The following is a 115,343-nucleotide window of genomic DNA, read 5'->3' on the forward strand; positions in this document are numbered from 1 at the left end:
CGCCGAGAAGTTCCCCGCGACAAACCCCGACAGGATGTTCAGTGAAGCCCCGCCCTGCTCCGAGGAGGTCACAACCTCGCGGACGTGACGGGAGTTGGTTGACGTAAACACCTTGACCAGTTCGGGGATGATCGCCCCCGCCGCGGTGCCGCAGGTAATCACCAGCGAGAGCTTCCACCACCACGTGGAATCGCCCGCAACCGTCGGGATGAGCAGGTACGACGCGATGAACGTCAGCGCTACCGAGATCACCGACGTGAGCACGACCAGGCTCGTCAGCGGGTGCTCGAAGTTCATCTTCGGAGCGTTGCCGAACTTCGCCTTGGCGAACGCCTCGTTGATGAAGTAGGAGGCGGCCGACGCGACCACCATGATGATCCGCATCATGAACAGCCACACCAAGAGCTGGACCTGGATCGCCGCGAACCCCGCTCCGGCTGTCTTCTCGTTGATGGCCAGCATGATGAACGTGATCAGCGCCACGCCAGTCACGCCGTACGTCTCGAAGCCGTCCGCCGAGGGCCCGACCGAGTCGCCGGCGTTGTCGCCCACGCAATCGGCGATCACGCCGGGGTTGCGGGCATCGTCCTCCTTGATCTTGAAGACGATCTTCATCAGGTCGGACCCGATGTCGGCGATCTTCGTGAAGATACCGCCGGCAATACGGAGCGCCGAGGCGCCCAGCGACTCGCCGATCGCGAATCCGATCAGGCACGCCCCCGAGAGATCACCCGGCACGAACAGCAGGATGCCGAGCATGATCATCAGCTCGACGCTGATCAGGGCCATGCCGATCGACATGCCCGCCTTCAGCGGGATCGAGTAGCAGGGAAACGGCTTGCCGCGGAGGCTGGCAAACGCCGCACGGGAGTTGGCGAAGGTGTTGACCCGGATGCCGAACCACGCGACGCCGTACGAGCCCGCGATCCCAACGAGGCTGAAGAGCAGGATGATCGCGACCTTGCTCATCGGCATGCCGAACGCGGCATGGCCGGCGGCATCAAGCCCGACCGGCACCAGCTTGCCGAAGTACACCGCCACGATCGCGGCGATGAAGATCCACAGCAGCATCAGGAACTTGCCCTGCTGGATCATGTACGCCTTGCAGGTCTCGTAGATCAGCTCCGAAATGTCGAGCATCGACTTGTGAACCGGCATGTTCCTGAGCTGTGTGTAGATCGCCAGACCGAAGATCAGCCCCAGCAATCCGATGCCCAGACCGCCCATCAGGAGCGTCCGACCGTTGACCCCCATGAACGTCGCATCGGCAACGTCGGGCAGCACAAGGTTGGCCTCGCCGCCGCCATGATGTGCGACGCTCGATGCGCCCTCGGCGTGCTGCGCCATCGCCGTCTGCGGAGCCAGCACGACCGCCGCAAGCATCACCAGCGGAACCATCAGCAACCGCGCCGCCTCGGCAAACCGGTTCGCTCCACACACCACGCTCCGGACCGTTCCATTGCTCACGAGGTAGTCTCCGAATCCGCGACCGGGCAGACCGACTTGGACGCCCGGTCGTTTGTTCTCACCACGCCCGCGGCGGGCCGCCGCGTGGACAATCAGCCTGACCTGCACGAACCCCTGTTCACCCCGCCCGTCGCGGCGATCTGATTCATCCGCCGCGCCCGCCCCCGAATCAAGCAAAATTGCACAAGCGGGCGGCCGGGTTCACCCGATCCGCCCGCGATGAACCGGCCTACCTGGACGGGGGTCCCCCCGACCCCCTCCCGCCGCCCGCGCCGGGTCGCCCGCCGCGCGGACCACCCTTTCCAGCCTTGCCCTTCGGGCCCTTCGCCTCTCGCTCCACAGGCCCCATGGCCTCACGAACCCGACGGGCCACCGACTTGCGCGCCGCACGACGGCTTCGCTCCGAGGGCTTCTCGTAGAACTCTTTGCGCTTGATGTCCTTCGTCAGGCCCTCTTTCTCGCACAGCTTCTTGAACCGCCGCATCATCTGCTCGACGGTCTCACCGCTGCGCGCCTTGATTCGGATCGACATGTGGCTCCTCGGGATTGGTCGCGAGTGGGCCCCAGTTTGGGGCGTGCATAGGAATCTCGGCCGACGGGCGGCCGAAGGGCCACAAGTAAAGCACGGGTGCCCGGAACGATCAAGTCCACGACCCGAACGCCGCCCGGAACGCACCGACTATCGTGGCGCCGCCGCGCCGGCCCCCCCCGCTGCCCCCTCCGCGAGCCTGCGGGCAACCTCGGCAATAAACCCATCCGAGGGCATCGCATACGGCCGGAACTTCTCGGTCAGGCCCTGTTCCTCATTGAAATACAACGCACGGTGCTGTCCCAGGACGCTTGCCGCGGGGCTGTCGATCAGGCTGCTCGAGTCCGATGCACTCATCTGGAACGCAACCCGATGGTCAAACCCGCGGATCGCCTGCCGGTCCAAGGTCCGGTTGAGCGTTGCCACCGTGTCGCACCAGACGATTGCGTGGATGCCCACGGAGGGGCCCTCCCGAAGGATCGCAGCAAAGTGCTTGTCCGCAGTCGCCTCGCCGCTGGAATCGCTCGAGAAGTCAAACTCGTTTTCCGGGCGACGCAGCGCCCGGTACCGCTGCAGCCCAAGGACCAGGAGGTACACCGGCGGATACCCCAGCCGATCCTCATCCTGCCGTCGAGCCAACTCCGCGGCCAGCGAAAGGACGGCGCCAGGCGTGTCCTTGTACTCCACGACGTCGGACCGAATCCCAAGCCTTTGGGCGACCCCGGCGATCAGCCCCGCCGAGGCCGAGTCCGGCGTGCTGCCATCAAACACCACAAATCTCGCGGCTGCGCCGGTCCCATCCACGACGCCAAGCCCGTGCTGCGCGGCGAGCCCCACCATGGCTGATGCGAGCATGGCGACCGCCGCTTCATCGCGCTGCCCGACGATCAGCACATTGCCCCCCTCCTGCCGTCGAAGGACCGGACCCGTCGGATCCTTGATCGCAATCGGCTCACCCAGCCAGGCAACCGCACCCGACGCCGCCGCGCTCCCCTTGGCGGCCAGCGCGGCATCGAGCGCCCGATTCCTCGATATGTCGGCGGGAGCGTGACCCTCGAACACGATCATGCTGCCGGGACGGTGGCCCTGGTTCTCCCACCGGCGCCGCACGGCCTCGAGCCGAATCTCCCGCTCCTGGTCTTCCAGCCACGAGATCTGGAACGGGCTGTTTCCCTGCACCGCGCCGCTCGCGTCGTTGTAGATCGCCTCACCGGGACGCGTGAGCAGCCTCGCCGCCGAGTTGTCGTCGCTGAGGATCAGGTAGGAGTCCGCCTCGCTGCACTGCAGCGCGATGCGCACCGCCATCTGCCCCATCGTGCTTCGGGCAAGGCTGAAAGCACCGCCCAGCGTCTGCGATCCGAGCACCACGTGCATCCCGAACGCGCGGCCCTGACGCACGAGGCGATCCAGCAGCAGGGCCGCTTCCTGGCCCAGCTTGTCGTCTTCGACAAACATCTCCTGGAACTCGTCAACGATGAGCAGGATCCGTGCCAGCTTGCGCCCCGAAACCTCCCGATACCCGGCAACATCCTGGACGATCAGTTCACGGAACATCTCGCCGCGTCGCTTCATCTCCGCGTCAAGTCGGCGGAGAACGCTGATGCCGAACTCCCGTTCGCTCTCGATCGCCACCACACGTGCGTGGGGCAACTCAAGCCTCGCGTACGTCTTGAACTCAACTCCCTTCTTGAAGTCGACAAGGTACAGCTCGACCTCGTCGGGGCTGTACCACAGCGCGAGGTTGGTGATCAGCACGTGCAGCAGGGTCGACTTGCCGGACCCCGTGCGGCCCGCGATGAGCGCGTGCTGCGCCGTGCCCCGGCCCAGTGTGATGTACTGGAGCTTGGTCGCCCCTGCCCGCCCAAGAGGGATCCGTACCTCGTCGGCGGTAGAGAGCGGCCAGAGTTGCTCCGGCGGAGCCACGTGCTTGAACGGCACCTGCACCCGCCCCGCGTCCTTCGATCGACTCCCCACTGCATGAACCACCCGCGTGAACTCGTTCGTCGCGGCGGGCGCATCCAGCGCCAGCGGAAGGTCTGCAAAGTCGGGATCCTCCAACACCATTGTCCCCCGCTTCCACACGACGCGCACGCACGCCCGCTCGAGGTCCGCGATCGGCAGACCCGGGGGTGCGGGCCGACGCGTGTCCATCGCGATCAACGCGTGGACGCCGCACCGGGGACCGCTCGTGATGATGCTCGCCAGGCGCTTGGCGGCGGCCTCGTCGAAGCTCACCGGATAGTCCGCGATCACGAGGAACCGGAACGGCTCAGCGACCTCGCCCGCGTGCCGGTTGTACTCGTCGATGCTCGCGAACTCGTTGCGGAGATACTTCTGGATCACCGTTTCCATGTGCTCGGTCAGATCGGCAAGCCTCGCTTCGATGTGACGCGGCTCGGTCCAGATTCGGTCCGAAACCAGCAGCGGCTCGAAGTCCGCCAAGTGCATGAACCCGGCGAAACTCTCGCCAAGGCCGACCGGATCGATGATCGTGAACCTCACCTTCCCCGGGGGGAACGTCGCCAGCAACCGCAGCATCGTCGCCTGCAGCGTGCCGATCGCCTCCGCTCGCCCCTCGCCCCCGGTGCGGATCAGCAGCGACCCGCGTTCCGGAAGTTCGAGCAACACGGGCAGCGCGAAGTTCGCCGGCCCCGCAAGATCAAGCCGGAGATCGCCGGGTACCCCCCCCGGCATCGCGGTCAAGTCTATCTGCACCGATCCGATCCTCGCGAGGCGCTCCCCAACCTCGGTCGTTGAGTAGTCATCACTCAACACCTCCGACCACGCCGGGGCGCTTCGTCGCTCGGCTCGCCCAACCTTCTCGAGATCGGCCCTGATGCTCGCTATCCGAGTCCGCCAATCCGCCTCCAAAGCGGCCCATCCCTCGACCTCCGCCGCGCGTGCCTGCTCACGCCGCGCGCCGGCCGTCGCCCGCACTCGCGCGGTGACCTCGGCGTGCGTTTGCTCCGCAAGCCGAATCGCCAGTTCACCCTTCTCCTGAGCGGCGGCCACCTCCGCATCCCGCTCCGCCGTGATCGCCTCCTCCGCCGCGAGGTGTCTCGCACGGATCTCCGCGATCCGCTCCGCCGAGACCCTCCGGACTTCAACGGCAGCGAGTTCGTGCTTCTCGCGAGCCGATCGGATCTCCCGATCGCGCGGCTCCCGCAACGCCGCCTCCTCCTGCTGCCGCGCCCGCATCGCCTGCTCGACCGCTATCGGGGCCAATCGCCGGATCCGCGCAACAGAACCAGCAATCCGGCCCGCCGCTCGCGCGACCTGCCTCGACGCCACGCGGCTGAGCAGCACAAGGAGCCCGGCGATCAGGAGCGTCGCGCCGGATCCCGCGGCCCCAATTACTGCCGGCGTCGCGCCCTTGAGGTAGACCCAGGTCAGGGCCGCGCCGCCTGCCGCGGCCCCCAGCACATACACGACCAGGAGCGGCGTGATCGTCATGCGCGCCAGCACGAGCGAATCAAGCCGCCGAAACCCATACTGGGCCGCCTCGACCTCCCGTTGAATCGCGTCGACAGCGTCCCCCGCTTGGTCCAGTTCCCCCGTCGGAGCCACCAGCAGGCGGTCGGGTCGGCGTCCTAGTCGGGCAAGCGATTCCGCGGCGCTCCGCTCAACCACCAGGGCATCAGCCACCGCCTGATCGATCACTTTGCGCGACTGCTCGAACTTCTCGCGGGGCTTGTGCGCGTGCGGCTCGTACAGCGTTTCGGCCATCCAGGTCGATTCCTGCAGCCGCTTCTCCGCCCGTGATCGCTCGTGGTCGGCCCGCTCGGTGATGTCAGCAACCGCAGCGTCCCGACTCCGGTCGTTCGCCGCGAGCGCCGCGGCCGCGCGCCGCTGCACCTCGTCGGCCCGCCTTGACGCCTCGTCACCGGCCGCCAGTCGTACCTGGGAGGCCTCCTCGTCCGCCTGCTCGAGCTCGCGCCGAAGCTGGGCCTCGGCTCCAGCTGTTCCGGCTTCGGCTTCGCTCTCGATCGCCGCCTGCCGCTCGGCGCGCTCGCGCAGCAGCGCTCGAAGGTCACCGAGCACGCGACGCTCCAGACTGGTCAGGGGTCCATCGGGCATACGGGCAACTGTTGGCAGCCTACCACCACGCTCACTCGCAATCACGTCGGCTCTGGGCAATCACTTCGGCCAGTCGGTTCATCGCGGCCATCGCTCCTCGAACCTTGGAATCCAGTTGCTGCAGGTAGTCCTCTTCAAACTTGGCCCGCGCCGCATCGTCCCACTGGTCCTTGACCTGGGCCCAGGCGAACTTCAGTTCCTTGAGCCCGTCCCTCAACCTGACCTGCGCCACACTCACGCTCATCGTCCGCTCCCGCAAGCCATGACTACCGCCCCGCAAGAAGATCCCTGTTGTGAACGTCCAGCACCGCGGCGACCCCCCCGGATACCACGACGCACACCCATCCCTCGGGCAGTTCCAGAACTTCGCTGCTGCGTGGTACAAGACGCACCAGATCGCCGAGTGTGATGGTCTCGTACACGCCCGCCTCCGAATCGGCCACCATCGAGCCGACAAACCACCCGCTGTCCTCCGGACACGCCGGGCACCGACGCTCGAAGTACACGTCCCTCCCGTCGAGACTCCCCGCACTGACCACAGCAAGCAGCCCCGGCTGGATCGCTTCACCCCCGAGTCCCAGCCTCGCGAGCAGCCCCCCCTCAATCGCATCGATTACCAGGGCAATCCTCCCGACAACGCCCGCCTCTCCCGACTTGACCGCACGCATCCGTGCCTCGTCGCTCGGGGTCCGCCGACGGAGCCTCGCATGGTCACTGGCTTGGACCCCTTGCCCACCGGATTCGGTGCTGGCCGCGGCTGTTCCGCCCGTCCCCTTCGAAACCATCGCATAAGCCTGCAGATGCTCGATCATCTTTCCCAGACGGCTCATCGCTCCCGGCATCTCGCGGGCGACCACATCCTGCATGGTCTGGCTGGCGCCACGGTACAGCGCGAACTCGCGGTCGAGCACTCGAGCCCACTTCTTCACCGCCTCGACCTTGCGCTCGGCCTCCTCCAAGCCACGTTTGGCCGCATCGAGAGCATCCCGCTCCTCGAATGCCCTCGCTCGCTCCGGTAGCGCCGTCAGTTCCTTCCGGTACACCGCGCTCTTGGCCTGCGCCACCCGTTCCTGCCGCTTCCGAACCTCCCGCTGCCAATGGGCCAACTGCTCGTGAGTAAGCCATTGCATTGCCCGCTCGGCTTCCGAATCGCACTCCGCGAGCGCCGCCGAGGCCGCTTCGCCGAACTTGGACACGGCGCTCCGGAAGCGGTCCAGCGCCTCGACCGACATGACCCGTGCACCGCCCGCCATCCGCCGCGTCTCCCGTGTTCTACCGCTGGTGCAGGTACTCCTCGATCTTCTCGGCCTTCTTCAACAAGAACGGGATGTGCTGCGCCGACAGATCGACAAACCGCCCAAGCACCCGCATCGTCTGGTCGAACTCCTCCGCGAACTTCTGCTGCTCCTGGTCCCTCCAGGTTTGGCCCAGCGTGGTCAGACGCCCCTGCAGAACGCCCATCTGGTTCTGCAGGTTCGCATTGAATCGCTTGAGATCCTGCGCAAACCGCCTGAGTTCTTCCGGATCGACGATCGCCTTGCTCATGGCCAACCCTCCAATCAGCATCCGCCCGTGAGCGCCGACAACCAGCTATTCACCATCCCGGCAACGTCCGAGGGCGTCACCGCGCCGTCCCCATCGAAGTCCGCGGCGAGCCCCCCCGATCCCACACCCGACGACCACTCATTGATAAACGCCGCCAGATCACCGGGCGTGATCTGTCCGTCGAGATCCCAGTCGGCCGGTCGACCGATCGGAACGACAGCGAACTGATTCCCGGGCCTGATCGTCATGTCCGGTGAGGTTCCCAGGGAGCCCGTGCCGAACAGCACCCCGGGCAGCCACTGGTTCGAGACCTCACCACTCCCCCGAACCAGCATCGCCGCGATCCCCAGATCCCGGCAGGGGGATCCAGCGAAGCCCAGCTCCGCCTTGCTGATGAACACCTCGAACCCGGTCGTTGCTCCCGCCGCATCGGCCACCGACACCCTGGTCACGCCCGAGCTATTGGAGTTGTCGCACGCCACCTTGAGCCCGTTCGGGTTGCTGCCTCCGGACAGCACCCCGAGCCCGGAGTTCACCAAGCCCGCCCCGCGGTACGTCTTGGTGGCCGCGCCGCCCGCGGGGAGAACAAGGCCGTCGACAAAGATCGAGCCGCCGAAGGTGTTGATGTACCACATCCGGTCCGGCCGGAATCCGGCATCCAATCGAGTCCCGGTCAACTGCTGCAATCCGGCGGGCGGCGAAGGCAGCGGCGTGTTCAGCACATCCTGGCCAGCCGGTCCGCCCACGTCCGTATCGATCATGATCGCGATCGACGTCCCATCAATCGCGAGGTTGCCCGCCACCCCAACCACTACACCGCCGGCGACGGGCCTGACATACAGCGCATCCAACTCGGAGACATTGTCACCGAGCCCCGTCGCGCACGTCTGCACCGCCACCCGCGCCGAAGCGCCAAGATCGGCCGGGATGTTCCTCCCATCCGTCCTCTGCTCGGGGGCCGGTGGGAGCACGTCAGCCGCGAGAACCACATACCCGTATCCGGGCACCGTCACCGAATACGCGCCCTGATTGGCCGAGGTCACCGGCGGCAGGACCGATCCGGTGATCGCGTTCGTCACCGTCGCACTTCCGCCCGCAATCCGGAAGCCCGCCATGTTCAGGCTCGTCACCTGTGCGGACCCCGCGAGGTTGATCGCCACGATCACGTTCTGCAACGCATGCGACTTGTGGAACGCCCACACGCGGGAGCTCGTGCTGACAATCGGCGTGTACTCGCCGCGGCGGAGCGCGATGTTCGCGCGCCGGGCCGCGATCAGCGTGCGATACGTCTCCAGCAACGACCCCGAGATTCCGGACTGTTCCTCGACGCTCCGCCCGTCGTTATCCTGCGAGAATCGCCCGTTGTACGCACCGCTGTTGAGCACCCAGTAGTTCGACATCGGCGGTCCAGCCAGCCGGTTCCACTTGAACGGCTCCCGCATCGGGATGTCGTCCGCATCCGATCCGTAACTCTGCTTCGTCCCCAGCATGCCGATCTCGTCGCCGTAATAGATGATCGGTGTCAGCGGCTGCAGAAGCAGGACGGCCGCGGCGGCCTTCGCCTTGTTCATGCTCCCGCCGATCTCGCTTGTCAGCCGGTTCACATCGTGGTCGTTCACGATCGCCAGCGACGTCCGGCCCGCCGGGATCGCGGCGAGCGTCGCCCGCATCGACGAGTACAGACCCGCCGCCGTCTCGCTGTTCACCGCGTCCCGCGCTGCGAACTCGAACGGCTTCGTAAACGCTGCATCCATTGCCGGCAGCAGATCAGTCCCGTAATTCCCCCAGTCCCCCTGCTCCGCGAAGTTGAATACGGTGGGCTTGAGCTGCTTCAGGCTGCCCGTCCATTGCTCCCAGAACTCGATGTTGGCGCCCCACCCGTTCGGGCCGTCGGGCGACTGTGCATACGCGTGGTCAAGCCGGTACCCGTCGATCCCGTCCGACGGGTTTCCATCCGAGTTGGGATCCAGCCAGTGCCGCGCCCAACCCGTCACCAGTCCCACCGGGCCGGGATTCGCCAGGTTCCAGTGGATGAAGCCGACACTCTGCCCGTTCCACGTGGAATAGATGCTCCCCGTGTACTGCGTGTTGCTGCCGTTGGTAAACCCGAGCCACAGGTCGTACGGGCTCGACGGGTTGGACCGTGCTGACTGGTACCACGTTGACGTATGGCTGATCCCGTACGCCACAAAGTCGACGAACACCTTGATCCCACGCGCATGCGCCTGGCCCACAAAGTTCACGAACTGCGCCTCGGTCCCGAACCGTGGGTTGACCTGATCCGCCGCGCCGTGCTGGTAGCCGTGGTACGCATTCGTCGGGAAGATCGGGTTGATCCACACCGCGGTTACCCCCAATGACTGCAGGTAGTCCAGCGAGGCGGTCATCCCACCAAAGTCGCCGAATCGCTGGGCATCACCGTCCGAATCGCGCCACGCGATGGGCATGAAGTGGTAGAAGACGTCGTCCCGACAGTCAGGGTCCGTGAGCGACTGTCCACTCGCCGCTCCTGCTGCCGCCGACACCACCACAACGCTCCAACGCATCAAGCCCATGATTCTCCCTTCGTTCAAGCATCCCCGCCGGTTTGAATATACTCCCGCGGTCCGCGTTGTCCCGTGAGCGGCGCCGTGTTCGACCAATTTGGAGCCCTTTGATGCCCTTGCCCCGGATCACCCTTGCCTGCCTGATCGCCATGCTGACGACCGCCGCTTCCGCCTCGCCACCTGTCGCCCAACACCTTGGCAACGGGGTGGTCCGCTTCCATCGGGACAGCGCCGCCGCGGCGGACGCACTTCCCTCGTTCGCCCTCGTCGTTGACCGGCCCTCCAAGGGCCCCGCCCCAGCCGACTTTCCCATCACGCCGGAATTCTCGACTTCGGCGGACGGCAAGCAATCGGCCGCCGTCTCGATTACCCCGGGCACCTCGCTCTACGGCACCGGCGAGGTCTTCGGCCCGCTGCTGCGAAACGGGAAGACCACCGTCTGCTGGAACACCGACGCCTACGGCTACGGGGACACCAATCCCTCCCTCTACCAGTCCCATCCATGGGTGCTCGCGGTCCGGCCCGATGGCACGGCGTTCGGCCTCCTGGCCGACACCACGTGGCGCTGCGAGATCGATCTCAAGGATGGCATCACCTTCACAGCCGACGGACCCGCCTTCCCCGTGATCGTCATCGATCGCCCCTCGCCCCAGGAGGTGCTCACCAGCCTCGCTTCGCTCATCGGCACCATCCCGATGCCGCCCAAGTGGGCCATCGGCTACCACCAGTGCCGCTACTCGTACAACCCCGACGCCCGGGTCCGCGAGATCGCAAACGGCTTCCGCGACCGCCAGATCCCCTGCGACGTCATCTGGTTCGACATCGACTACATGGACGGCTACCGAGTCTTCACCTTTGACAAGGTGCAGTTCCCCGACCCCAAGGGCCTCAACGCCGACCTCAAGGCGCAAGGCTTCCATTGCATCTGGATGATCGACCCCGGCATCAAGGCCGAACCCGGCTACCCGGTGTACGACACGCTGATGTCCGGCGACATGGCCGTCAGGACCGCCACGAACGAGGTCTACAAGGGTGAAGTCTGGCCCGGCTGGTGCGTCTTTCCGGACTACACCAGGCCGGATGCACAGGAGTGGTGGGCGACCCTCTACCAGGGCTTCATGGCCCAGGGTATCGACGGCGTGTGGAACGACATGAACGAGCCAGCCATCTTCAACGTCGCGTCCAAGACGATGCCCGAGGACAACCGCCACGCCGGCGGGATCCACCTCCCAACCGGCGTTGTCTCCGCCGGGCCGCATGCCCGCTTCCACAATGTCTACGGCATGCTCATGGCCAGAGGAACCTTCGACGGCATCACCGCCGCCGCTCCCAGCAAGCGACCGTTCGTCCTCACCCGCGCCGGCTACATCGGATCGCACCGCTACGCGGCGACCTGGACCGGCGACAACTCCGCCGAGTGGGACGATCTCGAAGCCTCAATCCCCATGGCGCTGAACCTAAGTCTCTCAGGCCAACCCTTCTGCGGCCCTGATATCGGCGGCTTCAACGGCAACGGCGACGCCAAGCTCTTTGCCCGATGGATGGGAATCGGAGCCTTGCTCCCCTTCTCCCGAGGCCACACCGGCAAGGGGAACATCAACAAGGAGCCCTGGGCCTTCGACGCCGCCACCGAGTCCACTTGCCGCCTCGCCCTGCAGCGCCGCTACCGCCTGATCCCCTATCTTTACACCCTCTTCCGCGAGGCATCGATCAGCGGCCTCCCCGTCGCTCGCCCGGTCTTCTTTGCCGACCCCACGGACCCGGCCCTGCGGTCCGAGGACGACGCCTTCCTGCTCGGCTCCGACCTCCTGGTCGTCGCGGCGACAACACCGCTGCGCGACCGCGTCCCCGCCCTCCCCAAGGGCGAATGGCGTTCCCTTTCCCTCGTCGATGGGGATTCCGCCGACCCGGACCTCCCGGCCCTCCGTGTCCGCTCCGGCGCCATCATCCCGGTCGGCCCGATCATCGAGTACACCTCCCAGAAGCCCCTTGACCCCCTCACCCTGATCGTGAGTCTTGACGCCGACGGCAAGGCCAGCGGGACCCTCTATGAAGATGCTGGCGATGGGTACGGATTTCAGACCGGCGACTACCTCCTGACCACCTTCGAGGCGACCACGGAAGGCGGGCAACTGGAGATCAAGGAGAGGCACGAAGGCAGGATGGCCAAGCCCAGCCGCAAGGTCGAAGTCATCCTGCTCAAGTAGCCCACTGGGGTCTTCCCCCGGTTCGCCCGGCTCCTTCGTCCACTCGCGCGTCACTCTGGCACGGTCTCATTCGTGACTTATGATCTTGCAGGAGACGCTCTTTCTGTGCGCGCCAGGAGATGCCGGTGATATCGGACCTGCTACACGCCGCCGGACAGCCCCTCGCCTGGCGTCGCTCGCTCGCCGCGGCTGTGCTTCTGGCCCTCCCCGCTGGCGCCCTGGCAGATGACAACCCGGTAATCCTGGAGTGGTTCGAGACCAGGTGGCAGACCATCGAAGCTCGGATGCCCGACTACTTCGTCTCGGGCTACGACGCCGTGTGGCTTCCCCCAGTGTCAAAAGCGTCCGATCCAACCAGCCCCGGCTACGACCCCTTTGACCGCTTCGACCTGGGCACACCCAACTCGCCCACGCTCTACGGCACCGAGGCGGACTTCCGGGCGATGATCGCCGAGTTCCATCGCGCCGGCGCTCAGGTGTACGTCGACTCGATCATGAACCACAACTCCGGCCGCACGTCCAACTCCGGCTTCATCGCCGCGGGAGCCTGGCCAGGGTTCTACCTGCCCGGAACCGGCCCGGATTTCTGGGGTGACTTTCACGACGGCACCCAGCAATCCGAGAACCCCGGCGGCGCCAACTACAGCCTCTGGAACGGCGATCTCGTGGGCCTGATCGATATCGCGCACGAGAAGAACTACCAGTACATCCGTCACCCGATCGCGGCCGACCCGCTCAACATCCCGGCGGGCACCGTATACAACCGCCCCAACGCGGCCAACACCCGCCTCTACCCCGACTTGCAACTGGTCCCCTCCCCGGGCATCCAGGACCCTGGCCTCCCAACCAACCAGTTCAGGAACCCCGCGACAAACCAGGTCCTCAACTTCACGGTCTTCAACACCGCCGACCCCGCGGCGGGCGACCCGGTCGCCGAAAACGCCGTCGGTCTGCTCATCCGCTGGACACAGTGGATGCTCGACGATCTGAAGGTCGACGGCTTCCGCCTTGACGCCGCCAAGCACATCCCGCCGTGGTTCTGGACCAACTACTGGGACAACGCTCCGTACAAGCGGCGTCTCACCCCCGGCGGGTCGCGTGCCACCGCGTTCTCATTTGTCGAGTCGGTCGAGAGCAACTCGTTCACGTACTCCAACTACATCCGCAAGGACGGCTTCGGCAACCGCGATGCCCTCGACCTCAACGGGGCAGGCGCCCTTCGCGACATTCACGGCGCCGGCGGCTTCGGGTCGTGGCAGAACGTGCTGAGCGCCTTCATCGACCTCACCGACGACGGCTTCCAGAACGGCTCGATCGGCATCACACACGTGTACTCGCACGACAACGGCTCGACGGCCGGCTCCCCCCCGCCGCTCCCCGGCCCCTCGTCGTACGCCCTCCCCGAGCACGCCTTGATCCTGACCCGCCCCGGGATCTCCATCGTCTACCACAACGGCCGCGAGTTCACGTCGATCCCCTCCCGCGGCTTCTGGCCCAAGGAGGGCAACCCCACCGCGCTCGGGTCCGATCCGAATCTCGTCCGGCTTGTGCAGGTCTCCAACGGGTACGCCCGGGGCGAGTACAACCCTCTCAACAGCACCGATCCGGTCAACTCGTCCCTTGCCGACGTCCTCGTGTTCGAGCGCCGCACCCCGCTGGGCGGCGGCGGTTACGCGGGCAACCTGCTGGTCGCGGTGAACGACCGCGCCGATGCCGGCGTGCAGCAGCGGAGCGTGCAGACATCGTTCCCGCCGGGCACCCGCCTCCACGAACTCACTGGAGCCTGGAACGACCCGGTCGTCAATCCAGCGGCCCAGATCCCCGAGCTGCTGGTAACCGATGCGAACCGCCGCGTGCTCATCACCGTCCCGAACAACACTTCGACCGCCGGCGCCCACTACCGCGGGTATGTCGCCTACGGCCCGTCGGCTCCCGCAGGAACCCTGACGATCCAGGGCGCCACGGCCGTGATCCCGCCGGATTCCGCCTCGGTCCCGTCGTACTCCCGGCGGCTTACGCCGGTCGACGTCGTCACCGGCCCGTCCTTCAGCATCCTGTTGTCAACGACCAAGGCCGACCCATCGGACCCCAACTGGGACGACAACGCCTTGTTCCGTATCGACGGCGGATACGCCGACTACAACGGCAACGGCCAGATCGACTTCGGCGAGGGCGCGGGTGTCGCCGCGGGCTACGAGCAGTTCCTGACTTTTAACCGACCGCTCTTCACCAACCCGACACTCCCCGGCGGCTCCTACATCCAGTCGATCAACGCGGCCGCTCTCGACGAGGGGATGCACTATCTCTCCGTCATCGCGTTCCGCCACCGCTCCGATGGCGGCGCCCCGATCTACACGGACTTCCGCAAGGCAATCTACATCGATCGCTCCCCCCCGCAGGTCTCCCTGGCCCTCCCCCCCGCGGGCGAACTGGCCTCAACAACTTACACATTCTCCGTCACCGCGGCCGACCGCGGCACCAACCGTGTCCACATCATCCTGGACCTGCCGCAGGGCAGCGACCCGTACCTTGCCGCGAACGCCGGCAACCAGGCCTCCCGCCCGGATCGGATGGAATACCGCCGCACGATCTCCGGCATGTCCCTGGGACCCCACACGGTGACGGTCGTTGCCTTCGAGCCCTCGGGCAACAAGTCGGCCCAGACCTACAACATCGACGTCGTCATCGGCAACCGCGACGTGAACCGCGATGGGTTCGTCACGATCGACGACATGTGGGACTTCTTCACGCTCACGTCGTACGTCCCGCAGGCGGACCTCGACGCCGACGGCGACAACGACTCTCGCGACCTTCGGTTCCTTGAGTTGTTCTTCCGCGCCTCCGAGGCCGCGAACATGGTCGGTGGTCAGCGGTAGGCCTCTGAAGTCATTTCCCCCCAGCGCAAAGAAAGAGGGTCGCACCCGAGAGCGCGACCCTCCATGCGTCCTGCGCGGTTTGGATCGAGGATTACCGCCGGCGGCGGGCGACGAGCAGACCGCCGAGGCCCAGCAGCGCGGCCGCACCCGGGGTCGGGACTGTCGTGAAGCGGTCGTACGCCGAGTAGCCGCTGGCCGGTGGCGGGTCGAAGCCGATGTTCGGACCGGCGTTGAACGCCTGGGCCGGGATCGACTCATTCGAGCCGTAGCCGGAATCAGCGATATACGCGACGAAGAAATCGATGTTGCCGCCGGGCAGCACGCCCAGCGTCGCCAGCGGGATCGCGTACTCGCGAACCGGCTGGGAGCCTCCGCCGTCAAAGGCCACGAAGTTCAGGTGGTTCGGCGTGTTGCCCGCGTTGAGTTCGAACATCACCGTGCCCCAGCTCGCAAAGACGAGCGAGAAGTCCGGGAGGATGCCCATGACATCATCGCCGCCGCCGTTGAGGTTCGACGAAGCGCGCCGGGCGCCGTCACCCTGATCGTCCATCTGGGCGTCGGTGAACCCACCCGCTCGGGTGTCGAGCATGATCGTGATCAGGTCGTTCATCGCACCGCCGGCATTGAACCCGATGTACAGGTTCGTCGCGTCGCTGTTCATGTACAGCGTGCCGCCGCCCACAGTACCGCCGAAACCGGACCCGCCGCCGGTGTACGAGTACGCGTTTCCGGGGCCGTACTCATTGGGGGAGATCACCTGGTCAACCGTCGCGCCGCCCGGAGTCGTATCAACCCGGGTGTCCACCAACTGAGCCATCGCGGGGCTTCCCGCGGCGACCAGCAACGCCAACACACACATTCCGCTTCTCATCTCATCGCTCCCGGCGCCGTCGTGCAGCGCGCTATTCAAAGGCCGCCGGGCATCTCCGGACGGCTGAACCACGGATCATCGCGCGGTGGGTCTCTCTCTCCACCGTCAGGGCTAAGAATACAGGAATCTTCGCCCCTTGCAACCCTTTTCAGTCTACCCCGTCCAGATTGGTAACCTCACTCTCGCCCAGCATGGGAAAATAGGCGATCTGGCTGCGCACTCCCCCGCCTCCACTGTCCGGTATCCTCGCGTTCCACCCACGGAGACCTCCGTTGCGACACTTCCTGTCCGCACTGTCCCTTTCGCTGGCACTCACCCTCTCGCCATCCCCCGGCCTGGCCACAGCGGGAGATTCCGGCCAGCCACGCATGGTCCAACCCGAGTCGCTGGAACAGGGATTCATCCTCGTCGTCACCGACAAGCCCAACATCGCCACCTCGGACGCCCCGATCTACATCGCGTCATCGCACAACGGCTGGAACCCGGGTGATCCGGCCCAGCGGTTGACTCCCCGCTCTGATCGCCGCTGGCAGATCGTCTTCCCCAAACCCGTGCTGGACTCCCGGATCGCGTTCAAGTTCACCCGCGGGTCGTGGGAGTCCGTAGAGACTGCCGCCGAGTTCAAGGACATCGAGAACCGGACCCTCCCCTTGATCGACGCCTCAACCCTTAAGCCCGGTGAGCCGCCGATCATCGAACTGACTGTCGAAGCCTGGCGGGATCAGCAGTCACCGGATGCATCCGCCCTCGCTGCGAACCCCTACCGTGAGATCAAGATCGCGCCGGGCGGGTCGCTCCGCCGGCTCGCCGTCGTCAGCGGAGGCGCGTCGGCCTCGCTCGCCCGCGATGCGCTGATCTGGCTCCCGCCCGGGTACAACGCCCCGGAGAACGCCTCGCGCCGATACCCCGTCCTGTACCTCCAGGACGGCCAGAACCTCTTTGAGAAGCTCCCGGCGGTCCCAGGCGAGTGGGAAGTCGATGAGACCGCCGCCCGCCTGATCGCCCAGAAGAAGATCGAGCCGCTGATCATCGTCGGCATCCCGCATGCCGGAACCGCCCGTGCCGTCGAGTACACGCCGGCCCCGGTCATCGACGGCGTCGAAGCCCGCGCCGACGCCTACCTCGAGTTCCTCACCCGCGAGGTCCTGCCACGCGTCAACCGGGCGTTCCGCACACAGACCGGTCCGGAGCACACGGGCATCGGCGGGTCATCCCTGGGCGGAACCTTCGCCGTATACGCCGCGCTCAAGCGTCCCGACCTCTTCGGCAAAGTCCTCGCCGAGAGCCCGGCGGTCCTGGACCGCAAGGGCGGCATGGTGATGCAGCTCTTCCGAGACTCCAGCCAGTGGCCCTCGCGCCTGTACATCGGGATGGGAGGCAAGGAGGCAGGCGATAACGTCGCCCCCAGCGCCAACGACGGGTACGTCAAGACTGCCCGTGACCTCGACCAACTCGCCAAGTCCAAGGGCGTGCCGGACACGGGCCGCCGACTGATCGTCGATCCCGATGCGACGCACACCGAATCGGCATGGGCCAAGCGGCTCCCCGCGGCGCTGGAGTTTTTGTTCCCCGCAAACCCCTGAGCATCACCGCGCAGCGGTCCCACGCGGCTGCTCCATCGTCGCCAGGCGGAGGATGTTGGCCTGCGTCATGTCCTCCCCCCGGAGTTCGCCGGTCAGCCGACCATCGCACAGGACAACAATGCGGTCTGACAAGGCAAGGAGTTCAGGCATCTCGCTCGACACGAGCAGAATGGCCGCCCCCTCCTCCGCTGCCTGCCGCACCAGCCTGTAGATCTCGATCTTGGTCCCGACGTCGATCCCGCGCGTCGGCTCATCCAGCAGCAGCACCCGCGTCCCCTTGCCCATCCAGCGGGCGATGAGGAGCTTCTGCTGGTTCCCACCGCTGAGTTCGCCCGGCCGGCTCCTGGGTGACGCCGCCTTCACACGGAGCGCCTCCAGCCGATCGGCCACGTGGACCCGCTCGGCGCTCAGGCTGCGGAATCCCAGCGCATGGGCGAGTCGCCCCATCACCGGCATGGTGATGTTCTCATCCGCCCCCAGCTCGAAGAACAGCCCCTGGAGCTTCCGATCCTCCGGGACATACCCGACACCCGCCCGGATCGCCGACCTGGGCGACGCCAGATCGATCTCCTGCCCGGCGACCCGCACCGTCCCCCTCGCCGCGTGGTCCAGCCCGAAGACCGCGTCCAGCAACTCGCTGCGCCCCGCCCCCACCAGCCCGCCGACCCCGACAATCTCCCCCGCCCGGACGTCCAGTGACACCCCGTGCAGTTTGCCCCGGGACTGGATCCGCCGAACTTCCAGCAACGGCGGCGACTGGCCCGGCGTGTGACCATCGGCGGCCGGCCCCAGCATCGCACGGCCGGCGGCCCGATCCGGATCCGCACCCGAATCCGCGCCGCCCCTCCGCACCGGCATTTCGATGCGCCGGCCGATCATCTGCTCGACCAGCGTCGCCTCGTCCAGCGAGCCCACATCGCTGGTCGCCACGTACCGCCCGTCGCGGAGCACCGTCACGCGGTCGCAGACCTCAAAGATCTCCGCCATCCGGTGCGAGACATACAGGATCGTGATCCCCTCCCTGGCCAGTTGGCGGACAATCTTCAGCAGCCGATCCACCTCGGCGATTGCCAGCGAACTGGTCGGTTCGTCAAAGACGATCACCCGCGCGCTCTCGGCCGTCTTCCCATCACCCCCGCCGGCCGCGGGGCCCCCGGTCCGGTCATCCAGGGAACTGGCGATCTGAACGATCTGCCGGTGACCCGGCGGCAGCGATCCCAGCGGAGCCTCGACGTCGATTGCCGGCTCCAGCCGCAGCAGCAGCCGCTCCGCCCGCGCGTTCATCGCGCGCCGGTCCACCAGCCCCAGCCGGCCCGTGGGCAAGTCGTGCAGGCACAGGTTCTCCGCTACGCTCAGGTTCGGGCACTGCGCCAGTTCCTGGTGCACGATCCGGACGCCGGCGCGGAACGCCTCGTCGATCGACCCCGGCCGCAGCGACCGCCCGCCGATCATCACCGTCCCGTCATCGGGCCGGTGCAGCCCGGCGATCACCTTCCCGAGCGTGCTCTTGCCCGCGCCGTTCTCTCCCATGAGCGCGTGGACCTCGCCGGCGCGGAACGACGCGGAGACATCGTCGAGCGCCACCGTGGGCCCGAACCGCTTCGTGATGTTGCGCACCACCAGCAGATCGCTCATGAGGCCGCCGCTCCTGGCGCCGCCGTGGCGCCACCGGGATCGCCCGTTACTTCTTCTTGCCCAGCCACTTGTCCCAGTTCTTGCCGTATTCGTCGGCGTTCGCGGCCGTCACGGGCACCAGGTCGGCCTTGACGATCGGGCTCGACGGCTCCTTCTTGTTCGCGATCTTGTCCATCAGCAGCTCGACCGATTCGTACCCCCACTCGTACACCTTCTGCCCCAGCAACACCTCGACGTCGCCGCTCTTGACGTACGCCAAGCACTGCGGGAGCGCATCGACGCTGACCACCTTCGCCTTGCCACGCACCTTGTCCAGCGCGTTCTCCGTGTACAGCGGCCAGCCGCCGACGAACGCCCACCCGGTGATCTGCGGGTTGGCCCCCTGCACCTGCTCGATCTTCGCCACCGCGTCCTGCGCCGTCTCCCCGTGGTAGTAGGTGTCCAGCACCTTGATATCCGGGAACTTCGCCATCCCCTCCTTCACGCCCTTTACGCGGGCCTGAAGGTTCGGCGCATTCTGGTTCCCCGCGAGGATCGCCACCACCCCCTTGCCGCCCATCGCCTTCGCGAGTTCCGCGGCCACCTGCCGGCCGCATGCCTCATCGTCCGTGCCGTAGTAGGCGAAACGCTTGCTCCGCGGCGCATCGCTGTCGAAGCACACCACGGGCACCCCCTTGTCGACCGCCGCGTCGATGGCCATCGTCGCGATGTTCGCATCCGAGCAGGAGATCGCCACCCCATCGACCCCGGACGCCACCAGTTGCTCCAGCTTCTCGGCCTGCTTCTGGCCGTCTTCGCTCACGGGCGTCTGCCAGTCGATCTTGATCGTGACTCCCATCTTCTCGCCCAACTCCCGGGCCGCGTCTTCGGCGCCCGTTCTGGCGGCGAGGAACACCGGGTTGCTCTGGCTCTTGGCGATCAGGCCGAGCACGTAGGTCTTTTTCTTCGGAGCGCTGCCCGGCTGGGCCGCCATGGCGCCCATCGCCACGAACGCCGCCGCCGCCACCGCCGCAAGCCCCGCCGCCAGCCCGCCTCGCCACAATGTCCGTGTCATGCCATGCTCCTCTATGGGTCCGGGTTCGCCGGCCCGCCAATTTCGAGTCTACCGCCCGCCCGACAGCCGGTGCTTGGTCTGGTCGACGACGACGGCTAGGACAATCGCCATCCCGATCACAATATTCGTGTAGTTGGAATCGATGCCCAGGACGACGATGCCGTTGTCGATGAGCTGGATCACCAGCGCCCCGAGCATCGCCCCGATCGCCGACCCGCGCCCCCCGCTGAGCGACGCCCCCCCCACCACCGCGGCGGCGATCACGCTCAGTTCATACCCCGTGCCGGCGTTCGATGCGGCGGTGCCGTAGTACCCCAACAGCATCGCCGCGCTCAGCCCCGCCAGCGCCCCGCAGATCGTGAACAGCGCCACCTTCACCGCACCGACGGAGACCCCGGCGTACTTCGCGGCGGTCTCGTTCCCGCCGATGGCGAAGGTCCAGCGGCCGAACGTCGTCCGCGTGAGCACCGCCGCACCACAGAGAGCGACGACGACCATCACCAGCATCGGAACCGGGTTTACACCCCAGAGCGTCGCCTTGAACCCGTGGGTGGTGTACGAGATCGGGAACTCGCTGATCGATTGCCCCTTCGTGAGCACGAAGGCGATGCCGCGGTACACGGCCATCCCGCCCAGGGTGATGATGAACGGGTGCACCCGCAGGCCGACGGTGGCCAGCCCGTTCACAACCCCGCACAGCGCCCCCGCCCCGCAGCAGACCGCCACGCCGAGGGGAATCGCTACCCACCCGCTCACCCCGGGCCCACCACCGCCGCCGCCCCCGCCCGACGATTCCAGCCACTTGAGGACCGTGGCCCCGACCACCGCGGCCAGCGCGTACATCGAGCCCACGGACAAGTCGATGCCACCCATGATGATGACGCCGGCCATCCCCACGGCCATGACCGCGATGAAACTCGAGTCCTTGGCGATGCCGACCAGGTTGTCCTTGTTCAGGAACTTGTTGACCTGATAGGTCTCACCGGTCTCGCGGTCACGCCGCTCAATGCTCCCGGACGTGAACGTCAACCCCAGCACCATGAGGGCGATGACGACGACGAGGCCGAACTCCTGCGCGCCGAGCACCACCCTGAAGAAACCCCGGCCGTTGCCGCCCGCGCTGTCGATCGCTCGGTTCGCCACACTCGCTCCCATAGGGGATGCGGATCATAATCGAATTTAGCCCCTCCCTGCCTCGGTCCTAGTCGTGCGTCTGTAAGCGGTCGCTGCGAAAAGGATCGAGGATATTCACGTTCTGCGGATTCGTGTTTCCCCCGGTAAAGAACGAGGCCGCTGCGCTGCCTCGGACCATTGTCGCATGCCCATCGGTAAAGGCGTAGTTACCGCCGTCAGTGCCGTGGTTGTCCTCCTTCGAGAACATATTCGTCTGGGGCCGGACCCCCGCGGCGATCGCGTCGCCAGCATCGCCCCACCACGCCCTTGTGCCGACGTCGCAGCAGTTGGCCTCATCACCCCACAGCGGCGCCGGTCCGACCAGGGCCGGGTCATCCAGTTTGAACCCGGCGATGTAGAGGTAACTGATGTTGTAACTCACCACCTCCTCAACCGACTTGGGCGCTCGCGGCTGTTTCGGCTTACCGGTCGTGTACGCTCTGGAGCCCGGCGCCACAGATGGACTCCAATAGATGTCCAGCCTGTCCGACGGACACACAAGAGCTCCGAATCCCTCGAGGTACCCCTCCATGATGGGTGTTGATACCGGCGGGGTGGTCAGGTAGAACCCTGCGATCCATCCCGGATCCTGAGTGGTCGAGTCGGTCGCAGCGCCGTCACCAAGTTGCCGCAGGCTGAACATGCCGGCGACACCGCCATGGAGTTGCTGGTTCGAGTATGGCCAGGCCGCCACCTGCGCCGCGGAGAGCCCGCCCGGCGTCGCCGGCACCGGCTTGACCGGGTACCACTCCCGCTGGTCATTCGCGTAGTAGTTCATCGAGAGCGACATCTGCCGGCAGTTACTCAAGCAGACCGTGCGGCGCGAACTCTCCCGGGCGCCAGCCAGCGCGGGAAGGAGAATGGCAACCAGCAGCGCGATGATCGCGATCACCACGAGCAGTTCAATCAGCGTAAACCCGCCTCGATCCTGAGTCGTGCGCGATGGGCCATCCGGCTGCGTGGTGCTTGACATGGTCTTCATCCCGTTCTTCATGCGGCTGAAACCGCGTACAGCCTTGCCGGTCGAATGCCGGCCCCCCTCGACTCACTGCGGAAATCCAGAATACCAAATGGAGCCCGTCAGAAACACCGTGGCGCCGCGAATACGCGCCCGCGTCGGAATCCCCGTTATACCGTCTGTACGGCCCGTCAGCAGGTCTGGACGCACAGAATCATGCAACTTGTCGCCTGGCCGGGGCACCGCCGCATTCAACACTGAACCATCCGAATACCTGACACCAACCCCACGAATCCCGTCTGAAACCGATTTCGGTTCGAGCGACTTTTTTGTGGAAGTTTCCGCCCATTGCGGTACGCTAGGAACTTTGATGAGTCCCTAAAGCAGGGATTCTACGTACAAATACCTGATGAACGCCCGCGATATGGGCTGCACAAGGAGTTTCCGGATGAGGACTCGTTCCATGTTGATCGCCGGCCTGGCGGTCTCGGCTTCTGCCGCGTACGTGAACGCTCAGCCGACGATCGACGGCATGCGGGATGGCATGTACGGCCCCGCGATCTGGTTCAACTCGGAAAACCCCACCCAGTTCGGTGACAACAACTACACGCCCCCGGCTCCCTGCTCGCCGACGAGCGGCGCCGGCGTGTCAACGGGTGTCGAAGTCAGCATCCCCCTGGCGAACATCGGAAACCCGAGCGAGGCGGCGATCCGCATCGCGGCGTTCATCAATGGCTCAAACCACGACTTCATGGCCAACCAGGTCGTCGGCGGCATTCCCGCCCAGGCCAACCTGGGTGAACCGCGCAATGTGAACTTCCAGGCCCTGTCTCTGGGCGGCAACCAATACGTCCCGGTAATCGTGGCTTCGACCGCCGCGGCGCCCCCCACGGTTGATGGGTCGATGGACGGTGCGTACGCGGCCGCGTACACCGCCGCGGGCCAATCGGCGTGGGTGCAGAACCTCGGAACCGGCTTCGGCAACGCCACGACCGGCACGATCGGCGCCTGCAACGGTTCCGAGATCGACGGGGCGTACGCCATTGTCGCGGGACCGGTGAACGACCGCCGGCTCTACGTTTTCATCCCCGGCAACGTCGAGACCAACAACAACAAGCTCGAGATCTTCATCGATACCAACGGGTCGGGATCGGGCCAGAACCGCATCCTGAACACGAACGCCCCGATCGGCAACCCCAACGGCGGCGTGAACCGGATGGGCGGAGCGCCGGCCGCGAGCAACGGCGTGCGGTTCGACGTCGGCTTTGCCCCGGACTACTGGCTGGGCATCGGCAACAACACGGCCCCGACCAACCCGATCTACGTCGACTGGGCCGAGCTGCTCACCGCCGGCAACGGCGCCGGCGGCTACGCGGGCGGCACAACCCACGGCGTCGGCACCCTGACCGGCGGAGATGGGATCCTGGGCATCGAGGCCACGATCAACAACTCCAATGTCGGCGGCGTCGATGGCTGCCAGCCCTCCCCGGGTCAGAACGACTTTGCCAACGGCTCTGAGATCGACGCGATCTACGCCTACCGCGATTCCACCTACCTCTACCTCATGGTGACGGGCAACGTCCAGACCAACAACAACACCCTCAACCTCTTCTTCGATGTTCAGAAGGGCGGCCAGCAGCAACTCCGCGGCTCGGCCAGCTCACCCCCGAACGTCGACATCGATTTCAACGGCCTGAACAACATGGGACAGCGCCAGGTGACCCAGCCGATCGACCCCGGCGCACCCGGCTGCGACGTGCCCGATCCGTGCAACAACGGGTGCCCCTGCGAAACCCTGTCCTATTCCGGAATGAAGTTCGACAACGGCTTCTCGGCCGACTACTGGATCTCCGTCAAGAACAGCGGAAACCCCGTGATCCAGTACGCCAACGCCGCGTTCCTGCGGACCAACGGCCGGGCCGAGGACATCCTGTTCAACTCCCTCGACTACGGGTCCTACTTCTACGCCGCCAAGTCGTATATCAACCCGCTGAACTTCCCGGCGTCGTTCTATGACGTGCAGGCCGATCCGTTCGTCGATCCGGGCGCCACGCTCCCGAACCTGTACACCGATGCGGCTCCGCGCCTCATCTCGGCGAACCCCTACAACCCAGCCTCCGTGGCGGTGCCCGGCCTGATCCTGGCGACGATGAACAACTCCAACCTGGCGGGGGTGACCGACACCCTCGCAAGCCAGGCGCTCGCCACGGCTGTGACGACGGGCGTCGAGCTCCGCATCCGCCTCGACGAACTCGGCGCGACGCCGACCTCTGTCATCCGGCTGGCCGGCTTTGTCGCGAGCCAGGACTACACCTTTGGCTCCAACCAGGTCATCGGCGGTCTTCCCGCTGGGACCGGCAACCTCGGCACCACCTCGGCGATCGACTTCACGGCCATCGCCGGCAACCAGTTTGTGGTGATCAACCCGCCCGTGGTCGGCCCTGACTGCTTCACCAAGACCGCCACGAACGTCAACGGCCTGCCCCAGGCCGGCGGCGCCAACGGCACCGCCGACAGCACCGAGTGTGTCGGCGACTGGGACCGCAACGGCACCGTCGAGCCCGCGGACATCGCCCAGTTCATCCAGTCCTGGTCCTTTGCGGTGGCCAACCCCGGCCTCCCCAACATCGCACGCCAGGCCGACCTGGACTGCAATGGCGCTGTCGAGCCCTCCGACATCGCGGTGTTCATCCAGTACTGGGTTGGCGGGACCACGCCCGGCAACCTCGGCTGCCCATAAGCCGAAACCCGGGGCCATATCGGCACGTACCGACCGACGCACGTCTGCCTCGCGCAGACGTGCGTCTTTTTTGGACCCAAGCGCCTTTGTGCATCGCACACTGCGTGGTACAGTCCGCCCGCCGCCAGAACCCGCCTGCCGATGGAGGAATCTCATTGATCCGGTCCGTCATTCTCGTCGCGTCACTGTTCATCACAAGCACCGGGTATGCCCAGTGGAATCCCCAGGCCGGACAGTGGGGCAAGACCGACTCCAACGACCTCCGCGTCATGACGTGGAACGTCCGTGATGCGATGTGCTCATCCAACTTCAAGACTGAAGGGACCAACAACTGGACCGCGGTCGCCCGCATCATCGCGCAGATGAAGCCGGACGTCCTGCTGCTGCAGGAAACCGGTGACAACAGCGGCAACGGCACCGGATCCGGAGTGGATTCCATCGGCAACCTCCAGGCCACCGCGGCCCTGCTGCTCCGTGGGGGGACGGACTCGTTTCGAGGCGGGGCGGTGACGGCGTACGTTCAGAAGTACGCGGCGGGCTACGACTTGCCCTACATCTATGTCAGTTCGTCCAACGACGGGTTCAATCGCAATGTCGTGCTCAGCCGCTATCCGTTCAAGGATCTCAACGGCGCCGGCGCTCCGGTGATCAGCGACTTTGGCGTCTCCGCCTCGGGGTACGCGCCCGGTGGCACCGGCGGAATCCGCGGCTTCGCGTGCGCACAGATCACGCTCCCGCCCTTTGTCTACAAGGGGGACGTCGTGGTCGGCACGAGCCACCTCCGCAGCGGCTCGCAGAGCAGCGACCTTGCCGAGAGGCTCGTGGCGTCGCAGAACATCGCGTATTTCCTCGACTACTACTTCAATGGGGCTGGCACTGGCAACCCGAACCCGGCCGGGACCGTGAACATCCCCGGGCAGCCGGCCCGCATCCTGAACGCGTGGACCCCGATCATCTGGGGCGGTGACTGGAACGAGGATGAGCAGACCAACGGCCGCAAGGGGCCCGCGGAGTGGATGACCCAGGCCGCCGTCTTCGGCGGCACCGACGGCACCGACCGCGATCGGTCCGACAGCACCTACGACGACGCCCGCGATCCCTTTACCAACGGTCGCCAGACGTTCAACTCCGGTTCGAGCAAGTACGACTACATCGCCTGGCAGGACTCGATCGCGACGCTGCGGCGGGCCTCGGTGTTCTCCAGCGTCAACATGTTCGCCGCGGCCGCCACTCCGCCGGCGGCGTTTGCAGGCTGGTCCGGCAGCGTGCAGACGATCAGCGGGGTTGCTTCGGATCACCGACCGGTTGTGGCCGACTTCGTCCTCCCGGCGGCGTGCCCGGGGGACTGGGATCGGAGCCGGACCGTCGATCCGGCGGACATCGCGGTGTATGTGAACGAGTGGTCGTCGAATCTGGTGAGCGGCGGGTTGTCCGCGGACCTGGACGGCGACGGCGCCGTCACACCGAGCGACTTGGCTGTTTTCGTCAACGCCTGGCTGGCGTCGCTGTCCGGCTGCTGAACTCGTCTGTGCGGCGACAGCGCCTATTCGTCAACGCCAGGCCGGCGAGCCCGTCGCATCTGCTCCTGCGTGCGGTCCAACTGCTTCTTGAGCAGCCGGAGCCTCAGGAGCGACCGCACCCGCGTCAGCAACTCGAGCCGATTGACCGGCTTGGTCAGGAAGTCGTCGGCGCCGGATTCAACGGCCCGCTCCACGTCCCCGACCTCGTTGAGTGCCGTGACCATCACGACGGGAATGTCGCGGGTGGCGGGGTTGGACTTGACCTTCGTGCAGACCTGGAAGCCGCTCATGCGCGGCATCATGACGTCCAGCAGGATGATGTCGGGCTGGTCTCCCTCGATCGCCTGCATGGCCTCGACACCGTCGCGGGCGGTCCGAACTGGAAGGTCCAAGTCCTCCAAGTAGGCTTGGAGGAGCTCCAGATTCTGGGCGTTGTCGTCCACAACCAAAACCGAACCGGCCTCGGCCAGGGTCGGGTCCGGCATCGGCCGTTCCTCAGCCGTCGGAGCGGATCCGGGGGTCGGGGGCTGGGGTTGGGACTGTTGTGAACTCATTTTCGCCTCGGGTCGGGGCAGCGGCCAAACCGCTGAGTCTATGGGGGTGCCTCCAGCATCGCAACGCATACGCACATCTCCTGTACATCCTCGGGCGACGGCCGGCCAGAGCGGTGCCTCATGGTGGCTATAGTTGGCCAGCCGAAGCCATGTGGAGAAGCCACAAGGAGTTATGGCAAAGTCCTCGCCACATCGAAGTACTTGGGAAGATCGCTTCCGCGCCCCGGCGCCGAGCGAGCTGCGCGGGCATTACAGAAACAAGACCCTGTGCGGCATCGCCGAATCCGTTCAGCAGGCGCTCTCACGGCTCGCCAATGTCGATGAGCGGCTCTGCTGGGAGGGTCTGCCGTGGCGCTGGACGTGGGTCTACTCGCTTCGAGGGCTGGACCAGTCGTTGGCATACCTGATCCCCGATCCGGACCGTCCACAACTCGCGGTACCGATCCCCGCGTCGCTGGTCGACCGTCTGGGGATCGCCCAGATGCGGCGCACGGTTCGCGACGTGATGAGCCATGCGCGGCTGGTGGGCGGCATCTATTGGCCGTCCTGGGACCTCCTGACGAAAGTCGATGCCGAGGAAGTCATCGAGATCGTGGTGAAGCGCCACCGGCTTGCCGTGTCCAGCAGTGCGGAGTTGGTGCCGTCGCGGTAACCGGTTCGGCCCGAATCCGGCGTCGGAAACCAAAGACAGCCCCGCCGCCCGGCCGATGTTGACGGTCTCACCCGGCCGCGCTCTCGCGTAGTCTGGTTGCAACGATGACTCCAGTGCCCAACAGCGCGCCGGGCCACAGCGGCGAGCTCCTGTCCACCGATGGAGGCGTGATGCGTCAGCGAGAGATCACCCGGCGGTTTGTGCTGGTTCTGGCGGTGCTCGTGGCGATTGCGCCGCTGCTGACCCCGGCGGCCTCGGCGCAGGTCCTCAATCGTCAGTTGCGCGACGCGCTGGAGAGCGCCAAGCTCGGCTCGGCCAAGGTCGGGATCAGTATCGTCGAGACCTCCGACGGGAAGCCGCTCGGAGCGCTCCGCGACAACGCCGGGCCGGCCGATCTGTTCATCCCCGCTTCGAACATGAAACTGATGACCTCCGGGGCCGCGGTGCTCGTGCTGGGCGCCGACTACGAGTTCCGTACTCGGGTGTACAAATCGGGCGACAGGCTCGTGATCGAGGGGGCGGGAGATCCGGCGTTCGGCGATGCCGAGCTGCTCGGCCGATCCCAGATGGGCGTGGACGACTTCATCAATCGGCTGGTCAAGGCCGTGCTTGATGCGAGAACACCGTCGGGCGAGATGCTGAACGCGACGTTCAGCGAGGTGATCGCGGACGACCGCGTCTTCGATCGTGAGTACGTCCACCCTTCGTGGCCCGCCGACCAGCGCTCCGAGTGGTACTGCGCCGAGGTGAGCGGCCTGGTGCTCAACACCAACGTGCTGCAGATCTGGGCCAGCCCCGGGCGTGACGAGCGGGATGCCCCGTCGCTGAGGTGGGAGCCCAACGGCGGCGGCATCGAGGTCGAGAACCGGGCCCGCACCGTCCGGCGCGACGACGCGGGCGCTTCGATCGCGTTCATCAGGAACCCATCCACGAACCGTTTCGTCGCGCGGGGGTCGATCCGCCGCGCGTTCGACGAGCCTGTGCGTGTCTGCATGCACGAGAGTGATGGCGCGCTGGCGAGCATCATCGCCGAGCGGCTCACGCTCGCGGGACGCGGAACCGGAGGACGGCCGATCACCGGGCGGCTCGCCCATCTCGACGAATCGCTGGGCGAACCCGGCCAGGTGCTCGTAGTCGTCAAGACGCCGATGCAGACGGTCCTCGAACGTTGCAACGGCGACTCGCACAACCTGTACGCCGAGTGCTTGCTGAAGAAGACCGGGAACGCGGTCTCCGGTCAGCCCGGTTCGTGGGCGAACGGCGCGGCCGTGCTGCGCATGCAACTCAGGGAGCTCGTCGGCCCAACCGCCGCGGCCCAGGTCCAGGTGGCGGACGGCTCGGGCCTCAGCCGCGGCAACCAGATCACCCCGGAGATGATGACCTCGTGGCTCGCCGCGTTGCAGCGAGACCGGCGTGCGGGCGATGCGTTCGTAAACTCGATCCCGCTGGCCGGCGTCGAGGGGAACATGGTCCGCCGGTTCAAGGGCAAGGCGCTCAAGAATGAGGTCCGCTGCAAGAGCGGGTACATCAACGGTGTGCGGACGCTCTCGGGGTATGTCACGCAGCCCGAGTCGGGCCGCCGGGTCGCCTTCAGCATCCTGGTCAACGAGATTCCCGGGAACGTGTCGGGGGCCCGGGTGAAGGCGTTCCACGAAGACGTCGTGCTGATCATTGATTCCTGGCTGGGCAGCGGAACGACGCCCTCGAATCGAACGGCGATGGAGAGGGAGGCGGTTGGGGGCTAACCGACTGGACAGGCTCGGCCTGCCGACACGCAGCCACGCTGTTACAACCCGAACTCCCCCCACCGCTGGGTCACCCGCGCCTTGATCGACTCGGCCATGGCGATAATCGGCGGCCACGAGCGAACGGCGTGGCCTCCCGCCTCCTCGCCGACGATCTTGCGCGTCGCATCGAACCCGATCTTGTGCCCCGCGCCAAGTCGCGGGGCGGCGTGATCCAGAATGTCCAACGGGCCGTTGACAATCTCGATATCCCGCCCCGGGTCCACGTTTGCGGCAAGGTGAAACAGGACCGCGTCCTGATCATGCACGTCCACATCGTCGTCGACGACGACGATCATCTTTGTCCACGACATCTGGCCGGCGCCCCAGATCGCGTGCATCACGCGCCGGGCGTGCAGCGGGTATTCCTTGCGGATCTTGATGAACGCGCACGAGTGGAAGACGCCGAACATCGGCAGGTCGTAGTCGATGATGTCCGGGACGATCGTCCTGAGCAGCGGCAGGAAGAGTCGCTCGGTAGCCTTCCCCATGAAGTAGTCTTCCTGCGGCGGCAGGCCGACGATTGTCGTCGGATAGATGGGGTCTTTGCGGTGCGTGATCGCGGTCACGCGGAGGATCGGGTACCGGTCCGGCAGGGAGTAGAAGCCGGTGTGGTCGCCAAAGGGGCCCTCGAAGACGGCGCCAGGACCCAGGGCCTGCGTCGCGCCGTCGGCGCTCCGCACCCGGGGATCGAAGCCAACCGGTCCCGCCTCATGCGACACATACCCCTCGATGACGATCTCGCTGTTGGCCGGGACCTCCAGCGGAACCGTCCGGCACGGAACCAGAGGAATGGACCCGCGGTTGAGGAAGCCCGCCAGTAGCAACTCGCTGATGCCCGGCGGCATCGGTGCTGTCGCCGCGTAAGGAAGAACCGACTCGCCGCCGAGGGCGATGGCCACGGGCATCGGCTCGCCCTTGGCCTTCCACGATCGCCAGTGCCGCGCCCCATCGTGGTGCATGTGCCAGTGCATCGCCATCGTCTCGCGGCCGAGCAACTGGACACGGTACATGCCGATGTTGCGGCTGGCCGGAGCGGGATTGCCGACATCCTCGGCGTGGATGGTGTGGACTCCACCGAGCGTGATGTAGCGGCCTCGACCGGTGCGGTCCCATTCTGGGCCGGACTCGACGCCGGGGATACCGCTGTTGACGCCCGGCGGGTACCCAAGGGAGGCCAGATCCCCATCGAGCGGCCAGCACCTCAGCAGCGGAAGGCGGAACAGGTCGACCCCCCCACCCTTCGAGCCGTCGCCGGCTCCGTCGGCCGTGTGAACGACTTCCTGGCAGATTCCCGACCGGACCTTCCGCGGCGGCAACTTGGCGAGTTCGAGCAGTTCCGGGATCTTCTGGAGCTTGGCGAGGAGGGTGGGCGGCGGCTCGGGCTTGACGATTCTGCCGAGCCGTTCCGCGAGCGCCTCGAGGCCGCCAGGGGTGTGGCCGGCGGGAGCGCCGCGCCCCGGCTCGTTGCAACCCAGGGCCATCTCCATCCGGCGGTAGGAGCCGAACTGGTTGATCAACACCGGCATTTCCGAGCCGTCGACGTTTTCAAACAGCAGGGCTGATCCACCCAGGGAGTGGAACCGACGATCGGTCTGGATCGTCGATGCCGAGGGCGGGCCCGCGGCTGGAGATTTGCTCACCCGATCCGTGATCTCGGCGATCTCCAGGATCGGCGACACCCGTGCCGAGATCCGCTTCAGTTCGCCCGCTGCGGCGAGCGCGCCGACAAAGTCCCGTGTAGTCTCGTACATTGGGGGGAGCGTATGCGAAACTCCGGCAGCGAACAGCATGATCCCGCCGCGGCGGCGCCGACCGGCCCGGACTGGCCGGCGTACTTCGATGCCGTCGCAGGGCTCGGTCCGCGCGAGACACTTCTCCAGGCGCTCGACCGGTTCGACCGGGAGGGACGCGGCGGGCTGGTCGGCGTGGATCTCGGCGCGGGGTCCGGACGGGACACCATCGAGATGCTCCGCCGCGGATGGATGGTGACCGCGGTTGATTCCTGCGAGGACGGGCTGCGCCGGCTCCGGGAGGGCGTTCCGCCCGAGTTCCTGGGCCGCCTGTGGACAGTCGCGGAAAGGTACGAGACCGCGGCCTGGCCCGCGGCCGACCTCATAAACGCTTCGTTCTCGATCCCCCACTGCGAAGAGGGCGCGTTCCCCGGGCTCTGGCGGCGGATCGTCGAGTCCCTCCGCCCGAGCGGGCGGTTCTGCGGGCAGCTCTTTGGAGTCCGCGACGGGCTGGCCGTGGGTACAACGGAGTCAACCGAGCCGATCGGCCCGTCGGGGTGGCGGGGAGGACGGCAGTTCCACACGCGGGAGCAGGTGGAGGCCTTGCTGGAGGGATTCGACGCAGAGTTTCTTGACGAAGTTGAGCGGCCGGGAAAGAACGCGTTTGGAGAACCCAAGGATTGGCATGTGTTCCATATCGTTGCGAGGAAGCGATAGGTCACAGCCACGGATCAGCCATGCCGACCGCCACAACACCAGCCGATCGCGGGTCTCCACGGGCCGATTTCGCCATCGACCTCACCCATGTCGCGAAGACATACCGGGGAAACGTGCAGGCGCTTCGCGGGATCTCGATGCGCGTCAACCGTGGCGAGATCTTCGGACTCCTCGGCCCCAATGGCGCGGGGAAGAGCACACTGGTGAAAATCCTGATGACCGTGATCAGCCCGTCGCGGTGCGAGGGGACGATGCTCTCCCAGCGGGTCGGCACGAAGGCGGCTCTGCGAAGGGTGGGCTACCTGCCCGAACATCATCGCTTTCCCGACTACCTGACCGGCCGACAAGTCCTGGATCACTTTGGCGCGATGTCGGACGTTCCGCGCCGGGTCCGGCGTCAGCGGACGAACGAACTGCTTCCGCTGGTTGGCCTCGAGGCGTGGCAGGACAAGCGCGTCAAGGGGTACTCAAAGGGCATGCGACAGCGGCTTGGTGTTGCGCAGTCGCTCATCAACGATCCCGATCTGGTGCTCCTCGATGAGCCCACGGACGGCGTCGACCCGGTGGGCCGGCGGGACATCCGCGCGGTGCTCCAGGAACTCAAGCGCCGCGGCAAGACGGTCTTCCTGAACTCGCATTTACTGAGCGAGCTCGAGATGGTCAGCGATCGCGTCGCCATCATGGTGCGGGGGGTTGTGACGGCGCAGGGCACCATCGATGAACTGACCGCCTACGGCCGCCGGTACGAGATCGAACTGGCCGCAGGAAGCGACAAACCACTGGATGCCGCGACACGCATCCGCCAGATGCTCCAGGCTCCCGGGGTTGTTCGCGGCCTTGAACTCACGGGCTCGCTCGATGACCTCGCGACACCGGACACTGCTGCGGGAGCGAGGTCTGCAGGCCCGGTGATGCGAGGCCGGCTTGCATCCGGCGAGAGCGTTGAGGTCGAGGGCCCCCTGATCCGACTCGGCACGGACGATGCGGAGCGCGTGCAGCCGGTCATCGACGCCCTTCGGTCGAGCGGCGCGACTGTTCGGGCGGTCCGCCCGGTCCGACCGTCTCTCGAGGACCTCTTCATGCGGGCGGTCACCGACCCGACGACAGGAGCCGTGCTGAGCCCGGGCGCTGAGATGGACCGGGCCAACGGCAAGGGAGGACGTCGATGAGGCAGACTGCCGCGATCTTCCTCGATGCATACCGCGAGTTGAACGCCAGGAAACTGTTCTGGATTGTGCTCGCGATCTCCGCGGCCGTGGTGCTGGCGCTGGGACTGCTGGGCAACAACGAGACCGGCGTGACGGTGGTCGGATTCACGATCCCGGTGCCGTTCCTGTCGACCAAGGCGATCTCCAGCGCCGGCTTCTACAAGCTGATCTTCTCGAATGTCGGCGTTCAGTTCTGGCTGTCGTGGGGCGCGACGATCCTCGCGCTGATTTCGACCGCGGGGATGATCCCCGAGTTCGTGTCGAGCGGTTCGATCGAACTTTCGCTGTGCAAGCCGATCTCGCGCGCCCGGCTGTTCCTCACGAAGTACGCCGCCGGGCTGTTGTTCGTGGCCATCCAGGTCCTCATCTTCTCGATCGGCGGGTTCCTGGTCATCGGGATCCGGGGTGGACAGTGGATCTCGACTATCTTCCTCGCGGTCCCGCTCGTACTCGCGTTCTATTCGTTTCTGTACTGCGTGTGCGCCCTGGTCGGGCTCGTGACCCGTTCCGCCATTACGGCGCTCCTGCTCACGATGGTCTTCTGGCTCGGCCTGTGGGCGTTCAACACCACGGACCAGGTGCTGATCCAGCTCAAGGTGACGACCGAGCGCGATGTGCGAAGGGCTGAGCGAAACGTCGCCGCGTTGCAGCGGACCATTGACAGCCTCACGCAGGGCGATCTCGGCGGACCCGATCGCGGTTTAGAGGCGAGGGAACCCGACCCGCCGGTGGCAGCGGCTCCAGCACCCGAGCCGGATGCCCGCCGGCCGCGGCCGCCTGCTCCCCCGCAGCGACCGACAGCCGGATCGCAGAGGCCTGGCCAGGTCGACTTTGGCCGCATGCTCGGAGCGTTCATCCGCGGCGACTCTCGTCGTGCCGCCCCAACCGGCGCAACGGCAGACGAGCGGCTGCGGGATGCTCGACGCCGGCTCGAGACCGCCGAGGATCGCCTGACGAAGGAACAGGGGAGCCTCGCCAGCCTGAACCGGTGGTACACCATCGTGTACCGGGTTCGTACCTTCCTGCCCAAGACCAGCGAGACCACCGAACTGCTCAAGCGGTACATCATCGATCCCAAGGACCGCGAGGGCATCTTCCAGGTCCTTGATGACCACCGTGGCGAGGGAGGAAGCGAGCGCGAGGTGATGAACCTGATGTACTCACGCTCGGCGTGGTGGATTGTGGGGACCTCGCTCGCGTTCGAGGCCGTCGTGCTGGCGCTCGCTACGTTCATCTTCTGCCGGCGCGACTACTAGGTATGGCTGGAGATCAGGCGGACGTCAGTTCTCTCGCGCGGTTGCGACCATTCTCCAACGCGCGAGCAACGGCATCGGCTACCCGCTGCTGGTCAAAGATCGCCACAGCCGCCGCCGTCACGCCGCCCTTGCTCGTGACCCGCTCACGAAGCCTCGCAGGGTCGTCTTGCTCGGCCTTGAGCATCTCGGCGGCGCCGGCGATGGTCTGGCGGACCATCGTTCTCGCCTCCATCGCCGAGAACCCCAGCTCACGCGCGGCCCGCTCCATCGCCTCGGCCAGGTAGAAGACATAGGCCGGGCCGCTCCCCGCAACGGCTGTGAACGCATCGAACAGGGCCTCGTCGATCGTGAGCACCTCACCCGTTGCGAAGAGCCGGCTCGCAAAGGCCAAGTCCGCGGACCCCGCCCCGGGGCCGGCGGCGATCGCGGTCATTCCAGCCCCATGGGCGAGCGGCAGGTTCGGCATCGCACGGACAACGCGGACGCTTGCGGAGCTCGTCGCGCCGGCCGTCATCGCGGCGTGCACAGACTCGGCGCTGCGCCCGGCCATGATCGAGATGACCAGGTGCTCCCCGAGCACCCGGCTGTGAGTCAACTCCGCTGCGACTCCGGGAAATACCTGCGGCTTGACCGCCAGCACGATCACCGCCCCGCTCGCGGCGGACCGCAGCGCCTCCACAGCGCTGGGAACAAGCCGCACCCCGGTGAACCCGATGGACTCTAGAGCCGCCCTCCGCTCTTGATCGGGCTCGGCGACGACAAAGCTCATGCTGTCAGAATCGCGGCGGTGGTTGGCAACAACAACCGCCCGGCCCATGCTCCCCCCACCGATCACGACTACGGCTGAAGTCTTCTGCATCGACCACGCTCCATGGCTCCGCACCGAATCCTCAGGCGGGAAGGTGTGCGTTCGGGGCAGGCTCGGCCCCGCGTCCGCTACCACCATAAGCTTTGCGATTCGGGCCACGGAGGTCGATAGTTCAGTCCGAGGCAATCGGGGGTGGGCCACAACCCATGACAACGTTTTACACAATGGACTTTGAGCGGCCGCTGCTGGATCTGGAGCGACGGATCGAAGTGCTCCAGACTCGGCTCCGAAAGACCTCTTCGCCCTCCGCCGCGGGGGTAGAGGGAGGCGCTGAGGCCGACAGCACGGAGGATCTGCCGGACGACCCCGGGCAGATGGCCGACCTGCTCGCCGAGCTCCGCAGCGAGTACCAGACCAGACTCGCCGAGGTTTACTCGGCGTTGACGCCGGTGGACACCGTGCGGGTGGCGCGACACCCGAAACGCCCGCAGACCCGCGACTACATCGAACTGATCTGCAAGGACTTCTGCGAGCTCCACGGCGACCGGCGATTCGGCGACGATCCCGCGATGGTCGTCGGCTTCGGCCGCATCGGCTCGATCAAATGCCTTGTTGTCGGGCACCAGAAGGGCCGGACGACCGCCGAGAAGATCGCGTGCCATTTCGGCTGTGCCCATCCGGAGGGGTATCGCAAGGCCCTGGCGAAGATGCAACTGGCCGAGAAGTTTCGTCTGCCAATCGTGACCTTTGTGGACACCCCGGGCGCCTACCCGGGGGTCGGCGCAGAGCAGCGCGGCCAAGCCGAGGCGATCGCCGTCAACCTCCGTGAGATGAGCCGCCTGAAGACCCCGATCGTCAGCATCGTGATCGGCGAAGGAGGCTCGGGCGGCGCACTGGGAATCGCGGTTGCGGACCGGGTCGCGATGCTGCAGCACGCGTGGTATTCGGTGATCAGCCCCGAGGGATGCGCGGCGATCCTCTGGAAGCAGGCCAACGAGCAGACCAACGACGCGGCGGCGAGGTCGCTCCGTCTTACAGCCCGCGACAACGTCGAACTGGGGATCATTGATGCGGTTATCCCCGAATCGCTGGGCGGCGCCCACCGTGATCCGGCCGCGACCGCCGCGGCCATCGAGAAATGGGTGGTCGAGTCGCTCGACGAACTGCGCCGCCACAACCCGGCAACGCTGCCCGCCCGGCGATACGAGCGGTTCCGTCGTCTGGGCTCGTATTCTGAGAACGGCGTCGCGGCTCCGGGATCCGAGGCCGATTAGGGATGTTTTCTCGAACCCGGGATAATCCCCGGGCCCCCTTTGACAGCCCACCTCGCTACCCGTACACTTGGCGACTTTTGAACTCGTAGGGCGATATCGAACGCCCGGGCCTATCGAGCAGCCTCAAAGAAGGTGGTACGACGTGGCGAAGAGCGCTCGATCAAAGCAACCAGCGAAGGCCAAGAAGAAGTCGGCTCCGGCCAAGCCGACCAAGAAGCCGGCGCCCGCCGCGAAGTCCAAGAAGGCCTCGCCCGCCAAGTCGGCGCCGAAGCCCGCGGCTCCTTCAAAGACCCCACCTGCGGCTCCGAAGAAGGCGGCAGAATCGCCTAAGTCCGCGCCCGCGGCGGCCCCCGCCCATGACAAGAAGAAGGCGGGTCCCAAGGGGATCACGATTGTAACGCCCCGGCCCTCCCGCCCGACCAAGGCCAAGCCCAAGTATCAGCTCCCGGTGAGCGAGCCATTGCTCAAGCCGGGTGGGCCGAAGTGGAAGCCCTTGATCCCCTCGGGCCCATCGGCCCCGGCCCGCACCAGCCTCGGCAACGAGGTCAAGCCCCAGAAGGGCAAACTGCCGAAGAAGGAACTCGATCGCTACCGTGCGATCCTGATCCGCAAGCGTCAGGAGCTTGTCGGCGATGTTGCGAACATGGAAGACGAGGCGCTTCGCCAGTCCGGCAGCGGCTCACTCTCCCACACGCCGCAGCACATGGCCGAGCAGGGCACCGACGTTTTCGATCAGTCCCTGTCTCTCGACCTCGCCCAAGTCGACCGCAACCTCATCCGCGAGATCGACGAGGCGCTCAAGCGCATCGAGGACGGCACGTACGGCTTCTGCGAGCTTACCGGAAAGCCGATCAAGGCGGAGCGGCTCGAGGAACTCCCCTGGACCCGCTTCTCGATTGAAGCAGCCCGCGAGCGGGAGCGGCGTCCGTACCAGCTCTGATCAGCCCGATCGGCGTCCCAAGACGGCATGATGAACCACCAAAGGCCAAGGAATGGCGATCTGTCACCCGGCGGAGCGGGACGCTGTACTCGCGCGTGGGTTGTCCTGATCGTTGCTGCACTGCTCTCGCTCGCGGCCGATCTCGGCTCCAAATGGGCGGCCTTCCGCTACGTCGCCGGCACACCCGTGGTGATCAACCGCGAGGACGTCCGGCGTGTGTACCAGCAGGACGCTCGCCTGGTGACGACCCTGATCCCCGACCATCGACCGATGGACGCCATCCCCGGTGTCCTGCAGTGGCAACTGGTGCTCAACCCCGGCGCGGTGTTCGGCGTCGGTCCCGGGCAGCGGTGGTTCTTTGTCGGGTTCACCGGCGTGGCCCTCGGATTCGGCCTGTGGATGTTCTCGAAGTGGACCGGGCCGCGAGACACGATGGCGCACATCGGCATCGGCATGCTCATCGGCGGCGGCCTGGGCAACCTCTACGACCGCCTCCACTATGGAGTCGTGCGGGACTTCATCCATCCGATCCCGGGAGTCCGGTGGCCATCGTGGCTGGGGCCTCTGGGCGGGAAGGACGTCTGGCCGTACGTCTCCAACATCGCCGACCTGCTCCTTCTGGTCGGGATCTCGATCCTGCTCTGGTACCTCTGGAAGCGTGACAAGGCCGCCCAACCGGCCGGCGCCATGGCGTGATCACTGCTCGGGCGAGTTGTTGGCCTTCGCGACGATGCTGTCGAGGTGCTCGCGGATTTCCAGCGCCATGCGCGTATTGGGAAACTCCCCGATAATCCGCCGCCCGAGCGCCGCGGCCGCGATCCATTGCCGGTCTTGGACAGCGATCTTGAACTGGGCGCCAAGGTTGTCGCGAGCCTTGCCGATGACGCCGCGGGCCACCTCGCGGTACGGGGCGGCCTCGGTCTCGGTGAGGTAGCCATCGAGTTCGCGGAGCAGGTCCAGGGCCTCCTCGGCCCGCTCCGCGTCGGCCGCGGCTCCCAGGAATCGCCGCTCAAGGTCTGACTTGTACACCGCACGCGCACGCTCCACCCGTTCCCGCAGCCCCTCGACCCGCGGCGAATCCGGGAACAGCCGCTTGATGCGTGCCGACTCGAGCACCGCGGCCTCCCAGCGTCGCTGGACGATCAATCCATCGAGAGACGCGATCGCATCCGCAACCCTGCGCTCGTGGACCACCGACCGTGCCTTCTCGATCTGCGAGCGGAACTGCTCCGCCTCGGCGCGATACCCGAAGTTGTCCGCCAGCTCGGTGCAGAGCACGAGCGCCGCGTCCCATTCCTCACTGGAGATGTCCTCCTCGATCGCCCGGCACAGCAGCTCTCGCTCCGCCCTGCGGTTGAGCAGCCGGCGCGCGTCATCGGACAGGACCTCCTGGTCCGCGAGGCGCCGCATCGCGGCGGAGAGCGACTCGAACTCCCGACGGAGCCGCCCATCGCCACGCACCTGCTGCCGGAGTTTCACCAGGATCGGCGCCAGCGCCAGCACGAGCACCAGGCCGCCGTACCCGACCGCCTGGAGAGGAATGGAGTACAGGTCCGCCCGGGCGCCAAAGTACCCGGTCCCGCGGGCGATGAGGAGGACGCTCGCGAGCAACGGCAGCCCGTGATCGATCAGGAGCCCCGCGATACCGACGCCCGAGTTGCGGCGGCGACGCGGCGCCGGCGTGTCAGGCACAAACGTGGGTTGGAAATCGCGTTGAGGCGTGGTCATGGCGGGTTCTCGTTGGCCTCCACTCGCAGGGATCAACTCCCGGGCGTGGCGTCTCCGCAGTTTCGAGTCACAGGAACCAGGCACAGGAAACGCAGCCCGTCGTTGCCGGCGGTGAACTGGTGCTCCCGGTCCGCGGGCACGAACACGACGTCACCGGCCTTGATATCGTGGAGCCTCCCCTCAAGCAGAACGGTTCCACCGCCCTCGACAACAAACACCTCGTGTTCGTAGTCGTGGCTGTGCCGGGGAGAGTGGCCGTGTGGAGCCACCTGAAAGTGCCGCAGCGAGAATGTCGGTGCCCCATCCGCGCGGCCGACCATAACCGCCATCCTGACGTCCTTGACCCCGGGGATACCCACCGGCGCCATTGGCACCGAGTCGATGTTGCGGATCACGACGTCGAGTCCCATGTCGGCTCCAGGTCGGCGGGCGTGCGGGAGGCCACTCCTAGTATCGTACGATGAACGCAGGGTCACAGCGAAATGAGGCTTCGCAGACTACGGCCCCGCGGATCCGGCGGTTTACGCTCGGGCCATTCGAAACCAACTGCTACGTCGTCAGTCCCGCCGCGGGGGGTGACTGCTGGGTTGTCGATGCCTCGTTCGACCCCGACCCGATCATCAAGCACATCCGCCTGGAGGGGCTCAGGCCCGTCGCCCTCGTCCTCACCCACGCGCACGTGGACCATCTGGCAGGTGTTGGGGATGTTGTCCGAGCATTCCCCGGCCTGCCGGTCTGGATCCACGAGGCCGAGCGCGAATGGCTCACCAACCCGCTCCTCAATCTCTCGGCGATGATGGGGGCGCCGGTCACGGCGCCAGGTCCGGATCGCCTGCTGCACGCGGACGACGATCTTCCGCTCGGAGACCTCCGGTGGCGGGTGCTGCACACGCCGGGGCACTCACCGGGCGGCGTGACGTTCCATCACGCGCCGTCCGGAACCGCGCTGGTCGGCGACACACTCTTCTCCGGGTCCATCGGTCGCTCGGACTTCCCCGGGAGCGACGAGTCGCTCCTGCACCAATCGATCCGCGATCAGCTGTACACTCTGCCTGAGTCGACCAGGGTCCTCCCCGGCCACGGGCCGGAGACGACGATCGGCCGCGAGAAGCGATCCAACCCCTTCGTGCGCGGGTAGGCAGCGGCACAGAGTCTGAGTGGGAATCGGACCGGTCGGCGTCAGCCGACCGGCCCATAGTGCGATCAGTTGACGGAGACGATCTGACGCATCTGGTCGATCGTCTCGCTTGAGGGATCGATCTTGCGAGCCTTCTCAAGGCTCGCCATGGCCGCATCGTTCTGTCCCATGTCCTGCTCGATGAGCGCCGCCAGCAGGTAAGGCGAGGCGTCCTTGGTCGTGCGCTGCTGGGCCTGCCGCAGCGATGCCAGGGCCCCAGGGTTGTCGCCGGTTCGCCGCAGGTACACCGCCCGCAGCATGTACCCCTCGTAGCGGTTGGGGGCCAGGACGATCACTCGCCCGGACGCGATCTTCAGCCGGGGGTAATCCTTCAGAACACGGCAGACGTTGGCGAGATCGATCCAGGTCTGTGCATCGTTCTCGCCCTGCTTGTCCTGCGTCAGGGCGAGCAGCAGCGTCCGGGCGTCGACCAGCCGGTCGAGCTTCATCAGGCACATCGCGCGGAGGTGCTCCAGGTCTCGGCGCGGGGTCTTCGCCGAACCCTCGATCAACTTGGAGAAGTTGTACTCGGCGTCGGCGTACGCGCCCGCCGCGAACTGGGCCCGCGACAGATCCTCGAGAATGCTCACGTTGTCCGGGGCGAGCAGACGGGCCTCCGAGAACAGCCGGACCGCGGTCTCGGTCTGGTTCCGCAGCATCGCGATATGCCCCTGGCTCTGCCGGAGCGCCGCGTTGTACTGGAACTCAGAGCTGTGAGAAGACAGCATCGTGCTGGCGTCGTCGAGCCGGTCGAGCTGGATGAGCATCTCGGCCGCCGCGATGAGATACTGCGCGTTGGACGGAGACAGCTCCATCGCCTTCTCGTACCGCTGGAGTGCAACGTCCGCCTCGCCGAATCGCTCGTGGATGATCCCGATGTAGTACTGCACGTCGTCGGCCTTGGGGTCGAGCTTCTCGGCCGTCAGCAGGGACCTGCGGGCGGCGTCGAGGTCGCCCTTCTCGATGAGGATCCGGCCGCGGAGCGTGTGCGACTTGGCCATCTTGTCCGTGATCGCGATGGACGAGTCGACGCTCTTGAGGGCCTTGTCGAGTTCGCCGGCCAGGAACGCCTGGTACGCCGCGTTCCATTCGGTGCCGCCCTTCATCAGCGCCACCTTGTCATTGGCCTGGTCAAGGAACTCGCTCGTGTACTTGCCGTGCCCCTGGCAGCCGGTGAGGGCTGCCGCGGCGCTCGCAACGAGAGCCGCGGCGAGGCGGCCGATAATCCGGGGCCTGCGTGTGAACGATCGACGGGAAGTGATGCTGGTCATGGTGTAACTCCTCTGGTGGCTCGTGAACGATGGCCCTGCCTGCACGCGGCCCGCAAGGCCGGTCACCGCCGCCTTTGGGCGCCGGCGACCATCTGGAAGAACCGGCGTGCGGGTTACCGCGCGCCGGCCCGAGGAGTTACTTCGTGTCCGTGTCCGCATTCGCGACCGGCGCCTGGAGCGCACCCATCGCCGCGAACATGGCCTTGAGGGACAGCGGAAGGTCAGTCGTCGGCCGCACCGGCTCCGCGCTGGACTGCGGTCCCGACGCGGTCTCGGTGGGATTGGTGTTGGCCTTGGGCAGCGGGTTGCCCTTGTCGTCGCACGACGCGGCCCACACCTTGCCCGAGGTGGGATCAAGGATCCACCCGTAGCCGTTGTGGTACCCGGAATCAGGACCGGTGCCCATCACCACGGTCGAGGCGTTGGGGCCATCGACCCACGGGTTCACCGGGGGGGTCTGCATCATGCCGGCCGCCACGAAGGCCTCCCAGCCGGTATCGCCGGGCGAGCTGGAGAGCGGGGGCAGGTGGCCCTCGTTGAACTCACGGAACGCCCCGATCTGGCCGCGGAGAACGGCAAGCGTCGTGGAGATCGTGAACCGGACGCCTTCTGGTGCCGCCACCATGGCGGGGGCCGGAGCCGGTGCGGGCTCCGCGGCCGCGGCCACCGGGGCCAGCGGGGGGAACTTCGCCTGGGCATCGGGGTTCACAGGCGACGCGGCGGGCTGGTTGCCCATCGCGTTCTGGGTGTGGTCCCGATTCCAGCGCTTGACCGTGACAACGCCGTCCTGCTCGACGTAGGCGAACCCGTTCGCCGGCAGGATGGTGTCCAGAGCCTCGTACACGTTGACGCCCTGGAGGTCGGCGCTCACCGTGCCCGTCACGTCCGGGTCGGCGACGATGATGACGCGGCTCTGCATCGAGATCTGGGAGAGAACATTGCGGATGTCCTTGTTCTGAGCCCAGACGTTCACGAGAGGCAGGGGATCGCCCCACATCTGGTTGTGATCGCCCTCGGGAGCCCCGAACATCGCCATGTCTTCGTTCGGCTCGGTCGACGACTGGGCCTCGGGCGCCTTCTCGGCCGGAGCCGGGAGCGGCGTCGTGCGGTAGAGGGGGATGTCAGTCTCACCCCACGGAACGTACTTGGGCTGGGGCTGCTCGGCAGGCACGTTGACCTGCTCGAACCGGGACTTGACCTCCTCGTTGACCGCGTCCTCCATGACGGACTTGGTCGGCCAGTACTGACGCTCCTGCGTCAGCTTCTCCCGCAGCGCGATCGCGTCGGGCTGGACGTGGTTGAGCGAGAGCGAGCGCTGGATCGTCCACAGAGCCTTCTCGTACTGGCCGTCGCGGGCGAGCGTCTCGGCCTCGACGTTGAGCGTGCCGCACATCTTCTCGCGGGAGAACGGCAGCAGGGCCTGGCGGGCGCCAACCTGCAGACGCTCGATGTCCTCGGTCGCCCGCTGGGCGAACTCGGTGACGATCGCGTCGTTGATCAGCTTGGGGGTGATGAGGAAGATGATCTCGGTGCGGTCGATCTGGTCCTCGTTGCCCTGGAAGGCGGCCCCGATGTACGGCAGGTCGCCGACGATCGGCACCTGACGCCGCGTGAGCTGCGTGTTCTCGCGGAACAGGCCGCCGAGCACCACCGTCTGGCCGTCCTTGACGATGATGTTCGTCGTGATCTCCTGCGTGATCTCGTCGGGGATCGACACGACCGTGCCCGTGTTGCTGGTCTGGTCGCGGACGACCGCCTCCGACACCTGCGGGCGGATCTCGAGGCGGATGGAGTTGTCCTTCGCCACGAACGGCCGGAAGTTCAGCTGAACACCGGTGTCGAGGAACGAGACCGTCTGGGTGGTCGACGTCTCGCTCGAGACCGTGCTCAGGTAGCCGACGCGGCGGCCGACCAGGACGCGGGACGCCTGGCGGTTCAGGGCCAGCACCTTCGGGTGCGAGACGATCACGGTCTGGCTGATCTCATCGAGGACGCGGATGAAGACCGACACGTCGTCGGAGATGATGCCGAACTTCATGCCGCCCGGCGCCGCCGTGTTGCCGACGGTCTGCGTCACCGCGACGCCCTTGTTGTCCGGGGGCGAGTAGCCCTGGCCGGCCGAGCCGTCGCCGCCCTTAATCAGCGAGTTGACCGCGGAGAGCGGGCCGCCCGTGCTGATGAAGTCGAGGAAGCTCAGGTCGCCCAGGACGGTGAAGTCGACGCCGAACGCGTTGGCCTCGTTCAGGGCGGTCTGCAGGATCGTGGCCTCCACGAGCACCTGCGCGGGCTTGATGTCCAGCTCGCCCACCAGCGCCTCGATCGCCGCGATGTTCTCCTCGTAGTCGATCACGACGAGCACGGAGGCCTGGGCGTTGTCGTCCTTGCCGACCGGGGTCTTGTCGTTGACGGCGAACGTCTCGGCCTTGGCCGTGGCGTGCAGCTCACCCTCCTTCGAGAGCAGCGGCTTGACGAACATGCCCGCGTCCTGCGCGTTCATGTAGTTCAGGTAGATGGGCTTGGCCACGCGCTTCTTCAGGGCCTTCTGGATCTCCTCCAGTTCCTGGAGCGTGTACACGTAGATGAAGTTGCCCTGCTCGATGTACCCGAAGCCGTTGACGTGCAGCAGCGCGTCCAGGGCCTCCTTGAACGTCACGTTGTAGAGCGTCGCCGTCACGCGGGCGGAGACGTTCTTGCTCGCGACGATGTTCTTCTGGCTCTGGATCGAGAGCAGTTCCAGCACCGCGCCCAGGTCCTCGTCCTTCACGTGCAGGTCCACGGTCAGGTGGTCCGACACCTTGACCTGCGGCCCGTCCTTCTTGTCCCCCGCCGGCGTGCCCTGGGCGAACACCGGCAGCGGCGCCGCGGCGATCAGCGCCGCCGCGATGACAAGCCCAGGTACCTTGCCCGCCAGCCGCACCAGCTCGCGAGGCGATCGTCCAATCTTCGTTGCCATTTTCGATCCTCCGGCGGGCGTGGCGGCCGTCGTCACGCCTGCACTGCAGAAAAGCGGTTGTGGGTTCCAGAACTCCGGTGAGTGACTCTCTGGCCGCGTCATCCACAGATTTCGTCCGGAAAGCGATGGCACTTTGGGGAACTTTGCCAACTCCAACGACAGGGCGATTCCGGCCGTTCCTGCGCTCCGGGCAAGCCGGACCGCGCCCGCGGCCTGGGAAAGAGCGTCCTCTGTCGGCGCGCGTTATCAGACGACCCAGCCCTGTGCCAACGCGCACGGACCGCGCCCTGACTCAACCGGCTCGTGTTCTCAAGTTCCCCCGCAACTGCCCCCGGGTACCAAGCCGCCTACCGCGGCTCGTGCCCCTCATCGTCGGCCGCGTGCACCTGCGCCTGGGCCGACTGTCGCGCCGAGACCGCCCGGGCGCTCACCTCGGGGTCCGCCACCGCCGTCCGCGGGTGGTTGGTCACCAGCAGCAACTTGGCCCACAGCAGCAGACCGAACACCACGACCACCACCCCGACCGCCACGCGGCGGACCGACGGCGACCTGCTGATCGAAGCGATGTGGCGTGCGGAGGTGCGGTCGATCATCGTCGAGTCCTTCTCGTGGTGCGCGTGCCTGCGGGCCCGGAGCGGGCAATAGAAAGAAACCGGGAAACAAGGGTCAGGTTCCGCTGGGCGGCGGAGCCGGGGGCGCGGCGGTTACGCGGGTGACGGAGGTCCTCCCGGTAAACGCGTCGACAAGGATGTCGTACGTACTGCCCGACCCCACCACGGTGACCTTGCCGCCATTGCTCGGGGTGTTCCCGGAAGGATCGGTGACCGGGCCTCCCATCGCATCGAAATACAGGATCTCGGTGCCGTCGAAATCAACCGCGGTAATCCGCGATGCGCCGAAGCGTGCATCGAGGAAGTCAACAAGGTACTTCCCGTCCGGGCGGGACGCATCGTACATCATGTTCGTGTCGTCCGGCGCGAAGGTGTCGCCGGTGACCTCGTGCACGGAGTACTTCGAAGCCTGAACATTGAACACCACCGCCCGCCGCTCCTGGAACGCGACGGCGTCGGACTGCGCGAAGGTGATATCAGCGACGATCGTCCGGACCGCGGCCTGTACTTTGAGCACGCCGGTCTCGCCCATCGCCGGGATGATCATGGCGCCGGCAATCCCCAGGATCACGATGACCGCGAGCAGTTCGAGCAGCGTAAAGGCGCGAGAGGACGCGGCACCGGCGCAGCGCGCCGCACCCGGCGTAGGCCGGGCGCGGCGGTGGATCGGGCTGGTCATGAGGGATCGGTTGATGCGCACTTCACAAACTCCTTCAAGCGCGCCTCCGACGTCGGTTCAGCGGCGTTTAGTTCGACCGCTTGACCTCGATCTTCGTATCCGAGTTCGGACCGCTGGACTTCTCATCCCGCTTGTCGCCCGAGATCACCACGGGCGGCATTGACAGGACCTTGACATTGAGCCCCTTCTCGAGGCGAGCCGCGAGCGAGTTCTCGAACGCATCGAGCTTCTGGCCCAGCCGCTCGATGGCGCCGTAGATCTCCTGCCGCTCCTGGCCCGAGTTGAACGGGGGCGAAAGGACAGGCTGCTGCGCGACCGCAGCCGCGGGCGAGTTCGAGTCGCCAAACTTCACGAGCAGGTTCGTGGCAAGCAGGGCGGCAATCACGGTGAGGACGCCGTTGAGGTATCGGTCGCGACGCATGGCAGGTCTCCTGTGGAATCGTGGTTCCGGACCACTTCATCGCCCTAAAACCACATTCGCTTCAGAGGAACCTCCCAGTTTCACACAGCGCACTAACTGCGCGGCAAAGGCTTGTCGTTCACGTCAAAGCCGCCCGCCCAGACCTGGCCGGTGTTCGGGTCGAAGATCCACCCGTACATCGTCTGGAACGCCGCATCCGGTGTCGCATCGGGCACCACCCGAACTTCGCGAGCGTTGGCCCCGCCCACCCAGGCGTTGACCGGGGCACTTTGCAGGTACTCGGTCGCGTCACCGACGATTTCGCCCCAGGTGCCGTTGCCGTCAGACACAGCCGGCATCGAGTCGTTGTTGCGGGCACGGAAAACGCCGACGGTTCGTCGGAGCTTCTGCAGCTCGTTGTAGGTCGCGTTCGCCTGGGCCTCCTGCGTAGCGCTCGTGAACTGCGGGATCACGATTGCGGCCAGAATGCCCAGGATCACGACGACAATGAGGATCTCAACCAGCGTAAAGGCACGTCGCATGGGCAGAACGGAGTGCATCGAACGTCTCCCTTGGGGGCGAGGATCCCCGACACCAGTTCCGTTCTTCAGCAAGCCGGCCGGCCCCGTTTAAAGGGCCGGCCGGTCGATTCACGAGAGACGGCCCGCCGTCATTACGGCATGCCGTACCACTTGTTGGTCTGCTCGTCGAAGCCGACAGCAGCGATCTCGCCGGTCGCGGCATCGTAGAGCCAGCCGTCAGCAACCGCTGCGGGGTCCATCGCCGCGGCGGTGGCGCCGAGCGGGCTGGTGCCAGCCTGCACGGAGCTGCTCTTGTTCCGCGGGTTGATCGGCGCGGTCCGCGTGTAGGGCTGCTGCGCGACGCCGCCGATCGCCGGGGGCTCCAGCAGTTCGGCGAAGCCGTCGCCGAGGTTCGTGTTCGTCGGCGCTGACACCAGGTCCGGCGACGTGCCGTTGTTCCGGACGCGGAACAACTCAACCTGGCTGCGGATCGTCTGCAACTGCGTCTGCACGTTGCCGATCTGCGCCTCCTGGCTCGCGTTCGTGAACTGCGGAATCACGATCGCCGCCAGGATGCCGAGGATCACCACGACAATCAGGATTTCCACCAGCGTAAAGGCCTTCCGAACACGCGTGCGCATACGAGAGTCTCCTTGCAAGATACCGTCCATTCGTCCCGGGTCCTCGGCCACGCCGCCGAGCCTGTCCCTTGCTCGGGCCGCCGGCGGCCCCCCGGTTCGCGACCATCGCGAGCCGGATCGAACGACAGGTCAGGTCACACTCACGCGGCATCACGCGCGCTGCGTGAGCCCGACCGGGCCTGTCGTCCAGTAAAGAAGATCGGAATCGCTCCCCGCCCGAATCAGCGGTCACTGCCCGCTTCGCGTCAAAGGCATCCGGTCACGCCGCCTGCGCTGCCCGCGCGGGGCGAGCCGCCTGTGCCGGATGGGAAAACCACCGCCCGCCATCGTCCCAATAGCAGCACAGCCCGCAGCCCCATCGTGCGATGGGACGTGCGGGCTGCGCCATTGGAGGATGTTTGGTGCTACCGGCTCATGGACCCCCACCCCCTCCGCCGCCCCCACCACCCCCTCCTCCACCGCCGCCGCCCTGACCCCCAACCACAGCGGTCACTTCCTGCGGCGCGAACCCATCCACCTTTGAGATCCCCGTGTCCAGATTCAGGCTGACGTACCGCCGGCCCTTCACCATCGAGACCGTCTGCGACGGCCAGAACGAGTACCCGCCGATCTGCCGCTGCATGTAGTCAGGAGCATTGATCAGGAAGTTCCCCTGGAAGAACCGGATCGAGCCCCCCTCGCCACCGTTATCCTGCCACTGCTCCGGCTCGATCATCGTGATGATGAGTTCCTTGATCCCGTCGACCCGCTGCTGCCGCAGCCGCTCCTGCTCCTCCGGGTTCCGCTGCTGCTGCTGGTCGTCGCGGAAGGGGCTCTGGCCGCCACCGCCGCCCTGGGACTGCTGCAGCACGCCCTGCAGATCGATCTGCGGTGCGTCGTAGTAGCTCGGGATCTCCAGCAGCAGGTCCTGCACGCTGTAGATCACGAGCTTCTTGAACTTGTTGAGCCGGTCCTTCGGGCCGATCTGGATCGCCCCATCCGGCGTGAGCTGCCAGGTGCACTGCTGGAAGTCCGTCTGCGCCTTGTCAAGCACCCGCTCCAGCAGCGTGAGCGCCGGGACATTCGTGACCTTCAGCGTGATCCGCTTGTCCTTGTCCAGCCCGTCCATGCTCGAATCGCGCCACATCGGATCGATCTCGACCCGCGTGACATCCGCGATGAACACCACCACATCCTCGAGCCGCTGGTCGTTCAGGTCGATCGTCACCGGGCGGCTCATCCGCTGCAGCGTGACCTGCCCCGCCGGCGCGTTCGAGGGAAGCACCACCGCCCCACCGCCCGACGGCGCCTGCCCCGCGGCGATCGGCACGCACACAGCCATCCCTGCCGCGCCCGCGACCAGCGCCACCACCAAACGCATGAGCCGGTCTGAACTGGACGGAACTCGTGACATCGTCTGACTCCTTGGCCGCCGCGAAACGGCCGGAACAGTCGCGGGCTGGGGGGCCGTCCTTTCGGACCCGTTCAACCCGACAAAGGTTAGACGCGCAGGCGCCTCTCCGGTTCCTGTCCGCGTCGTCCGCAACCCAATTCCCGCTAGTTTCCCGCGGGGATGCCGCCCTTCCGGGGGTCGCACGCCGCCCGCCACTCTCCACCGGGCTGGGTGGCGACCGGCAGGCCCGACCGGCAGATCACCTGCACGTTCCCGATCGCACCCCCACCCTTCACGCGGTGCCCGAACTCCGTCAGATCGAGGGCCTCGTCCCCTTCACTGCCGCGGGAGCCGCCGGGGGTCCAGTCCTCTTCTTCGACCACCACCACATCGGGCATCCACTGGTGGTGGATCCGTCGACGCTCGACAGCCTCCCCGGCGTCGTTCCCCAAGACCGCCACATTCAGCAGGACCTGCGCGGTTCCGCTGATGATCCGTGGACCGCCCGAGGCGCCGACCACCAGGCTGACCGCCCCACCGGCATCCAGCATGATGGTCGGAGTCATGCTCGACAGCGGCCGCTTTCCAGGCTCAGGACGGTTCCGCACCGATTGGGTGAGCCCGAACGCGTTGGGCTCGCCGGCGCGAGTGAGAAAGTCATCCATCTCGTTGTTGAGGCAGAAGCCGAACCGATCGACCGCCAGGAGCGACCCGAACTCCAGGTTGATCGTCTCCGTGCACGCCACCGCGTTGCCCGCTCCATCGACGACGCAGAAGTGGCTTGTGCCGTGATCCTCGACAGCCCCATCCGCCGTCACGGGCGGTATCGTGCCATACCGCTCGACTGGCAGCGTTCGCTCCGGGTCAAAGGCCACCGCGCGATCCGCGATGTACGCGCCGGAGATCAACCTCGCCGTCGGGACCTCGACGAACTCCGGATCTCCGAGCCACCGCGCGCGATCGGCGAATGCGTGCTTCATCGCCTCCACCAGCGCATGGTCGTACGCGAGGGTCGCCGACCCCATCTCCGTCGCACCAAGGGCTTCGAAGATCCCCAGGATCTGTGCCAGGGCGATCCCGCCGCTCGATGGGGGCGGCATCGTCAGCACTGTTCCGCCCAGGAACCCGAACTCCAGCGGCTTCACGACCCTCACCGAGTACTCCGCAAGATCCGCACGCGACAGAACTCCCCCATCGCTCCGCACCGCATCGCAGATCGCATCGGCGATCGGTCCCTCGTAGAACGCCGCGGCGCCGTACTCCGCAATCAGCCGGAGCGCATCGGCCTGGCCCGGGTTGGTGATCCGGCTGCCACGCCGGATGCGCCCCTCTTGGAGGTAGTGCGTCCACACAAACGCGAACCGCTCCTTCCACTCAGGATGGGACTCAAACTGCTCCGCGATATCGATCGCCGCGGCTTCGTAGTGTGCATCCACTACGAATCCCGTCTCCGCTGCACGGATCGCGGGGGCCAGCACGGTGGCCCTGTCAAGCGTCCCATACCGCTCCAAAGCAAGCAGGAGGCCGGCGACCGAGCCGGGCACCGCGACAGCCCGCCCGCCGTGGGTGCTTGCGGAGTCATCGCCCGTACGCTCGTAGAAGTCCGGCCCAATATCCCGCGGGCACGTCTCTCGGTAGTTGATCGCCTCGGACACGCGGCCCAGCCGCGGATGGTCCGGGAAGTACACCACCATGAACCCCCCTCCACCGATCCCGCACGAATACGGCCGGACCACGGACAGTGCAAACGACGTCGCCACCGCTGCGTCCACCGCGTTTCCTCCCCGGGCAAGGATCTCGGCGCCGGCCCGCGACGCCACCTCATGGTCCGCCGCCACCGCCGCGTGCGGAAACGTCTGTGCGTACCGGCTCGCCGAACAGCCCGTCGTCGCAAGGGCAGGGACAAGGATGAGGAGCGACAGCCCCGCGACGCCGATTCGACTGCCGAGATGGGCCTTCACCATCGGTCCATGGTACAACGTGGGTCGAGAGGAAGGGGACCCCCGCGACCATGAGCACGACTCCGAATCCACCATCGACACCCGCCCAAGCCGACGACGATGCGGTCCGCCTGTGCGTCTTTGGCTCGCTCAATATGGACCTTGTCATCCGCGCGCCCCGGTTCCCAACACCCGGCGAGACGATCGTCGGCGGCAGGTTCGCCCGATTCCCCGGCGGCAAGGGCGCCAACCAGGCAGTGGCCGCCGCTCGTCTGGGCGCAGCGGTCTCCATGATCGGCGCGGTCGGTGATGACGAGTACGGCCGCAAGTTCATGGCGCTGCTAAAGGCAGAGGGTGTATCTACCAGACATATCGCCGTCCGCCCGCCCCCTCCCGCGGGGGCACCGACGGGCGTGGGTGTGGTGACGATCGACGACTCCGAGGACGGCAAGGGACAGAACTCGATCGTCGTCGCCCTCGGCGCCAACATGACCATCACGCCCGCCGAGGTTGACGCGGCAAAGGAAGTCATCAGCCAGGCCGACATGCTGCTCATGCAGCTCGAGGCCCCGCTGGAGTCCATCGCCCACGCCGCCCATATCGCCAAGGACGCGGGCGCCACGGTCCTGCTCAACGCCGCTCCCGCACCCGCACCGGGGACGTTCCCGCCCGGCCTTCTCGCCGACGTTGATGTGCTCATCGTGAACGAGTTCGAAGGGCGGGCCCTTCGCCCGCGGCTCGACCCTGCGGACGAATCCACCTTCGAAGACGAACTCCGCGCCCTCGCCGGCCACGGCCCCCGCTGTGCCGTCCTGACGTTGGGAGATCGCGGCGCCCGGGTCTACTTCGACAAGTCGCTCGCCTCGATCCCCGCCTATCCCGCGGCCAGCGTGGACACGGTTGGCGCGGGGGACGCCTTCTGCGCCGCCTTCGCCTGCCGCTGGGCCTGGCACCAGATCGGCGGCTCCCTGGACGCCCTCAACGTCCACGACGCCGCCTGCTGGGGCTGCGCGGCGGGTTCCATCGCGGTCGCGCGGCACGGCGCCATCCCCTCCCTTCCCACGAGAGGCGAGGTCGCATCTATGCTCCGTGGCGGCTGGGTCGCCTCGGCGTAGGTCCTCCACCCTAGCCGACTTGACTGTATCAAACGTGTGTTTTACACTCTCGTTTGAAATGGCTGTTTTGGATCCAAATACATCGGCTTCGAATCCGGACACCCGCCGGCGCGTGCTCGAAGCCGCGGGCGAGATCTTTGCCCGCGTCGGCTTCCGCGAGGCCACCATCCGAGAGATCTGCACCAAGGCCAACGCCAACGTCGCGGCGGTCAACTACCACTTCGGCGACAAGCAGGGTCTGTACCAGGAGGTCTTCCGGTTCGCCCGGGTCTGCTCACTGGAAACTTACCCGGTGGCTCCAGACGTCCTCTCTCAACTCCCCCCCGACGAGGCCCTTGCCGAGTATGTCCGGACCTTCCTCGCCCGGATCTTCGATCGCGGGCGGCACGCGTGGTTCTCCCGGCTGATCGCCCGCGAGATGGCCGAGCCAACCGGCGTGCTGGACGAGATGGTCCAGGAGCACATCCGCCCGAAGATGGCCGCGCTCGCTCAGATCATCGGCAGGCTGCTCGAAAGGCCCGCATTGGACCCAATCGTGATGCGCTGCGTCGCGAGCGTAATCGGGCAGTGCCTGCACTACTTCCACTCCCGACCGGTCCTCGAGCGGCTCTTCCCGCATATGCGGTTCGAGCCCGGCGAGTTGGAAGCGATCGCGCGGCACATCACCGCCTTCTCGCTCGCCGGGATCGACGCGGCGCCGGCAGTGCCGCTGTCGGCCGCGGACGCCATGATGTGGAGCACGGCATGAACCGCGTAGCCATCAAGATGCTGGTCGGCGACCGGGCCAAGTACATCGGCATCATCATCGGGCTCACGTTTGCCTCGCTGCTGATTACGCAACAGGCGGCCATTTTCATCGGGCTGATGACCCGCACCTTCGGCTTCATCACCGACACGGGTCTCCCGGATATCTGGGTCATGGACCCCAAGGTCCAGTTCGTCGACGACATCAAGCCGCTGCAGGACACGCAGCTGCTCCGGGTCCGGGGCGTCGAAGGGGTGCTGTGGGCGATGCCCCTCTACAAGGGCCTGCTCAAGGCGCGGCTCGACAACGGCAACTTCCAGACCTGCAACGTCATCGGCCTCGACGACGCCACGCTGATCGGCGGCCCGCCCGAGCTGGTGGCTGGCAAACTCGCCGATCTCCGGCAATCCGAGGCGGTCATCGTCGACAAGGTCGGCGCCGAGGGCAAGCTCGCCAAGATGCCGCCCCCGGGACCCGACGGGAAACCGGTCCCCGGCGCCAAGCCGGTGCCGCTGCGGATCGGCGACACCCTGGAACTCAACGATCATCGCGCGGTCGTCGTGGGCATCTGCAACGTCTCTCGGACATTCCAGAGCCAACCGGTCATCTACACGACCTACTCGAGGGCCACCACCTTCGCCCCGCGGGAGCGGAAGCTCCTCTCGTTCGTCCTCGTGAAGGCCGCACCGGGCCAGAACATCCAGGAACTCTGCGACCGCATCCACCGCACGACGGGCCTCGCCGCGTACACCTCCGATCAGTTCAAGACCATCACCTACCAGTACTTCATGAAGTACACGGGCATCCCCATCAACTTCGGCATCGCCGTGACGCTCGGGTTCCTTGTCGGAACGATCGTCGCGGGCCAGACGTTCTACAACTTCACCCTCGACAACCTTCGCCACCTGGGGGCCCTCAAGGCCATGGGCGCCTCGAACTGGCTCCTCCTGCGGATGATCCTGCTCCAGGCCATGTCCGTCGGGCTCGTCGGGTACGGGATCGGCGTCGGGCTCGCCTCGCTGTTCGGCCTGCTCACGGCCAAGACCGAGCTGAGCTTCCGATTGCCCTGGCAGCTGCTCGCGGGCACGGGTGTGGCCGTGCTGTTCATCTGCATCCTGGCCGCCGTGCTGAGCATTCAGAAGGTCATGCGGCTCGAGCCCGCCATCGTGTTCAAGGGATAAACAGGACGACGATGACTCCCGCCACCACACAACTGCAGCAGCCCGCGCCGAGCGCAACCAGTTCTGTTGCCATCCATTGCCGCGGCGTGACCAAGACCTACGGCACCGGGGCCACGCTGGTCACCGCCCTCCGCGGCATCGATATCGACATCCGAACAGGCGAACTCATGATGCTCGTCGGCCCGAGCGGCTGCGGCAAGACCACCCTCATCTCCGTCATCGCGGGGATCCTCGATCGCGATGCGGGCGAGTGCTCCGTCTTCGGCCGCGACTTTTCCGCCATGTCCCCGAGCGAGAAGACGCGGTTCCGCGGCCGGAACATCGGGTTTGTCTTCCAGGCCTTCAACCTCCTCCCCACGCTCACGGCCGCCGAAAACGTCTCCATCCCGCTGCTGATCCTTGGAGAGCCACGCGGACAGGCCCTGCGCCGGGCCAAGGACCTGCTCGACCGGTTCGGCCTCGGCGACCGTGTCGGGGCGTACCCGTCGCAGCTCTCCGGCGGTCAGCAGCAGCGGGTCGCCATCGCCCGCGCGATGGTGCACGAGCCGCGGCTGATCGTCTGTGACGAGCCCACCAGCGCTCTCGACCACGAAACCGGTCACGTCATCATGCGGCTGCTCAAGAGCGCCGCGATGGACGCCAACCGCTCACTGGTCATCGTGACCCACGACGCCCGCATCTTCGGCTTTGCGGACCGCATCGCCAGGATGGACGACGGACACATCGAGCGAATTGTCGGGTCCGTCGACGAACTGTGAATACGACCGCGCCGCCCAGCAAGGCGCGCGGTCTGCAAGGAGCACCGCCGTGATCTTCAAGTACCTCATCCCGCTGCTCGCGATCGCTGGCGTGGCGCTGGCGGTCTACACCGTGCAGAGCGGCAGCAGGCCGCCTCAGGTCGCCGCGCCGGTGGCGCCGCCCGCGACCTCGCCCTTCCCGACCAAGGTCGCCGGCGCCGGCATCGTGGAGGCCGCCACCGAGAACATCGAGCTCGGGACGCCGATCCCCGGCGTCATCACCAGGATCTACGTCAAGGTCGGTGATCGCGTCGAAAGGGGCGCCCCGCTCCTGACCATCGACGACCGCGCCGCACGCGCCGAGCTCGATGTCCGCAAGGCCGCTCTCCTCTCCGCCAAGGCCGCCCTCTCGCGGCTGGAGTCCATGCCCCGCGCCGAGGACATCCCGCCGGCCCAGGCCAAGGTGCGGGAGGCCGAGGCCTCGCTCAACGACCTGAAGAGCCAGTTGCAACTCTGGGAGTCGATCGACGATCAGCGGGCAATTGCAAAGGAAGACCTGAGCAAGCGCCGCTACGCCGTTGAGATGGCCGAGGCACGCTACACGCAGGCCAAGGGCGAACTCGACCTGCTCAAGGCGGGCGCCTGGACGTCGGACATCGACATCGCCCGCGCCGAAGTCGCTTCGGCACAGGCCCTCCTCGATGCGGCACAGACCGAACTCGACCGGCTCACCGTCAGAGCGCCGGTCGACTGCCAGATCCTCCAGGTGAAGGCCCGCCCCGGCGAGTACGCCGTCGCCGGACAGACGACCCCCCCGCTCATGCTCGTCGGCGATACCACCCGGCTCCACATCCGCGTGGACGTCGATGAGAACGACGCGTGGCGGATCCGTCCCGATGCCCCGGCCGAGGGCGCGCTCCGCGGCAACAGTTCCATGAAGACCCCGCTGACCTTCGTGCGGATTGAGCCGTACGTCCTCCCCAAACGCTCGCTCACCGGCGAGAGCACCGAGCGCGTCGACACCCGCGTGCTGCAGGTCATCTACTCCTTCGACCCCAAGTCGATCCCCGTGTATGTCGGCCAGCAGATGGATGTCTCGATCGAGGCCCCACCTCCAGGTAACCACTCCCGCGGCAAGGAGCCCAACGGCGAGGCCTAGCCTTCGCATCCGCCGCTTTTGACCTTCACGCGACCCACACCGGTCCACCTCCGAAACCAGCACGGAATCCGATGATGACCACGCCAACCCGTCGCACCGCGATCACCGTCACAGTCCTGCTCGCCCTCGCCGGCTGCAAAGTCGGTCCCGACTACAAGCAACCCGAAACCCCGGTCACCACCTCCTGGCACCAGGACATGGAGCGGGGTGTCTCCGCAGCCCCCGCCGACCTGAGCCGATGGTGGACGACGCTCGGCGATCCGATGCTCGATCGGCTCATCGAGCGGGCTATCGCCGGGAACCTCGATCTCAAGGTCGCCGAGGCCCGGATCCGCGAGACCCGCGCCCAGCGCGGAGTGGTCGCCGCCGGAGCACTCCCCCAGGTCGATGTCGGGGCCGGCTACCAGCGCCAGGAGCAGAGCCAGAACTCCGCCGCCGGCGACTTCACCCCGTCGGGCGACCCCTTCAGCCTCTACAACGCCGGCTTCGATGCCTCGTGGGAGATCGATGTCTTTGGGCGAGTCGGTCGCCAGGTCGAGTCCGCCGAGGCCGACATCCAGGCCGCCGACGAAGCCCGGCGCGACACCCTCGTCACGCTCCTCTCCGAGGTCGCACGCAACTACGTCGAGGCCCGCGGCTTCCAGACGCGGATCGAGATTGCCCGCGAGAACATCCGGATCCAGGCCGAGTCCGTCGACATCACGACAGCCAGGTACAACTCCGGCCTTACCAGCGACCTCGACGTCGCCCGGGCCGAGGCCCAGCTCGCCGCGACGCAGTCAGCGATCCCGGTTCTCGAGACCGGCTTCAAGACCTCCATCTACAACATCGGCGTCCTCCTCGGCGTCGAGCCGGGGCCGATGGTCGCCGAGTTCGAGAACAGCGCCCCGATCCCCCCTCCCCCCGCGGCGGTCGCGGTGGGCATCCCCGCTGAACTGCTCCGCCGCCGGCCAGATATCCGCCGCGCTGAGCGGCAAGTCGCCGCGGCGAACGCCCTCATCGGCGCGGCCACCGCTGACCTGTTCCCGCGGTTCTCGCTCACCGGCTCCTTCGGCTATTCCAGCAACTCCTTCGGCGAGTGGACCGACTCCACGAGCCGCTTCTGGAACATCGGGCCCGCCGTCCGCTGGCCCATCTTCGAAGGCGGCCGGCTGTTGGCCAATATCAAGGTTCAGGATGCCCGTACCGAGCAGGCCGTCGCCCTCTACGAGAAGTCCGTGCTGACCGCCTACGCGGAGGTCGAATCGTCGATGCTGGCCTACATGCGCGAGCAGTCCACACGCGATGCGCTCGAGCGTGCCGTGGCCGCCAACCGCCGCGCCACGGACCTTGCGAACACCCTCTACGTCCGCGGCCTCGCGGGGTATCTCACCGTCATCGATGCCCAGCGGGCACTCTTCGAAACGCAGGACCTGCTCGCCCGCAGCCGCCAGGCGGTCGCCACCAACCTGATCGCCCTGTACAAGGCCCTCGGCGGCGGGTGGGAGACCTTCGAGCCCAAGCCGGAGGAGGGCGATAGCGGCTCGGAGAGTGGTGGTGACCAGGGCTCACCGTCGCCGGCCGCACCGACGGCAGTGCCTGTCGCGGGCTGATCCGGTTCATGTCGCGGGTGACGCCAGCATCCGCTCCGCAAACTCGATGGGGTGCAAGGCCGCGCGGCCTGTCCCATCGTGGATCTGGTGCCGACACGAGGTCCCCGGCGCGACCACGGTCTCGTCCGCCCCCGCGGCCCGCACCGGCGGAAACACACTCAACTCGCCGATCCGCATCGACAGGTCGTAGCGGTCGGCGGTGTAGCCGAAACTCCCGGCCATCCCGCAGCACCCGCTGTCGAGCACCCTCAGCCGCCCACCGACAAGCCTCCTGAGAAGCCGCTCGCTCGTCCCCACCCCCCACAGCGCCTTCTGGTGGCAATGACCATGCAGGAGCACCCCGGCGCCGGCTTCGGTCATCCCCTTGAACGCCTCCGGGCCGGGCACGGGGTGCCGGTCCCACAGCCGCTCCACAAAGTCCTCCACCAGCATCGCCTTCGCCGCGAGCCGTCCACGCAGCACTGGCGATGACTTGAGCTTGAGTTGCCGCCAATCGTCGGTCATCGCGCTCAGGCACGACGGCTCGACGACGACAATCGCGGCGACAGAGTCGTCCTCGATCGCAGGCCGCAGCATCTCCATGGTCCGATCGGCGGTCTCGATCGCATCCTCCAGGAGCCCCGTCGAGATCATCGCACGCCCGCAGCACCCGCCCCACTGACCCTTGAGCCCCTTGGGGATCAGGTCGACCCCGTACCCAAGCGCCCCGAGCACATGTGCCGTGGCCATCCCGATCGATGGCTCGTTGTACGCCGTGAAGCAGTCGGCAAACAGCACAACCCTCGGCGCTGCCGGTCGCGGATTCTCCGAGACCGCCGAGCCGCGCCTCCGCTCCAGCATCGAGTACAAAGATCGCCGGAACCGCGGCACATCCCGGCGACGGTCGATCCCCAGCACCCGCCGCGCCACCCACTTCGCGAGCGCCGTCGAGTTCACCCAGTTGGCCAGCCCGGGCGTGAGCGAGCCGAGACGGTTCAGCACGCGCACGTGCCCGAACAGCCGGGCCGCAAGCGGCGGCCCGCCCGCCGCGAGGTACCGCTGCGCCGTGTACTCCGCCTTCAGCCGCGCGATGTCGACGTTACTCGGGCACTCGCTCTTGCACGCCTTGCAGGACAGGCACAGGTGCAGCGTCTCCATCGTCCCCGCATCGTCCCACGCGGCGTCGCCCAACCTGCCGCTCGCAGCATCCCGGCCGATCTGCCCCGTAATCGCCAGCCGCAGCGCGTTGCCCCGCCCGCGTGTCGCATGGCGCTCGTCCATCGTCGCGCGGTACGACGGGCACATCGTCCCCCCGCTGGTCTTTCGGCACACGCCCGCGCCGTTGCACATCTCGACGGCCCCGGCGAACCCGTGCTGATCCTCGTAGTCGAAGTACGTCTCGACCGCCGGCACACGCACCTCCGCGCCCACCGGGTTCACCCGCAGCCGCTGCGAGATGCTCTCAACCGGCCCCGCCCCCACGATGTTCCCCGGGTTCAACAGTCCCTTGGGATCAAACAGCCGCTTCACCTCCGCGAACGCCCTCATCAGTTCGGGCCCGAAGAACCGCTCCACCAGCGGCCCCCGCACCTTCCCATCCCCGTGCTCGCCGCTCATGATCCCGCCGCACGCCCGCGCCAGATCCGCCACCTCGACCGCGATCGCCCGCATTATGTCGCGGTCCTTCTCCTCGTGGATGTCGATCATCGGCCGCACGTGCAGCACCCCGACGCTCGCGTGTGCCCAATACGCCGCCCGCGTGCCGTGCCGCGCCACGATCTTCTTGAACTCCCGCACGAACTCCCCCAACCGCTCCACGGGCACCGCGTTGTCCTCGACAAACGTGATCGGCTTGCGCTTCCCGGGAAGGCCGTGCAGCAGCGGCTCCCCGGCCCGCCGCAACTTCCACGCCGACAGCATCGCCGCCTCGTCGCTGTACACCGCCATCCCCGCGAATCCCGCGAGCCCCCGCACCGCCTCCAACGCCCCGAAGCCCGCCGACACCTCCCTCGCCGCCTCCTCCCCGAACCCGAAGAACTCGACGTACAGCGCCGCCCGCGGCTGCCCGCCCCCCTCCTCGCTCGCCCCCGGCAACAGGTCCACGTACTTGCGGTACTCGATGTTCCCCCGCGCCGCCTCCAGCACCACATCGTCCAGCAGTTCCACCGCGCTCAACCCCCGCGCCAGCCCAACTCCCAGGATCGGCGTCACCGCGCCGATCGCCTCCTCCACCGATCCGAACGACACCACGGCCAGCCCGCGCGCCCGCGGAAACGGGTGCAGTTTCAGCCTCGCCCCCAGCGTCACCGCCAGCGTCCCCTCGCTCCCGCACAGCAGCCCGGACAGGTCGAGCGACTCGGCCGTCGCCCCCGCCTCCAACTGGCCGAGGATCAGATCAAGCCCGTACCCCGCATTCCGGCGGATCGTCCGCGGAAACCGCTCGCGGATCAGCCCAGCCAGCGGCCGCACGATTCCGATGACCCCCTCCGCAAGCCGCCGCGCGACCCTGCTCCGCCGCCCGGCTCCCGGCTCCAGCACCACGCGCTCCCCGGTCGTCAGCATCACATCCAGCGCACTCAGGTTCTCGCTCGTCCGCCCGTACCGGATCGACCTCGCCCCCGCCGCGTTGTTCCCGATGCACCCCCCGATCGCCGCCTGGGCCACTGTGGCCGGATCCGGAGCGAAGAACAGCCCTGTCCGCCTCCGTGCCAACTCCCGATTGAGTTCATCAACCACCACCCCCGGCTCGACCTCAACTTCCGCGATCCCTCCCCCCTCTCCCGCCGGCCTGACCTCTCCGATGCCCCGGCACCTCGCGGACAAGTCCATCACCACCGCGTGCCCCGTCGCTTGCCCGGCAAGGCTCGTCCCCCCGCCCCGCGGCAGCAGCGCTACTCCGCGCTCGCCGCAATACCGCACCACCCTCGCCGCCTCGTCGATCGACCCCGGCACCACCACCCCGATCGGCTCCACTTGGTACAGCGATGCATCCGTCGCGTACAGCATCCGGCTGTGCTCGTCGAACCGCACCTGCTCAGAGCGCCCCTCCGCCGCGCCCGGCCCACCGGCCTCGGCCAAGAGCCGTCGCAGATCCGCGCCGATCGTCTCGCGATCCTGCTCCGCCCGGTTGTTCAGCACTCTCAACTGGGACATGGCCGCTCCGTGCACGCCGCCCCGCTCCGCGCCCTTGGCCCCGGGACGAACCGCCGACTATATCGTGCACCGCCATCCGCGTTACACGCGCGTTACGGAACCCTCCACCGCCCCATCGGTCCAAGCCAGTAGACTGAGCGACGTCGCGCCGACGCGCCCGCCCCCCACCTCCACGGAGTGTCCGTCATGCGATCACCCACCCTGCCCAGGCACGCCCGTCGCGTCGCCATCCTGCTCTCACTCGCCGGCCTCGCCCTCTCGACCTCGGCCGCCCAGGCCCAGAACTCCGCCCGCTCCGCCGCGGCGTCTTCGGCCCTCACCGCCGATGCTCTCGCGGACGATTCCCTCCCCATCCGCCGCATCACCCTCTACCGCTCCGGCGTCGGCTTCTTCCAGCGCGATGGCGCAATCTCCGGCGACACCAAGGTGCAGCTCCGGTTCAAGATCGATCAGGTCAATGACATCCTCAAGTCCCTTGTCCTGCTCGATCTTGGCGGCGGCCGGATCGACGCCGTCTCCTACGCCTCCAAGGACCCACTGGACCGCCGCCTCGCCTCCTTCGGAATCAACATCGCCGACAACCCCTCCGCCGGTGAGATCCTCAGCCGTCTCCGCGGCACCCCCGTCAGCCTGACCACACCCGGCGGCCAGGTCTCGGGAACGGTCATGAACGTGGAACGCCGACCCACCGTGTTCCCCGGCTCCCCCGGCTCGCAGACCTCTGTCCACGACCTGCCGTGGATCAACCTCATCACCCCCGCCGGGATCCGCTCGGTCGACCTGACGAGCGTCTCGGGCTTCTCGATCGACGACCGCTCCCTCGCCGACGAACTCTCCAAGGCCCTCGCCGCCCTCGCCGAGTACCGCGCCGAGAACGCCAAGACCGTCGACCTCTCCTTCTCGGGCGACGGCTCCCGGCGCGTCGTCGTTGCCTACGTCCACGAGATGCCGGTGTGGAAGACCTCCTACCGCCTCATCCTGCCGGATTCTTCCGGCTCCGCGGCCATCCACGGCTGGGCGATCGTCGAGAACACCACCGACCAGGACTGGACCGACGTCCGCCTGTCCCTCGTCGCGGGCAGGCCGGTCTCGTTCCAGATGGACCTCTACGAGCCCCTCTATGCACCGCGCCCGACCATTCCCGTGCCGATGGTCGCCGGCGTCATGCCGAGGCAATACCAGCTCGGCGCCAACATGCAGCTGCTCAGTGCGATGGAGCGCGCGGCAGACAGAGAGGTCCTTGCCGACGCCGCCCCGGCTCCGGCGGCGGCCAAGTCCGTTGGCGGTCAACTCTCCAGCAGAGCGGGGAGGGGCTTCGTAAGAGCCGAGAATGAGAAGGAGCTCAGAACGGCCTACGGCGTTTCGCTGGATGACATGAGAACCGGCTCCGCCGCGGCCCAGGCCCAGGGAACCGAGGTCGGCGAGATCTTCCAGTACGAGCTCGCCAACCCGGTCACCATCGAGCGCCAGCGCTCCGCCATGATCCCCATCGTCACCTCCCCCGTTCAGGCCCGGCGCGTCAGCATCTTCAATATCACCGACGGCTCCGACCACCCGATGCGCGGCGTCGAGGTCAAGAACACCACCGACCTGCAACTCCTCCCAGGTCCGATCGCGGTCTTCGAGGGCTCCAGCGGCGGGTCGGGGGAGGGCTCCTCCTCCTACGCAGGCGACGCCGAGGTCGGGCACATCCCCCCCGGAGCCACGCGGCTGCTCGCGTACGCCGTGGACCTCGATGTCCAGGCCATCACCAAGCCCGAGAGCACCCAGACCGTCTCGAAAGTCAGGATCGTCGACGGCGTCTTCGAACAGACAATCAAGCAGCGCAACTCGATCACCTACGCCTTCGACAATAAGGACCTCAAGCGGGCCCGCACCGTGCTGGTCGAGTCCCCGCGTCTGCCAGGCTGGGACCTCTCCGAACCCAAGAAGCCCCTCGAGACCACCCAGAACCTCTACCGCTTCGAGATCCCGTTGGAGCCGGGCAAGACCGGCAGCCTCAGCGTGATCCAGGAGCGCACCGACCTCAGCCGCGCCGCGATCACCTCGTTCGACCTCGCGACGCTCCTCGCCTGGCGGCAGGACGGCAAACTCTCCGAGGACGCCCTCAAAGCCTTCCGCGACGCGGCGGCCCGCCAGTCGCTCATCAACGACTCCGAACGCGCCATTGCCGAGATCGACCGCGAGGTCCAGTCGATCAGCCAGGACCAGGGCCGCATCCGCGAAAACATGAAGACGGTCGACCGGAACACGGACCTGTACCGCCGTTACGCCACCAAGCTCAACGACCAGGAGTCCAGCCTCGAAGCCCTCGCAACACGCAGGGCCGACGAACAGACGCGCCTGGAGCAGCGGCGCCGGGATCTCGCCACCTTCCTCAAAGGCCTGAACGTCGATTGACCCCCTGTCCCTTCCACGCTTCCGCCCTGCTTTGCAACTCGGCCAATGACAAGGGCCCGCTCGTGAGAGCGGGCCCTTGCGGTATGAACTCAAACTATCCGAACCGGGGACTTAGTCAGCCCAGAGATTCGTGGCCGTGCCCGTGGCGTTACGGGTGAGTGCCGCGTTTCCGGAGCTCGGCAGGTTCGCAACCGGCATCAGGAAGTTGTTCGACTTGAGCTGCGGATTCGTCTGGCCCGACTCCGCGCCAGCCTCATCCTGCTCGTCAATGAACAGGTTATCCATCACCGTCAGCGGGTTCTGGTTGCCCGTGCGGCGATAGGTCACGCCATCCGGCGACGGCTTGGTCTCAAAGTTGACGTGGCCGTCGTTGTAGCCGATGTTGCCTTCCCACGTGTTCTTGCCGCCGTGGATCAGCAGCGACTGGGACGACTGGCCTGGGATTGCGGTATTGGTGGTGGGGTTCAGCGTATATCGACCGGAAGCGGGGTACGCCGTCTCCACAAAGCCCGGGCCGCGGTTGCCAAAGACCGCCTCGGTCGTCGCGAACGTGTTCTGCCACTTCGAAAGACGCCTGCCAAGCGGAATCTGGTGGGCATAGGACTGGTGTGCCACCGGATTGCCGGAGTTCGGCAATCCGCTGTCCCGGCGCCGATAGGCGGTGCCGTTATCCAGGGGCGTCCCAGCAAAGCCGGGATCCCACAGGGCGCCCGACCCGTCATTCGGCACTCCGCCAGCCAAGCCGGCAGACTGCGGATTGGAGAACTGGTAGTTATCATCCTTCTTGACCTGGCCGGTGTTTGCTTCCGCCGGGGAGATGCACAACTCGGTGGCGACCGATCCATTGAAGATCAGCACCGACAGGATGTTGCCGGTGTTGTCCTTCGACTGCGTCGCATTCGCGGCGATGGTCGAGTTGTTCGCATCCAGCCGGCTGGGGAGCGGGTACGAGTCGCCGTTGTTGTTCGAGAACACGATCATCGACTGAACGATGCCGCGAACCTGCGTCGCATCCTTGAGCTGGCGGGCCGAGGCGCGAGCCTTGCCAAGGGCCGGCAGCAGGATGCCGACGAGCAGGGCGATGATCGCGATGACCACCAGCAGTTCGATCAGCGTAAAGCCACGATTCTTCTTCATCCGCGATTCTCCAGAAATGGGGACTTGGGGAACTCGTTCATCACTCGCCCGGCTCAAGCGTTCGGCACCGTGCCGCCGCCCGATCCGAGCCAACTGGTTCAAGACGCACACCTCACCAGGCGCTCTCTGCCTGCACGACGACCCAATCGATCGATGATCGCGCAAACACCATTACACCCGGCTTGTTCTGACCCGACCCGGCCGCTCCCGAACCGCTCCTCCAACGAGGCTCCCGATTCGTGGGCCAATCAGATTGTCGGTGTGGGTACGTCCTCAGTCGCGAATGATGCGGGCGGCCGAATACCGCCATGAGGTCGATTCGTACATGGATATGGCGACGCGGGTCGCAACCACACCTGCCTGCACGTGCAAGATCCGCACACAATACACGGTATGATGCGTCTGTCAAGCCCCTGCGGTTCCAAGGGATGGGTTCCCTGGGACCAAAAATTCATGTTACCCTCCATGTCCGATACACCAACTTGATGCCGTACACGGAGTCCTCGTGAGCACCGCCGAAGCCCGACTCGCCGCCCTGGGGATCTCTCTACCCGTTCCAGCATCCCCCGTCGCCGCGTACATCCCGACCCGGCTGGTTCCCCTCGGTCCATCCTCCGGGCTCCTCTTCGTCTCCGGCCAGATCCCCCTTCGCGATGGCCGGATGCTCGCCGCGGGACTGGTCCCCAGCCAGGTCCCGCTCGAAACCGCCCGCGAGTGCGCCCGCCAGTGCGTCCTGAACGGCCTCGCCGCGGCGAAGGCCGCCCTCGGCTCCCTTGACCGGATCGAGGCCGTTGTCCGGGTCGGGTGCTTCGTCGCCTGCGAGCCGACCTTCACCGACCAACCCAAGGTCGCTAACGGGGCCAGCGAACTGCTCGTCGAGGTCTTCGGCGATGCGGGCCGGCACGCCCGCGCGGCGGTCGGCGCCCCCTCCCTCCCGCTCAACGCGCCCGTTGAGGTCGAGTTCATCTTTCAGGTCAGGACCTAGGCCGGAGGGTTCACGAGCGCCTTCAGGTCCTTGCGGCTCACCTTGCCGGTCGCGGTCCGCGGCAGGGTGTCGACGCACCGCACCTCCGCCGGCACCTTGTACCCCGCCAGGTGCTCGCGGCACCATGACAGAATCGCCAGCTCATCGAACGGGACCTTCGTCTCGGCGCCGGCCTCCTCGCCGGCGGCCTCTTTCATCTCGACGAACGCCACCGGGACCTCGCCGCGGAGCGGGTCGGCCATCCCAATCACCCCCGAGTCCTTCACCGAGGGATGCCGGTTGAGCACCTCCTCGATCTCCCGCGGGAAGACGTTCTCGCCGGCGATGATCAGCATCTCCTTGATGCGGCCGGTGATGTACAGGTGCCCGTCGTGGTCGAACTTCGCGATGTCGCCCGATCGGAGATAGCCCCGACTATCGAAGAGCGCGGCGGTCAACTCCGGCAGCCGGTAGTACCCCGGTGTGACATTGGGACCGGCAATCCGCAGCTCGCCCTCCTGCCCGATCGGCACGTCCCGCTCGGTCGCCACATCGACGATCCGCTGGCATACCCGCGGCATCGCCTTGCCAACCGACCGGGGCCTTGCCTCGAAAGGACGGCACCAGTTGGTCGCCGGCCCCGTCTCGGTCATGCCGAACCCCTCGTTGAGCGTGACATGGAAGCGGGCCTTGAACCCCTCGGCCACGGCAACAGGCAGCGGCTCGCCGCCGGAGACCGTGTACCGAAGCGAAGCAAAGTCCGCGGGCTCGGCGTCCTTCACGTGCAGCATCGCGTTGTACATCGACGGCACCGCGATCATGCACGTCGGCCGGTGCTCCCGCAGCAGTTTCACCAGCCGCGACGGGACGAACCTCGCCGTGTACACGACCTTGCACCCCACCGTGAGCGGGAGCAGCGTGAGCGCGGTCATTCCGAACGAGTGGAACTGCGGCAGCACCCCCAGCAGCGAATCGCGATCCGAGAAGTCGACGTGCTCGACGATCTGCCGGATGTTCGCGGTGATGTTGCCGTGGGTGAGCATCACCCCCTTGGGCTTGCCCGTCGTGCCGGAGGTGTACAGCAGCAGCGCGACAGCCTCATCGGGCGTCACCGCGGGCCAGTGCATCTCAGGCACGCCGCTGAATCCGATGTCCTCGATGCGGATCAGGTGCTTCACCGGCGGCGCCCCGCCGCCACCGCCCTTCGGGGCGTACAGGCACTCGTCCGCCGTCGATCCCATGAAGTCGAGCATCGCCTGCGTCGTGACCACCGTGTCCGCGCCGCAGTCGGCGATAACGTAGCTCAGTTCCTCGGGCTTGAGCAGGTAGTTCAGCGGGACGACGGTCTTCCCGATCATCCACGCGGCCAGCGCCGCGATGGGCGTCGCCGCGCTGGTGGGCAGCAGAAGGGCGACCGTGTCCGACTCGGTCGTCTCCTTGAGGTGCGCTGCAACGTGGAGCGCCGCGACCAGCAACTGCCCACGCGTGAGCATCCGCCTGTCGTCGACCGTCGCGACTCTCCGCGGGGCCCGGAGGCAGCAACGGATGATGGGCCAGTGGATTGACATCGCCGTATAGGGCCCTCTCCAGCACCCCCCCGGCCCCGCCCGCCAGGCCGCGGGCCCGGGCAGGATAAGAACCGCCGAATCATGGCGTGAGCCGCACGCCCTTGCCGATACGGTACCGCAAATCGGCACTCGCAGCCCGTGTTCGCCACAACGCCGGCGCGTGCCGCACCGCAAGGATCTGCGCCCCATGATGCGACCACGAACTGCTCTCGCCCTGCCGCTCCTTGTCGCCCTGCTCGGCGCCCTCCCCGGGTGCGGCGGCGACAAGAGACCGGCCTCGCAGGGGCAGGCCGCTGTCACCTCCGGCGACTACATCAGCCAGTACCGGGCCGGCAACTACGCAGCGGCCCGGGCGAGCGCCGAGATGGCCGCTGCCTCAAGTACCGGCAAGGAGCGGGAGACCGCCCTGCTCGTGCAGGGCATGTCCGCCCATGCGATGGGCCGCATGGACGAGGCCGAGCGGATCCTCAAGCCCCTGACAACCAATGCCGACCGAGAGATCGCCGGGCGCGCCCAGGCGACGCTCGGCCTGATCGCCAAGAGCCGCGGCCAGCACACCAAGGCCGGGGAACTCCTTGCCGACGCCAGCGGCGATCTCTCGGGCGACTTCGCGGCCCAGGCCGCCCTCCGAGCGGGTGATTCGCTCGCGGCCGCGGGGCAGAACACGGCGGCAAAGACCCAGTACCAATCCGGCCTCGCGGAGGCCCAGAGCACGGTACTCAAGAAGGCGATCCAGTCTCGGCTGGAGACCGGGGCGTTCACGGTCCAACTCGGCGTCTTTGTCGATCGCCGCAACGCCGACCGCGCCGCGGCAGCCGTCGCCGGGCGCACCTCGACAGCAGGCCTGGGTCGTGCCACCGTGTGGAAGCGAGCCGGCTCCAACGGCAAGACCGAGTACGTCGTTTCGGCCGGTCGGTACGACGTCCGGTTCCAGGCCTCCGCCGCGCAGCAGCGGCTCGGCCAGGGAATTGTTGCCACCCTCGCCGACGCAAACTAGGATTATGTTCGGATTGGCCGAGCCCGCGGAACCCCCGAGCGGTCCGACGCGTCTAATTGCTGATGGGCGATGCGACTCGCGGGACGCCAGGAGCGGTTCAACATGATCTCAGGCACAACGCGGTCTTGGTCCAGGGCCCGGTGGATAGCCGCGCTGGTGGGGTCCGCGCTGACGGCCGCATCAACTGCGTGCCCGCCGACCGAGGCGGACGCCTCGAGTGCGCAGCCCGAGAGCCCAGCGGCCCAGAGTCAGCCTCCCGCCCCGACTCCAACACCGGCGCCGGTCGCTGCGATCCCGCTGCCCGAGGGAGTTGATGCCGCGGCCAACCCCATCAAGCAACGGCTGCAAGCCGAGCTCGCGCTAAACAAGATCCGCGCAAAGTACTTCAACCACATCCGCAACCAAGAGATCCGCCAGATCGGGCTGATGAAGCTCCGTCCCTTCATCGCCGATCCGGCGTGGTACCCGACGATCATGAAGGTCTTCGCCAAGCAGGATCGCGAGGCCCGCGAGGGCGTCGTCAACCTGCTCATCGAGCAGGCCACCGAGGAGGCGGATGCGACGATCGCGTTCGGCGCCATCACCGATGACGACCCATGGTTCCGCGAGATGGCGAGGCAGAAGCTGGCCGAACGGGCCGCCGCGACGGGTGAAGTCCCGATGATGGTCCAGTGGATCGTCGCCGGTGGGCTCAAGAGCGGGCGCACCAATGAAATCGTCGGCGCCGCCCAACTCGCCGAGATCCTGCGGCTGTACGAGGCGATCCCGATGATCGCCGCGGCACAGGTAACGGGCGCCGCGGTCGGCTCGGGGGGCGCGCCTCCGGCGATCGCCGACATCATCATCGGCACCCAGCAGGCATTCGTCGCCGACCTTACGCCGGTTGTCGGCGACAGCGCGGTCGGGTTCGACCCGACGATCGGGGTTGTCACCGACGGCACGGTGCTGCGGATCCTCGGCGCCAGCGTCGTGACCTACCGCACCGAGGTGCATGGGGCGCTCGTCCGGCTTGCCGACTCGGGCTGGGACGGGCGGTCAACGGAGAAACTGGGATTCGACGCCGCGCGGTGGCGCGAGTGGTACCACGCCGAGTTCGTCCCGTACCGCGAGCGTCTGGCGGCTCAGACGAGCAAGGCCGACTCCGCGACCCCCAAGCCCTGATCCGGTTTAGCCCGTCTCGGCGATCACCGACGCGATCGCGGTCGTGTCCGTGTGCGAGAGCGACACGTGCCACGCGCCGACCCCCGCACGCGCGGCGGCCGCACCCGCGGCCCCGGAGAGCCTGATGCCCGGCACCCCCGCGGCGTCGCGCGTCACTTCGATCTCGGTCCACGCGATGCCCGCGGTCCAGCCGGTGCCGAGCGCTTTCATGACGGCTTCCTTCGCGGCGAACCTCGCCGCGAGGTGCTCATCGCGACGTCGCGAGGCACCGGCGTAGTCCCGCTCAGCGACGGTGAAGCACCGCTCGAGGAAGGCCTCGCCGTTTTCGGCCATGAGGCGCGAGATCCGCGAGACCTCGACCACATCGATGCCGTGTCCGATGATCGCCATGGGCCTCCCGAGGCTCAGTCCTTTGCCGACTTCTTCTTCTCGGTGCTCTTGCGCGTCTCGGTGGCCGGCGCCGGCTTCGGGTCGGTCTTCGGCGCGGGCGCCGTAGCGGAGTCGGCGGTCTTTGCCGGTGAGGACTCGGTCGCCGGAGCGGTGCTGGTCGACTTGGAGTCCGACTCGGCGGCCTTCTTGTACGCGTCAGACCGGTAGTCGGTCTGGTAGAACCCGGATCCCTTGAACAGCACCGCGGCGCCGGTTCCGATCAGACGCTCCAGGGCGTTCTTGCCGCACTTGGGGCACTTTCGCTTCGGGGCGTCCCGCATCGACTGGAACACCTCCGATCGGTCCCCGCATGCGTTGCATTTGTAGTCGTACGTCGGCATCGCACTTACCCCTTCGCGGCGGCGACCATGACCTTCGCCGGACGGACAACCCGGTCGACGAGCGCGTAGCCGGCCTGGAGCGTCGAGAGGATCCGCCCCGGCTCGACCGGGCCGCCGGGCTCGACGGGCTGCGTCGAGATCGCCTGGTGCCGGGAGGGGTCGAACTCGTCGTTCGGACCGGGATTGATCACGCGGACGCCGTGGGACTCGAGGGCTTTGAGCAGTTCGTCACGGATGACCTGGACGCCGTGCATGACCTGCTCGACGCCGGGGTTGCCGGCGGACTGGACAAGGGCGAGATCGAAGTGGTCGAGCACGGGGATCACGCTGTGCAGCACTCCGATGGTCCCCTGTCGGCGGGCCTCCTGCTCGTTCTGGATCGCCCGGCGCTGGTAGTTCTGGAAATCCGCGAGGGCGTGCTTCCACTTGTCCATCGCCTCGTCGCGCTGGCGGGCGGCTTCATCGCGCTCGGCGGAGAGCTGGTCGATCAGCGCCGCGGTCTCGTCGGGGTCCATGGACGGCTCCTCGCCCTTGGGGGTCTGCGGCTCGGCGTCGCGGGGCCGGTTGTCCTTGCTTGATCCAAACATGCTCGTGCCCTCCGTGACTCGCTACGACCCCGCGAAGGTGTCCTTGATCTTCTTCCAGAATCCCTGGCTCTCGGGCAGCACGTCGTGGTTCTCCGTGGCGGCGAAATCCCGGAGGAGTTTCTCCTGTGCCGAGGTGAGCCTCTTGGGGATCTCGATCTTGGCGACCACGACCAGATCGCCGCGCCGGGCGCTCCGGAGATTGGGCACACCCTCGCCGGGGATGCGGAGCACGGCGCCGTGCTGCGAGGCCCGCGGGATCGTGAGGGTGGCCCGGCCGTCGAGCGTGGGCACCTCGACTTCGGCCCCGAGCGCCGCCTGGGTGAAGGAGATGGGCATCTCCATCACCAGGTGATCGCCGTCGCGCTGGAAGTACTCGTGCTCCTCGACGCGGATGACCACGTGCAGGTCGCCGCGGACTCCATCGCCCGAGGGCGAGACCTCGGGCGGCGGGGGCTCGCCCTCGCCGCGGACCCGGACGGCCTGGCCGTCGGAGATTCCTGCGGGGATGCGCACGCCGAGCTTGCGGTTCCGCGGCTGGCGGCCCTTGCCGCGGCAGGCTTCGCAGAACTCTCGTACGACGCTTCCGCGCCCGGCGCACGACGGGCAGGCGGTGACCATCCGGAACATGCCGCCGAGGCCGCTCTGCTGGACACGCCCCTGGCCTCCGCACGTGGGGCAGGTCTGCGGCTTGGTGCCCTTCTTGGCGCCGGTGCCGGTGCACTTCTCGCAGATATCGAGGCGTGTGAACTCGACGTCCCGCTCGCACCCCTTGAGCACATCGACCAGGGTGATCGAGACCTCGGTCTCGAGGTCGTAGCCGCGGGCGATGCCGCCGCCCCGGCCGGGCCGGCCCCCGCCGATGCCGCCCGCATCGCCGCCGCCGAAGATGTCGTTGAACATCGAGAAGATGTCCTGGACGTTCATCCTCGAGAAGTCGTGCGCGGCGGCGCCCTTGCCGCGGACGCCCTCGTGCCCGAAGCGGTCGTATCGCTCCCGCTTCGCAGCGTCCGAGAGCACCTCGTAGGCCTCAGCGGCCTCCTTGAACTTCACCTCGGCCTGCGGATCGTCCGGGTTGCGATCCGGGTGGTACTTCATCGCCAGGCGGCGGTAGGCGCGCTTGATCTCCTCGCCGTCGGATGTCCGTTCGACGCTGAGGATCTCGTAATAGTCACGTGTCGTTGGCATTGCTTGCCGTCTCGTACGAATCGAGCCCGCGGCCTCTCGGTCGCGGGCTCGGGGGATTCGGGTACTCACCCGGAGGTCGGGGCCACCCCGAGTGTCAGCTCACCGCGCCCGCGGCGGGTTCGGTCTCTTCCTTGAGTTCCGTGATCAGGCAGTCGGTCGTGAGCATGAGCCCAGCGACGCTCGCCGCGTTGATCAGCGCCGTCTTGGGGACGAGGGCCGGATCGATGATGCCGGCCTTGACCAGGTCCTCGTACTCCCCGGTGGCGGCGTTGAAGCCCCAGCCGCCGGACTTCTCCTTGACCTTCTCGACGACGAGGTCGCCGTCGTGCCCGCCGTTCGCGGCGATCTGCTTGAGGCAGGCCTCGGTGGCGTGCAGAACAATGTCGAAACCGATCTTCTCGTCGCCCTTGGCCTTCTTCTGGGCGGCGATGATCGCGTCCTGGGTGCGGACCAGGGCCACGCCGCCGCCGGGGACGTACCCCTCCTTGGCCGCCGCGCGGGTGGCGTGCAGGGCGTCGTCGACGCGGTCCTTCTTTTCCTTCATGGCGACCTCGGTCGCGGCGCCGACGTTGATGATGGCAACGCCGCCCGTGAGCTTGGCGAGGCGCTCCATGAGCTTCTCGCGGTCGTAGTCGCTGGTGGACTTGTCGTGCTGGGCCTTGATCTGCTCGGCGCGGCCCTCGATCTCCCGCTTCTTTCCGGCACCCTCGATGATGGTCGTCTCGTCCTTGGTGACGACGATCTTCTTGGCCCTTCCGAGCTCGCCGATCTGGATCGACTCGAGGCTGCGGCCCAGGTCCTCAGCGAAGAACGTGCCGCCGGTGAGCACCGCGATGTCCGCGAGCATCGCCTTGCGGCGGTCGCCGAACCCGGGGGCCTTGACGGCGCAGATCTTCAGCGTCCCACGGAGCCGGTTGACGACCAGCGCGGCGAGGGCCTCGTTCTCGACCTCCTCGGCGATGATCAGCAGCGGCTGACCACCCGCGGCGACCTTGTTCAGCAGCGGCAGCAGGTCCGTCAGGTTGGCGATCTTCTTTTCGTGGATGAGGATGATGCAGTCCTCGAGGACGCACTCGGCGGTCTTGGGGTCGGTCATGAAGTAGGGCGAGATGTAGCCCTTGTCGAAGGCCATGCCCTCGACGTACTCAAGGGTCGTCTCGGCGCTCTTGCCCTCCTCCACCTCGACGACGCCCTCGGCGCCGACCTTCGTGATCGCTTCGGCGATGATGCCGCCGATCGTGGCGTCGTGGTTGGCCGAGACGGTCGCGACCTTGCGGTAATCCTCGATGCCCTTGCACTTGACCGACATCTTGTCGATCGCCTCGGCCGCCGCGGTGGCGGCGGCGGTGATGCCCCGCTGCACCTGCACGGGGTTGGCGCCGGCGGTGACGTGCCGGATGCCCTCAAGGAAGATGGCCTCGGCGAGGACGGTGGCGGCGGTGGTGCCGTCGCCGGCCTTGTCGGCCGTCTTCTTGGCCACCTCGTTGACCATCTTGGCGCCCATCGACTCGAAGGGCTCGGGGAGCGTGATCTCCTTGGAGACGCTCACGCCGTCCTTGGTGATCGACGGTCCGCCGTACGACTTCTGGATGATCACGTTTCGGCCGGTGGGGCCCATCGTGACCTTGACGGCCCGCGCGAGCCGCTTGACGCCCTTCTTCATCTCGAGGAGGGCCGCGTCGGAGAACATGACTTGTTTTGTGGACATGGGGCGGGGGTCCTTGGTAGTTGAAGCGGTGGGAATGGTGCCGAGGTATCGCGTGTCGCGGGGGCTCCGAGGGGCCGGCATCGGCTGCCGGTCACCCCGTGGGCTCAGCCCTCGATCACGCCGAGGAGCTCGGACTCCCGGAGGATCAGGTGCTTCGCGCCCTTGATCTCGACCTCGGTGCCGGCGTACTTGCCGTACACCACGGTGCTGCCGATCTTGACCGACATCTCGGCGCGCTTGCCGTTGTCGAGCCGCTTGCCGGGGCCGACGGCGACGACCTCGCCGCGGACGGGCTTCTCCTTGGCGGACTCAGGCAGGAAAATGCCCGACGCGGTCTTGGATTCCGACTCGATGGGCTTGACCAGGACACGATCTTCAAGGGGCTTGACGGCCATGTGCATCTCCATCAGTTCACTGCGGGCCCGGGGACGCGGGATCCGCCGCGACCGCACGGGACCTTGACCTGTGCATCCAGTACTCGACTGCGATCGGGATCACCGACACCACGATGATGCCGACGATGACCGCTTCGAAGTTCTTCCTCACAAACTCGATGTTGCCGAACCACCATCCCGCGCCCATGCACACGCCAACCCAGGCGAAGGCGCCGGTGACGTTGTACAGGGCGAACTGGCGGTAGTTCATCGTCCCCGCCCCCGCCACAAACGGCACGAACGTGCGCACGATCGGCACGAACCGGCCCAGGATGACCGCCTTGCCGCCGTACCGCTCGAAGAACTCGTGGGCCCGATCCAGGTGCCGGCGATTGACCAGCCTCGCCAGTCCGGAGGTCGCCTCCCCCCGAAAGATCCGCGGCCCCAGCCAGCGGCCGATGTGGTAGTTCACCGCATCGCCGATGACCGCCGCGATGATCAGCAGCGTGGCGAGAAGCCAGATGTTCATCAGGCCGCGGGCCGCGAGAGCTCCGGCGGTGAACAGGAGTGAGTCCCCGGGCAGGAAGGGCAGCGCCACCAGCCCTGTCTCCGCGAACACAATCGAGAACAGCAGCGCATACACCCACGCGCCGTGCTCCAGGATGAACCCGTCGAGAAACCCCGGCAGGTCGCGGAAGATATCGAGGATGGACTGCATGCAGGATCATGTGCTCGAGGGTGTCGTGCTGAACGGTGGTACTAGGCGCGAGCCCGACAGCCGGGGGAATCCGTAGCGGGTTCGCCGCGGGACGCGGGGGCGCCTGCATCGTCGAACAGAGCGGAAGCGACCGCCACCCAGTCGACCCGACGCAACCGGTCCCGCCAGCCCGGATTGGTCAGCATCAGGCCCGCGAAGGCCACAGCGATGACCGCGATCAGGAATGTTCTGAGCACCCGCATGGTGGGCCTTTCGAAACGGTGCGCCGGCGTTGCGCGCAGAAGACGTCAGACCTTCGGTCGGACCCCGGTGACCTTGCCGGCCGGAGACGAGACCGGCCCCTTGCCGCCGCCCCGTTGCGACTTGACGGCGGCCTTGGGCGGAGGCGACCCGGTCGTCGGCTTGGCGAACGGGTTGCTCGAACTCGACAGCCCGGTGAGCGGCGACTTGGAGGCGCCGCCGCTGCCAAGGCTGCCCGCCCCACTCTTGCTTCTCAGGTCGTTGGCCTTTGCCATGTCGGTGTACTCCTTCGGGACGCCGCGGGGCGTTAGAACCCCATGCCTCCCATACCACCCATTCCTCCCATTCCACCCATGCCTCCCATGCCTCCCATGCCACCTCCCATCCCGCCGCCGGGTCCGTGGTCGTGGTGGTGGTCGTCCTTCTTCTCGGGCTTGCTCGTGATGATGCAGTCCGCAGCGAGCAGCACGGTCGCAACGCTCGTCGCGTTCTGAAGAGCGCTCAGGTCCACCTTCGCGGGAGTCAACACGCCCTGCTTGAGCAGGTCGCCGTACTCGAGCGTCAGGGCGTTGAACCCGAACGAACCGGTGCCCTCCGCCACCTTGGAGACCACAACGGTGCCCTTCTCGCCCGCGTTGTCGGCGATGGTCTGGAGCGGGACGCTCAGCGTCTTGAGGACGACGTCGACACCGGCCGCGAAGTCGTACTTTGCGTGCCCGACGTCGTCGGCGGTCTTCTCATCGGACTGGCCGGGCTTGCCGTAGACCGCGCGGTACTCCTTGATCTCCGACACGGCCTTGCGGGCACGGACGAATGAGACGCCGCCGCCGGGCACCACGCCGTCGGTCACCGCCGCGCGGGTCGCGTGCAGCGCGTCCTCGACGCGGGCCTTCTTTTCCTTGAGTTCCGCCTCGGACGCCGCGCCGACGTTGATCTGCGCCACGCCGCCGGAGAGCTTCGCGAGCCGCTCCTGGAGCTTCTCGCGGTCGTAGTCGCTGGTGGTCCGGTCGATCTCGGAGCGGATCTGGGCGATGCGGGCCTGGATCGCCTTTGTCTCGCCCGCGCCCTCGATGACCGTGGTGTTGTCCGCGTCCACCTCGACGCGCTTGGCCATGCCGAGCTGCTTGAGTTCGACGCTGTCGAGTTCGATGCCCAGGTCCTTCATGACCGGCTGGGCGCCGGTGAGCACCGCGATGTCCTCCAGCATGGCCTTGCGACGGTCGCCGTAGCCCGGGGCCTTGACGGCGCACACCTGCAGCGTGCCGCGGAGCTTGTTGATCACGAGCGTGGAGAGGGCCTCGCCGGAGACATCCTCGGCGATGATGAGCAGGGGCTTCTTCGCCTGCATCACCTTCTCGAGGAGCGGGACCAGCTTGTTGACGCTCTCGATCTTGTCCTCGTGGATCAGGACAAGGCACTTGTCCAGCTCGACGGTCATGTCGTCGACGTTGGTGACAAAGTTCGGCGAGAGGAACCCGCGATCAAACTGCATTCCCTCCACCACCGTCACCTCGGTCTCGAGGCTCTTGCCCTCTTCGACCGTGATCACGCCGTCCTTGCCGACCTTCTCGAAGGCATCGGCCATGATCTGGCCGACCTCGGGGTCGTTGTTGGCGGAGATCGTCGCGACGCTGAGGATGTCATCCTTCCCCTTGACCGGCTTGGCCAGCGAGCGGATCTCGCCGCAGGCGACCTCGACCGCCTTCTTCATGCCGCGGATCAGGGCGTTCGCATCCACGCCGGCGGCGATGTGCTTGAGACCCTCGCGGAACAGCGCCTCGGCCAGCACCGTCGCCGTGGTCGTGCCGTCGCCGGCCTCGTCGGAGGTCTTGCTCGCCGCCTCCTTGACCAGGCGGGCGCCCATGTCCTGGGCCTTGTCCTTCAGTTCGATCTCCTCGGCGACGCTCACCCCGTCCTTGGTAACCGTTGGGCCGCCCCAGGACTTGTCCAGTACGGCATTCCGGCCCCGGGGGCCGAGGGTGCTCTTGACCGCGCGGGCGAGTTTCTCGACTCCGGCGAGGAGGGCCTGACGGGCATCAACATCGAACGTGAGGGCTTTGGCGGGCATCGAAGTCGCTCCGATGAGGTTGGAACTGGCCGGCTTCCGCTGGAAACCGGCCGGGCAATCACGATTGGGGTCAGCATGAACCCTGACCGAGCCACCCCATAGGCAACGCCGGTGCCAGAGGGCGAACGGCCTGAGGGCTCGCCCGTACCGCACCACGCACGGCCCCGGACCTGTCAGGGCGCCCCGGACCCCCCGACGAACTGCCGGAATGGCAGCCGCCGCCTCGTCTCCCCCACCAACCCGCCGCTTCATGACACCCTCGCGAAGTGCTACCATGGGCTCCCATGCACGGAAGCCTGTCCCTCGCCGCGGTCGACGTGAACTCCTACGCCGCCGTCCTGCTGCTGATCCTGATGGCGGTCGGGTTCGCGGTATTCAATATCGTCGTCACTCTCATGGTCGGCCCGAAGCGCGACGGCCGGACGAAGGGAAGCACGTACGAGGCGGGGATGAACCCCATCGGGACCGCGCGCAAGCGGTTCAATGTCCGGTTCTACCTCATCGCCGTGGTCTTCCTGGTCTTTGATATCGAGATCATCTTCCTGTACCCGTGGGCGGTGACGTTCCCCTCCCTCGACATGCACACGCCCGAGGCGCGGATGTGGCTCTTCCGCATCCTGTTCTTCCTTTTCACCAGCGTGGTCGCGTACGTCTACGGATTTCGGAAGGGCGTCTTCCGGTTCGACTGATCGCGTGCTCACACGTGCCCGACGGACTGCCACGCCTTGATAGCGTCCACCGGGTAGACGAGCATGAGCACGTTGAGCGTCAGGTTGTCGCGGATCACCACGAGCAACAGCAACTCGATCGCGACCAGCAGGGCCAGCGTCTTCTTCCACCCCAGCGCCTGGGCAAGGAAGAAGCCGGCGATGCACGAGAGCACATCGCCCAGCGAGTTGACCACGCTGTCACCCAGGTAGTCCAGCGACATCGTCGCGGAGCGGTACCGATCGATGATGATCGGCGAGTTCTCCAGCACCTCCCACGCGGCGGCGATGCCGATCGCCGTGCACAGCCGCCACGATCGTGTCCATTGCGGCGTTGCCCATGCGAGCACCATGTAGAAGATCAGCCCGTGCGACAGGTGGGTGATGCTGTACGGATCGATCAAGTGCTGTGAACAGTGCGGGGTCCACACATCCCACGACCACAGCCGGACCTCACCGCACTGGCACCACCACCGCCGGCCCTCCAGCCTCATGGCGGCCACCATCGCGACGATGATGGCCGCTGAGGCGCCCAATGCAGCCCAACCCTGCGCCGGGGCGGCCGGTGGGCCACTGACCGCAGGCGGCTGAGGTGACGTGGAGCCGGGGGACACGTGCATGGCGTTCATGGTACCGGTTATTGGACGGGCAGCCCCTGTGTCGACCGCCAGCCAACCCCCCAGACCGCGAAGACCCACCATCACCCGACCCTCTGCTCGCCGCCGAGCATATGACGCCGCACGCGACCGTCGATATGGCTGGGTCGAATCGGCACAAGAAAACTCGGACGCGACATGCCTGACCCTGACACGCAAACAGCAGACGTTCCCGCCACGTCCGACGCTTCGCGCGTCCGGCGACTGATCGCGGATGGAGCGATCCGCGCCGTGTTCCAGCCAATCGTCGACCTCTCCCGCGGCGAGATCTTCGCGTACGAGGTGTTGAGCCGGCCCGATCTGGATTCGGGCTTCGACTCCCCCGCCGACCTGTTCCGCGCTGCGCAGGAGACCGGCCAGCTGTGGGAACTCGAGTCCGTCACGCGCCGCATCTCCCTGCAGGCCGCGACGAAGTGGCCGGCAAATGTAAAACTGTTCCTGAACTGCACCCCCGAGGTCTTCGGTGACCCGCGGTTTGTCCCCGCGCTGGAGCACGACATCCTCGCGTGCACCGCGGACGCTGGCGTCACACTGCCACCCGAACGGCTGGTCATCGAGATCACCGAGCAGGCCAGCGAACTCGCGATCGAATCGCTGCGTCACCACCTCGACCGGCTGCGCAGCCTTCACATTGATCTGGCGATCGACGACGTCGGCGTGGGCTCGAGCGGTCTGAGCCGCATCATGCTCTTCCGGCCGCAGTGGCTCAAGCTGGACCGCGGCTTCCTCGACCAGATCGACTCGGACCGCCTCAAGCAGAACATGGTCCGCTTCCTGGTGCACTTTGCCCGCCTCAGCGGCGTCAAGGTGCTCGCGGAGGGGATCGAGACCCAGGACGAACTGACCGCACTCATCGGCCTCGGCGTCCGGTACGGCCAGGGCTACTACCTCGGCCGACCGGCTCCCCGCGGCGAATCGATCGATCCGGAAGTCGGCGCCTGGGCCAAGACCCGCTGGGCCAAAGCCGCCGATCAGGTTGGCGAATCGCTGCACCAGGCTACCGTCGCCCGTCTGTGCCGCCCGGCCACTCTCGTGCAGCCCACATCCTCCTCGACCGACGCGGCCGCTATGCTCGACGCCGAGCCGACCCACGCCGGGGTAGTTGTCTTCGATGGCCGCCGTGTCGTCGCTGCGATGTCTCGCCGGACTGTCATCGAGTTGACCCGGAACCCGGCAACCGCCGAAGCCTCCATTCTCCAAGCAACATCTCAGGTGTGCGTCGCTCCGTCCGACGCAACCCTGGCAGAGGCCCTGCACCTGCTCGCCGCTCGCCCGGACAACGAGCTCGCCTCACCGATCGTCATCCTTGACGGCGCCCAGGTGATGGGCTTGGTAAGCGTCCAGGAGTTGCTCGGCGCGGCCGCCTCGTTGCGGTCCGGAGAATCCGGCTCTCGATTCGGGCTCCCGGGACGCGACGAGGCCGAGCGGCGTTTCGCCGAACTGATCGATGCAGCACAGTCTCCAGGCGTTTCCCATTTCGCCGACCACTGCGATGCCGCGTTTGTTGACATCCGGCGCCACTCCGACCTTGCCGGCGCTTTCGGCGGACAGGAGGCCGATCGGATCGTCTCCAAACTCGCCGACCTTATCCGCACCAGCATTCTGCAGAGCGTGCGTGCCTCCAGCGCGTGGCATCTCGGCGGCGACCGGTTCCTGCTCTGCGCTCCCCCCGGCTCTCTCGCGCAGCCTTTGCGGCGTCTTGTCGACCGCTTCGATTCGACGCTGCACGACAGGACCTGCGTCCAACCACCATCCGCGATGCCCGTGTCAGCCCCACGTGCCACCATCCGCGCACTGCTGATCCCAGGGGCCGTTGGGCGGGTCTCCTGCGTTTCGGACCTGTACCTGATCGAGCAGCAACTCCGCCGCCGCGCACGCACGATGGAGCACACCGGCCAGACCGCCCGGTCCCTGCTGATCGCCGATCACCGCCTGCAGCGGCCTGCCGCGCGCCTGTCAGCCTGATCGGCGTGGGCCTCTACCATGGCGTGTGAGGACCGCACCCGCCACACCCCCGGCGCCGAGCCCGGTCGCGCCGCCTCGAACGGTCGTACGCACCGCCTCCTTTGGCAACCGCCTCCTCGCCGCCGGTGTGGCCGTGGCGTGCCTTGCCCTTCTGGCGGTGGCATCGACCTTGTCGCCCGCATCAAACGGGCACGGCACGCACATGCAACTGGGCCTCGCACCCTGCGGATGGGCTGTGGCGACCGGCTACCCCTGCCCGACTTGCGGGATGACGACGTCGTTCGCGGCAGCCGTCCGCGCCCATCCATGGGATGCGATCAGAGCCCAGCCAATGGGCTTCCTGCTCGCCCTGGTGACCGCTGTCGTGTTCTGGGGGGCGTTGCACACCGCAGTGTTCGGGTCCCAACTACCCCGGTTGGGGGCCCGTCTCCTTGCCCCACGATACCTTTGGCTCGTTGCGGGGATCTGGGCGGCCTCGTGGGCGTACAAGATCATCACCTGGCACACTTGACCGGAAACCCGCTACCCTGTCCCCAATGAGCCGATCTCTCTTTCCGATCGCCGCGTTGATCTGCGCCCCCCTGCTGCTGCAAGGGTGCAACATCATCGCCCCGTTCGGCGGGCTCGCCAGGAACTTCGAGAAGACGGCGGTCAAGGAGATCGACGCCAAATACTCCGGCTTGCAGGACAAGACCTTCGCGGTGGTGGTCTCGGCCGATCGAATGATCCAGGCGGACTTCCCGTCGATTGTCGGCGACATCACGCTCACGGTCAGCCGCCGCCTTGCTGACCCCGAGAACGATGTCGGGGCCTCGGGCTACGTCCCGGGCGTCCGCGTCCTCGAGTTCCAGTACAACAACCCCCGCTGGGTCGCGATGACCATGCCCAAGCTCGCGGAGGAACTGGGCGTCGAGCGGCTCGTCTTCATTGATCTCAGCGAGTTCCGCCTCAACGACCCGGGCAACCAATACCTGTGGGCGGCCCTCGCGGCGGGCTCCGTGCACGTGTACGAGGTCGACGGTCCTACGCCATCAATCGCCGCGTTCTCGGAGCGGATCAGCGTCAAGTACCCCGACAAGGAGGGCCTTGGCCCCGCCCAGATCCCGGGGAGCCAAATCGAGATGGCACTGGCCAAACGGTTCGTCGACCGGATCGGGTGGCTCTTCTACAAGCACGAGGAGCGCAATGACCAGGGCTATTGACGGGCGCACCGCCCGCTGGCTTTCCGCGGCGGTCCTCGCCGCCATGTGCGCCACGCTCGGCTCGGCCTGCAACATTGTCGGCCCGCTGCCCTACATCATCTCCGGCCCGGAGAAGGCCGAGGCGATGTACGTCCTGCCCGAGGACAAGTCCGCTGTTGTCTTCATCGATGACCGGTCGAGCAAGCTCCCGGACATGTACACCCGTCGCGCGATCGGACGGGCCGCCGACGACCGGATCCTCGAAGAGAAACTCGTCGCCAAACTCATCTCGAGCGAGAGCGCGATGATGATTGCCTCGCGCGAACGCTACGGCAGCCCCCTGGGGATCGCCGAGATCGGCAAAGCGGCCGGCGCCGACATCATCATCTACGTCACCGTGGACCAGTTCACGCTGTACGCCGATCCGCAAACCCCGTCGCCCTCGGCCACGGTCCGGATCAAGGTCGTCGACACGACCACGAAGGCCCGTCTCTGGCCCACCGGCGACGCCGAGTGGTCGTCCCTGAAGGTCTCCTCTCGCTCCCGCGTCGAGAAAGTGCACACCTCGACCGCGGCCATCCAGGCGGACAACACCAACCTCGCCCAGGGCTTGGGCTACGGAATCGCCAAGACGTTCTACAAGCACGAGATCAAGCCGATCGGACAGGACGCCGACCAACGCTTCACCGAACAACGCGGATGACCCCCGACTCGGCAACCGAACCGTTGCGCATCCTCCACCTCGTCGAGCCGCTCGCGGGCGATGAGCCCTTGCTGGCCTGCCGCGAGGTCATTCGGACACCCGGCCACCGGCACAGCATCTGGCTCGTTGGTTCGTCGCGGTGCGAGCGGCGTGCCCGCGATGCCGGCCTGACGACCACCGACAGGCTGCCCCGTCCCGCCGGCCTCGCCGAACTCGCCGCACCCGCCATGCGTGCGCTGCTGGCCCAGAGAACCCAGCAGTGGAATGGTCAGCCAGACATCATCCAGTGCTGGTCGGTCTCCAGCCTCGCCCTGGCCCGGCTCGCCATGGGGAACCGAGTGCCGCGCGTCGCAGCGGTGTTCTCGCTCCCCGCTGCCAACCTCTCGTTCATCGCCTCGGCCCGGCTCCGCTACGCGATCTCCGGGAGCGCTGGCGCCCCAACGCTCCTGGTCCCTTCGGTCGACACACGGGATGCCTGGATGCGGGCCGGCGCATCGGATGTTCGCATCGCGGCCCTCCCGACGCTGACCCCGCACCGCCGCGACCCGGTCGACTCCACCCGCCGGCATCTCCTCGCGTGCGACGACCCTGCCGCCGGGAAAGTCGTGCTCCTCATCGCAGATCCTCCCGAAGCCGGCGATGCCCGTGCGTTCGGCTTCCTCAGCGGTCTGCTGCACGTCGCCGGATTCCGTGTGTGCTGTGTCGTCCCGACGCGCACCGGTCGCTCCCGCCGTGCCGCCGTCTTCACCGCGGCCTTTGATCGTCGATGGGGGTTGGTCAACTGGCCTGGCCCGATCGACACCCTCCTGGCCGCTGCGGACCTCGTGCTCTGGACCAAGCCCGCGGCGGGCGGCGCCGCGATGGCGACAACGGCTTCCCGCATGGGCATCCCGGTCGTCGCGTTCGACTGTGACCTTTCCCGCGCCGCGCTGGCGCCCGCGGGCGCTCCACCGGCACACGTCTCCCTGACGCTCGACCTCTCCCCCACCACCGCTGCGGCGTGGGCTGTCCATCAACTCTCCGGTCGACCCGGTACGCAACCGCCCCACACCCCCGAAGCCAGGGCCGCGTTTACTGGGCTCCCAGACTTCACCGAGACCCTCGCCCGCATCTGGCGCGAGTCCTCTCGGCAGGCTTCGCCCTACCCACGCCCGTCAGCCGAGCAGCCCCTCGGGCTCATCCCCACACCCACGACCTGATCGCCAATGGCCAGCCAAACCGGACCAACTCCCTCGGACACGCCCAAGCCGATGCGGCTGCTGTTTGTCTGCATGGGCAACATCTGCCGCTCGCCGCTGGCCGAGGGCATCTTTGCCCATCTGGCAAGGCACCGCGGCGTGTCCCACCTCTTCGAGGTCGATTCCTGCGGCACAGGAGATTGGCACGCGGGTGAGCTGTCCGATCCGCGTGCCCGCGACATTGCGCGTTCGCGCGGGATCACCCTGGCCCACCGCGCTCGGGTGCTCGATCCCAGGACAGACTTCGAGCGCTTCCACCTGCTCCTCGCAATGGACCGGCGAAATCTCGCCCACCTGCTGCGTCACAATGCCCCGACCGGTCGAACACGGCTGCTCCGCTCCTACGAGGGCGACCTCGCTGAGGCCGACGCCGAAGTTCCGGACCCGTATTCAGGTTCGTCCCGAGACTTTGAGCTGGTCTGCGATATGCTGCATCGATCGTGCACCGCACTCCTGGACACCCTGTCCCCCCCGACCGGCCCGAAAGCGCCTGGAACCCCGGCGAGAACCACGTGACGATGCCCCTTTCACGCCACACGGCCCGCCGCGCGTTCACGCTGATCGAACTGCTGGTGGTCATCGCCATTGTGGCGCTGCTTGTTGGGCTGTTGCTGCCCGCGCTGGGTGCTGCGCGTCAAGAAGCCAAGTCGCTCGCCTGCGCCACGCGCCTTCAGCAGCTCGGTGTCGCGCTCACGATGTACCTCAACGACTTCGACCAGACGCTCCCGCAAGTGCGGATCGACGTCGGCGACGGATTCACCGCCAACATCGGGGCGCTCTTCGGCGGCAAGAAGGGGACGCTCCCCGCCTACGGCATCAACGACTACGGCGCCGAGCGTCGGCCCCTCAACCGGTACATCCTGACCGGCGACTTCCCCAGCGACAACGAGACCGGTACGTTCGAGATCGAGGCGTACAAGTCCCCCTGCGACAAGGGAGGGCTGGTGCCGGGGATGGGCTTTGTGACCTCGATGTACGACCTGCTCGGCTCTTCGTACACACTCAACGACCACGACCTCGGCGGCGAGCAGAACGCGACGCTCATCCCCACGCCCGGCGGCAAGATGCCCTTTGTCTCACAGCCGACGCTCACCTGGGTCCTCGGCTCGCATCCGATCTACAACTACCAGGAAAACGGCAACCGCGGCCAGTTCTGGTACACCGACAAGGAAGTCCAGGCCAACCTGCTCTACCTCGATTTGCACGTCGGCAAGAACCGGCACGTCCCACAGGGCGTGGTTAACACCACACGCGAGTACTCGTTCCTTCCCAATCCCAGTTGAGCCCACTCACCCGTCGGCGCGTTCCCTCGGCTACCGCGAGCGTCGCGAATCCGACGCCGTCTTCGGCGTGGTCTGGGAGCCGAGCCGGATGATCTGGTTCGCCACCTGCAACTGCGGCGTCGTGTACCACCCCCAGAACGCCGGGTAGCCGTGGGCTACCACGGACGTCGGCGGGTGGTAGTGGAAGGCGATGGGCATCACATCATCGAACTCGTCGCACGTCCCGAACCCCTTCCATGTCCGGTCGAGCGCCGGCGGCCGCGAGCCGGACTGCTTGAGGCGGTTGATGTCCGCGGGGATCCACCACCCCTTCTTCTTGTCCTCGTTCCACCCGACACAGAACTCCACCCACGGCCGGAGCATCGTCGCCGACGTCTTCTTGGTCGAGAGGAACCCCGAGTCTTCGCCCTTGGTATCGGTCACGTCATAGCCGATGACCGTCCGTGCCGGCAGCCCCGCCGCTCGCAGCACCGCGCAGTAGAGGTTGTTGATGTCATGCAACGAGCCGAGTTTCCGGCCAGCTGTCGTTGCAACGGTCTGCAGTTCGACTCCCACAAAGCCCCCTACATCGCTGAACCGCAACCCCTTTCCGGATGGCTGCGCGTGCTCCAGCACCTTTCCCATCAGGAACTTGGCGAGCACAACCGGCGGAACAGTCTTTGGGTCCTTGCCCTCCGTCCACCGGTTCACCAGATCGACGACTTCCGGCGCCGTCGACGTCACGACCGCATCGGGCTTGAGCGCGCTGGCCACCGACTCCGGCCACGGCTGGTCCCACCACGGCAACCGGCTCGCCGCCCGTTCATCCAGCACGGTCTCCCAGCAGGTCATGGGGATCTCGAGCCGGAGATCCATCGAGTTACCGTTCTTTTCCTGCAGATCCCAGACCCCGAGTTTCACCCCGCACGCGTACCCATCCTTGATCCGCGACTTGGCGCCCGCATCTCCCCCGTCAAACGTCAGCCAACTGCTGATGTTCGCTTCATCGGTCTCGCACGAAGCACAGTGCGGGATGATCGGGAACACCACCGCCGCCGACGAGAACTGCAGATGATGGATGATCGGCAGGGTCCCCTGACCCGGAACCGGGATCACCTGATCGCCGCGCACCGTCACGGAGAACTTGAACGTCCAGTTGTGATCGCGCCCCCGCGTCAGCACCCGGTCAAAGTCCGCTTGGGTCGCGGCGGGCGGCTTTGCCGATTCCTTCGGCTTTGGAGACGTCCGCGGCTGCCCGGCGAAAACCCGAGAAACGGTGGCCGGCATCCCCCCCGCTGCGGCCGCCAGCAGCACCATCCGCAGCCACGCCTCCCGCCTGGATATGTCGTCGTGGTTCAACGCCATGCTCCCGGACACGAACACTCCCGCACGGTTTGACGTATGGAAGTCCCAGCGGGTTCCCCGAGCGGAGCACCCTTCTTCCGAATATACCCCTTATCAGGCGTCGGGTTCCGCGGTCCGTGCTTTCAATTCCTCCACTGTCGGCAGGTCCTTGAGCCCCGAAAGGCCAAAGGCCTCGAGAAACTGCCTCGTCGTGGCGTACAGAAGCGGCCGCCCCAGCTCCTCGGCCCTGCCGGCGATCGTGACCAGTCGCCGATCGATCAGCGACCTGAGAAGGTCCCCGCACGCCACGCCGCGGATCGCTTCGAGTTTCGCCCGTGTGAGCGGCTGCTTGTAAGCGATGATCGCCAGGGTCTCCATCGCCGCCGGCGTCAGGCTCGTCTTCGCCCGCTGACCCTGGTACGCCGCGACCACCGGGGCGAACTTCGCGAGCGTCATCACACGGAAACCGCCCGCAACCGGCTCAATCCGGAACGACCGCCCCGTCTGCTCGTATTGCTCGTTCAGCAGCTCCACCGCCCGCCGCACCAGCGCCGCCCCCGGTTCCCGCTTCACGTCCTCGGTTACCTCCGGCTCGTCCTTACCGCTCCGCGGCGATCCCAGCCCCAACACCTCGGCAATCCGGGCCGCACTCAGCGCCCGTTCGGCCGTGAGAAGCACCGCCTCGAGCGCCGGCGCAATCGCCTGGGGATCACCCAGTTCAACCTCAACCGCCTTGGCTCTTGCTCCTCGCCCCCGCTTCTTCGCGGTCGGCTCCTCCGATGGCCCGACGGCTCCCGCACCCTCCGCACCAACTTCCCCCTCCGTCGGCCCCGGCTTGAGTTCGATCACATCCGTGTTCACAATCGCGTCCTCCATGACCATCATCCTATCGGACGCCGCCAGCCGCCGCCCGCACTCGCCCTCCACACTCGGATAAACTCCGCCTTTTCAGTCCTTGTCCGCTCACGGAGCCCGGAATGCCCACACGCCCACGCCACCCCCGACCGGCCTCGAAGAGGCCGCCACTGGTCGGCATCATCATGGGCTCTCGCAGCGACTGGGACACGATGTCCAACGCCGCCGCCGCGCTCGATGAGCTTGGCGTCGCCCACGAAGTCCGCGTCGTCTCTGCACACCGGACACCCGACCTGCTCTTCGAATATGCCTCCGCTGCCCAGGGCCGGGGCCTTTGCGTGATTATCGCCGGCGCCGGCGGGGCCGCGCACCTCCCCGGGATGGTGGCCTCCAAGACGCCGCTCCCCGTCCTCGGCGTGCCCGTCCAATCCAAGGCCCTCAACGGCCTCGACTCCCTCCTCTCGATCGCCCAGATGCCGGCGGGCATTCCGGTTGGCACTCTTGCGATCGGCCCCGCCGGAGCAACCAACGCGGGCCTGCTTGCCGCGTCGATCGTCGCCCTCTCGGACCCGAAAGTGCGGCGTGCCCTCGATGAGTTCCGCTCGGCCCAGACCCGGGGTGTCCTTGCCCAGCCCGATCCACGCTCGGCCGGCGGCGCGACGAAGCGTGCCGCGGCACCACGCGGGAGACCCCGTCGATGAACATCGGCGTCCTCGGCGGTGGCCAACTCGGCCGCATGCTCGCCCTCGCGGCCTACCCGCTCGGCCTGAGCATCAGGTTCTACGACCAGACCGACGAAGCGCCCGTCGGCCGGCTCGCCGAACTCCACGTCGGCGCTTTCGATGATGAAGACAAGGTCGCGGCCTTTGCCCGCGGCCTCGACGTGGTGACGTACGAGTTCGAGAACGTGCCCGCCGCGACCGCCGACCTGCTCGCCCCCCACGTCCGCGTCCTCCCGCCCCCCGCCGCGCTCGACGCCGCCCAGGACCGCCTGAACGAGCGCCGCCTCTTTCAGCGCCTGGGAATCCCGACCCCCACGTTCGCACCGGTCGACTCACTCGACGACGCCGCGGCCCACGCGAAGGCCTGCGGCTACAAGGCCATCCTCAAGGCCCGCCGCTTCGGATACGACGGCAAGGGCCAGGACCCTATCGCCTCCGAGGCGGACGTTCCGACGGCGTGGGAACACCTCCGGCTCGCGCCCGGCGGCCTGATCCTCGATCAGATGATCCCCTTCACCCGCGAGCTCTCCGTCATCGCCGTTCGCGGCCTCGGCGGCGAGTTCCGCTGCTACCCGCTGGTTGAGAACGTGCACAGCGCCGGCATCCTCCGGCTCTCCCGGGCCCCCGCGCCCGGCGCGGACCACCTCCAGGCCAAGGCCGAGCAATACGCCCGTCTCGTCGCCGAGTCGCTCGACTACGTCGGCGTGCTCGCCCTGGAGTTCTTCGAGATCCAGACCGATTCGGGCCCCGACCTGCTCATCAACGAGATGGCCCCGCGTGTCCACAACTCCGGTCACTGGACCATCGAGGGCGCCGTCTGCAGCCAGTTCGAGAACCACCTCCGCGCCGTCTCCGGCCTGCCGCTCGGCGGGACCGCCGCGCTCGGCGCGTGCGTCATGCTGAACCTCATCGGCGAGCTTCCCGATCCCGCCGCGTTACTCGCGATCCCCGGCGCCCACCTGCACGACTACGGCAAGGAGCCCCGCCCGGGCCGCAAGGTCGGCCACGTCACGCTCACCGCTCCGGACCCCTCTCGGCTCGACGACCGCCTCGCGTCCCTCCGCGCAGCGATCTCGCCGCGTGCCACGGCTACTTGATCGGCGCCACCTTCACAGCCCGAAACTGAATCTCGGCGCCCTCGGCCTGTAGCGCGATCGTCCCCGGCTTGACCGCCACCTCCGACGCCTCGTTCACCACTTCGCCGTTGATCCGAACCACCAGCCCCGCTCCGTCCGCGATGACCTCGCAGTCGTTCCACTCCCCCACCGGCCGCTCGACCGTCCGCATCCGGTCCACGCGCCGGCCCGACGTCCGCGCCGCATCCCCCGACATCGGAAACCTGCCGATCGACAGCAGGTCCCCCGCCTGCCCCGATTTCAACTGCATCTCCACCGCGGGCGGCCACACCGCATCAGGCGGCTGCACCCGCAGCAGCACGCCGCTGTTGCCGCCCCCCCCCTTCGGATCAAACCGCCACTGCAGCCGCAGCACAAACGACTCGAACGCCTCGTTCGTACGGATGTACCCCGTCGCGTTGCCCTCGCACGCCAGCACCCCCTCTCGCCACGACCAGGCCCGACGCGTCGCCTCTGGAAACACCGGCCACCCCGCCAGGTCCGGCCCCTCGAACAGCGCCTGCTCGCCCGGCATCGGCGCCTTCAGGTCCCGCACCTTGATGTTCCTGAACCACACATCGTCGCCGTGGTCCTGCAGCGCGATCCGCCCCTTCTTTTCCATCCCGAACGACGGCCACGCCTTGAACTTGCTCGCGGCGATCATCGCCTTCCAGTCGTCGTTGTCAATCCGACACTCCGCCGTCTTGACCCCGTTCAGGAACTGCTGCAGCACGCCATCCCGGATCCGGATGCGCGCGTTGTTCCACTGACCCGGTGGCGCCGGCGGCGTCTCCGGCGGCGGCTCGATCAGGTCGTACAGCGCGCCAGCGCGGTGCTTCGGGTCCGCCCCGTCGCTGTGCCCCGCGTTGTCGAGGATCTGGAACTCCGGCCCCGTCATCCACGGCGCACCCTGCGTCTCCGCGACGCGGTACATGATCCCCGAGTTCGCCCCGCGGGCACACTTGAAGTCGAGCGAGAACTCGAAGTCCTCGTATTCCTTCACCGTCACGATGTCGCCCCCGCCGCCCCCCTTCACCACCCGCACCGTGCCGTTCTCCACCACCCAGCCCTTCTGCGGAAACCCCTCGCCCTTGTACGACCGCCATTGCCTCGTCGAGGCGCCGTCGAACAGCAGCATCCAGCCCGCGGCCGCCTCCGCCGGCGTCAGGGCGTTCTGGACCTGCTGATCCGCTGCCGGCTGCGCCGCCGCTCCCGCCTGACCGCACACGATCGCCGCAATCGCAAAGACTATTCGCATGATGGAGAGATCATACCGGAAGCGGCACACGCACCGCGGGTCTTGCCCGGAGTACCATCGGGCCCAGACCGCCCCGATCTCGACACACGGAGAGCTCATGACCCGCATGCATCGACTCGTCCCCCTCCTCGCCGCCTCGATCACCGCGGCGGCCGCCGCTCAGGACTCGCCCCCGGCGCCCACCGCACCCTCGGAGCCGCCCCCGCAGCAGGCCTCCCCGCTCCCGCAGCTCGACGCTGCCCCCGAGGTCACCGAACCTGCACGCTCCGGCCGCGTGCCCACATTCACCGTCGAGTTCGGCGGCGGGTACCAGTTCGAAACCGATATCGACAGCGGCGGTTCGTTCTCGCTCGCACGGGGTGCTGCGCTCGTCTCCACGGTGCTCCCGGTCGCGGAGCGCATGAACCTCCGGATCGCCGCGGGGTACTCCTACTCCTCCTACGACTTCACGGATAATGCCCGCTTCGGCGGTTCGGGCCCGTGGGAGGGGATCAACTCCGTCTCCGTGCTTGCCTCGCTCGGGTACCAGATCGACGAGAAGTGGTCGGTCTTCGGCGGCCCCATCTTCGGCATCGCCGCGGAGTCATCGGCGGACCTCGGGGACGGGCTCAACGGCGGCGGAATGGCGGGCTTTGGCTACAACGTCTCCGAGGATCTCACCCTCCGCCTCGGCGTCAGCGTGATCTCGCAGATCAAGGACAACGTCCAGGTCTTCCCGATCATCGGGCTCGACTGGACGATCGACAGCGAGCGCAGCTGGGGGTTCAACCTCGGCTCGATCGACACCGGCGCCCTCGAGGGCATCGGCGGCGAGCTCGTCTTCAACGCGTCAAAGCAGTTGTCGATCTCCGGGGGCGCCGCGTACAGCACCCGCCGCTTCCGCCTCGACGACGAGGGCTTTGCGCCCGACGGCGTCGGCGAGGACAGCCGCGTCGCCATCTTCGGCCGCCTGGGCTTCAAGGCGAGCGACGCCGCGACGATCAGCCTCTTCGGCGGGGTCGCCGTGGCCGGCAACCTGGAGATCGATGACTCCTACGGCAACCAGCTCTTCAGCGAGGACTACGACGCCGCGCCGTTTGTCGGCGCCAGCGTCGCGATCCGCTTCTAGCGATCCGAGGCGACCGTTCGCTACCGGCGCTTCCGTCGCACCGCCGCCAGCCCGCCAAGCGCCGCGATCAGCGCCGTGCCGGGACCCGGAACGGCACTCCCGTTGGCCCGGATCATCCAGGCTCCCGGGAACGGCAGCGCCGAGTCCGTCCTCGCGATGTACGCGTTCGCGCCGAGGTTGCCGACATTGATGCCGACGCTCGCCGGGTTGTAGATCAGCCATGACCGATCGGACCTCGCGGAGGTGTCCTCCGCGGCGGGCCGGTCGACACCGCGCTCGGTGAACGCCAACGCGGCGACAAAGAACCCGCCGCTCACCTGTGTCGGCGTGATGGGGAACGTGTTGAACACTGAGCCCCCGAGTGTTCCCGGCACCATCGTCGTCGAGACCAGCGGGACCGCGTTCCGCGGGTCAAAGTCGTTGTCGGGGTCGTTGAACAGCCACACCGTCACCTCGCGCCCCGCGGCGAACGTCGGCCCGAACGCCACCGAGATCGACGTGATCCACTCCGCACCCGGCTCGGCCACGAAGTAGTTGCCCCACCCCGTCTGCGGATTCACCGGGAACGACGAGGGCGGACCGACCGCCGAGTCCATCGTTCCGTCGTCGTAGGAGTATTGAATATCGGCCAGCGCCGGAGACGCCGCGAGCGCGGCACAGCCCATCGAGAGCGCGGCAATACCCGGCCAATACGAAGAAAAAGCTGTACGCATGATCTCTCCTCCTCTACATGATCGTCGCGACCGGTTCCTGCCCGGGCACCGTGGCGCCGAGCAAGCCTCACCCTACGTCATACGCCCCAAGGCCGACGCCGGATGCAAACGCCCTCCTAGTTCGAGTGCGGAATGAACGCATCGGGCTCGTCGACAACATGCGGGTTCCGCAGCCGGAACTCCTCCCTGAACTGCGCACGCAGCCCTTCAGACACCCGGCCGCTCCCACCGCGGTCAAAGGCCAGTTCGGTGCCGTCGCATGCCGCAAGACGGGCCAGCCACTGAGCAAGCGTATCGGCAAGCCAGACCCGACCATCGACACCCGGCAGAAACGTGACGATGCCCCCGGCTGGTACATCCGTCGGATCCATGCAGTACATGATGGACCCGCCCGCACTGGAATCGGCAAACTCGAAGAGCCTCACTTCGGCTGGCGTGATCGCCTCGCTCGGCCCGTCCGGCCCCGGCCCCTCGGTTCCAACACCGAGCCACGGTCCGGACATCCTTGCAATGCGCAGCGCCGACGGATCGCGAACCCGGATCGAGTCTGCGGGCTGCGCAGCAATCCAGGCGCCGACCTCTCCCTGCTCGGCAGCCGCCATGCACTGGCTCGGGTTGACGAATCGCGACCAGAGGTTCGGATCGACCCAGCTTAGAAACGCGTACAGATCAGCCGGATATCGCACACCGAAGCACGCCGGCGAGCGCTCCAGGTCCAGGCTGTACGCCGAGAACCTCGCGTCAGAATACCCGTGTGCGCGCGCGACAGCCTCGATCTGCTCCAGCACGCGCCGAAGCGAGGCCCCGGTCCACGGGGTCCGCCGCACGCTCTCCGTCGGCGCGGGCGGGATGACCGCGCCAACGGGATCGGCATGCCGCGCCGACGACCTCGGAAAGCGCTGCTTGAGTCCGTATGCCCGTTCCCAGAGCGCCACGACACCCTCCCGCGTGTAGCTGGTCCCGCACTCCGGGCACTCTCCCGCATCCGGCAGCGCCGAGAGCGTGTAATGACATCGCGGGCATACGAACCCGCCGTGCGGCTTCAGAAGCGCTCGGGCGATTCTGATCCTTGTTGAGCGAAAGACGAATACAAGAGCCACGATGATTGTCGCCTCGCCTGCGACGAAAGAGTCAAGCCCCATGCCCGATGTGAGGCTGAGCCAGACATAGACCCCCGCGCAGGGCACCGCGATGGGCCAGAACACAGCCAGGAACCGCCGCTCGGATCGGATTCGCTTTGGCCGGTCCGGAAGTGGCAGCGGAGCCGGCTCCCTCGCGTGGTCGGACGGTTCGGACACCATTCCCCGAGTCTACTCTGGCGGACATAGGCCCCGCCCCCAGCCCGAATCACGGCCTCGGTAGAACAACAACATGATCCCGCACCGGAGTCCCTACCACTCCGGCCCCCCGGTATACCTCCCGTACACATCCGCCATCGCCTGCACCATCTCCCCCAGCGTGCAGTTGCTCAGCGCACCGTGGATCAGGTGCGGCATCACGTTCTCGCCGCCCCTCGCGGCCTCGCGGATGGCCCCCAGCGCCCGCTCCGCCTCCCCCGCGTCCCGCCGCTTCTTGAACTCCGCGAGACGCTCGCACTGCACCGTCTCCACCTCGTGCGGAATCTGCAGGATCTCCACCTGGTGCTCCTCCTCCGCCCCGGCGCGGAACGCGTTCACGCCGACGATCAGCCGGTCCCCCGCCTCGCACTCCTCCGAGAAGCGGTACGACGCCTCCGCGATCTGCCGCCTGAAGTAGCCGCGGTTGATCCCCGCCACCACGCCCCGCCCATACCCCTTGCGCGGCGCGTACGCCGGGTGCGACGCCAAGTCGCCCGTCCACGCCCCGCCCGACGGCGCCCTCTCGCCCGCGCCGTACGACCCCATCCGGTCGATCTCGTCGATCAGGTCCAGCGCCTCGCGCTCCATCGTGTCCGTCAGGTTCTCCACGAACCACGATCCGCCGAGGGGGTCAGCCGTCCGTGTCACGCCCGTCTCGTACGCCAGGATCTGCTGCGTCCGCAGCGCCACCGTCACTGCCTGCTCCGTAGGCAGGCCCAGCGTCTCGTCCATCGAATCCGTGTGCAGCGACTGGCACCCGCCCAGCGCCGCGGCCATCGCCTGGTAGGCCACCCGCACCACGTTGTTCAGCGGCTGCTGCTCCGTCAGCGAGCACCCCGCCGTCTGCACGTGTGTCTTCATGAACCACGACCGCTCGTTCTTCGCCCCGTACCGCCCCTTCATCATCCGCGCCCAGATCCGGCGCGCCGCCCGCAGCTTGCAGATCTCCTCGAAGAACTCGTTGTGCGAGTTGAAGAAGAAACTCAGCCGCGGCGCGAACGAATCGATGTCCAGCCCCCCGTGCTCCGCGTGCCGCTCCATGCACGCCTCGACATACTCCATCCCGTCCCGCAGCGTGAACGCCAGTTCCTGCGCCGCCGTCGATCCCGCCTCGCGGATGTGGTACCCCGAGATCGACACCGAGTTCCACTTCGGCACATGCCGCGACTGGAACTCGATCGTGTCCACCACCAGTTTCACCGACGGATCCGGCGGGTAGATGAACTCGTTCTGCGAGTGGAACTCCTTCAGGATGTCGTTCTGCAGCGTCCCGCCGAGCGTGTCCCACGAGATCCCCCGCTGCTTGGCCATCGCCAGGTACATCGCCCAGATCACCGCGGCCGGGCCGTTGATCGTCTGCGACACTGTCACCTTGTCCACGGGAATGTCCGCGTACAGCCGGTGCATGTCCTCGATCGTCGAGATCGCCACACCGCACCGCCCCACCTCCCCCACCGACAGCGCATCATCCGAGTCCCGACCCATCAGCGTCGGCAGGTCGAACGCCGTCGACAGCCCCGTGTTCGACCCCTTCCCCCGCTCCAGCAGCATCTTGAACCGCTTGTTCGTGTCGTCCGCCGACCCGAACCCCGCGAACTGCCGCATCGTCCACAACCGCGTGCGGTACCCCTGCGGGAACAGCCCCCGCGTGTAGGGGAACTTCCCGGGCGACGCGATGTCGCGTTCCTGGTGCTTGAGCCCCTCGGCCGGTGCTTCCGGCCCGTACACCGGGTCCAGAACAAGGCCCGAGATGGTGACCGCCGCGGGGTCGATCTTTTCCTGAGCAGGGATGCCGGCGGGGCGTGCGTGGGTCGTCATGGAAATGGCCTCGAAGTGTGGTTCCCCAAAGTATACGGGTGCGCCAACGGCTCCAGCCCCTCCACGGCCAGCGCCAGACCACCCACGAAATCGAGCGTATGACGGGACCAAAACCCGCAAACTCGGTACACTCGAAACCATGACGACCTCCCACTCACCAGCTCGCCCGAAGCCCTTCCGGGTCCTGCAGGTCGGCATGGGCCCGTTGGGGAAGATGATCGTCGCCGACCTCCAGGACCGCCGCGTCGGCCGGGTCGTCGCGGCCGTCGACGCTTCGCCGGAAATTGCCGGGAAACACCTCGCCGAGGTGGTCCCCGGAAGCGACGCCGACGTCGTCATCCGCAAGAGCGTCGGCGAAGTGAAAGAAGTCCACTCCGGCGTCCGGTCCGGCATCGACTGCGCCATCGTTACCACCGCCTCCGACCTCCCCTCCTGCAAACCGCTCTTCCTCGAGCTCCTCGCCCGCGGCATCTCCGTCGTCAGCACCTGCGAAGAACTCCTCTTCCCCTGGCTCCGGCACGATGCGATGGCGCGGGAGATCGACACCGTTGCCCACGACAACGGCGCCCGCATCCTCGGCACCGGTGTTAACCCCGGGTTTCTCATGGACACCCTGCCGGTCTTCGCCTCCGCCGTCTGCCGCAGCGTGTCCAACGTGACCGTCTACCGCGTTCAGGATGCGACCAGCCGGCGCGTCCCTTTCCAGCAGAAGATCGGCGCCGGCCTCACCGACGACGAGTTCGTCCGCCGCGTGCGCGCCGGCACGCTCCGTCACGTCGGCCTGGGTGAGTCCCTGCACTTCATCGCCCGCTACTTCGATTTCCGCCTCGAACGGTGGGACGAGAAGATCGGCCCCGTCCACGCCGACCGCGACCTGACCTGCGCCCTGGGCGAGGTCCCCAAGGGCCGCGTCAGCGGCGTCAAGCAGGTCGCCCACGGCTGGGACATCGAGGACAACTGTGTCATCAGCCTCCACTTCCAGGCCGCCATCGGCCAGCAGGACCCACACGACCGCGTCGTGATCGAGGGCGAACCCCGCCTCGACCTGCGCGTCAACGGCGGAGTCCACGGCGACATCGCCACGAGCGCCATCGTCGTGAACTGCATCGCCCCGCTCCTCGAAGCCCGCCCGGGCCTCCAGACCATGGCCACCATCCCGCTGGTCAAGTGGACCGCGGAGCGCATGTGACCCGTCGCACCCGTCCTTCCGGAATCTCCGCGGCGACACGCGCGCAAGCCGATAGTCTGCGCCGATGGTGAGCCTCGCCAGCGCCACATTCCACGCCGCCGACTGGGCCGTGCTCGGCGCCTACTTCGCCCTGCTCGTCGTCACCGGCATCGCCTTCTCCCAGCGCGAGCCCGAGGGCTCCGACGAGTACTTCCTCGCCGGCCGCCAGATGCCCGCCTGGGCCGTTGCCATCTCCGTCCTGGCCACCAGCCTCTCCGCCGCCACCTTCATCGGCGGCCCCCAGCAGTCCTACGACGGCAACCTCACCTACCTCTCCGCCACCATCGGCTCGGTCCTCGCGGTGGTCTTTGTCGCCCTGTTCTTCATTCCCGTCTACTACCGCGAAAACGTCGCCACCGTTTACGAGCTCCTCGAGCGACGCCTCGGCCCCGGCACCAGGCTCGCGACCAGCGGCATGTTCATGGTCGGCCGCGTCTTCGCCAGCGGCGCCCGCCTCTACATCGTCGCCCTCCCCGCCTCGCTGATCGTCTTCGGCGACACTGCCGCCCCCAACCTCGTCCTCGCGATCGCCGTGATGACCGTCGCCGCCGTCGGGTACACCCTCGTCGGCGGAATCCGCAGCATCATCTGGACCGACGTCATCCAGACCTGCGTCTTCGTCGGCGCCGCTCTCGCCGCGGCCGCCGTGCTCCTGCACCGGATCCCCCTGGACCCCGCCGCGATCACCCGCGAACTCGCCTCCTCCACGGCCCCCGACGGCTCCGGCAAACTCGCCCTCCTCCGCGTCGGCCTGGGCGACTGGTCCGCCAAATACACCCTGCTCACCGCCGTCTTCGGATTCACCCTCCTCAACCTCGGCGCCTACGGCACCGACCACGACCTCGCCCAGCGCATGCTCACCTGCCGCTCCGCCGCCCGCGGGTCGTGGTCTGCGATCGGCGGCGTCCTCATCGGCATCCCCGTCACCATCCTCTTCATGCTCGTCGGCCTGCTCCTCTACATCTTCTACAGGCGTCCCGACCTCATGGGCTCCGCCGCGCCCAGCGCCCACCCCGCCAGCAGCACCGAGATCTTCCTCACCTTCATCCTGAATGAAATGCCCCGCGGCATGGCCGGCGTCATGATGGCCGGCCTCTTCGCCGCCGGCCTGGGCAGCATGAACTCCGCCCTCAACGCCATGTCCGCCACGCTCCTTAATGACTTCTACCGCCCGCGCCGCCCCGGCAAGAGCCCGCGCCACTATCTTCTCGTCGGCCGCCTCGGCGTCGCGGCGTGGGGCCTGGCGCTCGGCCTCTTCGCCTGTGCCTGCGTCTGGTGGTACGGCCGCATGGCCGCCGAGGGCCAGACCCTCATCGACTTCGCCCTCATGGTCATGGCCTTCGCCTACTCTGGCCTCGTCGGCGTTTTCCTCACCGCCATCTTCACCCGGCGCGGCAACTCCACCAGCGCCATCGCCGCCCTCGCCACGGGCTTCCTCGTCGTGCTCGCGCTCCAGCCCGCCGTCCGCGACCACCTCGCCGACTGGCCCGGCGACTCTCCGATCGCTCGCACCGCCCACGCCCTCGCGGCCCTCAAACTCGCCTTTCCCTGGCACCTCGTGATCGGCACCGCCGCCGCCACCGCCGTCTGCAGCCTCGGCCGCCGAATCGCGTATATTCCCCCTTCACCCTGAGCACCGGCCGCGCCGCCCACGTCTAGGTCTCCCGCGGCGCCGCCCACCATTCACCCAACCCGCGACGACTGGAGCAGCATGGCGCTCAAGCACCTCACCGAAGAGCAGATCCGAACCTGGACCCTCGACCAGAAGGACCGCTGGTGGCTCGAGAACGTCTTCCGCGGCAACATGCCGCAGCTCACCATCCGCGCCGCCATCACCGGCTTCCTCCTGGGCGGAATCCTCAGCGCCACCAACCTCTACGTCGGCGCCAAGACCGGCTGGACCCTCGGCGTCGGCCTGACCAGCGTCATCCTCGCCTTCTCCGCCTTCAAGGTCATGTCGTCGATCGGCCTCGGACGCGACTTCACCATCCTCGAGAACAACTGCATGCAGTCGATCGCCACCGCGGCCGGCTACATGACCGGCCCGCTCATTTCCGGCATCGCCGCCTGGATGTGGGTCGAGAACAGGATCATGCCGTGGTGGCAGCTCATGGCCTTCACGGTCGTCCTCTCGATCCTCGGCGTGCTCGTCGCGTTCCCCATGAAACGCCGGTTCATCAACGACGAGCAGCAGCCCTTCCCCGAGGGCCGCGCCTGCGGCGTCGTCCTCGACACCCTCTACAACTCCGACGCCTCCGTCGGCCTCTTCAAAGCCAAGGCCCTCGCCGTCGCCGCCTTCGGCGCCGCCTTCCTCAAGCTCATCTCCGGCGAGAACCTCATGCAGTTCCTGCAGGAGCGGATCCTCGGTGTCGCCAAGGACAAAGTCTGGCACCTCAACGAGCACCTCGATGCCTGGTACTACTGGCTCGCCGACAAGAAACTCGTTCCGATCCCAACACTCTCCGGTGTCCCCATCAGGAACCTCGGCCTCTCCCCCACCATGGAACTCGCCATGGTCGGCGCCGGCGGCCTCATGGGCATCCGCGCCGCCTCCAGCATGCTCATCGGCTCGATGTTCAACTTCCTGATCATCGTCCCGCTCATGATCGCCTTCGGCGAGATCAAGCCCAAGGCCGGCGAGACAACCGAGCAGATCACCCGCATCTGGGCCCTCAACTCCTGGGCCCTCTGGTGGGGCATCGCCATCATGGTCACCGCCGCCCTCACCGGCCTCTTCGCCAAGCCCAAGATCATCATCACCGCCTTCACCGGCTTGTTTAAGCGCGGCCGTCAGAGCGAGTCCCAGTCGCTCAAGAAGATCGAACTCCCCCTCTGGGTCTCCTTCGTCGGCATCCCCATCGTGGGCGCCGTCGGCGTCTGGATGTCCCACGAGTGGTTCGGCGTCCACATCCTCTTCGGCGCACTCGCCATCCCGCTGATCATCGTCCTCTCCCTCATCGCCGCCAACTCCACGGCCCTCACCGGCATCACCCCCACCGGCGCGATGAGCAAGATCCCCCAGTTCATCTTCGGCGCCGCCGACCCCAAGAACCCCGCCACCAACCTCATGACCGGCGTCATGTGCATCGAGGTCGCCAGTAACGCCAGCAACCTCCTCATGGACATCAAGCCCGGCTACATGCTCGGCGCCAAGCCCCGCCAGCAGGCCATCGGTCACGTCATCGGCATCATCGCCGGCGCCCTCGCCAGCACCCCGCTGTTCTTCGCCCTCTTCCTCTCCGACTGGAAGGGCGAGCCCGGCCAGTCCATCGAGGCCGTCATGGTCACCGAGCAGTTCGGCTTCCCCTCCGCCATGCAGTGGAAGGGCGTCTCCGACCTCGTCACCAGCGTCTTCGGCTCCGGCGGCACCGCCATCCCCAACTCCGCCGTCTGGTCCATGGTCATCGCCGCCACCGTCGGCCTCTTCATGGAGATCATCCGCATCCGCAGCCGCGGCAAGTTCCCCCTCTCCCCGCTCGCCATCGGCCTCGGCGTCGTCGTCCCCCCGGACTCCACCATGGCCATGTTCTTCGGCGCCCTCATGTTCTGGGCGCTGCACCGCTTCTACGACCGCCGCGAGGGCTCCTTCGGCAACCGCCTCTGGGTCCAGACGCAGGAGCCCATCTGCGCCGGCCTCATCGCGGGCTTTGCCCTCATGGGCATCGCCGACATCCTCGTCAAGGTCTTCCTCCTCAAGTAACACGCCGCACAACCCTCGCTTCCTGCGCCCACAGGCGCACATCGTGCGCCCCGGCCCCCCGTGCCCGATCGCCCATCGCCCGCATTCCGCGCAAACCCCCGGCGCGTTCCTTGCTGTTCCACGCCCATGGAACGGCCTCACCCACTCCGCCTGCTCCTGATCGCGGTCGCCCTCGCCACGCCCGCCAGCACACTCGCCCAGCCCTGCCAGAGCGGGACCTGGGTCCCCACCTTCCCGAACCCCGGCCCCGCCCCCCGCGCCAAGCACGCCCTGACCTTCGACTCCTGGCGCGGCAACACCATCCTCTTCGGCGGCACCGACAGCACCTACCTCGGCGACACCTGGGCCTGGAATGGCTCCACCTGGACACTCCTCCACCCCGGCGCCCCCGTCGCCGGCGCCCCCTCGCCCCGCATGTGGGCCGCCATGACCTTCGACTCCGCCCGCGGCCGCGCGGTCCTCTTCGGCGGCTCGTCCCAGGCCTCGACCTACCTCGCCGACCTCTGGGAGTTCGATGGCGCCACGTGGTCCCCGCAACTCCCCACCGGTCCCGCTCCGTCCGCCCGCTACGGACACGCCATCGCCTACGACTCCGCCCGCGCACGCACCGTGCTCTTCGGCGGCTTCGACGGCGCCCGCCGCGGCGACACCTGGGAGTGGAACGGATCCTCCTGGTCCGAGCGTGCCCCCGACGGCGCCGGCCCCTCCGCCCGCTACATGCACGCCATGGCCTTCGACCCCGCACGAGCCCGAACCGTCCTCTTCGGCGGCTTCGACGGCGCGCTCAAGGGCGACACCTGGGAGTGGAACGGATCGTTCTGGTCGCTCAAACTCGCCTCCGGCGGCCCCACCGCACGCTCCGGCCCCGCCATGTGGAACGACGCCGCGCGAACCCGCATCGCCCTCATGGGCGGGCACGACGGCGCCTACCGCTCCGACACCTGGGAGTGGAACGGCGCCGCCTGGTCCCTCCGCGCACCGACCGCCCAGCCCACCTCGCGGACACTCTCCGCCGGCGCCTTCGATTCCTGGCGTTCCCGCTCCTGCCTCTTCGGCGGCCTCGCCGCCGGCGCGATCTACGCCGGCGACACCTGGCAGACCGCCGAGACCACCCCCACCATCGCCGACCACCCCGACAACCTCTCCGTCCCCATGGGCCAGTCCGCGGCGTTCGCCGTCGTCGCCGCAGGCAGCGGCCCCATGTCCTACCAGTGGCGCCGCAACGGCCAGCCCCTCACCGACTCGCTCCGCATCGCCGGCGCCGGGAGCCCCACGCTGGTCATCTCCCCGGCCCGCCTCGACGACACCCTCGCCATGTTCGACGTCATCGTCTCCAACGCCTGCGGCTCGACGCTCAGCGCCGCGGCCCGCCTCACCGTCACCTGCCGTGCCGATGTCGACGGCAATCGCGTCGTCGAACCCGCCGATCTCTCGGCCTTCATCGCGACGTGGTCCGTCAGCGTCGCCTCCGGCACCCTCGCCGGCGATTTCGACCGAAACGGCGTCGTCGAACCCCCGGACGTCGGCAGCTTCATCTGGGCCTGGATCGCCGCTGTCAACGGGAGTTGCCCCCCGTAGCGCCTGCGGTGCGGACATTCCGCGAGAGCGCCCCATCGCCCGTTGCGCGGCTCAGTTTCACTTCGGCACGATATCCATCCGTGCATCCACCACCGTCACCTCGCTCGGCCGCGCCGGGTCGGCCCAGAACGTCGTCCGCTCGTCCGCCGTCAGCACGATCTGGTAGTTTGCATCCGACGCCTTCAACGGTGCCCCGCCGAAGCCCGGCAACTCCCGCAGCAGCCTCGTAATCATGTTCTTACGCCACGCCTCCGGCATGGTTGACGGGATCTCCACCGGCCCGCCCATCCGCTTGGCCATCTCCTTCCGCGCGCTGCTCACACTCACCTTCCCGCTCGCCCCATCCACCACATCCCCGGTCGAGAGCAGCGAAAGCCTGATCCCCCGGCGTGCCCCGTCGCTCCGCTTCGCGCCGGACATGTCGACCAGCAGCATCCCCGCATCCCCCAGCACCGTGATCGACCCCGTCCCCAGCGCGACGTCGATCGCGGAGTTCTCCGCCACCCCGTAGCCGCGCTGAATGTCCGTCTCCTCCAGCGCCACCACCAGCCGGCCGAGCCGCCCGCGCTGCAGGAAGTGCTGGTCGGTCAGCCCGTACGGGAAATACCCCATCCCCTTCGCGATCCCCACCGGCCGCGGCCCGTCCTCATCCTCCCCCGTGTCCGGCTCGGCCCCGGCTGCCGCCCCCTTCGCCCCGTTCCTCGCCCCCTTCACCAGCGACGCCTCCGAGGTTCCGCCGGTGATCATCGGGTCCGACATCATCGCTGCGCCTGCCGAAGAGCCGCCGATGACGCCCCCCGCTGCGAGCACCTCCATCGACGCCCGGTACGCGGGCGAGTCGCCCGTCCCCTGACGGAACACCGCGAGAATCCGCGATTGATCTCCCCCGACAAACCACAGCGCCGTGCACGCCCGCACCCGCGCCGCCACGTCGGCATCCATCGCGTTCGCCGCGTCATCCTTGGTCAGCGGCAGAATCTCAACCTTCCGTGACCCCGCGTACCGCGTCAGCGTCTCCGCCGTGGACCGCCCGGGGTTCGCCACCCCCGTCGCCGTCGGCACCACGCCGATCACCCCCGCTTCGCCGGAGAGTTCCGCAAACCGCCCCCACACCAGCGCGTTGTCATCCGCCAGCGCCCCGCCCGCGATCATCAGGTGCCCGCTCGGCGCAGCCGGCCGCGAGCACGCCCCGAGTACCAGCAACACCGCCATCGAAGCCGCCGCCCACGCACAAGGCCGCCACGTCGTCATCGGGAGACTCCTTTGGTCAGGCCGCAGAATACCCGATTCCCGGGCTCGCCCTACTCACAAAGTGAGCCGCGCGATCACTCCTGTGCGCCAAATCGCGACACTACCCCCGTTCGATCTTGCATCGCTCCTCCGCCGCACTATCTTCCCCTTCGAGCGTGGCATCGAGCTCCGTCGGCACGTCTGCACACGCGATAAAGGGGGGACCCATGCACACATCACAGCAGACGCTCGCCGCACCACCCGTGCAGTCAATCCGAGAACGCCTCCGCGTCGCCCGTCACATCGCCCTCAGTGCGCTCGCCACCATCGCCGCCAACGGCCAGAACCCTCGCGAGGCCCGCCTCGCCGCCGAATCCATCCTCGCCCTCGACCCCGCCGAGTTCGAAGACGACGACCTGCCGTCACCACCCCCACCCACTCTCCACGCCCCGGCGTCCAAACCCGCCCAGCCCGCTTCGGGCTCCGCGCCCGCCCCACCCCAACCGGCGATCCCCCGCATGCTCCCGCAGGGTCCCGCCGCGCCCAACATCAGTCCCCCCAGATCGCCACCTCAAACCGACCGCTCGAGTCCGCCGCCCCGCGGAACATCCCCACCGTGCTGAACACCATGGCGATCTCCCCGGTCCGCGACACCGCGATCACACCGCCATCGTCCGGCCGAAGCGTCTTGAACACCACCTGCATCGCCGCATCGTTCACGCTCAGCCCCTTGTACTCCATGAGCGCGGCGATGTCGCGCGCGACACCGTGACGGATGAACTCCTCGCCCACCCCCGTGCACGACACCGCGCACGTCCGGTTATCCGCGTACGTCCCTGCACCGATGATCGGCGAGTCCCCGATCCGCCCGAACCGCTTGCCCGTCAGCCCCCCAGTCGACGTCGCCGCCGCGAGGTTGCCGTGCATGTCCAGCGCCGCGCACCCCACGGTGCTCCGCGGCTTGGGCTCCGCCTCCTTCTTCCGCTCCTCCAGCACCTCCTGCAGCACCTCGTACTGCCGCTCGGTGTCGAAGTACGAGTTGCCGACTCGCTCCACCTGCTCCACCGTGAACGTGTCCGCGAACGCCTCGGCCCCGTCCCCCGCCAGCAGCACGTGCCGGGTGTTGGTCATCACCAGCCGCGCCAGCGTGATCGGGTTCTTCACCGTCTTCACCCCCGCCACCGCCCCGCACGCGAGCGTCGAACCGTCCATGATCGACGCATCCAACTCGTGCGTTCCGATCTCCGTGTACACCGCGCCCTTCCCCGCGTTGAACTTCGGGTCGTTCTCCAGGTACCGCACCACCTTCTCGCACGCGTCCAGCGCCGTGCCCCCCTTCGCCAGCTCGTCGCGCCCGATCGTCAGCGCCGCGGCCAGCGCCTCCTCGTACGCCTGCCGCCGCTCCGCCGGCGCGCTCCGCGGGAACGTCCCCGCCCCGCCATGGATCACGATCGCGTACGCCGGCTCCGCCCCCCCGCCGCCCGGCGCCGCCGGGCCCGCCCCCCGCGGCGTGCTGCACGCCCCAGCCACACACGACGCAACGCACGCAACGACGGCAATCAACTTCTGCATGGCCACACTCCCGTGCTCGGTGGCCGCAGTATACAGGCGGAGTGTTCCCCCCCGCACCCGCTACGTGGAGCGCTTCTCCGCCAGCAACTCCCTCTTGGCACTGGCCAGTTCCTGGAGTTGGGCCTTCTCGACGACCGGGTAGTGCAGGTCAAGCGACGCGAGCGCCTCGATCACGATCGCCGCGACAACCAGGCGGGTGAACCACTTGTTATCCGCCGGGACGACATACCACGGCGCCTCCTTCGACGCCGTATTCCTGATCATGTCCTCGTACGCGTGCGCGTACTGCTTCCAGAACCGCCGCTCCCGGACGTCCGCGGCGGAGAACTTCCAGTTCTTCTCCGGCTCGTCGATCCGCTCGAGGAACCGCCGCTTCTGCTCGTCGCGGGAGACGTGCAGGAAGATCTTCCTCACCGCCGTTCCGTTGCCGGTCAGGTACCGCTCGAACCCCCGGATGTCGCGGAACCGTTCGTCCCAGATCCGGCCGGTCACGAGCCGCTTCGGGATCTTCTGGCGGGCGAGGAGTTCCTCGTGCACGCGCACCACCAGCACCTCCTCGTAGTACGACCGGTTGAAGATGCCGATGCGGCCGCGCTCCGGCAGCCGCCGCTGGCAGCGCCACAGGTAGTCGTGGTCCAGTTCTTCCTCCGATGGCGCCTTGAACGCCGACACCTGGCACCCCTGCGGATTGACCCCCGACATGACGTGCTTGATCGCCCCGTCCTTGCCCGCGGCGTCCATCGCCTGGAACACCACCAGCAGGCTCCATCGATCCTGGGCGTACAGCATCGTCTGCTGCTCCGCCAGCACGTCGACGCCGCGCTGGAGCACCTCGCGCGCCCGCGGCTTGTCCTCGGACTTGAGCCACGCGGTGTCGCCAGGGTCGCAGTGCTTGAGCCGGAAGCCTCGCCCGTTGTGGACCCGGTACCGCTTGCTGAGGCGGCGGGCCTCCTTGATCAGCTGCTTGGTATCCATGAGGCCTCCTCTGGAGCGACGATGGGTCGATCACGGCGTCGGTCGGAGCGAGCGGATCACCTGCGTGGCCTGCGGATCGTTCGGCGAGATCTTCAGCGCACGCTCGGCCCAGGCCAGCGCCTCGTCGCGCCGGCCGACGCGGCTGAGCAGCATCGCTCCCGTGCTCGCCGCCGCGACCTCCCCCGGATCGAGTTCGAGCGCCCGCGAGAGTTCGCGGATCGCTTCCTCGGTCTTGATCTGCATGGCGAGCGACTGGCCCAGGAGACGGTGGTAGCCGGCGGTCGCCGGGCTCAGTTCGACGGCCTGGCGGATCCACCGCTCCGCTTCGCCGAATCGCGACTGCATCAATGCCACCGTGCCGGCCGCGGCGATCGCCTCGGCATCGCGGGGGTCCGCCTTCGCGAGCCGCTCGGCGAACGGCCTCGCCGCGACCGCATCGCCGAGCTTGAGCAGGGCAAGCATGGAGGCGCGGGCACGCGTCGGATCAAGCGGAGCCCGGGCCTCCCACTGCTGGGCGTACGTCGCGGACGCGGCGCGGTCCCCGGCGAGGCTCGCGGTGTACACGAGGTATTCGAGGTCCTCGGGAGCGAACGCCGGCGGGTACGCCGCGATCGCATCCTCGAACAGCGAGCGGGCCGCCTGGTACCACCCCAGGGCGAAGCAGGTCTTTCCCAGGCGGTAGTACGGCACGGGGCTCGTCACCCGGTCGGCCCATCCGGCCGACTCGTACACCGTCGGACGCGGCATCCGCGACCGGGCTTCTTCCAGCCACCGGGCCTGATCGCGCGCGAGGTCGATCGCCTGCGTCTGCGGAGATTCGTCATCGCGCAGCAGCACCGCCGCGACCTCGTCCAGGTAGACGAGGCGCCAGCCGGGCAAGTGCGCAATGTGCGTGATCAGCGGGAACGCATCCGTGTCGATCACGGCGGAGCGGAAGCCGTACTTCCTGGCGTACTCGTCGAACTTCATCGGCGGTTCGGTGATCTCGCGGTACTCGCCCAGAATGGCCTGCTCGAAGACCTCGCCGCGGGGATCGATGAACACCGGGATGCCCTGCGCGAGGGCGTAGGAGCCGATGCCGAGGGAGTTGAACATCGGGCCGGTCGCGCCCGTGGACTTCAGGAACTCGATTGCCCGGACCGGGTAGCGGTGCCTGGCCAGCCCGATGCCGAACTGGTTGGTGTCGCGCTGCTGGACCGCGAACCGATCCGTCGCCACGAGGCGGACCTGCACGACGCAGAAGATCGCCAGTCCGATCGATCCCGCCGCGAGCGCCCACGGCGCCCCTCGGGCCACCGGGCGCCACTCCCAGATCGGCGAGACGCACAGGCCGCGGATCGCCATGGCCGTCGCCGCGATCGCGAACAGCGGGATGTTCCGGATGGCGGCCGCGGAAAGGGCGAACATCGCGCCGGTGACAATGAGCCAGAACGCCCGCTGCCGCCGCGGCGCGAGGAGCACGGACGCCGTGGCGACGCCGATCATCGCCTTGTACCACCACAGCGCCGTGTAGCGATCACCGAACGCAAACGGAGAGGTCAGCTCGAGGATGTACCCCTTCTGCGCCGTTTCGCCGCTCAGCGCCAGGAACTGGGTGAGCGGCAGAAGGAGCGCCCGGGGCCCGTAGGGATTGATGAGCATCGCGAGGCCGACGATCGCCGTGATGATCCCCGCCTGGCGCACCCGGCTCGCGCGATCGGGATCAGGCACGGCCCAGCCCGCACGGGCGAGCGCCCACTCGATGGTCTCGCCCACCAGCCAGGCGCCGGTCACCGCGGGCCCGAGGGGAAAGAAGCCGTGCGTGTTGGCCCACATCGCCTCCACCAGCGGGAGAACCCAGACCCACCGGGTCGGCGCCTGCATGCGCCGGGCAATGACCCAGAGGAACACGGCCAAGAAGAAGACGCTCACCGTCTCCGGCCGGACCACCATCCGCTGGCTCGATGCCATCGCGGCGACCGCCACCACACCGCCGGCGATTACCGTCCCGTGGAGCGCCCAGCCCTGGCGGCGGGCGCCGACAAGCCCCGCGGCGGCGGCAAGGCCGAAGGTTGCGAGCACGATGAGCGTTCGTGCGATCGATGCGGCCTCGTGGCCCAGGGCGCGTGTGAGGGAGAAGAGAGCGACGCAGTACCCCCAGCGGGTCTCGAGCCACGGGTGCTGCGGGTTGGTGTACGAGAAGACATCGTGCGACGGGACACCGTGAGAAAGGACGTACTCGCCGACACCCCGCTGCCACCAGTAGTCGACGGGCCAGATGCGCTGAAACGAGAGCACGCCGACGAGAAGGGCCGCGGCCGCCAACGACACCGCGCCGGCCGCGGTGAGCAGCCGACGCGGGCGATTGGAGGCTTCAGATGCGGGCGCCTCGGGCATCCGCAGAGTCTACCGCGGCGAGGCCCGAAGGCTCACCTACTTCTTCGAACCCGAGCCGGTGACCGCGATCTTGCGCGGCTGGACGGCCTTGGTCTTGGCGACGCGGACTTCGAGGACCCCGTTGGCAAACCCCGCCGCGACCTTGTCGGGGTCGACATAGTCCGGGAGCGTGAGGCGGCGCTCGAAGGAACCGAAGCGCCGCTCGGAGCGGTGGAAGTCCTTGCCCGATTCCTCTTCGGTCTCTTCCTTCTCACCGCTGATCGTGAGGGTTGTACCCGCGACGGCGACCTCGACGTCCTTGGGGTCGACTCCCGGGATCTCGGCGCGGATCACAACCTCCTTGTCCGTCTCGGCGATGTCGATGGCCGGGCTCCAGGCGCCGAGGCTGGAGGTGTTCCACGTGCCCGTGGTCAGCCCGTTCCAGACGTCGCTGGGGTAGCGACCGACGAACCGCTCGAAGAGCCGGTCCATCTCGTGCTTGAGCTCGCCGACCGTGGCGGGGAGGAAGCCCTCGGGCTCGTTGTTGTTGTTCCGATTCTTGAAGGGGATGATGCTCATCGCGGATCTCCGGTGTGGGTTGTGCGGCGCCATCGGCCGCGGGGTGACTCACGCGCGAACAACGGAAGAGGTCGTCGGCCGCCGGCTCTAGGGCTTGGCCTGCACCTGGATCTTGCGCGGGCGCGACGCCGCCGACTTGGGCATCGTGACGGTCAGCACGCCGCCGCTGAGTTCCGCCGAGATGGACGAGGCGTCGATCGACTGCCCGATCTGGAACGTGCGCTCGAAGTCGCCGACGCCGTACTCGCGCAGCAGCGGCTTGCCGCCGGCCTCGCGGGGCCCGACGCGCCCGTGCACGGTGAGGACCCCGTCCTCGAAATCGATGTCAACGCCGCCCGCGGCGACGCCGGGCATGTCGGCGAGCACGAGGACTTCATCGCGCGTTTCAAGAATGTCGACGGCCGGGCGGAAGACCGGGCCGGTGCGCATGGGCTCGGCCGAGGCCGGCGCGGCTTCGGAGGCGGGCGCCTGTGTGGTGTTCATCGTGGTCATCGGATTCTCCTTGCGGAAGCGTGGTGGTGTGGTTCGCGGGCCTGGTTCCCCGTGGATCGGTGGCTACTTGCTCGAGACCGTGATCTTGCGCGGACGGGCCGACGGGGCCTTTGGAAGGGTGACGGTGAGGACGCCGTTCTCGAAGCGGGCCTTGACCTGCTCGCTGTCGATATCGGTCGCAAGGTGGATGGCGCGGCTGAACGTCGCGCCGGGCTGCGCGGCCCGTTCCTGGCGGTGGTAGATCACGTTCTCGGGGTGGGTGTCGGGGACTCGCCCGGAGAGGGTGAGCTCGTTGCCCACGACAGTGACCTCGATGCTGTTCATCGTGAACCCCGGGAGTTCCGCCTCGACGACGATCTCGTCGCCGGTCTCCCAGGCGTTGATCTGCGGGAACCGGCGCGATTCCGGACGTATCCCGGCGAGGAGCGCCGGGGCGCTCAGGGCGTCGCCAAAGGCGTTGAAGGCTCCGTTCATCGCGGAGCCGGGGAACGTTCCGAAGATCCGCCTGCTGAGAGTGCTCATGCTCGGTCTCCTTTCGTTTGTACGCACAAGTCGCGGCGGCTATGCGCCAACCGCACGAAGGTTCCGTTTCAAATCCCGTGCCAAGCGGCGGGAACGACCGCTGCGTGGGCAAGAGGGACTCTGAACGCCGAGCGGGCTCCATGTGCCTGCCAAAATGACAACTGGTTGCCTGTCGAGTTGACCGGATTCAGGCCTGTGCGGGGCTGGCCGGTCGCATGTGGTTTGGCATCCGGATTGATGCCGGTACGATCGCTCAGAACGAGAGGGCCCCAACGGCATGTCAGTGAAGTTCCAGGACTATTACGAGACGCTCGGTGTGCAACGCGATGCGACCGCCGAGGATCTGCAGCGTGCGTTCCGCAAGCTGGCGCGCCAGTACCACCCGGACGTCAACAAGTCGCCGGAGGCCGAGGCGAAGTTCAAACTGGTGAACGAGGCCTACGAGGTTCTCAAGGATCCGGCGAAGCGCAAGCGGTACGACCAACTCGGGTCGCAGTGGAAGTCGGGGCAGGACTTCTCGCCGCCCCCGGGGTGGGACGGCCAGGGGGGCGGGTTCGGGCGGCGGCCGCACCGTGGCGGCGCGCACCGCCACTCGCACCGCGTCGACTTCGGTGATGCGGGTGGTTTCAGCGATTTCTTCGAGATGTTCTTCGGCGGGCGGGGCGGCGGGGCCTCCCCGTTCGATCAGGGATTCGGGGGGGGATTCGGCGGCGCGGGCGCCGAGCCGATGCCGCGCGAAGGGGCGTCGCACGAAGCGGACCTGACGATCTCGCTGGAGGATGCGTACCGCGGCGCGACCAAGCGGATCACGCTGAGCGCGCCCGGCTCCGACGGCGGCGCCTCGCGGACGTACGACGTGAAGATCCCGGCGGGCGTCGCGGAGGGCGCGGTCATCCGCCTCGCCGGGCAGGGATCGGCGGGGACGCGGGGCGGCAAGTCGGGGGACCTGCACCTCCGCGTGCACCTCGCGCCGCACCCGGTCTTCCGCGTCCTGGCCGAAGAAGGTGATGGCCGCGACCTGGCGATGACGCTGCCGATCTCGGCGTGGGAGGCGGCGCTGGGGGCGAAGGTGCAGGTGTCGACGCTGGAAGGCGAGGTGACGCTGACCGTGCCGCCGGGGGCACAGAGCGGGATGCGGCTCAGGCTCCGCGGACGGGGAATGCCGAGTCGCAAAGGGGACAAGGGCGACCTGTATGTGGAACTGAAGATCGTGGTTCCCAAGACTCTCACGGACACCGAGCGCGAACTGTTTACCCGCCTGGCTGGAGAATCGAACTTCCAGCCGCGCGGGTCGTAAGAGAGGCAACTGCCATGATGCTGTACCTGCTGCTGTTGATTGGGCCGGTGGTGCTGGCGCTGTGGGCGCAGGCGCGAGTGAAGTCCGCGTACGCGCGGGCGGGCGCGATGGCCGCGAGGTCGGGGCTCTCCGGGGCCGAGGTGGCGAGGATGATCCTCGACAGCCATGGCGTACGCGGGGTGGGCATCGAGCCGGCCCACGGCTTCATGACGGACCACTACGACCCTCGGCACAAGATGCTCCGGCTGAGCGAGGAGGTGTACTCGGGGCGGTCGGTGGCGGCGCTGGGGATCGCGGCGCACGAGGCCGGGCACGCGCTGCAGGATGCGCAGAAGTACCCGCTGATGGCGGTTCGCAACGCGGCGGTCCCGATGGCTATGGTGGGATCGCAGGCCGGGCTGTTAATCGCGCTCGCCGGGCTGGTACTTGGTGGCGCGGCCGCGATCGCCAACAACGTACACTCGGGCTTCGGATTCTGGATGTTTATCACAGGGATCGTGCTGTTCACCTTTGTCGTGCTGTTCCAACTGGTGAACCTGCCGGTCGAGTTCGACGCCAGCAACCGGGCGAAGAGCCTGCTGCAGTCGACGGGGATCGTCGCGCAGGGCGACGAGGCCAAGGCGATGAACCGGGTGCTGAACGCGGCGGCGATGACGTACGTCGCGGCGACGATCAGCGCGATCGCCACGCTGCTGTACTACCTGCTGGCGTCGGGGCTGCTGGGGCGGCGCGACTAGAGCATCAGGAGCGCGGGCCGGACTTGATGCGGCTGACAAGGGTCTTGCTGCGGACCTCGAGGCCCTTGATCTCGCTGTCGAGGGCGTCGCGGTTGGGCGCGTAGCTCATCGCCGTGCGGATGTCGACCCAGTCCTTGCGCACGAGATCGGCGAGCGACTGCGTGAAGGACATCATGCCCTCGGAGCGGGAGCCGTTGATGATCGACGGGAGATCGGCGTCCTCGCCGTCGCGGATCTTCTCGGCGACCACCGGCGTGTTGATGAGGACCTCCGTGGCGGGAACGGTGCCGAGACCGCCGAAATCGCTGGCGAAGTTGGCGACGGCGGGGAGGAGCCGCTGGGCGAAGATCGCCCGCATGGTGTTGGAGAGGGCCGAGCGGATGAACGCGTGCTCCTCGCGCGGGAAGAACTCCAGGATGCGGTTGAAGGCCTGCATGGTGTCGGCGGTATGGAGCGAGCCGAAGACCAGGTGGCCGGTCTCGGCGGCCTGGATCGCCGCGAGGACGGTGTCGTGGTCGCGGAGCTCGCCGATGAAGATGACGTCGGGGTCCTGGCGGACGATGTAGCGGAGCGCGGCCTTGTAGTCGGGGACGTCGATGCCCATCTCCCGCTGGGAGATGATGCTCTTGCGCGGGGCGAAGCGGTACTCGACCGGGTCCTCGAGCGTGATGATGTTCTCGCTGCGGGTCGCGTTGATGTGCTCGATCATCGCGGCGAGGGTGGTGCTCTTGCCCGAGCCGGTGACCCCGACGACGAGGATCATCCCCTCGCCGGTCTGGTCGATCATCTTGGAGTAGATCTCGGGAAGATGGAGTGCCTCGTAGGTGGGGATGTCGGCCTTGACGCGCCGGATGGCGGCGGCAACGTGCCCGCCGGAGCGGTACATGTTGACGCGGAAGCGGTCACCCTCTTCGTTGTGGGTGGCAAAGTCGAGGTCGCCTGAGGCTTCGTAGCGGTCACGGAGGCGCTCGGGGATGATCGGGTCGAGGAGGTGGTCCGCCTCTTCGGGGGTGAGCGCTTCGGCGCCGACGGCGCGGAGGCTGCCGTTGATCCGGTAGGTCGGGGGGATGCCGACCTTGACGTGCAGATCGGACGCGGAGTGCCGCTGCATCCCCGCCAAGAGACGCTGGATCGTCAGGCCGCCAGTGATCATGGTTGACTCCCCACACCGCGCCGGGCCGGAAGGAAGATTCCGGGTCCCACGTCGCGGGCTTGATTGGGCTACCGACCAATATACGACATGTTGCAGGGAACTGTGAGCGGCTTGGCTCAAGATTGGCTGTAGATCAGCCCCATGGCGATGTCGTTGACGTTGGTTCCCGTGGGACCGGTGCACAAGAGGGCCGCGTGGCCCGCGTCGGCGAGACGGTCGAAATACGCGCGGCTGTCGTTTGCCTTCAGGGCCGCCGCGGGGTCCAAGCCGAGGCGGCGGGCCTCCGGAGCGGTGGCGGGGGTGACGACCGCCCCGGCGGCGGGCGCGGACCCGGCGGGCGAGGTGCCGTCGACGCCATCGGTGGCGAGGGAGCAGAGCACCGTGCCTGGGAGGGACTCGAGCGGGTCCGCGGCGGCGAGGGCGAGTTCGAGGTTGCGGCCGCCGTGGCCGCGGCCGGTGACCGTCACGGTTGTTTCGCCACCCCAGATCAGGGCTGTCGGGCTGTCCGCCGCGGCGCCGGCCTGCGCGAGGAGAGAGACGAGGCGCGGCCCGGCGGTGCGGGCTTCGCCGACCAGCGGCTCTTCGATGCGGATGGCGGTGAAGCCGAGACGCTCGAGTTCGATCGCCGCGGCATCCACGGCGGTCCGGTTGTTCGCCACGATGCGGGTAGAGACGCGGGCGAGGATGGGATCGCCGGGCTTGACGGTCTCGGCGTGGCGGCCGGCGGCTCCATCGGACAGGTAGGCGGTGATGCGGGGCGCGGCCTGCTCGCAGCGGTGCTTGTGCAGGACGGCGAGGGCGTCGTGGAAGGTCGTTGGATCGGCGGACACGGGTCCTGAGGCAATGGTGCCCGGGTCATCGCCGAGCACGTCGGAGAGGATGAACAGCTCGATGGCGAGCGGCGAAGCGGCCGCCGCGAGACCGCCGCCCTTGAGGCGGTCGATGTGCTTGCGGACGGTGTTGAGATCGTCGATCGGGGCGCCGGCGTGCATGAGGGCCTTGGTGATCGCGCGCACATCGTCGAGCGTGACGCCGTCGACCGGGAGGGTGAGCAGCGAGGACGCGCCACCGGAAAGGAGGATCGCGAGGCGCGGCGCGGAGGGAGCACGCCGGAGACGTTCGAGGAGGCCGACGATCCGCTGCGCGCACTCGACGCTGGAGGCTGTTGGGAGCGGATGGTCGGCGATCCAGACTCTCGCATCGGCGCCGGGGACGACGGTGCCGCGCGGGACGACGACGGCCCATGTCTGAGCGGGGCGCGGGCGGATGGTGTCGCGGACACCGGACTCCATCGCGGCGGCGGCCTTGCCGGCGGCGATGATGCCGATCGGACCGGGACCGTCGGGGATCGGGTGCCGCGCGATGGAGCGGGCGACGGCGGCGCGGGCGTCGGTGGCGGCGCAGACGGCGGCGATCACGCTCGCCACGTGCTCGGCGTGCTGCTCGAATCGGGGCGTCATGCGGCGGCTATCCCTTGGCGAGCTTCTGGAGCCGGCGTACGGCCTCTTCGAGGGTCGCCTGCTTCTTGCAGAAGGCGAAGCGGGCGAGCGGGCGGCCGTGGGCGGGGTTGTTGTAGAACACGCTGGGCGGGATGGCGGCGACGCCGATCCGGGTCGTGAGGTGGCGGCAGAAGGCGATATCGTCGTCAAAGCCCAGGGGGGTGTGGTCGACCATGATGAAGTAAGTCCCGGCGGGCATGAAGACGCGCAGGCCAAGGGCGGCAAGGGCCGTTCCGAGGAACCGGCGGGCGGCGGAGAGTTGGTCGACGAGGCTGGCGACGTATGGGCCGCCCTCGGTCAGCGCGGCGGCGGCGCCGATCTGCAGGGGCGTCGCCGTGGCGAAAGTGAGGAACTGGTGGGCGGCGCGGACGGCGCGGGTGAGGTGCGGCGGAGCGATCGCCCAGCCGATCTTCCAGCCCGTGAGGCTGTAGGTCTTGCCGAGGCTGGAGAGGGTGATGGTGCGGTCGGCCATGGCGTCGAGCGTGGCGAGGCGGATGTGCGGGCTGTGCTGGGGATCGAAGAGGAGCCGCTCGTAGACCTCGTCGGTGATGGCAATGACGTCCCGCTCGACGCAGAGCGTGGCGATGAGGGAGAGTTCCGCACGGGTGAAGACCTTGCCCGTAGGGTTGTGCGGGGTGTTGAGGAGGATCGCGCGGGTGCGGGGGGTGAACGCGGATCGGAGTTCGCTTTCGTCGAAGACGAACTCGCCGGCGGCGTCGGGCCGGAGGGTGACGAAGCGGGGCGAGGCGCCGGCCATGGCGACGCAGGCGCGGTAGGAGTCGTAGAAAGGCTCGAAGAGAACGACCTCGTCGCCGGGGTTGCAGATCCCCAGCAGGGACGCGGCGATCGCCTCGGTGCAGCCGCTGGTGACCGTGACCTCGGTGTCTGGGTCGATGTCGCGGCCCGTGTCGCGCTTCCACGACGCGGCGATGGCGGTGTTGAGGACGGGGAGCCCGAACATGCGGGCGTACTGGTTGTGGCCGTCGAGCATGGCGCGGTGGGCGGCCTGCTTGACGAAGTCCGGGCCGTCGAAATCGGGGAAGCCCTGGGCAAGGTTCACCGCGCCGTGCTCGTTAGCGAGGCGGGTCATCTCGGTGAAGATGGTGGTCCCGAAGGGGGCCAGGCGCTGCGCGATGCGGGAGTCGGGGGCGGCGGTGCTCATCGCCGGGAGTCTACTCGGCGCGGGGCGGACCGGCGGCCGATCAGGCGTAGACCTCCATGAAGACGCGCCGGGTCGGGCGGACCTGCTTGTGGATCATCTGGCGCGTCCAGCCGCCGCCGGCGCCGCGGCCGAGGGTCGTGATCGCGGCCATGGCGTCGGCGTCGACGTGGAGGTATTGCTCGAGAACGCTGGTGCGCAGCTGGAGGGCGAGTTGCTGGAAGATCCCCAGTTCCATGCCCGCGATGCCGCAGATGTAGATGAGCGTGCGCGGGCTGTCGAGGAGGGGCAGGAGGCGGTCGCGGTCGGTGCTGAGGCGGTCCTGGACGTAGAGCGGGTCGTGCCCATCGGACTGGCGCTCGCGGCTGACGGCGGTGATGTACTGGAAGTTGGGGTAGCGGGACTGCATGTCGAGGAAGAAGTCGTGGTAGAGCAGGTCGGTGGCGTAGGGGGCGCCCATGACCAGCGTGATGCGCGACTCGGCGCCGCTGGCGAGCAGGTCGATCAGCATGCCGCGGAACGGGGCGATGCCGGTGCCGGTGGCGAAAAAGAGGTAGTCGTGCTCGTGGATGCGGGCCGGGAGGATGAATCGCTTGCCATTGGGGCCGGAGACCATCATGGTGTCGCCGACCTGCGCATCGCACATGAAGTTGGAGGCGACGCCGAGAAAGAGGCGGTGTGACTCCCAGTGCTCGTCGATGGTGCGCTTGACGGTAGTGGAGATGACGGCGCCGTGGGGCCCGGAGG

The 115,343-nt window shown here is 67.4% G+C and carries 98 protein-coding genes (2 of these 98 cut by a window edge); 41 read left to right on the forward strand and 57 right to left on the reverse strand.

Annotated elements, in window-relative coordinates:
* The 7 genes from KF745_04145 to KF745_04175 all read right to left on the reverse strand — a co-directional run.
* On the reverse strand, positions 1-1,467 hold the 5' portion of the coding sequence (locus KF745_04145) for a sodium-translocating pyrophosphatase (GenBank protein ID MBX3357599.1). 1,146 nt of this gene lie to the left of the window's left edge; the window shows 1,467 of its 2,613 coding nt (coding positions 1-1,467); the start codon lies at positions 1,465-1,467; its stop codon lies off the left edge, out of view.
* 229 nt (positions 1,468-1,696) lie between these two features.
* Positions 1,697-1,999, reverse strand: a complete 303-nt coding sequence (gene rpsU / locus KF745_04150) for a 30S ribosomal protein S21 (protein MBX3357600.1) — start codon at positions 1,997-1,999, stop codon at positions 1,697-1,699.
* A 147-nt stretch (positions 2,000-2,146) separates the two neighbouring features.
* Entirely contained in the window at positions 2,147-6,073 is a 3,927-nt protein-coding gene (locus tag KF745_04155) for an AAA family ATPase (protein ID MBX3357601.1), read from the reverse strand.
* 31 nt (positions 6,074-6,104) lie between these two features.
* Complete coding sequence (locus KF745_04160; protein MBX3357602.1) at positions 6,105-6,317, reverse strand: hypothetical protein; 213 nt, start codon at positions 6,315-6,317, stop codon at positions 6,105-6,107.
* Positions 6,318-6,339: 22 nt separating this feature from the next.
* A complete protein-coding gene (locus KF745_04165; protein MBX3357603.1) occupies positions 6,340-7,326 on the reverse strand; it encodes a hypothetical protein in 987 nt (328 codons plus the stop codon).
* Between the two features lie 19 nt (positions 7,327-7,345).
* Positions 7,346-7,618: a WXG100 family type VII secretion target gene (locus KF745_04170; protein MBX3357604.1), complete on the reverse strand. Its 273-nt coding sequence runs from the start codon at positions 7,616-7,618 to the stop codon at positions 7,346-7,348.
* A gap of 14 nt (positions 7,619-7,632) precedes the next feature.
* Positions 7,633-10,164 carry a hypothetical protein gene (locus KF745_04175; protein ID MBX3357605.1) on the reverse strand — a complete coding sequence of 844 codons (2,532 nt, stop codon included), beginning with the start codon at positions 10,162-10,164 and terminating at the stop codon, positions 7,633-7,635.
* 110 nt (positions 10,165-10,274) lie between these two features.
* On the opposite strand from KF745_04175, the gene KF745_04180 reads away from it, so the two are divergent.
* Together KF745_04180 and KF745_04185 are read left to right on the forward strand one after the other, a co-directional pair.
* Positions 10,275-12,371, forward strand: a complete 2,097-nt coding sequence (locus tag KF745_04180; GenBank protein MBX3357606.1) for a DUF5110 domain-containing protein — start codon at positions 10,275-10,277, stop codon at positions 12,369-12,371.
* A gap of 119 nt (positions 12,372-12,490) precedes the next feature.
* Positions 12,491-15,247, forward strand: a complete 2,757-nt coding sequence (locus KF745_04185; GenBank protein ID MBX3357607.1) for a hypothetical protein — start codon at positions 12,491-12,493, stop codon at positions 15,245-15,247.
* Positions 15,248-15,338: 91 nt separating this feature from the next.
* Here KF745_04185 and KF745_04190 read toward each other — a convergent pair whose 3' ends face one another.
* Positions 15,339-16,118, reverse strand: a complete 780-nt coding sequence (locus KF745_04190) for a hypothetical protein (protein ID MBX3357608.1) — start codon at positions 16,116-16,118, stop codon at positions 15,339-15,341.
* A gap of 272 nt (positions 16,119-16,390) precedes the next feature.
* Between KF745_04190 and KF745_04195 the strand changes: the two genes are divergently transcribed.
* Positions 16,391-17,701 carry a hypothetical protein gene (locus KF745_04195; GenBank protein MBX3357609.1) on the forward strand — a complete coding sequence of 437 codons (1,311 nt, stop codon included), beginning with the start codon at positions 16,391-16,393 and terminating at the stop codon, positions 17,699-17,701.
* 3 nt (positions 17,702-17,704) lie between these two features.
* Here KF745_04195 and KF745_04200 read toward each other — a convergent pair whose 3' ends face one another.
* Genes KF745_04200 through KF745_04215 form a run of 4 tightly spaced genes read right to left on the reverse strand, consistent with a single transcriptional unit; the run spans position 17,705 to position 22,536 of the window.
* On the reverse strand, positions 17,705-19,336 hold the full coding sequence (locus KF745_04200) for a sugar ABC transporter ATP-binding protein (GenBank protein MBX3357610.1): 1,632 nt from the start codon (positions 19,334-19,336) through the stop codon (positions 17,705-17,707).
* Positions 19,337-19,382: 46 nt separating this feature from the next.
* Positions 19,383-20,390, reverse strand: a complete 1,008-nt coding sequence (locus KF745_04205) for a substrate-binding domain-containing protein (GenBank protein ID MBX3357611.1) — start codon at positions 20,388-20,390, stop codon at positions 19,383-19,385.
* A gap of 48 nt (positions 20,391-20,438) precedes the next feature.
* Positions 20,439-21,533: an ABC transporter permease gene (locus tag KF745_04210; protein ID MBX3357612.1), complete on the reverse strand. Its 1,095-nt coding sequence runs from the start codon at positions 21,531-21,533 to the stop codon at positions 20,439-20,441.
* A gap of 58 nt (positions 21,534-21,591) precedes the next feature.
* Positions 21,592-22,536, reverse strand: coding sequence for a type II secretion system protein (locus tag KF745_04215; GenBank protein MBX3357613.1), 945 nt, complete (start codon positions 22,534-22,536; stop codon positions 21,592-21,594).
* 433 nt (positions 22,537-22,969) lie between these two features.
* On the opposite strand from KF745_04215, the gene KF745_04220 reads away from it, so the two are divergent.
* Both KF745_04220 and KF745_04225 read left to right on the forward strand, forming a co-directional pair.
* Complete coding sequence (locus KF745_04220) at positions 22,970-25,261, forward strand: hypothetical protein (GenBank protein ID MBX3357614.1); 2,292 nt, start codon at positions 22,970-22,972, stop codon at positions 25,259-25,261.
* A 155-nt stretch (positions 25,262-25,416) separates the two neighbouring features.
* Positions 25,417-26,781, forward strand: a complete 1,365-nt coding sequence (locus KF745_04225) for a hypothetical protein (GenBank protein ID MBX3357615.1) — start codon at positions 25,417-25,419, stop codon at positions 26,779-26,781.
* Positions 26,782-26,804: 23 nt separating this feature from the next.
* On the opposite strand, the gene KF745_04230 is transcribed toward KF745_04225, so the two are convergent.
* Complete coding sequence (locus KF745_04230; protein ID MBX3357616.1) at positions 26,805-27,266, reverse strand: response regulator; 462 nt, start codon at positions 27,264-27,266, stop codon at positions 26,805-26,807.
* A 241-nt stretch (positions 27,267-27,507) separates the two neighbouring features.
* Here KF745_04230 and KF745_04235 point away from each other — a divergent pair, with 241 nt between their 5' ends.
* On the forward strand, positions 27,508-27,987 hold the full coding sequence (locus KF745_04235; GenBank protein ID MBX3357617.1) for a hypothetical protein: 480 nt from the start codon (positions 27,508-27,510) through the stop codon (positions 27,985-27,987).
* A 104-nt stretch (positions 27,988-28,091) separates the two neighbouring features.
* Positions 28,092-29,732, forward strand: coding sequence for a D-alanyl-D-alanine carboxypeptidase/D-alanyl-D-alanine-endopeptidase (dacB, locus tag KF745_04240; GenBank protein ID MBX3357618.1), 1,641 nt, complete (start codon positions 28,092-28,094; stop codon positions 29,730-29,732).
* A gap of 41 nt (positions 29,733-29,773) precedes the next feature.
* On the opposite strand, the gene KF745_04245 is transcribed toward dacB, so the two are convergent.
* A complete protein-coding gene (locus KF745_04245; GenBank protein MBX3357619.1) occupies positions 29,774-31,525 on the reverse strand; it encodes a UbiD family decarboxylase in 1,752 nt (583 codons plus the stop codon).
* A 12-nt stretch (positions 31,526-31,537) separates the two neighbouring features.
* On the opposite strand from KF745_04245, the gene KF745_04250 reads away from it, so the two are divergent.
* Genes KF745_04250 through KF745_04260 form a run of 3 tightly spaced genes read left to right on the forward strand, consistent with a single transcriptional unit; the run spans position 31,538 to position 34,685 of the window.
* A complete protein-coding gene (locus KF745_04250; GenBank protein MBX3357620.1) occupies positions 31,538-32,221 on the forward strand; it encodes a class I SAM-dependent methyltransferase in 684 nt (227 codons plus the stop codon).
* A 20-nt stretch (positions 32,222-32,241) separates the two neighbouring features.
* Positions 32,242-33,390: an ATP-binding cassette domain-containing protein gene (locus KF745_04255; protein ID MBX3357621.1), complete on the forward strand. Its 1,149-nt coding sequence runs from the start codon at positions 32,242-32,244 to the stop codon at positions 33,388-33,390.
* A complete protein-coding gene (locus KF745_04260) occupies positions 33,387-34,685 on the forward strand; it encodes an ABC transporter permease (protein MBX3357622.1) in 1,299 nt (432 codons plus the stop codon). The genes KF745_04255 and KF745_04260 overlap by 4 nt, the downstream gene beginning before the upstream one ends.
* A gap of 13 nt (positions 34,686-34,698) precedes the next feature.
* On the opposite strand, the gene proC is transcribed toward KF745_04260, so the two are convergent.
* On the reverse strand, positions 34,699-35,544 hold the full coding sequence (gene proC / locus KF745_04265; protein ID MBX3357623.1) for a pyrroline-5-carboxylate reductase: 846 nt from the start codon (positions 35,542-35,544) through the stop codon (positions 34,699-34,701).
* A gap of 155 nt (positions 35,545-35,699) precedes the next feature.
* Here proC and KF745_04270 point away from each other — a divergent pair, with 155 nt between their 5' ends.
* The 3 genes from KF745_04270 (at position 35,700) to KF745_04280 (ending at position 38,403) form a co-directional block, all read left to right on the forward strand.
* The gene (locus KF745_04270) at positions 35,700-36,767 is read left to right on the forward strand and encodes an acetyl-CoA carboxylase carboxyltransferase subunit alpha (protein ID MBX3357624.1); all 1,068 of its coding nucleotides are present in this window, start codon (positions 35,700-35,702) and stop codon (positions 36,765-36,767) included.
* Between the two features lie 142 nt (positions 36,768-36,909).
* Positions 36,910-37,707 (forward strand): TraR/DksA C4-type zinc finger protein, encoded by a 798-nt coding sequence (locus KF745_04275; GenBank protein MBX3357625.1) that lies wholly within the window; start codon positions 36,910-36,912, stop codon positions 37,705-37,707.
* A 27-nt stretch (positions 37,708-37,734) separates the two neighbouring features.
* Positions 37,735-38,403: a signal peptidase II gene (locus KF745_04280; protein MBX3357626.1), complete on the forward strand. Its 669-nt coding sequence runs from the start codon at positions 37,735-37,737 to the stop codon at positions 38,401-38,403.
* On the opposite strand, the gene KF745_04285 is transcribed toward KF745_04280, so the two are convergent.
* Together KF745_04285 and KF745_04290 are read right to left on the reverse strand one after the other, a co-directional pair.
* Positions 38,404-39,435, reverse strand: coding sequence for a hypothetical protein (locus tag KF745_04285; GenBank protein ID MBX3357627.1), 1,032 nt, complete (start codon positions 39,433-39,435; stop codon positions 38,404-38,406).
* Between the two features lie 32 nt (positions 39,436-39,467).
* On the reverse strand, positions 39,468-39,845 hold the full coding sequence (locus KF745_04290) for a cupin domain-containing protein (GenBank protein MBX3357628.1): 378 nt from the start codon (positions 39,843-39,845) through the stop codon (positions 39,468-39,470).
* A gap of 50 nt (positions 39,846-39,895) precedes the next feature.
* Here KF745_04290 and KF745_04295 point away from each other — a divergent pair, with 50 nt between their 5' ends.
* Positions 39,896-40,573, forward strand: a complete 678-nt coding sequence (locus tag KF745_04295) for an MBL fold metallo-hydrolase (GenBank protein MBX3357629.1) — start codon at positions 39,896-39,898, stop codon at positions 40,571-40,573.
* Positions 40,574-40,638: 65 nt separating this feature from the next.
* On the opposite strand, the gene KF745_04300 is transcribed toward KF745_04295, so the two are convergent.
* The 9 genes from KF745_04300 to ggt form a co-directional block, all read right to left on the reverse strand.
* The gene (locus KF745_04300; GenBank protein ID MBX3357630.1) at positions 40,639-41,883 is read right to left on the reverse strand and encodes a tetratricopeptide repeat protein; all 1,245 of its coding nucleotides are present in this window, start codon (positions 41,881-41,883) and stop codon (positions 40,639-40,641) included.
* 136 nt (positions 41,884-42,019) lie between these two features.
* On the reverse strand, positions 42,020-44,836 hold the full coding sequence (locus KF745_04305) for a hypothetical protein (protein ID MBX3357631.1): 2,817 nt from the start codon (positions 44,834-44,836) through the stop codon (positions 42,020-42,022).
* A gap of 347 nt (positions 44,837-45,183) precedes the next feature.
* Positions 45,184-45,429, reverse strand: coding sequence for a hypothetical protein (locus tag KF745_04310; GenBank protein ID MBX3357632.1), 246 nt, complete (start codon positions 45,427-45,429; stop codon positions 45,184-45,186).
* A 73-nt stretch (positions 45,430-45,502) separates the two neighbouring features.
* Complete coding sequence (locus KF745_04315) at positions 45,503-46,147, reverse strand: prepilin-type N-terminal cleavage/methylation domain-containing protein (protein ID MBX3357633.1); 645 nt, start codon at positions 46,145-46,147, stop codon at positions 45,503-45,505.
* 46 nt (positions 46,148-46,193) lie between these two features.
* Positions 46,194-46,547: a hypothetical protein gene (locus tag KF745_04320; protein ID MBX3357634.1), complete on the reverse strand. Its 354-nt coding sequence runs from the start codon at positions 46,545-46,547 to the stop codon at positions 46,194-46,196.
* A gap of 92 nt (positions 46,548-46,639) precedes the next feature.
* Entirely contained in the window at positions 46,640-47,086 is a 447-nt protein-coding gene (locus tag KF745_04325; GenBank protein ID MBX3357635.1) for a type II secretion system protein, read from the reverse strand.
* A gap of 113 nt (positions 47,087-47,199) precedes the next feature.
* Positions 47,200-47,688 carry a prepilin-type N-terminal cleavage/methylation domain-containing protein gene (locus tag KF745_04330; GenBank protein MBX3357636.1) on the reverse strand — a complete coding sequence of 163 codons (489 nt, stop codon included), beginning with the start codon at positions 47,686-47,688 and terminating at the stop codon, positions 47,200-47,202.
* Between the two features lie 412 nt (positions 47,689-48,100).
* The gene (locus tag KF745_04335) at positions 48,101-49,081 is read right to left on the reverse strand and encodes a hypothetical protein (protein MBX3357637.1); all 981 of its coding nucleotides are present in this window, start codon (positions 49,079-49,081) and stop codon (positions 48,101-48,103) included.
* Between the two features lie 143 nt (positions 49,082-49,224).
* A complete protein-coding gene (gene ggt, locus KF745_04340; GenBank protein ID MBX3357638.1) occupies positions 49,225-51,024 on the reverse strand; it encodes a gamma-glutamyltransferase in 1,800 nt (599 codons plus the stop codon).
* A gap of 47 nt (positions 51,025-51,071) precedes the next feature.
* Between ggt and KF745_04345 the strand changes: the two genes are divergently transcribed.
* From KF745_04345 to KF745_04370, 6 genes are all read left to right on the forward strand, one after another.
* A complete protein-coding gene (locus tag KF745_04345; GenBank protein ID MBX3357639.1) occupies positions 51,072-52,115 on the forward strand; it encodes a ribokinase in 1,044 nt (347 codons plus the stop codon).
* Between the two features lie 58 nt (positions 52,116-52,173).
* On the forward strand, positions 52,174-52,863 hold the full coding sequence (locus tag KF745_04350) for a CerR family C-terminal domain-containing protein (GenBank protein MBX3357640.1): 690 nt from the start codon (positions 52,174-52,176) through the stop codon (positions 52,861-52,863).
* Positions 52,860-54,041, forward strand: a complete 1,182-nt coding sequence (locus KF745_04355; protein MBX3357641.1) for an ABC transporter permease — start codon at positions 52,860-52,862, stop codon at positions 54,039-54,041. The genes KF745_04350 and KF745_04355 overlap by 4 nt, the downstream gene beginning before the upstream one ends.
* Before the next feature lie 11 nt (positions 54,042-54,052).
* Positions 54,053-54,799, forward strand: coding sequence for an ABC transporter ATP-binding protein (locus KF745_04360; protein ID MBX3357642.1), 747 nt, complete (start codon positions 54,053-54,055; stop codon positions 54,797-54,799).
* Between the two features lie 49 nt (positions 54,800-54,848).
* Positions 54,849-55,937 (forward strand): HlyD family efflux transporter periplasmic adaptor subunit, encoded by a 1,089-nt coding sequence (locus KF745_04365; GenBank protein MBX3357643.1) that lies wholly within the window; start codon positions 54,849-54,851, stop codon positions 55,935-55,937.
* Positions 55,938-56,011: 74 nt separating this feature from the next.
* Positions 56,012-57,529, forward strand: a complete 1,518-nt coding sequence (locus KF745_04370; protein ID MBX3357644.1) for an efflux transporter outer membrane subunit — start codon at positions 56,012-56,014, stop codon at positions 57,527-57,529.
* A gap of 6 nt (positions 57,530-57,535) precedes the next feature.
* Here the strand turns inward: KF745_04370 and KF745_04375 are convergent, their stop codons facing one another.
* The gene (locus KF745_04375) at positions 57,536-60,661 is read right to left on the reverse strand and encodes an FAD-binding protein (GenBank protein ID MBX3357645.1); all 3,126 of its coding nucleotides are present in this window, start codon (positions 60,659-60,661) and stop codon (positions 57,536-57,538) included.
* A gap of 186 nt (positions 60,662-60,847) precedes the next feature.
* Between KF745_04375 and KF745_04380 the strand changes: the two genes are divergently transcribed.
* Positions 60,848-63,061: a hypothetical protein gene (locus tag KF745_04380; GenBank protein MBX3357646.1), complete on the forward strand. Its 2,214-nt coding sequence runs from the start codon at positions 60,848-60,850 to the stop codon at positions 63,059-63,061.
* 111 nt (positions 63,062-63,172) lie between these two features.
* Here the strand turns inward: KF745_04380 and KF745_04385 are convergent, their stop codons facing one another.
* Positions 63,173-64,198: a type II secretion system protein gene (locus tag KF745_04385; GenBank protein ID MBX3357647.1), complete on the reverse strand. Its 1,026-nt coding sequence runs from the start codon at positions 64,196-64,198 to the stop codon at positions 63,173-63,175.
* A gap of 505 nt (positions 64,199-64,703) precedes the next feature.
* On the opposite strand from KF745_04385, the gene KF745_04390 reads away from it, so the two are divergent.
* Positions 64,704-65,183, forward strand: coding sequence for a RidA family protein (locus KF745_04390; GenBank protein MBX3357648.1), 480 nt, complete (start codon positions 64,704-64,706; stop codon positions 65,181-65,183).
* Here the strand turns inward: KF745_04390 and KF745_04395 are convergent.
* Positions 65,180-66,655, reverse strand: coding sequence for an AMP-binding protein (locus KF745_04395; GenBank protein MBX3357649.1), 1,476 nt, complete (start codon positions 66,653-66,655; stop codon positions 65,180-65,182). The genes KF745_04390 and KF745_04395 overlap by 4 nt on opposite strands.
* Before the next feature lie 262 nt (positions 66,656-66,917).
* Here KF745_04395 and KF745_04400 point away from each other — a divergent pair, with 262 nt between their 5' ends.
* Together KF745_04400 and KF745_04405 are read left to right on the forward strand one after the other, a co-directional pair.
* A complete protein-coding gene (locus KF745_04400) occupies positions 66,918-67,727 on the forward strand; it encodes a tetratricopeptide repeat protein (protein MBX3357650.1) in 810 nt (269 codons plus the stop codon).
* A gap of 102 nt (positions 67,728-67,829) precedes the next feature.
* A complete protein-coding gene (locus KF745_04405; GenBank protein MBX3357651.1) occupies positions 67,830-68,888 on the forward strand; it encodes a hypothetical protein in 1,059 nt (352 codons plus the stop codon).
* A gap of 6 nt (positions 68,889-68,894) precedes the next feature.
* Here the strand turns inward: KF745_04405 and KF745_04410 are convergent, their stop codons facing one another.
* The 10 genes from KF745_04410 to groL (KF745_04455) all read right to left on the reverse strand — a co-directional run bounded on the left by KF745_04410 (position 68,895) and on the right by groL (KF745_04455) (position 76,538).
* A complete protein-coding gene (locus tag KF745_04410) occupies positions 68,895-69,278 on the reverse strand; it encodes a holo-ACP synthase (protein ID MBX3357652.1) in 384 nt (127 codons plus the stop codon).
* Between the two features lie 14 nt (positions 69,279-69,292).
* Positions 69,293-69,658: a hypothetical protein gene (locus KF745_04415; protein MBX3357653.1), complete on the reverse strand. Its 366-nt coding sequence runs from the start codon at positions 69,656-69,658 to the stop codon at positions 69,293-69,295.
* 5 nt (positions 69,659-69,663) lie between these two features.
* Positions 69,664-70,245, reverse strand: a complete 582-nt coding sequence (locus KF745_04420) for a nucleotide exchange factor GrpE (GenBank protein ID MBX3357654.1) — start codon at positions 70,243-70,245, stop codon at positions 69,664-69,666.
* Between the two features lie 21 nt (positions 70,246-70,266).
* On the reverse strand, positions 70,267-71,430 hold the full coding sequence (dnaJ, locus tag KF745_04425; protein ID MBX3357655.1) for a molecular chaperone DnaJ: 1,164 nt from the start codon (positions 71,428-71,430) through the stop codon (positions 70,267-70,269).
* A 94-nt stretch (positions 71,431-71,524) separates the two neighbouring features.
* A complete protein-coding gene (gene groL / locus KF745_04430) occupies positions 71,525-73,138 on the reverse strand; it encodes a chaperonin GroEL (protein ID MBX3357656.1) in 1,614 nt (537 codons plus the stop codon).
* A 104-nt stretch (positions 73,139-73,242) separates the two neighbouring features.
* Positions 73,243-73,533, reverse strand: coding sequence for a co-chaperone GroES (gene groES / locus KF745_04435; protein ID MBX3357657.1), 291 nt, complete (start codon positions 73,531-73,533; stop codon positions 73,243-73,245).
* Positions 73,534-73,549: 16 nt separating this feature from the next.
* On the reverse strand, positions 73,550-74,230 hold the full coding sequence (locus KF745_04440) for a DedA family protein (protein MBX3357658.1): 681 nt from the start codon (positions 74,228-74,230) through the stop codon (positions 73,550-73,552).
* 41 nt (positions 74,231-74,271) lie between these two features.
* The gene (locus KF745_04445) at positions 74,272-74,472 is read right to left on the reverse strand and encodes a hypothetical protein (GenBank protein ID MBX3357659.1); all 201 of its coding nucleotides are present in this window, start codon (positions 74,470-74,472) and stop codon (positions 74,272-74,274) included.
* 45 nt (positions 74,473-74,517) lie between these two features.
* The gene (locus KF745_04450; protein ID MBX3357660.1) at positions 74,518-74,745 is read right to left on the reverse strand and encodes a hypothetical protein; all 228 of its coding nucleotides are present in this window, start codon (positions 74,743-74,745) and stop codon (positions 74,518-74,520) included.
* Between the two features lie 32 nt (positions 74,746-74,777).
* Positions 74,778-76,538 carry a chaperonin GroEL gene (gene groL / locus KF745_04455; protein MBX3357661.1) on the reverse strand — a complete coding sequence of 587 codons (1,761 nt, stop codon included), beginning with the start codon at positions 76,536-76,538 and terminating at the stop codon, positions 74,778-74,780.
* Between the two features lie 284 nt (positions 76,539-76,822).
* Between groL (KF745_04455) and KF745_04460 the strand changes: the two genes are divergently transcribed.
* Positions 76,823-77,227: an NADH-quinone oxidoreductase subunit A gene (locus KF745_04460; protein MBX3357662.1), complete on the forward strand. Its 405-nt coding sequence runs from the start codon at positions 76,823-76,825 to the stop codon at positions 77,225-77,227.
* Between the two features lie 8 nt (positions 77,228-77,235).
* Here the strand turns inward: KF745_04460 and KF745_04465 are convergent, their stop codons facing one another.
* Positions 77,236-77,865: a DUF2585 family protein gene (locus KF745_04465; protein MBX3357663.1), complete on the reverse strand. Its 630-nt coding sequence runs from the start codon at positions 77,863-77,865 to the stop codon at positions 77,236-77,238.
* Between the two features lie 174 nt (positions 77,866-78,039).
* Between KF745_04465 and KF745_04470 the strand changes: the two genes are divergently transcribed.
* From KF745_04470 to KF745_04500, 7 genes are read left to right on the forward strand one after another with little or no spacing between them, the layout of a single operon-like run.
* Positions 78,040-79,866, forward strand: a complete 1,827-nt coding sequence (locus tag KF745_04470; GenBank protein ID MBX3357664.1) for an EAL domain-containing protein — start codon at positions 78,040-78,042, stop codon at positions 79,864-79,866.
* Positions 79,867-79,891: 25 nt separating this feature from the next.
* Complete coding sequence (locus KF745_04475) at positions 79,892-80,377, forward strand: DUF2752 domain-containing protein (GenBank protein ID MBX3357665.1); 486 nt, start codon at positions 79,892-79,894, stop codon at positions 80,375-80,377.
* Positions 80,378-80,402: 25 nt separating this feature from the next.
* Positions 80,403-81,068, forward strand: a complete 666-nt coding sequence (locus KF745_04480) for a hypothetical protein (protein MBX3357666.1) — start codon at positions 80,403-80,405, stop codon at positions 81,066-81,068.
* Entirely contained in the window at positions 81,052-81,750 is a 699-nt protein-coding gene (locus KF745_04485) for a hypothetical protein (protein MBX3357667.1), read from the forward strand. Before KF745_04480 ends, KF745_04485 begins: the two co-directional genes overlap by 17 nt.
* Entirely contained in the window at positions 81,747-82,949 is a 1,203-nt protein-coding gene (locus KF745_04490) for a glycosyltransferase (GenBank protein MBX3357668.1), read from the forward strand. Before KF745_04485 ends, KF745_04490 begins: the two co-directional genes overlap by 4 nt.
* A gap of 51 nt (positions 82,950-83,000) precedes the next feature.
* Positions 83,001-83,504, forward strand: a complete 504-nt coding sequence (locus KF745_04495; protein ID MBX3357669.1) for a low molecular weight phosphotyrosine protein phosphatase — start codon at positions 83,001-83,003, stop codon at positions 83,502-83,504.
* Positions 83,505-83,506: 2 nt separating this feature from the next.
* Positions 83,507-84,271 carry a type II secretion system protein gene (locus KF745_04500; protein ID MBX3357670.1) on the forward strand — a complete coding sequence of 255 codons (765 nt, stop codon included), beginning with the start codon at positions 83,507-83,509 and terminating at the stop codon, positions 84,269-84,271.
* A 30-nt stretch (positions 84,272-84,301) separates the two neighbouring features.
* On the opposite strand, the gene KF745_04505 is transcribed toward KF745_04500, so the two are convergent.
* Together KF745_04505 and scpB are read right to left on the reverse strand one after the other, a co-directional pair.
* Positions 84,302-85,609 carry a transglutaminase domain-containing protein gene (locus KF745_04505; protein ID MBX3357671.1) on the reverse strand — a complete coding sequence of 436 codons (1,308 nt, stop codon included), beginning with the start codon at positions 85,607-85,609 and terminating at the stop codon, positions 84,302-84,304.
* Between the two features lie 99 nt (positions 85,610-85,708).
* On the reverse strand, positions 85,709-86,470 hold the full coding sequence (scpB, locus tag KF745_04510; protein ID MBX3357672.1) for an SMC-Scp complex subunit ScpB: 762 nt from the start codon (positions 86,468-86,470) through the stop codon (positions 85,709-85,711).
* A 101-nt stretch (positions 86,471-86,571) separates the two neighbouring features.
* Here scpB and purE point away from each other — a divergent pair, with 101 nt between their 5' ends.
* Both purE and KF745_04520 read left to right on the forward strand, forming a co-directional pair.
* Positions 86,572-87,150, forward strand: a complete 579-nt coding sequence (gene purE / locus KF745_04515; GenBank protein MBX3357673.1) for a 5-(carboxyamino)imidazole ribonucleotide mutase — start codon at positions 86,572-86,574, stop codon at positions 87,148-87,150.
* The gene (locus KF745_04520; GenBank protein MBX3357674.1) at positions 87,147-88,268 is read left to right on the forward strand and encodes a 5-(carboxyamino)imidazole ribonucleotide synthase; all 1,122 of its coding nucleotides are present in this window, start codon (positions 87,147-87,149) and stop codon (positions 88,266-88,268) included. The genes purE and KF745_04520 overlap by 4 nt, the downstream gene beginning before the upstream one ends.
* Here KF745_04520 and KF745_04525 read toward each other — a convergent pair.
* Positions 88,261-89,544 carry a DUF1080 domain-containing protein gene (locus tag KF745_04525; GenBank protein MBX3357675.1) on the reverse strand — a complete coding sequence of 428 codons (1,284 nt, stop codon included), beginning with the start codon at positions 89,542-89,544 and terminating at the stop codon, positions 88,261-88,263. The genes KF745_04520 and KF745_04525 overlap by 8 nt on opposite strands.
* Positions 89,545-89,641: 97 nt before the next feature.
* Between KF745_04525 and KF745_04530 the strand changes: the two genes are divergently transcribed.
* The gene (locus KF745_04530) at positions 89,642-90,652 is read left to right on the forward strand and encodes a hypothetical protein (GenBank protein MBX3357676.1); all 1,011 of its coding nucleotides are present in this window, start codon (positions 89,642-89,644) and stop codon (positions 90,650-90,652) included.
* A 20-nt stretch (positions 90,653-90,672) separates the two neighbouring features.
* On the opposite strand, the gene KF745_04535 is transcribed toward KF745_04530, so the two are convergent.
* The 3 genes from KF745_04535 to KF745_04545 form a co-directional block, all read right to left on the reverse strand.
* Positions 90,673-91,365: a hypothetical protein gene (locus KF745_04535; GenBank protein MBX3357677.1), complete on the reverse strand. Its 693-nt coding sequence runs from the start codon at positions 91,363-91,365 to the stop codon at positions 90,673-90,675.
* Positions 91,366-91,481: 116 nt separating this feature from the next.
* Positions 91,482-92,666, reverse strand: a complete 1,185-nt coding sequence (locus tag KF745_04540) for a hypothetical protein (protein MBX3357678.1) — start codon at positions 92,664-92,666, stop codon at positions 91,482-91,484.
* Positions 92,667-92,756: 90 nt separating this feature from the next.
* Positions 92,757-94,520 carry a methylmalonyl-CoA mutase gene (locus KF745_04545; GenBank protein ID MBX3357679.1) on the reverse strand — a complete coding sequence of 588 codons (1,764 nt, stop codon included), beginning with the start codon at positions 94,518-94,520 and terminating at the stop codon, positions 92,757-92,759.
* 139 nt (positions 94,521-94,659) lie between these two features.
* Between KF745_04545 and KF745_04550 the strand changes: the two genes are divergently transcribed.
* The 4 genes from KF745_04550 (at position 94,660) to KF745_04565 (ending at position 101,026) form a co-directional block, all read left to right on the forward strand.
* Complete coding sequence (locus tag KF745_04550) at positions 94,660-95,709, forward strand: hypothetical protein (protein MBX3357680.1); 1,050 nt, start codon at positions 94,660-94,662, stop codon at positions 95,707-95,709.
* Positions 95,710-95,773: 64 nt separating this feature from the next.
* Entirely contained in the window at positions 95,774-97,381 is a 1,608-nt protein-coding gene (locus KF745_04555; protein MBX3357681.1) for a sodium/solute symporter, read from the forward strand.
* Between the two features lie 78 nt (positions 97,382-97,459).
* Positions 97,460-99,448 carry an OPT/YSL family transporter gene (locus tag KF745_04560; GenBank protein MBX3357682.1) on the forward strand — a complete coding sequence of 663 codons (1,989 nt, stop codon included), beginning with the start codon at positions 97,460-97,462 and terminating at the stop codon, positions 99,446-99,448.
* A gap of 126 nt (positions 99,449-99,574) precedes the next feature.
* Complete coding sequence (locus KF745_04565) at positions 99,575-101,026, forward strand: hypothetical protein (GenBank protein ID MBX3357683.1); 1,452 nt, start codon at positions 99,575-99,577, stop codon at positions 101,024-101,026.
* Between the two features lie 57 nt (positions 101,027-101,083).
* Here KF745_04565 and KF745_04570 read toward each other — a convergent pair whose 3' ends face one another.
* The 7 genes from KF745_04570 to KF745_04600 form a co-directional block, all read right to left on the reverse strand.
* The gene (locus KF745_04570) at positions 101,084-102,277 is read right to left on the reverse strand and encodes a cyanophycinase (protein MBX3357684.1); all 1,194 of its coding nucleotides are present in this window, start codon (positions 102,275-102,277) and stop codon (positions 101,084-101,086) included.
* Positions 102,278-102,805: 528 nt separating this feature from the next.
* Positions 102,806-103,828, reverse strand: a complete 1,023-nt coding sequence (locus tag KF745_04575; GenBank protein ID MBX3357685.1) for an isoaspartyl peptidase/L-asparaginase — start codon at positions 103,826-103,828, stop codon at positions 102,806-102,808.
* Between the two features lie 60 nt (positions 103,829-103,888).
* Entirely contained in the window at positions 103,889-104,803 is a 915-nt protein-coding gene (locus tag KF745_04580) for a polyphosphate kinase 2 family protein (protein ID MBX3357686.1), read from the reverse strand.
* Positions 104,804-104,833: 30 nt separating this feature from the next.
* Positions 104,834-107,179, reverse strand: coding sequence for a tetratricopeptide repeat protein (locus tag KF745_04585; protein ID MBX3357687.1), 2,346 nt, complete (start codon positions 107,177-107,179; stop codon positions 104,834-104,836).
* A 36-nt stretch (positions 107,180-107,215) separates the two neighbouring features.
* The gene (locus KF745_04590) at positions 107,216-107,737 is read right to left on the reverse strand and encodes an Hsp20/alpha crystallin family protein (protein MBX3357688.1); all 522 of its coding nucleotides are present in this window, start codon (positions 107,735-107,737) and stop codon (positions 107,216-107,218) included.
* Between the two features lie 87 nt (positions 107,738-107,824).
* On the reverse strand, positions 107,825-108,229 hold the full coding sequence (locus KF745_04595; protein MBX3357689.1) for an Hsp20/alpha crystallin family protein: 405 nt from the start codon (positions 108,227-108,229) through the stop codon (positions 107,825-107,827).
* A 63-nt stretch (positions 108,230-108,292) separates the two neighbouring features.
* A complete protein-coding gene (locus tag KF745_04600; protein ID MBX3357690.1) occupies positions 108,293-108,751 on the reverse strand; it encodes an Hsp20/alpha crystallin family protein in 459 nt (152 codons plus the stop codon).
* 277 nt (positions 108,752-109,028) lie between these two features.
* On the opposite strand from KF745_04600, the gene KF745_04605 reads away from it, so the two are divergent.
* Entirely contained in the window at positions 109,029-110,048 is a 1,020-nt protein-coding gene (locus KF745_04605; GenBank protein ID MBX3357691.1) for a DnaJ domain-containing protein, read from the forward strand.
* Between the two features lie 14 nt (positions 110,049-110,062).
* A complete protein-coding gene (locus KF745_04610) occupies positions 110,063-110,785 on the forward strand; it encodes a zinc metallopeptidase (protein MBX3357692.1) in 723 nt (240 codons plus the stop codon).
* A 4-nt stretch (positions 110,786-110,789) separates the two neighbouring features.
* On the opposite strand, the gene KF745_04615 is transcribed toward KF745_04610, so the two are convergent.
* The 4 genes from KF745_04615 to KF745_04630 form a co-directional block, all read right to left on the reverse strand.
* Positions 110,790-111,938, reverse strand: a complete 1,149-nt coding sequence (locus KF745_04615; protein MBX3357693.1) for a PilT/PilU family type 4a pilus ATPase — start codon at positions 111,936-111,938, stop codon at positions 110,790-110,792.
* A 116-nt stretch (positions 111,939-112,054) separates the two neighbouring features.
* The gene (locus tag KF745_04620) at positions 112,055-113,398 is read right to left on the reverse strand and encodes a DUF4147 domain-containing protein (protein ID MBX3357694.1); all 1,344 of its coding nucleotides are present in this window, start codon (positions 113,396-113,398) and stop codon (positions 112,055-112,057) included.
* 7 nt (positions 113,399-113,405) lie between these two features.
* Entirely contained in the window at positions 113,406-114,599 is a 1,194-nt protein-coding gene (locus tag KF745_04625) for an aminotransferase class I/II-fold pyridoxal phosphate-dependent enzyme (protein MBX3357695.1), read from the reverse strand.
* Between the two features lie 40 nt (positions 114,600-114,639).
* Positions 114,640-115,343: the 3' portion of a hypothetical protein gene (locus KF745_04630; GenBank protein ID MBX3357696.1), read on the reverse strand. The gene runs 313 nt beyond the window's last position; the window shows 704 of its 1,017 coding nt (coding positions 314-1,017); its start codon lies beyond the right edge, outside the window — the gene reads right to left on this strand; it ends in the stop codon at positions 114,640-114,642.

The organism is Phycisphaeraceae bacterium (assembly GCA_019636655.1).
Lineage (GTDB): Bacteria > Planctomycetota > Phycisphaerae > Phycisphaerales > UBA1924 > JAHBXB01.

What these genes read in the sequence shown, in the direction of transcription:
- groES (MBX3357657.1), bottom strand. Translation starts at nt 73,533, where the DNA reads ATGGCCGTCAAGCCCCTTGAAGATCGTGTCCTGGTCAAGCCCATCGAG.
- KF745_04500 (MBX3357670.1), top strand. Translation starts at nt 83,507, where the DNA reads ATGCCCCTTTCACGCCACACGGCCCGCCGCGCGTTCACGCTGATCGAA.
- KF745_04420 (MBX3357654.1), bottom strand. Translation starts at nt 70,245, where the DNA reads ATGTTTGGATCAAGCAAGGACAACCGGCCCCGCGACGCCGAGCCGCAG.
- KF745_04155 (MBX3357601.1), bottom strand. Translation starts at nt 6,073, where the DNA reads ATGCCCGATGGACCCCTGACCAGTCTGGAGCGTCGCGTGCTCGGTGAC.
- KF745_04410 (MBX3357652.1), bottom strand. Translation starts at nt 69,278, where the DNA reads ATGGCGATCATCGGACACGGCATCGATGTGGTCGAGGTCTCGCGGATC.
- KF745_04575 (MBX3357685.1), bottom strand. Translation starts at nt 103,828, where the DNA reads ATGCAGAAGTTGATTGCCGTCGTTGCGTGCGTTGCGTCGTGTGTGGCT.
- KF745_04280 (MBX3357626.1), top strand. Translation starts at nt 37,735, where the DNA reads ATGATGAACCACCAAAGGCCAAGGAATGGCGATCTGTCACCCGGCGGA.
- KF745_04520 (MBX3357674.1), top strand. Translation starts at nt 87,147, where the DNA reads ATGAACATCGGCGTCCTCGGCGGTGGCCAACTCGGCCGCATGCTCGCC.
- KF745_04190 (MBX3357608.1), bottom strand. Translation starts at nt 16,118, where the DNA reads ATGAGAAGCGGAATGTGTGTGTTGGCGTTGCTGGTCGCCGCGGGAAGC.
- proC (MBX3357623.1), bottom strand. Translation starts at nt 35,544, where the DNA reads ATGCAGAAGACTTCAGCCGTAGTCGTGATCGGTGGGGGGAGCATGGGC.
- KF745_04255 (MBX3357621.1), top strand. Translation starts at nt 32,242, where the DNA reads ATGCCGACCGCCACAACACCAGCCGATCGCGGGTCTCCACGGGCCGAT.
- KF745_04230 (MBX3357616.1), bottom strand. Translation starts at nt 27,266, where the DNA reads ATGCCGGACCCGACCCTGGCCGAGGCCGGTTCGGTTTTGGTTGTGGAC.
- KF745_04160 (MBX3357602.1), bottom strand. Translation starts at nt 6,317, where the DNA reads ATGAGCGTGAGTGTGGCGCAGGTCAGGTTGAGGGACGGGCTCAAGGAA.
- KF745_04610 (MBX3357692.1), top strand. Translation starts at nt 110,063, where the DNA reads ATGATGCTGTACCTGCTGCTGTTGATTGGGCCGGTGGTGCTGGCGCTG.
- KF745_04380 (MBX3357646.1), top strand. Translation starts at nt 60,848, where the DNA reads ATGCGATCACCCACCCTGCCCAGGCACGCCCGTCGCGTCGCCATCCTG.
- KF745_04615 (MBX3357693.1), bottom strand. Translation starts at nt 111,938, where the DNA reads ATGATCACTGGCGGCCTGACGATCCAGCGTCTCTTGGCGGGGATGCAG.
- KF745_04585 (MBX3357687.1), bottom strand. Translation starts at nt 107,179, where the DNA reads ATGCCCGAGGCGCCCGCATCTGAAGCCTCCAATCGCCCGCGTCGGCTG.
- KF745_04470 (MBX3357664.1), top strand. Translation starts at nt 78,040, where the DNA reads ATGCCTGACCCTGACACGCAAACAGCAGACGTTCCCGCCACGTCCGAC.
- KF745_04570 (MBX3357684.1), bottom strand. Translation starts at nt 102,277, where the DNA reads ATGACGACGTGGCGGCCTTGTGCGTGGGCGGCGGCTTCGATGGCGGTG.
- KF745_04530 (MBX3357676.1), top strand. Translation starts at nt 89,642, where the DNA reads ATGACCCGCATGCATCGACTCGTCCCCCTCCTCGCCGCCTCGATCACC.
- KF745_04590 (MBX3357688.1), bottom strand. Translation starts at nt 107,737, where the DNA reads ATGAGCATCATCCCCTTCAAGAATCGGAACAACAACAACGAGCCCGAG.
- groL (MBX3357661.1), bottom strand. Translation starts at nt 76,538, where the DNA reads ATGCCCGCCAAAGCCCTCACGTTCGATGTTGATGCCCGTCAGGCCCTC.
- KF745_04600 (MBX3357690.1), bottom strand. Translation starts at nt 108,751, where the DNA reads ATGAGCACTCTCAGCAGGCGGATCTTCGGAACGTTCCCCGGCTCCGCG.
- KF745_04595 (MBX3357689.1), bottom strand. Translation starts at nt 108,229, where the DNA reads ATGACCACGATGAACACCACACAGGCGCCCGCCTCCGAAGCCGCGCCG.
- KF745_04250 (MBX3357620.1), top strand. Translation starts at nt 31,538, where the DNA reads ATGCGAAACTCCGGCAGCGAACAGCATGATCCCGCCGCGGCGGCGCCG.
- KF745_04370 (MBX3357644.1), top strand. Translation starts at nt 56,012, where the DNA reads ATGACCACGCCAACCCGTCGCACCGCGATCACCGTCACAGTCCTGCTC.
- purE (MBX3357673.1), top strand. Translation starts at nt 86,572, where the DNA reads ATGCCCACACGCCCACGCCACCCCCGACCGGCCTCGAAGAGGCCGCCA.
- KF745_04235 (MBX3357617.1), top strand. Translation starts at nt 27,508, where the DNA reads ATGGCAAAGTCCTCGCCACATCGAAGTACTTGGGAAGATCGCTTCCGC.
- KF745_04605 (MBX3357691.1), top strand. Translation starts at nt 109,029, where the DNA reads ATGTCAGTGAAGTTCCAGGACTATTACGAGACGCTCGGTGTGCAACGC.
- KF745_04185 (MBX3357607.1), top strand. Translation starts at nt 12,491, where the DNA reads ATGCCGGTGATATCGGACCTGCTACACGCCGCCGGACAGCCCCTCGCC.
- dnaJ (MBX3357655.1), bottom strand. Translation starts at nt 71,430, where the DNA reads ATGCCAACGACACGTGACTATTACGAGATCCTCAGCGTCGAACGGACA.
- KF745_04205 (MBX3357611.1), bottom strand. Translation starts at nt 20,390, where the DNA reads ATGACACGGACATTGTGGCGAGGCGGGCTGGCGGCGGGGCTTGCGGCG.
- KF745_04625 (MBX3357695.1), bottom strand. Translation starts at nt 114,599, where the DNA reads ATGAGCACCGCCGCCCCCGACTCCCGCATCGCGCAGCGCCTGGCCCCC.
- KF745_04175 (MBX3357605.1), bottom strand. Translation starts at nt 10,164, where the DNA reads ATGCGTTGGAGCGTTGTGGTGGTGTCGGCGGCAGCAGGAGCGGCGAGT.
- KF745_04405 (MBX3357651.1), top strand. Translation starts at nt 67,830, where the DNA reads ATGATCTCAGGCACAACGCGGTCTTGGTCCAGGGCCCGGTGGATAGCC.
- KF745_04450 (MBX3357660.1), bottom strand. Translation starts at nt 74,745, where the DNA reads ATGGCAAAGGCCAACGACCTGAGAAGCAAGAGTGGGGCGGGCAGCCTT.
- KF745_04480 (MBX3357666.1), top strand. Translation starts at nt 80,403, where the DNA reads ATGAGCCGATCTCTCTTTCCGATCGCCGCGTTGATCTGCGCCCCCCTG.
- ggt (MBX3357638.1), bottom strand. Translation starts at nt 51,024, where the DNA reads ATGGTGAAGGCCCATCTCGGCAGTCGAATCGGCGTCGCGGGGCTGTCG.
- KF745_04535 (MBX3357677.1), bottom strand. Translation starts at nt 91,365, where the DNA reads ATGCGTACAGCTTTTTCTTCGTATTGGCCGGGTATTGCCGCGCTCTCG.
- KF745_04540 (MBX3357678.1), bottom strand. Translation starts at nt 92,666, where the DNA reads ATGGTGTCCGAACCGTCCGACCACGCGAGGGAGCCGGCTCCGCTGCCA.
- KF745_04260 (MBX3357622.1), top strand. Translation starts at nt 33,387, where the DNA reads ATGAGGCAGACTGCCGCGATCTTCCTCGATGCATACCGCGAGTTGAAC.
- KF745_04550 (MBX3357680.1), top strand. Translation starts at nt 94,660, where the DNA reads ATGACGACCTCCCACTCACCAGCTCGCCCGAAGCCCTTCCGGGTCCTG.
- KF745_04545 (MBX3357679.1), bottom strand. Translation starts at nt 94,520, where the DNA reads ATGACGACCCACGCACGCCCCGCCGGCATCCCTGCTCAGGAAAAGATC.
- KF745_04170 (MBX3357604.1), bottom strand. Translation starts at nt 7,618, where the DNA reads ATGAGCAAGGCGATCGTCGATCCGGAAGAACTCAGGCGGTTTGCGCAG.
- KF745_04490 (MBX3357668.1), top strand. Translation starts at nt 81,747, where the DNA reads ATGACCCCCGACTCGGCAACCGAACCGTTGCGCATCCTCCACCTCGTC.
- KF745_04270 (MBX3357624.1), top strand. Translation starts at nt 35,700, where the DNA reads ATGACAACGTTTTACACAATGGACTTTGAGCGGCCGCTGCTGGATCTG.
- KF745_04335 (MBX3357637.1), bottom strand. Translation starts at nt 49,081, where the DNA reads ATGTCACGAGTTCCGTCCAGTTCAGACCGGCTCATGCGTTTGGTGGTG.
- KF745_04325 (MBX3357635.1), bottom strand. Translation starts at nt 47,086, where the DNA reads ATGCACTCCGTTCTGCCCATGCGACGTGCCTTTACGCTGGTTGAGATC.
- KF745_04485 (MBX3357667.1), top strand. Translation starts at nt 81,052, where the DNA reads ATGACCAGGGCTATTGACGGGCGCACCGCCCGCTGGCTTTCCGCGGCG.
- KF745_04620 (MBX3357694.1), bottom strand. Translation starts at nt 113,398, where the DNA reads ATGACGCCCCGATTCGAGCAGCACGCCGAGCACGTGGCGAGCGTGATC.
- KF745_04465 (MBX3357663.1), bottom strand. Translation starts at nt 77,865, where the DNA reads ATGCACGTGTCCCCCGGCTCCACGTCACCTCAGCCGCCTGCGGTCAGT.
- KF745_04385 (MBX3357647.1), bottom strand. Translation starts at nt 64,198, where the DNA reads ATGAAGAAGAATCGTGGCTTTACGCTGATCGAACTGCTGGTGGTCATC.
- KF745_04220 (MBX3357614.1), top strand. Translation starts at nt 22,970, where the DNA reads ATGAGGACTCGTTCCATGTTGATCGCCGGCCTGGCGGTCTCGGCTTCT.
- KF745_04180 (MBX3357606.1), top strand. Translation starts at nt 10,275, where the DNA reads ATGCCCTTGCCCCGGATCACCCTTGCCTGCCTGATCGCCATGCTGACG.
- KF745_04245 (MBX3357619.1), bottom strand. Translation starts at nt 31,525, where the DNA reads ATGTACGAGACTACACGGGACTTTGTCGGCGCGCTCGCCGCAGCGGGC.
- KF745_04565 (MBX3357683.1), top strand. Translation starts at nt 99,575, where the DNA reads ATGGAACGGCCTCACCCACTCCGCCTGCTCCTGATCGCGGTCGCCCTC.
- KF745_04440 (MBX3357658.1), bottom strand. Translation starts at nt 74,230, where the DNA reads ATGCAGTCCATCCTCGATATCTTCCGCGACCTGCCGGGGTTTCTCGAC.
- KF745_04495 (MBX3357669.1), top strand. Translation starts at nt 83,001, where the DNA reads ATGCGGCTGCTGTTTGTCTGCATGGGCAACATCTGCCGCTCGCCGCTG.
- KF745_04375 (MBX3357645.1), bottom strand. Translation starts at nt 60,661, where the DNA reads ATGTCCCAGTTGAGAGTGCTGAACAACCGGGCGGAGCAGGATCGCGAG.
- KF745_04300 (MBX3357630.1), bottom strand. Translation starts at nt 41,883, where the DNA reads ATGACCAGCATCACTTCCCGTCGATCGTTCACACGCAGGCCCCGGATT.
- KF745_04290 (MBX3357628.1), bottom strand. Translation starts at nt 39,845, where the DNA reads ATGGGACTCGACGTCGTGATCCGCAACATCGACTCGGTGCCAATGGCG.
- KF745_04320 (MBX3357634.1), bottom strand. Translation starts at nt 46,547, where the DNA reads ATGCGTCGCGACCGATACCTCAACGGCGTCCTCACCGTGATTGCCGCC.
- KF745_04415 (MBX3357653.1), bottom strand. Translation starts at nt 69,658, where the DNA reads ATGCCGACGTACGACTACAAATGCAACGCATGCGGGGACCGATCGGAG.
- KF745_04400 (MBX3357650.1), top strand. Translation starts at nt 66,918, where the DNA reads ATGATGCGACCACGAACTGCTCTCGCCCTGCCGCTCCTTGTCGCCCTG.
- KF745_04525 (MBX3357675.1), bottom strand. Translation starts at nt 89,544, where the DNA reads ATGCGAATAGTCTTTGCGATTGCGGCGATCGTGTGCGGTCAGGCGGGA.
- KF745_04355 (MBX3357641.1), top strand. Translation starts at nt 52,860, where the DNA reads ATGAACCGCGTAGCCATCAAGATGCTGGTCGGCGACCGGGCCAAGTAC.
- KF745_04580 (MBX3357686.1), bottom strand. Translation starts at nt 104,803, where the DNA reads ATGGATACCAAGCAGCTGATCAAGGAGGCCCGCCGCCTCAGCAAGCGG.
- KF745_04445 (MBX3357659.1), bottom strand. Translation starts at nt 74,472, where the DNA reads ATGCGGGTGCTCAGAACATTCCTGATCGCGGTCATCGCTGTGGCCTTC.
- KF745_04305 (MBX3357631.1), bottom strand. Translation starts at nt 44,836, where the DNA reads ATGGCAACGAAGATTGGACGATCGCCTCGCGAGCTGGTGCGGCTGGCG.
- KF745_04285 (MBX3357627.1), bottom strand. Translation starts at nt 39,435, where the DNA reads ATGACCACGCCTCAACGCGATTTCCAACCCACGTTTGTGCCTGACACG.
- KF745_04395 (MBX3357649.1), bottom strand. Translation starts at nt 66,655, where the DNA reads ATGCTCACGCGTGGGCAGTTGCTGGTCGCGGCGCTCCACGTTGCAGCG.
- KF745_04560 (MBX3357682.1), top strand. Translation starts at nt 97,460, where the DNA reads ATGGCGCTCAAGCACCTCACCGAAGAGCAGATCCGAACCTGGACCCTC.
- KF745_04350 (MBX3357640.1), top strand. Translation starts at nt 52,174, where the DNA reads ATGGCTGTTTTGGATCCAAATACATCGGCTTCGAATCCGGACACCCGC.
- KF745_04310 (MBX3357632.1), bottom strand. Translation starts at nt 45,429, where the DNA reads ATGATCGACCGCACCTCCGCACGCCACATCGCTTCGATCAGCAGGTCG.
- scpB (MBX3357672.1), bottom strand. Translation starts at nt 86,470, where the DNA reads ATGGAGGACGCGATTGTGAACACGGATGTGATCGAACTCAAGCCGGGG.
- KF745_04215 (MBX3357613.1), bottom strand. Translation starts at nt 22,536, where the DNA reads ATGTCAAGCACCACGCAGCCGGATGGCCCATCGCGCACGACTCAGGAT.
- KF745_04165 (MBX3357603.1), bottom strand. Translation starts at nt 7,326, where the DNA reads ATGGCGGGCGGTGCACGGGTCATGTCGGTCGAGGCGCTGGACCGCTTC.
- KF745_04330 (MBX3357636.1), bottom strand. Translation starts at nt 47,688, where the DNA reads ATGCGCACGCGTGTTCGGAAGGCCTTTACGCTGGTGGAAATCCTGATT.
- KF745_04295 (MBX3357629.1), top strand. Translation starts at nt 39,896, where the DNA reads ATGAACGCAGGGTCACAGCGAAATGAGGCTTCGCAGACTACGGCCCCG.
- KF745_04555 (MBX3357681.1), top strand. Translation starts at nt 95,774, where the DNA reads ATGGTGAGCCTCGCCAGCGCCACATTCCACGCCGCCGACTGGGCCGTG.
- KF745_04460 (MBX3357662.1), top strand. Translation starts at nt 76,823, where the DNA reads ATGCACGGAAGCCTGTCCCTCGCCGCGGTCGACGTGAACTCCTACGCC.
- groL (MBX3357656.1), bottom strand. Translation starts at nt 73,138, where the DNA reads ATGTCCACAAAACAAGTCATGTTCTCCGACGCGGCCCTCCTCGAGATG.
- KF745_04345 (MBX3357639.1), top strand. Translation starts at nt 51,072, where the DNA reads ATGAGCACGACTCCGAATCCACCATCGACACCCGCCCAAGCCGACGAC.
- KF745_04360 (MBX3357642.1), top strand. Translation starts at nt 54,053, where the DNA reads ATGACTCCCGCCACCACACAACTGCAGCAGCCCGCGCCGAGCGCAACC.
- dacB (MBX3357618.1), top strand. Translation starts at nt 28,092, where the DNA reads ATGACTCCAGTGCCCAACAGCGCGCCGGGCCACAGCGGCGAGCTCCTG.
- KF745_04200 (MBX3357610.1), bottom strand. Translation starts at nt 19,336, where the DNA reads ATGAGCGATCTGCTGGTGGTGCGCAACATCACGAAGCGGTTCGGGCCC.
- rpsU (MBX3357600.1), bottom strand. Translation starts at nt 1,999, where the DNA reads ATGTCGATCCGAATCAAGGCGCGCAGCGGTGAGACCGTCGAGCAGATG.